This window comes from Ohtaekwangia kribbensis (assembly GCF_042676245.1).
Taxonomy (GTDB): Bacteria; Bacteroidota; Bacteroidia; order Cytophagales; family Cyclobacteriaceae; genus Ohtaekwangia; species Ohtaekwangia kribbensis.
This window is the reverse complement of sequence record NZ_JBHTKA010000008.1, coordinates 689,575-804,917: the sequence shown is the minus strand read 5'-3', so window position 1 is coordinate 804,917 and position 115,343 is coordinate 689,575. Positions and strand designations below refer to the sequence as shown.

Here is a 115,343-nt window from a genome sequence, read left to right as displayed (position 1 = left end):
CATGGGGTTAATTGTAGCGCTGATCATTCAGAACCTCTTGAAGTTTTACTATCCCTTCTTTATCGAAAAACGTTTGAAAGTACTTCGTTACAAGCCACGTGTTTCTCCGAAAACCGGTAAGGCTATGAAGCTTCTGAGTGAAGATGAAGAAGATGCTTACCTCGATGAAGGTATGCAGGCGGAAGAAAATGTATTCTCCATTGACTACGATGTATGGAAAGATGAAGAAACCGGATACGTTAAAATTGAGCGTTACTCTGGTCACTTGCATGCATTGCAATGCCCTGAGTGTAACTATCAAACCTTTAAAGTTGTACGCGAAGAGATTCTGAAAAATCCTTCCGCAACAGAAGAAGGCGAACTGTTAAAGCATTTCCAGTGTGGCTATTGTGGATACAAAGCCAAGAAAACTGTTACGTTAAGAATGTCTCAGAAATTTGAAGAATCATCTGCAGCAACGGCATAACACTTTTACTAGATAACATAAAAAATCCCGGGCTACCCTCGGGATTTTTTATTTTGGTTAAATCCGGGCGATCAACTCTTTATATAGATTCGTAAGCACGGGCTCGGACTTACCGGCTACAGCAATGATCTCTGCTATATTAACCGACTTCAGGTTATCCGGATCACAATCGTCTGTTAATACAGATATAGCGCAGCAGGGCAAGCCCATGTGATTAGCAACAATAACTTCAGGCACGGTACTCATACCCACGGCATCAGCCCCCATGTTGCGCAGAAAGCGGTACTCAGCACGCGTCTCCAGGTTAGGACCTGTTACACTTACATATACACCTATATTAAGCTTTATGCCTTGCTCTTTGGCAATGCTCGTCAGGTGGTTATTCAGGTAAGTTGAGTATGGTCTGCTCATATCCGGAAAGCGTGGGCCAAGTGCATCGTTGTTTATACCTCGTAGCGGATTATCGGGTTGGAAATTTATATGATCGTCCAACAGCATCAGCTCACCTTTCTTCCAGCTCAAATTCATGTTACCAGCTGCATTGGACAGCAGCAGGTGTTTTATCCCCAACGATTTCATAACACGTACCGGGAATGTAATCTGCTGCATGCTATAGCCCTCGTAGTAATGGAAGCGTCCCTGCATGGCGAGTACATATTTTCCTTGTAGTAACCCATATATAAGTTTACCCTTGTGCGACTCTACTGTTGAAACAGGAAAGTGCGGTATATCATGATACTCTACTACTACGGGATTCTGAATCTCCTTTACAAAAAGACTCCCAAGACCCGTACCGAGAATTACACCTATCGCAGGCTGTGTTACACCTCGCTTTCGGATATAGTCGGATGCTTCATTTATCTGATCGATCATATTGCTAAGTATTAAGCTACCCGTTAAATATACTATATACCGGCAAGTTCTGAGCAATAAAAAAGCCCGTATGAATCGGGCTTCTTCTGTATACTTATTTAAAAGATGTTGTTATTTCAGCAGACCACCATTCAAACGCAGTAGTTCTGTTTCGGCTACCTTGGCAAGGTAACGCGCGTTGATCAAACGATTATAGGCATCGGCAAGACTTTGCTGTGCAGTACGCAATTCTATAAACGTAGTAATGCCTCTTTTGAACCCTTCGAGTGCGATGTAAACATTCTCTTTGGCAAGGAGTATCGTTTCTTCTTCGATCAGTAATATTCGCTTGGCATTTTCATAGTCAACGTACGCGTTACGCAGGTTGGCATTTACATTCGTCTTGAGCTGATCGTAGAATAATTGCTGGCGGGTATAATTCAGATCTGCCTGCTTGATCAATCGCCTGGTGTTAAATCCATTCAGGATCGGCACAGTTAACGTTAAGCCGTAGTTATATCCATCTGACTGGCTATATAATGCAGAGAACGGGTTGATCAATTTAATGTTATCCGTCTTCGAGTAATTATAGGCTGCGTTAAAACTCAACACCGGAAACAGTTCTGCCTTCCGTTCATGCAACGAAAGCTTTGCTATATCGGTATTCATTGACGATGCCCGAAGACTATAATTAGTCGCCTCAAGATTGGAAGCAAGTTCCTCCTGTTTCAGATCAAGGTTAATGATGATGGTATCTGCCACATCGTATGGTATAGGAAGCTGCGAATCCACCAGCGCATTCAATTGTTCCTTTAACTGAATTATCAGTGACTCCTGCTGAATGGTGAGCGTTCGCTGTGCATTGAAATCAACTTTCGCTTGCAGCAGCTCCGGTTTACCACCGGTACCTACCTGTAATTTTCGTTCTGCAAGTTTAACACGCTCCTCGCTTACAGCCATCTGTTCCTGCGTAGCTTTTAGCTGTTGCTTCTGACGCACTATATCATAATAATTGTTGATCACGTTAGCGATCGTGGTAACCATCTGGTCTTTTATCAGCAACTCACCCTGTGCATTTATATAGCGAATACGATCAACGGTAGCGAACATCTTTGTTCCATCGAACAAAGTCCAATTAAGTTGCACCGAAGCGTTGGTGTTGTTGGATACAGCCTTACCACTGTTGTTACGGGTGGCATCTTCAAAGCGAAGTTCCTGGTTGTTATTGTTGCGTGTAATAGCAGCAGTGCCATTTACCTGTGGTGCAAAGGCAGCCCATGCATAGCTCTGATCTGTAGCATAAGCCTCCGATGTATTTTTGGCTAACCGTACATCGTAATTTTTTTCAAGAGCCAGTGCAATTACCTGTTCTAATGATATTTGTTCCTGCGCATTTGCTGTGTTCTGAAATTGAAAAAAAGAAATAACAAGGAGTAATACAGAAAGTCTAATCTTCATATACCAATTCTTTTTGTGGCTGAGGTGCTGATGCCTCGTCACCAAACGCTACGTGTTTTCTTTTAAGTGACAGGAACGAATACATGGCCGGAATTACAAACAAGGTTAATATCAGCGAGAACATAATTCCACCTACAATTACAATACCCAGCGGCTGACGACTTGTTGAAGCAGCTCCTAATGAAAGCGCCAGTGGTAAAGATCCCAATGCCATAGCAAGACTCGTCATAAGTATAGGACGAAGACGCAGGCGCGATGCTTCGAGCACAGCTTCTATTTTGGAGAGACCTTCTTCACGTTTCTGGTTTGCAAACTCAACGATAAGGATACCGTTCTTGGTAACAAGACCGATGAGCATGATCATACCGATCTGCGAGAATATATTAATCGTTTGTCCGAAAATATAGAGTGATATAAATGCACCACTAATCGCCAGCGGCACCGTAAACATAATCGTAAACGGATCAATAAAGCTTTCAAACTGAGCCGCGAGGATCAGGTATATCAACACGAGTGCAAGCAGGAATGCAAAAGATGTATTACTGGAACTCTCCGCATAGTCACGCGAAGTACCTGTGAGTGATGTCGTGAAAGTCTCATCGAGTAATTTAGCCGAGATTTCTTCCATTACTTTTATACCATCACCAACCGTTTTGCCCGGAGCAAGACCTGCCGATATAGTTGCTGATTTATAGCGGTTAAAGTGATAGAGCGATGGCGGTGTGGTAGACTCCTGCACCGTTACCACGTTGTCTAATGAGATTAACTGACCGGAGCCTGTGCGTACATACAGATTTTTCAAATCATCCGGATCATCACGATCGATGCGTGTTACTTGTCCCATTACCTGGTACTGCTTTCCTTCCTTGGTAAAATATCCAAAGCGAAGATTGCTATAGGCCAGTTGCAAGGTCTGTGCTATATCCTGGACGCTGATACCCAGTTGTGCAGCCTTGAGGCGGTTGATCTCTACACGCAACTCTGGTTTGTTGAACTTAAGGTCTATATCTACACCTTGCAGCACCGGGTTGCTGTTTGCTTCTTCCAGAAATTCAGGAAGTACTGCACGAAGCTTGTCAAGGTTATTATTCTGAATTACAAACTGCACCGGCAAACCACCTCTTCTGTTCACAGATATAGTCTGTTCCTGTATAGCAAATGCTTTACCTTCCGGGAAACGAGAAAGGTTACGGTTAACCATATCTACTATATCCTGCTGCGATCGATCTCTGTTTTGCGGATCAGACAGTGTAACACGAACAAAGCCAGTGTTAACTGCACCACCACCAGTAAAGCCGGGAGCTGTAACCGAGAGAGCTGTTTTATATTCCGGTATAGAATCCTGTACAAAGCCAACAAGGTCTTGCACATAGCGATCCATATAGTCATACGAAGTTCCTTCTACAGCCGTGAGTTGTAAACGGAACTGGTTACGATCTTCCATCGGGGCCAGTTCAGACTGCATGTTTTTTCCTATAAACCACGCTGAGGCAATACATAGTAAAATGATCACAATCGATACCCACCGTATGCGCATAAAGCCTTCGAGCAAGCGTCTGTATCCATCTTCCATACCTTTGAAGAATGGTTCGGTTACACGATAGAACCACGAGTGCTCATGCTGGCTGCGGGTGAGCTTTACACTCAACACGGGTGTAAGCGTAAGCGATACAAAGCAAGACACCAGTACGGCTGCCGCCACAACAATACCAAACTCACGGAACAAGCGGCCAACAAATCCCTGCAGGAAAAGTATAGGAAGGAATACAACCGCGAGCGTAATAGAAGTAGAGATTACGGCAAAGAAAATCTCTTTAGAGCCTTCGAGTGCAGCCTGGTATTTATTCATACCCTGCTCCAGCTTCTTGTATATATTTTCGGTAACCACTATACCATCATCCACCACGAGACCTGTAGCCAGTACAATACCCAGCATAGTGAGTACGTTTACCGAGAAACCACACAGGTACATAATGAAGAATGTAGCCACGAGCGATACCGGTATATCTATTAGCGGTCGTATGGCAATGATAAAATCGCGGAAGAACAAGTAGATGATCAACACCACGAGCAGGAATGAAATGATCAACGTTTCTTCTACTTCCTCGATGGAACGTTTGATGAACACGGTTTGGTCCATCGCTATATCCAACTTGATGTCTTCCGGAACTTCTTTCTTGATCTGCTCCAAACGCTTGTAGAACTCATCGGATATCTCTACATAGTTGGAACCCGGCAGCGGAACGATAGCAAGCCCCACCATTGGTATATTACTTTCACGCAGAATAGATTCTTCGTTCTCCGGTCCGAGTAGCGCCTGCCCTATATCACGCAAGCGTATATCGCCCTGCGCTGTTGATTTGATAATTACTCTTTCAAAATCTTCTTCAGTATATAGTTTACCGAATGTTCTTACTGTAAGCTCCGTTGCATTACCGGCTATTTTACCGGAAGGCAATTCAACGTTCTCTTTGTTAAGAGCAGTCTGTACATCGAGAGGTGTTAAGCTATAGGCACTGAGTTTAGCAGGGTCCAGCCAGATGCGCATGGCATAGCGCTTCTCTCCCCATATCTGTACACTGCTTACCCCGGGAATTGTTTGCAGACGTTCAACCAATACGTTGTTAGCATATTCAGTTAGTTGTAATGAATTCTTGGTGGTACTCTGCACCGTCATGGAGATGATCGCGTCAGAGTTAGCATCAGCCTTTGCTACTACCGGTGGATTGGGAAGATCCTGAGGTAATGATCGTATCGCCTGCGATACTTTATCACGCACATCGTTTGTAGCGGCTTCGAGATCTATACCCAGCTCAAACTCAATGTTGATGTTACTGGTACCAACACTGGAAGAGGACGTAATATTCTTGATACCCGCTATACCGTTAATTGATTTCTCCAGTGGCTCCGTGATCTGTGATTCAATGATATCAGCATTCGCACCGGAATATGTAGTGCGCACGTTCACTACCGGTGGATCGATAGCGGGATAGTCGCGTATACCCAAAAAGTTAAAGCCTATAATTCCGAACAGCACTAGGATGATGTTCATCACAAATGCCAGTACCGGTCTTCGTAAGCTTACTTCAGAAATGTTCATAGTGTTTTCCTTAGAGGGTGTTCACCTTTGTTATTTTAACTTTGGATGTTGGCCGTATAGCCATTAACCCGGAGGTTATTACAGTATCGCCAGGCTTGAGTCCTGTAAGGATTTGTATATAGGCTGAGTCACGTATACCCGTCTGCACACTGGTAAATATCACGCTATCGTTACGAACAAGTATAACCTGCTTGTCGCGAGCTGTAGGTATCACTGCCTGCGTAGGCACCAGCAACGCCTGGTTATCCTGACCTAATTGCAGATTTACTTTAGCAAATATACCAGGCACGAGTTCGGAGTGTTTTTCATTCACAATAGCACGTATCTTCAGTGTTCGGGTATTCTGATCAACGCTGCTCTCGGTTGCCAGAATAGTAGCTTTGTGAGACTGACTTCCACCGTCTACTTTGAAACTTACTTTATATCCTTTCTGAAGTTCCTTTGCATATTTTTCAGGAACCGAAAATTCAAGCTTTAACCGATCGACCTGGCGGATTGTTGTTATTATATCGGTAGGCGATATATAGGCTCCTAAACTTATGTTGCGCAAGCCGACTCTGCCGGTATAAGGCGCACGTATTTCGGTTTTAGATATAGCGATCTCGGTTGACTCTATATCTGCTTTCAGGTTTTCAACATCGAGTGCAGCAAGATCATAATCCTGCTGACTGATACCATTTATCTTTACCAGCTCGCGGTTGCGTTCTTCTGTTTTTACTTTGATCTGAAGTTGTACCTGCAGTTTTTTCAACTGTGCCTGCAGATCTTTATCGAATAGTTTTACCAGTAATGTTCCTTTCTGCACGAGTGCACCTTCATTTATATTCAATGATACAATGCGTCCTCCTACTTCAGCACGGAGTTGTGTTTCTTCGAAGGGGAGTAGTGAACCTGGTACTTCTATATTTTCGCTTATAGAACTTCTTGCTACACGAAATGCATCAGCCGTTACCGGCCCCTGCATACGCGGGCGACCAGCTGCTGCCGGGTTTTCTTTCTTTGATTTACAGGAAGCACCAAGCAACAATGCAAACGCAAACAATAGAATACTAAATCTTGACATTATACAATTAAGGTTCAATAGCTTTTTAATTAACACGCGCGATACTGATCTGGTTCAGGAAGGAATTAGTGGACCAATCAGGCTATTTGCATCTGAAGACGGTTGTGCAGCGAGAGCACTTGAGGGATGATCAGGGAAGACTCATCGTTGTAAATTATGAAGTCTGCACGTTTCAGTTTTTCTTCCTCAGACATCTGCTTACGTATTATTTCCCGCACTTGCTGTTCAGCCCTCCCATCGCGATGTATAACTCTTTTAATGCGCACTTCTTCCGGAGCATGAACTACAATAATTTTATCCAGCGCCTGATAAGAGCCTGTCTCAAACAAAAGCGCTGCTTCTTTCAGTACATACGCTTTGTTGTTATGACGCTTTACCCATTGGGTATAATTTTCACCTACGCGAGGGTGCACCAGTTTATTCAGCACATCCAGTCTCTCCTGCTTGTTAAATACTACTTCACTCAGGTATTTCCGATTCAGGGTTCCATCGCTTAGGTACGACAAATCACCGAATTCTTTCTTTATCTGTGATACGAGAATTCCATCGGTGGTCATTAGTTCTTTCGCATGGCTGTCTGCATCATATACAGGAATACCAAGGCATGCAAAAATTTTTGAGACGAGTGTTTTACCCGAACCGATTCCTCCGGTAATACCAATTTGAAGAGGATTGCTCACACTTTAAAATTTAATGTATAGGGAATCAACCTTAATCACCTTAGAGTATGGAGGCAACCCCTGTAAAACAGGTTGCACCCGCTTAACACCGCGCGAGAAATTCCCGAGGTCTACAATAGCTTTCAGAGAGTCGCGATGATAGGTGTTCATAGCACGTTGTGGTATAGCAAACGTACAGGGCAACCTTCGAAAACCAAGTGAAGGTCGCGCACCTTTCGGAAGATTGATCAGTACAACGCGAATTGAATCTGTCATTTGCCGCAACAAGTCCACTTCAAAATTTACATGTACCGTAGGCGGATTTCTGCGGATGAGTTCGCTGTTTACAAATTGTACTTCAACTTCGTTGTGAAAGTTTTCATCAATGTTGCGTTGCGGGAGTTTTAAATACAATGGCTCTGAAATACTCTTCACCAACTTCCAGGGTCCTTCAATAAAAATACTGTCGGGTGTAATGGTTGGTTTACTCGTCATGATATACCCATTCTTGAAGAGTATAGATGGTGTATCAACCGCAAGCGTTATCCACTTTCTTCCTTTCGGCTCTATTGCTACGTGTAGTGTATCGGTTAAGACAAAATTAATTTGAAGTCGCTCAAGCTGGTTTGCAAACAACGGAGGCAACGTACTGCCTACAATCTTTTTTACTTCAACAGGTCGCTCCAGCGGAATTACCAGGGGAGGAACTTTTAACCCGAGACTTCTTCGAAACAGGTCCCACCCTATACCCGTTACGTTGATGCGGACAATCTGCGGCAGCGGGTGAATAGGTATATAATTCTCGTGATCGTAATCAAACTTAACGGGAAAGGTAATGTTGGTGGTATAGTTCTTATTCAACGCGTTAAAAAACCAGAAGACCGTAGCTGCGAACAAACACAGTACAACGGCCTTCCAGTTTTTTCTATCTAAACGCAACAAGCTGAATAAATTTAGGTGTGTACGTTACTACGTGTTTTGGTGTGTACGTTTAGGCGTGATGGCACGCTTACGTTTTTATTTTTTGTTAGCAGCTGCTTTGGTTGCTTCCATGGATATGGCAGACTTGTTGAAACGGATGCGGCCGCCTTTCTCTACTTCCAGAATAAACGTATCGCCTTCGAGTTCTGCCACGGTACCATGCGCACCACCAATCGTAACAACTGCATCGCCACGCTTGATCTCCTCTGAGAATTTCTTCTGATCTTTTGCTTTTTTCTGTTGCGGACGGATCATGAAGAAATAGAATACCACGATGATCGCTCCAAAGAAAATAAACTGAAAATAAGGATTGCTTTGTTGCTGCGCTTGTAACAGGATTGAGTACATATTGTTTTTTATTTTAAGAGTCCAAAGTTATCCTAATTAGAGCAAACATACCAAGCTTTATTGCCAGGAATTCAACCCGTTAAACGCCTTTATAGAACCGCTTGTCCTATGTTTGGAAGGCTTTGAAGGAGCGTCAGGGGAAGAAGTCATTCCGGTGTAGAGACGCTTCCCGGTCACCATCCGAATTCACACTGCTTTTGATATCCCTAAAAAGATATACCTGTAATTGATACAATCATTTTCTATCTTGGTCAACAAGAGGTAATAACCCTAATTCGCCTTACAGCAAGCACTATGAAATTAGTATTAAAATATCTCCTTTTAGTTCCATGCATAGCAGGGTATATATATGGTTATCCACAAACTATCGAGGCACAAAAAACTGTTGATAACATTAACCGAAGTATTGACGAAGCTGTTGTAAAAAAAGACGTAAACAAACTAAAGCAGTTATATGCAGACGACTTCGTTTTTACTCACGGCACCGGCTATGTAGAAGGGAAAACCAGTTGGATAAAGGACGTAGAAAATCCCACGAAGAAATTTACTTCACGCGTGCATGATTCTACACTGGTAGAGCTCCATGACAATGTTGCTATTGTAACGGGGAGTCTTGCCATTACACGAAGTGATGCAGATAAGCTGGTGCGCTATGGTATACGGTATGTTCGCGTGTTTGCCCTACGCAATAACAGCTGGCAACTGATTTCACATCGCACGGTAAAAGAGTGGCACTTTAAGTAAAGTTATTCCACATATAGCACGAGGCCTTTCAGGTATTCTCCTTCCGGATGAAATATAGATACAGGATGATCCGCAGGTTGTGAAAGGTGATGTAATACTTTTATTTGTCGGCCTGCTTGTATAGCGGCTGATACAATGGTATCGTAAAACAGCTGACGATCTACCACCTGCGAACACGAGAAGGTAAATATTATACCTCCTGCCTTGATTTTCTTCATAGCCTCTGTATTGAGACGCTGATATCCTTTCACAGCCTGATGGCGCGCATCGCGATGCTTGGCAAAAGCAGGAGGATCAAGTACAATCACATCATATTGATCCTGCTTGTCTTTCAGAAAATCAAATGTATCGACAGCGAAACATGTATGTGTAGTGGCATTGTATCCATTAAGTTCTAGATTCTTTCGTGTCAGTGCTATAGCTTTCTCGGAAGCATCTACGGAGTGAACGAGTTCGGCCCCTGCATGCAGTGCATACACCGAGAATCCTCCGGTATAACAGAATGTGTTAAGCACCTTTTTACCTTTGGAAAAGTCGCCCAGTAATTTTCTGTTTTCACGTTGATCAAGAAAAAATCCGGTCTTCTGTCCTTCTTCCCAATCGATCAAAAACTTGTTATCATTTTCAACCACAACGTGTGCAGGTATACCTGCTCCGAAGAGATATTCGTCCTGCTGTGCATCGCGTAATTTACCAGGCAACGTACCATGACTTTTATAGTATACTACCTTCAGTTCTTGACCTAAAACTATCTGTAGCGCCTGTGATATTTCATGACGATCAAGGTGCATGCCGGCATCGTGCGCCTGTACTACCGCCACACCATCGTATACATCTATAATCAGTCCGGGTAAACCATCACCTTCACCATGTACAAGTCTGAACGCGTTCGTGTTTGCAGTCGGCAAGCCAGAGCTTCTGCGTACGTTTAATGCATTAGACAGTTTGTTTATCCAGAAGTCCTCCGCAGGCGCTTGTGCATCAAAGCTCAGCATTCTTACAGCAATACTTCCGTTCTGATAATGACCATAGCCAAGTACTTCATTTTTGTAGCTGAATACTCTTACCGAGCATCCATCGGTAAGATTGCCTTGCATTTTTTGAATAGCACCGGAAAAAATCCACGGATGAAAACGCTCGATGGAGTACTCTTTACCTTTCTTCAGAATGATGTCGCCCGAAATAGTCATAGTTCAATAATTGCTGCAAAAGTATTAAAGAAAAGTGAGGCGTGTTTCATGAAGAATAAATTTGCTCTTCTACACCAATACTCGCCTGGCAACGGCAAGAAATTTTTCTTTGGGACCGGAGAAGCCTATCAAAAATTTATTACCGCCATCTTTCAGCTTTGCTTTCTTCTTAAGCTCTTCTGCCGACAACGGATAGTTTCGTGTCATGACGTTTGCTTTGCCTTCCGGGAAGTATGTTTGAATAACTTTCGGATCATTTTTAACAAGTGCCTCCACCTGAAAAATTCGTCCCGGGAAATCGGACCGATATTCAGCGCTGGTATATAGATGTGTGCTCACATCTATTTTGGAAAGGCCATACGATGATCCAACAATTCTAAAAGCACCGGCTTTCAGGAGCGAAGTGTTGGGTTCATATAAATATGCAAGAGGTGAACTATAATCAACAGCAGCCTGCTGCTCCTGCACTTTGGTGAATGAGAATCTCTCGATATGTGTTGAGAGAATATTTACCGTTACAATTTCAGGTTCACCATGAACCATTCTCTTGCAGAGAAACAGCAGTTCCTTGCATTCATTTGCTACCGATAGTACATATACTTTGTACACCGTGGGCAGTTCTCGCAATGCCTGTTGTATATCCAGTAGCGGTGATGTTTTAATGAGCAGGTGTTCTGTCTTCTCAAAAATATTTTTATACAGCGCAGTGACATCGGGTTCACAATCGCTGAGTTTAAAAACCTTCTGACCTTTATTTCTGCGTGATGGATCGATAAACACCAGATCAGCTTTCCATGAAGACTCTAAAAAATTTTCGGCTTTTGTATGATGATGCGAAATGTTATAGCCGCGTAACGTTTTATGATTGTGTTGTACAATTTGCAGCAGTGATTCGTCAGGTTCTATATACTCAACTTTCCTGAATATCCTGCTAAGGAAATATACATCTACGCCAAAGCCACCCGTAAGATCTACGGCTGTTTCTTTTCCGATTGATTCCTCTTCGATTATCCTGGTTTTGAATGCTGCTGTCTGCTCGGAGGAACTTTGTTCCAGGTTAAGGCTTGGCGGATATAGTATACCAGATGTACTATAAAAAGTGGGCAGCTTGTCTTTTGCTTTTCTACGGCCTGCAATCTGTTCTGCAATGCGGGCTAACGGAACACCGTCAACTTCCTTGTATTTAAGTACAAGCTCCCGTTCATCATCATTCGCATGTTGATGAATGAACTGCTGTACTTTTTCTGAAAGAAGTGATAGCACGACCAAGTATAATCGGGATGATCTTTAAATCGCAGCCTTCGCTTTGGATTTAAAGTGTATAAATATATTTCGAACGTATACTACTATACCCATACTCTGAGCCACCAGCAAAACCGGATCGATACGATACGTTGCATAGGTAAGTATAAGAACAGAAGCGCCTGTACTGATAACCCAAAATCCCAAAGGAAGTATAGATGTTTTATGCTTCTCCGAATAATACCACTGGTATACAAATCGCAGGTTGAGCATAAGCTGACCTATAGCACCCGCAAAAATGATCGGGTTTGTGAAATCATTCTTTGAAAAGATCTGATCAAGTTTATTATCCGAACCAGCAATTATATAGGTAAATGCTGCTACCGGAAGCAGTAGCAAAACAGCACGCAGCACCAATGGAATTTTGGTCCAATCGTTTTTGAGTTGAAGATTGCGTATATATATAAAGTACGATAACGTTTGGCCGATTATAATCACCACATCATCGCGAATGATGCCGTAGATGAGAAACAAGAACGAAGCAAGCAAACTCAACTGCCAGAATATAGTAGGCGATACAACTCTTCCCTGCTTCTCAGAGTAAAACAGTTGCACAACCAGTCGTGCACCAAACAACGACTGTGCAAAAAAACCGAGTGCATAAATCCAATATAGCTGCATACTTCCCGTGGTGTACTACAAAAGAACAGAGGTAAAAAGACTCCTACGTTGTGTTAACGTTAAGATTAAAAAAGCCTGACCATGACTGGCCAGGCTTCATTGATACTATATTATCGAATTACAGCGTTCGCTTGACTTCACGCTGCTCGTAGCTTTCGATCACATCTCCGACTTTCATGTCGTTGAAGCCATCAATACCTATACCGCAGTCGAAACCTGAACGTACTTCGCTTGCATCGTCTTTATGACGCTTGAGTGAACCGAGTTTACCAGCGTATACCACAATGCCATCGCGGATGAGGCGTATCGGGTTAGAGCGCTTCACAGAACCATCGGTAACCATACAACCTGCAATGGTTCCTACTTTCGAAATCTTGAAGACTTCGCGAACCTCTGCATTTCCTACAATTACTTCTTCTGTTTCCGGAGCAAGCATACCTTCCATCGCTGCCTTCACATCGTTGATCGCATCGTAGATGATCGAGTAGAGACGTATTTCGATCTCTTCATTCTCAGCCACGCGTTTCGCTGAATTGGATGGACGCACCTGGAAGCCGAGGATGATCGCATCCGATGCTGATGCAAGCAATACATCAGACTCTGATATCTGACCAACACCACGGTGTATAATAGCAACCTGTATTTCTGGTGTTGAAAGTTTAAGCAATGAATCCGAGAGTGCTTCTACAGATCCATCCACGTCACCTTTCACAATTACATTCAATTGCTTGAAGCTTCCAATCGCGAGACGTCTTCCGATCTCATCGAGTGTAATATGTTTCTTCGTACGTATACTTTGTTCACGTAGCAATTGACTTCTCTTCGCTGCAAGCTCACGAGCTTCACGGTCTGTTTCCATTACCATGAACTTTTCACCCGCTTGCGGTGCACCATCGAGACCGAGTAATACTACCGGTGTAGATGGTCCGGCATCATTTACTTTCTTACCAGTGTCATCGAACATCGCTTTTACGCGACCGTAGTGTGCACCAGCCAATACTATATCTCCAACACGAAGTGATCCGGTCTGTACCATTACCGTTGCTACATAGCCACGGCCTTTATCAAGAGAAGCTTCGATGATTGAACCCGTAGCATTTCTGTTCGGATTTGCCCTGAGATTAAGAAGCTCGGCTTCGAGCAACACTTTCTCCAGCAGGTCATCTATACCTTTACCTGACTTTGCAGAAATTTCCTGGCTTTGATATTTACCACCCCACTCTTCAACAAGTATATTGATCTTCGAAAGTGATTCGCGAATCTTGTCCGGGTTCGCACTTGGCTTATCAACTTTGTTGATCGCTATAACAATCGGTACACCGGCAACCTGTGCGTGGTTGATGGCTTCTTTCGTTTGAGGCATAACGTCATCGTCAGCCGCCACAACGATGATAGCTATATCGGTAAGTTTAGCACCGCGGGCACGCATTGCAGTAAAGGCTTCGTGACCTGGTGTATCGAGGAATGCGATCTTGTTACCACTCTTCGTTGTTACATCGTACGCTCCGATGTGCTGTGTGATACCACCGGCTTCAGACGCTGTAACTTTCGTATTACGGATATAGTCAAGCAATGAAGTTTTACCGTGGTCAACGTGACCCATGATGGTAACGATCGGTGCACGTGGCAACAGATCTTCTTCACTATCGGTATCTTCCTCCACTTCAAGTTCTTCTTCCGCAGAAGTGAACTGAACTGCATAACCAAACTCGTCTGCAATTACGGTAATTGCTTCAGCATCCAGACGCTGGTTAATGGACACGAACATACCTAAGCTCAAACAGGTTGAGATAACATCATTCACGGATACATCCATAAGCGATGCCAGGTCGTTCGCCGAGATAAACTCTGTTACGCGCAGTGTCTTGGATGCCTCCTGCTCCTGAAGCATTTGCTGCTCCTGGGCTTCGGAATTAGCCTGACGTTTCTCTCTTCTATATTTCGATCCGCTTGTTTTTTTACCACCGCCACTTAGTTTGGCAAGTGTAGCGCGTATCTGATCTTGTATCTCCTTCTCCGTAGGTTCTTCCTTCTGAACTCTTGGCGGATGCGGACCTCTTCTCTGCTGACCATGGCCATGCTGCTGATGAGGACGCTGCTGTCCGGGTTGGTTAGGACGTTGTCCCTGACCCTGACCTTGTTGACCACCTTGTTGTGGACCTTTCTGATCGTCAGTCGGAATACGCTTACGCGGACGCTTGCCTTTACGATCATCTTTTGTATCAGACGAAGCAACCGGAGAATCTTTTTTCTTATCTACCGGCAGTTCAATCTTATCAACAACTTTTAATCCTTTCAGTCGGTCGGCTTTTGCTTTGATGAGCTCCATTTCAGGCTCTGCCTTTTCGGTAACAACTGGAGGTTGTTCTACTACTTTTGGAGGCGCTGTAACAACAGGCTCTTTCGGTACTTCTTTAACTGCTACCGGCTGAGGTACTTCTTTTATTTCTTCTTTAACAACCTCTTTTTCCGGTTCTTTTACTTCTTTAGCAACAACAGGTTCTTTTACTTCCTTCTTCTCAACAACTGGTTTTTCTTCAACCGGTGGTTGTTTTACTTCAGGCTCTGGTGCTTCCGTTTTTGCAGCCGGTTTCTTTTCAAGATCTATTTTACCAACAACTTTAATCCCCTCCAGTTTCGGTTTCTCACGTTCAACTTTATCGGGTTGTTTTGCTTCTTCTTTTGCCTTAACCTCTTTGGATCCGAGGTTTTTAATCATTATGCGCTCTTCTTCCTCTACACGTTTCTTGGCGAGTTCTTTCTCGCTTTCCAACACAAGGTTGTCGGTGTGTTTGGCTCCGATGTGAAGGCCTGACGCCTCCAGTTTGTCGGTAGCAGAAGAGGCAAACTCTTTAGACAAAAGGTTGAATTGCTCAGGCGTGAGTTTAGCGTTGGGGTTATTCTCAACCTCAAAACCTTTCTTCCCCAGAAAGTCCAAGATGGTATTGTGCCCCACATTGAGCTTTCTTGCAGCCTGACTCAACCTGATCAACTTTTCTTCTGCCATATTCAAATATGCCTGTTTTTTTAAGGACTTTAAAATTCAAATGCGTGTAGTCCCGCAATTTAACTTATTGTTCACAGTTCATCGCTCACTTATTAAGGATTCGTAATAAACCCATTCACAAACGACTTATTCGAACTCCTTTTTCAGGATGTTCAATACACCTTCTACAGTTTCTTCTTCAAGATCTGTGCGTCTTACCAGTTCATCTTTGGAAAGCGCCAACACACTCTTCGCTGTATCAAGACCGATGCGATTCAATTCTTCAATTACCCAGCTTTCAATTTCATCTGAGAATTCATCCAGATCCACATCTTCCTCTACCTGACCTTCGGCCAGTTCGCGGAATACATCTATCTCATAACCTACCAGACGGCTGGCAAGTTTAATGTTCAAACCACCTTTACCAATCGCCAACGATACCTGGTCTGGCTTCAGATAAACGGCAGCACGTCCGTTGTCTCTATCAATTTTAATAGAAGATATCTTGGCCGGGCTCAACGCTCGCTGGATGTATAATTCCAGGTTATCGGTATAATTGATTACGTCTATATTTTCATTCTGTAATTCACGAACGATAGCGTGAATACGTGACCCTTTCATACCTACGCAGGCTCCTACCGGATCGATGCGATCATCGTATGATTCTACAGCCACTTTAGCACGTTCGCCTGGCTCGCGCACTACTTTTTTGATGGTGATCAAACCATCGTACACTTCCGGTACTTCCTGCTCGAATAATCTTTCGAGGAATACAGGAGAAGTTCTGGAGAGAATGATCTTCGGATTGCCATTGATCATTTCCACTTTGTGTACAATAGCACGTACGTTTTCTCCTTTGCGATAACGATCTTTCTGGATCTGCTCACCGCGAGGTATTGCTATTTCGTTTCCTTCTGCATCGGTAAGTAATACTTCCTTGCTTAACACCTGGTATACTTCACCAGCGATGATTTCTCCCACCAGATCCTTATACTTCTGGAAGAGTATATCTTTCTCCAGATCTTTAACCTTCTGAATTAATGTTTGTCGTGCTGTAGTTACGGCTCTGCGACCGAAATCTTCGATATAAATCTGCTCAGACACTTCTTCACCAACCTCAAAATCAGGTTCGATCTTACGGGCTTCTGATAAGCTGATTTTATCAAAATCCCAGATGTCTTCTGAATCATCGTCTACAATCTCGCGGAAGCGATAGATTTCAAGATCTCCTTTGTCCGCATTGATGATCACGTCAAAATTTTCATCCGATTCATATTTTTTACGGATCATATTTTTGAACACGTCTTCCAGGATCCGGATCATAGTAGGCCGGTCGATGTTCTTTTGTTTTGCAAATTCAGCAAACGACTGAATCAATTCATGTGCATCCATGGTTTCGTATTATTTAAAACTTACTAACACAAAAGCTTTTTCTATGTCTGTAAAAGGAATTTCAATTGTCTTTATTTCTTTCTTCTTACCTGAACCAACTTCTTGCTCCAGTGTAATAGTTCCATCTGTTACGGCCGTAAGTTTTCCTTCCTGCATTTTTTCAGGAACTTTTACTTTCAGCCTGCGTCCGATATTCTTACGATACTGGCGCGTTAATTTCAGCGGGTGGTCAAGTCCGGGTGTTGAAACTTCCAGCATATAGGCATCTTCGAGCCACGACACCTCATCCAACACTTTGGAAAGCGACCGGCTCACATCCGCACATTCATCAATGCTAATTCCGTTGTCGCTGTCAAGCAGCACCAACACCTTTCGGGGTCCTTGCTTGGAAGAAACAATAACATCTACGATAAACTGACCAGGGTCTGTTAATACCGATTCAGCGATGCGTCTTATCTCTGCTGCTATATCCATTGTAAAAAAATGCTATAAACAAAGAGGGGACTGTTGTCCCCTCTAAAAGAATACTCAGAAACTTCGGCAAAAGTATATTTTTTTGCTTCAATTTCAAAATTCCATCTGATTATCTGATTTTTCAGAGTAGCGCTAACTCTGCTGAAAGATTTTTCCGGGCCTGCTCTTCGTACATCGAAAAGAATTTATCGGTCTTAAAAATTTTGCCCATCCCCAAAAAGTGCTGTAATACCTTTTTCCTGCCAGGTTTGTATAGAAGATCAGGGTAATACGAATACTCCTTGCGGATGCTCTTAAAGTATGTTTCGTATACGTCCCAGCTTGCTCCCAGAATGGAGAGGTCTGCGTCTGTAAAAAAGTTGGTGTCTTTGTTATCGCTTATTGTATGACCTTTTGTGGCAAGTATTTGCTGTACGCATTTATTGATACGGTCTGCCGGAAAAGCTATCTCCGTAAGGCGTTGTTTTGCGAGCGCTGCGCTCTGCTCTTCGTTGTCTTTCTGAAGCGTGTTGTAGACAATGTCGTGATAGGCGATGGAGAAGATAATACAATCCCAATCTTCGATAGACTCTTTAATTGAAGTGAGTTCCTTCAAAAGATTTTCAAGATGAGATTGATTATGATAATACCGCTTCTTCGCTGTATAGCTCTTCTCAATCTCATCCCAAAGTTTACCTGCTAGTGCCGTATTACTGTTATAGTGTGATACAGCTTCAGCAAATTCTTTTGCCAGCATGATTATATATCAGATATACTCCGGCAGATTTTTAAGATATACTCCGTACCCACTTTTCTCCAGTGGTTTTGCAAGGGCCAACAATTGATCTTTTGTGATGAAGCCCTGACGGAATGCAACCTCCTCTATACATCCGATCTTTAAACCCTGACGTTGCTCGATCGTCTGCACAAAATTGGAAGCCTGCATAAGGGAATCAAACGTACCGGTATCAAGCCATGCCGTACCGCGACTCATCGGTGCTACAGTAAGTTTGCCTTGCTTCAGGTAAACATTGTTCACATCCGTTATCTCTAATTCTCCGCGAGGACTTGGCTTAAGCTCTTTGGATATTTTTACGACTTCGTTATCGTAGAAATATAATCCCGGTACAGCGTAATTTGATTTAGGCTTTGCCGGTTTCTCTTCGATAGAGATTGCTTTCCTGTTAGCATCAAACTCTACTACGCCATAGCGTTCCGGGTCTGTTACGTGATAGGCAAATACAACCCCTCCGTTAGGATCTACATTGGACTGCAAAAGTTTTTGCATACCCGATCCGTAGAAAATGTTATCACCGAGTATCAGGGCCACTTTATCATTACCGATAAATTTTTCACCGATGATAAAAGCCTGTGCGAGACCTTCCGGTTTAGGTTGAACTTCATAGCTGAAAGAGCAACCGAGATTTTTTCCATCTCCCAAAAGTTTCTGGAACATAGGCATATCGTGCGGTGTAGCGATAATCAGAATTTCACGAATGCCTGCCATCATTAATACCGACAACGGATAGTATATCATCGGCTTATCGTACAATGGCATAAGCTGCTTACTCACAGCAATAGTTAATGGATACAAACGTGTACCCGAACCTCCTGCTAAGATTATACCTTTCATGGTGTTTTGGTGTTTAGGTTAGTACGCGTTTACGTTATTGATCCGCGCAATGCAGATACGTGCTAACGTAAACACATACACACGGAATTATCGTCCCTGATACATGTTGTTGTAGTACTTCAGGTATTCGCCTGATGTTACGTTGTTGAGCCACGTAGTGTTTGCCAGATACCAGTCAACGGTTTTCTCCAGGCCAACTTCAAAAGTTACATCCGGGCGCCAGCCTGTTTCGCTGATAAGCTTGGATGCATCTATAGCATAACGCAGGTCGTGACCCGGTCTGTCTGTTACATGGGTAATCAACTTCTGCGAAGTACCTTCTGCGCGGTTAAGTTTTTTATCCATGATATGACAAAGCAGATTTACCAGGTCGATGTTCTTCCACTCGTTGTTTCCACCGATGTTATATACTTCGCCAACTTTTCCCTTATGGAAAATTGAATCTATAGCACGTGCGTGATCTTCAACAAATAACCAGTCGCGTATATTTTCTCCTTTACCATATACCGGCAATGGTTTGTTGTTTATGATGTTGTTGATCATTAACGGTATAAGCTTTTCAGGAAAGTGAAAAGGTCCGTAGTTATTAGAACAACGGCTTATAAGTGTTGGCAGACCAAAGCTGTTATAGTATGCACTTACAAAGTGATCACTACTTGCCTTTGATGCTGAGTATGGTGAGCGTGGATCAATCGGAGTTTCTTCAGTAAAGAATCCGCCATGTTCTGCAGAACCATATACTTCATCTGTAGAGATGTGGTAAAAACGCTTGTTCTCGAAATTACCTTTCCATGCAGTTTGTGCAGCGCGCAACAGATTGAGTGTACCAATGATGTTTGTATTGGCAAACTCTGTCGGGTTGTGAAGTGAACGATCTACATGCGATTCTGCTGCGAGGTGTACAACACCATCGATTTGGTGCTTGCTGAATACAGTGTTCAGAAATTCTATATCCAGTATATCGCCATGCTCGAAGTGATAATTCGGTTTCTTCTCAATGTCTTTCAGGTTCTCGAGATTACCTGCATACGTAAGCTTGTCAAGATTGATGATCGTATAGTTCGGATACTTATTAACGAACAACCTGACAACATGCGAGCCTATAAAACCGGCTCCACCGGTGATTAATATTTTTCTTGATGACATCTGAGAGGGTATTAACGAATATACTTTTCGAAATTTTTATGGTCCCGCTGGTATAGTACTTCCTGTGGCAGAGACTTGAAGTAGTCGTACGTAATTTTCAAACCTTCCGAACGAGAAACCTTTGCCTCCCAACCAAGAATTTCTCTTGCTTTGGTAGTGTTCGGTTGTCTTTGTTTCGGATCGTCCTGTGGAAGAGGTTTATATACTACCTTTTGTTTCGTACCAGTGAGTTTTACAATTTCTTCTGCGAAATCACGAATGGTAATTTCATCCGGATTACCAATGTTTACCGGCAAGTGATAATCTGACATTAATAGTCTGAATATACCTTCCACCTGATCATCTACATAGCAGAATGAACGGGTTTGTGAACCATCACCAAATACGGTAAGGTCTTCTCCGCGTAAAGCCTGGCCAATGAACGCAGGCAATACACGTCCGTCATTCAGGCGCATACGAGGACCGTACGTATTAAAGATTCGCACGATGCGTGTCTCAAGTCCATGATAGGTATGATACGCCATGGTGATCGCTTCCTGGAATCGCTTCGCTTCGTCATATACTCCGCGAGGACCGATCGGGTTCACGTTACCATAATACTCTTCAACCTGAGGATGTATCAATGGATCACCATATACTTCTGATGTAGAAGCAACGAGTATTCTCGCCTTCTTAACACGCGCCAATCCAAGAAGATTGTGAGTACCCAATGATCCTACTTTCAATGTCTGAATCGGAATCTTCAGGTAATCAATCGGACTTGCCGGAGATGCAAAGTGAAGTATATATTTCAACTCTCCGGGTACATGTACAAAAGAAGAAACATCGTGATGATAAAATTCGAAATCAGGATGTTTGAAAAGATGTTCAATGTTACGGAGATCACCGGTGATCAGGTTGTCCATAGCAATAACGCTATAGCCTTCTTTCAGAAAACGGTCACACAAGTGAGAGCCAAGAAAGCCGGCTCCACCTGTAATTAAAACTCTTTCCTTAGCCATTGACCACCTCTCTTCCTATGCTGAAGTATGTATATCCTTGTTCTTTCATGTTAGGCAGATCGTATAGGTTTCTTCCATCAAAAATTACTTTGCCTTTTAATGCGCGAGAGAGTTTTTCAAAATCAGGTGTACGGAACTCTGGCCACTCCGTTGCAATGAAAATAGCATCTGCACCTTCTGCAGCTTCATACGGTGTAGCGAAGTATTGAATTTTATCGCCTAAAAGTTTCTTCACATTTTCGATCGCTTCCGGATCGTGAGCCTTTATTGTTACACCTTCGCTCAATAACTCTTCAATATTATAGAGTGATGGAGCCTCGCGGATATCATCTGTATGGGGTTTGAAAGAAAGACCCCAGAATGCGATAGTCTTACCTTTAAGATTTCCTTTGAAGTAATCTTTTATCTTCTGAATCAGTTTTGTTTTTTGATCAGCATTTACATCCATTACAGCATTGAGTATGCGGAAGTCGTACTTCACATCAGAAGCTGATTTGGCAAGAGCCTGCACATCTTTCGGGAAGCAACTTCCACCATAACCTATACCTGGGAACAAGAATCTCTTTCCGATGCGGCTATCAGTACCTACACCTTTGCGCACAGCATCAACATCAGCACCAACCAGTTCACACAAGTTGGCGATCTCGTTCATGAAAGTAATTTTAGTTGCTAAGAATGAATTAGCGGCATACTTGGTAAGTTCTGCAGAGCGCTCATCCATAAAGATGATCGGATTACCCTGACGCACATACGGTGCATATAGAGCTTCCATAATTTTACGCGCGCGCGGAGAGTTAGTACCAATCACAACACGATCAGGCTTCATAAAATCTTCAACCGCTACACCTTCGCGTAAGAATTCAGGATTTGAAACAACATCAAAATCTACTTTTGCATTTGCTGCAATTTTTTCACGCACTTTATCAGCTGTTCCTACCGGTACTGTACTCTTATCAATAATTACAGTATAGTCTGCTAAAATAGGGCCGAGATCTGAGGCTACTTTGAGTATATATTTAAGGTCAGCAGAACCATCTTCTCCGGGAGGGGTAGGTAACGCGAGGAAAATGATCTTTGCATCTTTTATACCTTCTGCCAGATTCGTGGTAAAAAAGAGCCTTCCTTGTTTGATATTCCGTTCGAAAAGTTGTTCAAGGCCAGGTTCATAAATGGTGATCTTTCCGTTTTGAAGTTTTTTCACCTTTTCCTGGTCAATATCAACACATGTTACAGTGTTTCCGGTTTCAGCAAAACAAGTTCCGGTTACGAGACCAACGTAACCGGTTCCAACTACAGCTATTTTCATGAATTAATGGGTTTTTGACCCCGCAAATTAAGACTTTTAGGCAGATTTGGGGCATGTTTGCGCTACCAGAAGCTTAAATTGTGCATAAGATTTAAATACAACCTAACATTCGTTTGTTAATCGCGTTTAGAGAATGTAACTTTAACGTTTTCAATACTAACTTTTTCGATTCGCATGGAAGTAGCAACCAGTAACACTGAATTTATCAGTTTCAATGAAACAGAAAATCAGCGGATGATCGCGCAAATGGTTCGGGATTTCGGCAACAAAGAAATCGCACCGAATATCATGACCTGGGATGAAAGCCAGGAATTTCCGGTATCACTTTTTAAAAAAATGGGCGGACTCGGATTAATGGGAGTGCTCGTGCCTGAAGAATTTGGTGGAGCCGGTTTGGGGTATCAGGAATACATCACAGCCATCATAGAGATCTCCCGAATCGATGGATCAATAGGTCTATCAACAGCCGCGCATAATTCGTTATGCACAAACCATATTCTGCTTTTTGCATCGCCAGAGCAGAAGAAAAAATATTTACCTAAGTTAGCTTCAGGCGAATTTATAGGTGCCTGGGGCTTAACTGAACCCAATACAGGATCTGATGCCGGCAACATGCGTACTGTTGCGGTAAGAGATGGCGACTATTATATTATTAATGGAGCCAAGAATTTTATCACTCATGGCAAATCGGGAGACGTTGCGGTTGTTATTGTAAGGACTGGAGAGGTAGGTGATTCACATGGCATGACTGCCTTTATCCTTGAAAAAGGAACACCCGGGTTTACTGCCGGAAAGAAGGAGAACAAGCTGGGTATGCGCGCATCAGAAACTGCTGAATTAATTTTTACAGAGTGTCGCGTACATAAATCGCAAATGCTTGGAAAAGAAGGTGATGGATTTGTACAGGCGTTAAAAGTTCTGGATGGCGGTCGAATTTCTATCGCAGCGCTTAGTGTAGGCATAGCACAGGGGGCATTTGATGCTGCCTTGAAATATTCTCAGGAACGTCAGCAGTTCAATCAGTCTATATCAAAATTTCAGGGGATATCCTTTAAACTCGCAGACATGGCTACCAAGATAGAAGCCTCTAAATTATTGACGTACAGAGCAGGAGATTTAAAAAATCGCGGGGAAAGTGTTACAAAAGAATCTGCCATGGCCAAGCTGTATGCTTCCGAAGTGGCGGTTGATGTTGCCAATGAAGCGGTTCAGATTTTTGGAGGATATGGTTATACAAAAGATTTTCCGGTAGAAAAGTTTTATCGCGATGCCAAGCTCTGTACCATTGGCGAAGGCACGTCAGAAATACAAAAACTGGTTATTTCTCGAGCTATTTTAAAGTAGCGTTGGATAATTGATTGATATTCTGTTATCTTTGCAGCCCTAAATAAGAAATATGCTTATCGTTAACGTAAAAGAAAACGAATCAATCGACAAGGCGCTGAAACGTTTCAAGAAGAAGTTTGAGAAAACAGGTATTCTGAAAGAATTGCGTTCTCGCACATCTTTCGAGAAGCCATCTGTTAGACGCAGAAATGAGATCATCCGCGCAGCTTACCGTGAGTTGCAGAGACGTCAGGACACGAACGCTTAAGCCTTACTCGTAGTTTAAATTATCTTATTTGTGGATAAACCATACGTTTGTCCACAAAATAGAATCATTTTATCCACATGTCCCCTCAGGGTATTTCCTTGAGGGGATTATTTTTTTACATTGCTATAGATATGGCATCTCCCCTGCCTAATGAAATGCTGGTAGCATGGTGGATTCTTTTCTTAAATATCTTCAATACGAAAAGCGGGTAAGTCCTAACACTATATCCGCTTATCAAAATGATCTTGAGCAGTTCACTGCTTTTCTTGCTACGAATTTTCCCGAAGACAAAATAGAAGCGGCAGACTATCATTTAGTCCGCGCGTGGATTATACAATTGGTTGAAACCAACATTGAAGCTTCATCTGTCAATCGAAAAATTGCCTGCCTAAGAACGTACTATAAATTTCTCTTGCGACAAGAGGTGATCTCAAAGGACCCGATGTTCAAGATCAAAGTACTCAAGGCTCGAAAAAAACTACCAAGCTTTATAAAAGAAGGAGACATGGTTCATGTTCTCGACAACCAATCTTTTGAAAGTACACTGACCGGGTTGAGGGAGAAATTGATACTTGAATTGTTCTACGGAACTGGTATCCGTCTGTCAGAATTAATCACGCTAAAAGAGAGAGATGTTGATTTGAGAAACAGGACTATAAAAGTTCTTGGAAAAAGAAATAAGGAAAGGGTAATCCCATTCGCTATAAATCTCGTTTCTATTATTGAAGAGTATAGGAACGTGAGAAACCAGGAAGTAAAAAAAGAAGATCATGGCCTGTTGCTTGTAACAGATAAAGGCGAGCCATGCTATCCAATGATGATCTATAGAACCGTAAAAGATCATCTAACTAAATCCTCTTCTGCAGAGAAAAAAAGTCCCCATGTATTAAGACATACCTATGCTACACATTTACTCGACAAGGGTGCTGAGATAAATGCTGTGAAAGATTTGCTGGGCCACACCAGTCTGGCGGCAACACAAGTATATACTCACAACTCGATGGAGAAATTGAAAAAAGTATTTGATCAGGCACATCCCAAAGCCTGATTTGTAAAGTATAAATAAACCCCACAAACACAGTATGAATAAATAACTACATCTGACAATGCGACTGGTCATTCCTTACCAGTAACTGTTTTATTGTTCAACTTTTTAAATTTTTAACACTATGAAGGTACAAGTTCATTCCATTCACTTTGATGCAGACATCAAGCTTATAGACTTTATTCAAAAGAAACTTGATAAGCTGGACACGTTCTATAACCGTTTGGTGGATGGCGAAGTATTTCTTCGACTGAATAATGAGGGTATTGAGAACAAAACAGTGGAGATCAAATTACGCGTTCCGGGGAGTATGCTTTTCGCTACAGAAAAGGCCCGATCTTTTGAAGCCGCTACCGACATGGCAACGGACGCAATCAGAATGCAGTTAAATAAATTCAAAACAAAAATCAAAAACGGAAGAGCTTAACAAACTCCAATTAACCCAAAACAAAACCGCCTCAATGTTGAGGCGGTTTTTATTTATATACTATATATAAAATTACTTCTTAGGCTGCGCAGGTGTTGTTGCTGCTGCAGGCTTTGGAGTTACTCCTAATTTTTTCAACACGAGGTCTGATATATCCATCTTCTCGTCTCCGTACAGAATTACATCAAGACCACCGATTTGTTGATTCAGAATAAATGTAAAGCCGTTCTCTTTCGCTGTATCTTCAATTGCTTTACCAACCTTTTTATAAACAGGATCCATTAACTGGGTTTGTTTATTCTGAAGGTTTGTCTGAGCATCTTGCTGAAGCTTCTCTATATTTTGCTGAAGTTGTTGTAGTTCGCGTTCAGTATTTGCACGTACGGCATCCGGCATCGTGTTAGCCTGAATAGCCTGGTTATAGTCAGCAAGTTTCTTTTGAAACTCCTGCACTTTTGTGTCAATCTGATTTTTAAGTTGTGTTTGCAGTGACTTCAGGTCAGCATCGATCTGTTTTGAGTCAGGCATCTGGCTGAAGATATAATCCACATCTGCATAGCCGATTTTTGCTGCAGCAGTTTGTGCATAGGATGTAATTACTCCTAATCCCAGCACCACAAGTAAAACGAATTTTCTCATTACGGTATTCAATTTAGTTTTTGATCTTATCATTTGGATCACCCAGACCCAACTCGTCTAATACAAAGTCTGTGTAGTCATAGCGTGGATCTGTATAGATCATCACAAGTTCGCCAGCTTTATCAAACACTATCGCGAGGTTGTTTTGCTTGGCTGCCTTGTCAACCGCATCCCACACTTTATCCTGTATTGGTTTTATTAGCTCTTGCTTCTTCAGAAAGAACAGGCCACCAAAGCCAAATACTTTCTTCTGATATTCTTTCATTTCAGCTTCCTTTTTCTGGATTGCTGCCGTTCGCTCCTTTCGCATTTCTTCTGTTAAAAGAACCTGCTCTGCCTGAAGCGCACTATACATCCCCTCAATCTTCTTCGACATGTCCTGGATTTCTTTTTCCCAGGCCTCCGATAGCTGACCGATTTCCTCCTGTGCCTTTTTGTATTCAGGCATTTTATTCAGGATGTAATCAGTATCAATGTACCCGAACCTCTGTGCTTGGACAAAAGTCGAGCCGAAAATGAGAAAAATAATTGTAATTAAATAAACCCGCATAGTTATCTGATTTGCTGGCCGATAGTAAAATGGAATTGTGAGCCGCTCACTGCGCCCCTGCCATTCAACGGTACCGGATCAAATCCATATCCCCAGTTCAACCCAATCAATCCGAATGCCGGCATGAATATGCGAGCTCCAAAGCCTGCTGACTTGTACAATTTAAACGGATTAAAATCATCATAATTGTTCCAGTTGTTACCACCTTCAGCAAAGACAAATCCGTAGATCGTTGCAGCATTTCCAGTTGTAACAGGATAACGCAATTCCAATCCTAATTTATCATACGTGATACCCCCTGCCAACACACCAGAAGCACTGTTCTGACTTGTGTTATAGTACGGTGGTGTAAGAACGTTGTTCTCATAACCTCTTAATCCGATTACCTCCTGTCCTAACAGGAACGAGTTAAATCCACCGGCCAAACCATCACCACCCAAATAGAATCTTTCAAATGGTCCAATGCCGGCCTTGTTTGTGTACTGTCCTATAAATCCAAAATGTGCTTTCGCTTCGAGTACAAGTTTCTTCTTGTTATCCAATGGCAGATAGTATTTCGCATCAAACATCCACTTGTGATATTCGATCCACTTATAGCGTTCAGCAGCATCGGCCGTTGAGTAATTTATATTTCTCCAGAGTGAGAATGGAGGTGTTAACGTAAGGCTCAATGAAATGCTGGATCCCTGTGCAGGATACATCGGGTTATCGATGCTGTTACGGGCCAGCGTTGTATTAAATGTAAAGCTGTTGGAAACACCATCGGTATAGCCTAAACCTGAGTTCCAGTTATTCAGGATGTAGCGTAAGTACGATACAGAGTTGGTAAGTGTAAAGTAGTTATCAGGCCACTCGAGCAATCGACCTAAACCAACGGATACACTATGCACCTGCAGGCGTGAATCGTTGTCGCTGCTCGAACTACTTCCGTATGGATAGCGCTGGAATGAGCTGTTAAAGCTCACAGAAAGTGAATGTGGTTTGCGTCCGCCAAGCCAAGGCTCCGTGAATGAGAAGCTATAGCTTTGGAAAGATCGACCGTTGGCCTGTGCGCGCAGCGATAAACGTTGACCATCGCCCACAGGAAGCGGTCGCCAATTGTCGAAGTGCGGTATATTTCTCAATGAGAAGTTGTTGAACGTTAAGCCGAGTGTACCCACAAATCCATAATAACCTCCCCAACCACCGGAAAGCTCAACCTGATCGTTAGATTGTTCTTCAACAGTCCACTCAATATCCACAGTACCATTTGCAGGGTTTGGCACCAGGTTCTGTCCTATTTTATCAGGAGCAAAGTATCCGAGCTGTCCAAGCTTTTGTTGTGTACGAATGATATCCGATCTTCTGAATTTCTGTCCAGGTACAGTGCTCAACTCTCTTCGGATAACGTGATCACTTGTACGATCATTACCGGCTATAGTAACTTCGTTGATGGTGGCTTGCTCACCTTCAAAAATGCGCATCTCAACATCAATAGAATCTCCGGCAACAGCAACCTCCACCGGATTAATGCGGAAGAAGAGATAACCATCATCCATATACAGACCACTGATATCAAGTCCTTTCGGATTGAACTGAAGTTTCTTATCAATAAGCTCTTTGTTATATACATCGCCCTTGCTGATACCCAACACAGCATTTAACTGCTTGTCAGAATATATATAGTTTCCGGTCCAGATGATGTTCCGGAAATAATACTTAGGACCTTCATATACTTTCAGGTCTATATTAATGGTGCGACCATCATGCGCATACACCGTATCTTCTACGATGTCGGCATCACGGTATCCTTTCGAATTGAAATACTCAATGACCTTTTTCTTGTCGTCTTCGTAGTCCGTTTGAATGAATTTCGAACTGGTGAACAAGTTGAGTTTAACATTGTCGTTGATAAATTCCTTTACTTCTTTCCAGCTTACTTTATAGCTTGAGTCAGCAAACTCTTTTGGATTCAGATCGATTGCCTCGCGAATAATGGTGCGGTGTAAAGAGAAACGAGGACGTTCGTGTGTGCCCTTCATTTTCTTTTTCAGCTTGGCGTCAGTAATGCTATTGTTGCCTACAAAAGAAATCTGGTTGATCTTAACTTTTGATTTCGGATTAACAGCGATCTTCAATCGTATACCATCACGATTAAGGGTATCTTTTTCCTGGACAACTCTAACCTCAGTGTTGAGAAATCCCTTCTTAACAAAATATTTTTTAACAGCCAGTTCCGTGTTACGGATCATAGCATCATTTACAATCTTACCGCGGATCAGCGTGAGGTCTTCCTTCAATCCGCTTTCCTGCGATTTATTTATACCTGTAAAATAGAAACCTGTAAGACGAGGGCGTTCTGCCAGCACAATGTTGAGGTATACATCAGTGCCTTCGATGCGGGCTACCTGTATCGTAACGTCTCCTACGAGACCGTGTTTCCAAAGACTGCGTATAGCGTTGGTTATGGCATCGCCCGGAATTTTTATTTTATCACCGATCTTCAAACCTGTGAGCGATACCATTGCATTTTTATCCAGCACATTCAAGCCAGTTACCTCAATACCAGCAATGGTATATTCTGCCGGGTTGGCATAGTTCAAATTATTTTCTGTTGCACCGGCTGTATTACCACGCTTTCTGAATTGAGCCCAGGTGTTAGCTGTAATACCAATCAGGATAATCAGAAATAAAACTTTCTTCATCAACTTACAGGATTCAATTGTTCGCTTGTCTTTCCAAATCTTCTTTCGCGTTGCTGATATGACCAGATGGCTTCATACAAATGTTCCTTTCTGAAGTCCGGCCATAGTGTGGGTGTGATGTAGAGTTCTGTATAAGCGATCTGCCATAACAAAAAATTGCTGACGCGCAGCTCTCCGCTGGTACGTATCAACAGCTCTGGATCTGGGATGCCTGAAGTCTCCAAATAGTTTTCAAAAACCTTCTCATTAATTTCTCCGGGATTCACTTTTCCTGTCTTCACATCCTCAGCTATCTTATTGATCGCTTTCAAAATTTCCCAGCGACCACTATAGCTAAGCGCCAGGTTCAGAATCATACCCTTGTTATTTTTGGTTTGATCCATTGCCCACGCGAGGTTCTTCTGACAGTCTCCCGGCAAATTGGAGATCTCTCCTATCGTTGAAAGTTTTACCTGATTCTCCTGTAGTGTACCAACCTCCGCCTTCAGCGTACTCACAAGCAGTTCCATCAAACCATCTACTTCAGCTTTTGGCCTGTTCCAGTTTTCTGTTGAAAAAGCGTATAAGGTGAGATACTTTATGCCAAGCTCTCCGCAGCCCTCCGTCACGTCTCTTACAGCTTGAACCGCATTGCGATGACCGAAAATTCGCAGCGCGCCCTTCTTCTTAGCCCAGCGTCCGTTACCATCCATGATAACGGCAATGTGTTTCGGCAAATTATTTAAGTCGATATGTTCTTTTAGAGAAGCCACAGGAGGCCAAAAGTAGTAAAAAGGGTATTGGGTTAAAAGCGCTGAAAGCGTTGTACTACTATTTGTATGGATTTTTAGGACAAGGGATGTCGTAAAACGTTCTTGTGATGCTGATACCTAGAAAATAGTAGACATCATTATCGTTCGGGTTGCCGTATTTAAAGTTTTTATAACGCTGATCACCGGCCGAAACATTATCTAGGTAATCAAAAAAGGTTTTTCGAACACCGAACTCCAAGCCGAAATACCACTTGGGTGTATAGACATACTTAACACCCACGCCAAACGGAATCATCGCCTGCACATTGCTATACTCGGCTGTCTTATCGCCATTGCCGGAAAAACCGAAGAGACCCAACCCCCCAAACAGGTATGGAGTAAAACGCACAAAACGTTTGGTATCGCGCCAGTTTAAAAAATGATATTCCATCACGGTAGAAGCCTCCATGAGGAACAGATCGAACGAAGCATCGCGTTGTGAGGCAAATGCATCAATTGGTTTTTCAGAAGCACTCAGTTGACCTCCTGTCAGTGCTGCACGAAAGCTCACCACACTGCTGAGGTTGGAGCGATAAAAGGCCGTAACTGCCGGCCTTGAATATTTAAAGTTATAAGTCCTTACCAGGTCACCGGTATAGTTGAATGTTCCTATTCCAAATCCTACTTCGGAGCGTTGAGCCAAGGCTGTTACGGCACTCAGCAAAATTATTCCAACTACTATAGACAACCGGCTGGCAAAAATCATCATCTGAATTTAGCTCTATGGAAAGATTTACCTAGTATATATGTAAGCTTTATCGATGTCACCATAAATATATCTTTATCATTCTTGCTACCTCTCATATTTGTATTGCCCTTGGCATCGGTATACTCTTCACCGTATCCTGACACTACACTGTAAGATTGCCCATCTCTACCAACATATGTATGGTCTCCCGGTAATATTTCACCGGTGCGATATGACATCGCTTTCGCGAGTTCGTTGTTACCAAACACACCCAGATCTACATAGCTCTTGCTTACATCATCGATGTAGTCTGTGAACAAGTATCTGAACCCGATCTCTGCCGAAAGGTCAAGCACTTCGTTTAGTCTAAAACGCGCGCCAATACCAAATGGTATAGAGATCTGAATTCTTTTATAAGGTTTTATCCCATAGTTAGCATCACCCTCCTGAAGTGTAGAATGTTGTCCTTCTGTACCAAGTGGTTGCAGGTCTACCCACTTACCCGCTTCGGGCAATGGATTACCCTGAAGATCGGTTTCAGGTGCCTGAGCTTGCGGGTTGTGATGAAACACAGCGATACCAGCAAAAGCGTATGGAGTCCATGCAACACGACTGATATAGGTTGCCTGGTTTTCAAACAAGTCCATACTGGCAACAACGGAAAGTTCTTTTATACGATTTCTGAAAGAAAGATTTCTTTTGAAGCGATAGATACCATTATCAAGATCACCCGGATCTGCAGACTCAACATCAGCACCACGGAGTGTACCATACATGAAAGATGCAGTAAGAGTATAGCGCGGGCCAAAGCGATGCCCGAAAGAAAGACCAATAGCTGGTCGTGTAAATGAAATATCGGTGCTGAAGCGATTTGGTTTTGGCGATAGGTCTCCGTAGTAGTTCAAAGCATTGATGGAAACGCCAACCATACTGTAAACCTTTTCTTTACCGAACCATGATTTACGGCCTCGATACGTCATCATTCGCTTATTGTTTTTCTTGATTGCCCGTCTGTTCATTTGGGCAATTGCATCCTCCGCTCCCAGTGCGAATACGAATGTGATTAAGACCAAGAATAGCTTTCTCATGAATAAGTCTATAGATCAGTGAATTACAAAAGTAAATATTAATTCCGAATGTCTAACCCCCAGTTTAGTTTTTGGCGAAGGGTTTTAAAGTAATGTTGCCCCTCTAATTGTATCAATTTTACCTTGAAATCAGCCTTTGATACCCTTAATTTAATGGTTGCATCGACAGAAGCCACACGCGAATCGAGTGATACTAAAAATTTTTTACTTCTTCCTTCAACTCCAAAAGTAATTTCTGATTCATCGGCTACTACGATGGGACGTACGGTAAGATTATGCGGACTAACAGGTGTTATTACAAAATTACGCGACCGCGGAAATATCAAAGGACCTCCACAACTTAGCGAGTAGCCGGTTGATCCTGTTGGCGTTGCTACAATGATACCGTCTGCCCAATATGAATTTAAAAATTCTCCATCGATATAGGTATGGATGGTTATCATAGAAGAGCTGTCCTTCTTCACAATGGTAACATCGTTCAGCGCAAAGTTAAGATTGCCAAATACATCCTGATTTGTTTCCAACTTTAAAACTGAACGCAAGTCAATTTTATACTTGCCTTCGCATACTTTTGTTACGGCCTGCTCCACCTCCTCTTTGCTGTTCGTTGCCAGAAAGCCGAGTCTTCCCGTATTTATACCCAACACCGGAATTTCTTCTTTACCTATATGCGTGACAGAATCCAGTAATGTTCCATCACCACCAACACTTACCATGGCGTTCACACCTTTGAGAGAATCTCCGGTGCTGAACGTTTCGAACTTTATATTTTTGAATGCGGGGGTACGGAGGTACTTGCCGAATTTTTCTGAAACCAGAATTTCTGAATTATACTGCTGCAATACTTCAAAGATACGGGTAATAAAAGGTGCTGTCTGGCGATTGAATTCCTTTCCATGTACAGCAATGCGCATGACGTTCTGATTTAAGTTTTTGTGTGGTGCCTTCTTTTCATGTTAAAGATAGAAACGCCAGACAACGGAACAAAAACTTAGCGGTGCTTAATACAATGCAATCGTTAGTTTTATTTTGAAAAGTTATGGTTAATCTTTCTTCAATAGGAGTGAAGCCCATGATTCACGTTCATCACGACTAACTTCTTTCAAATTATAGGTTGAGCCTTCTTTTAGCAGGTCAGCTATATCATGGGTATAAAATCCGCTCAATAAGAGTAAACCCCCTGGAACGAGATATTCCTGGTATAGCTTTATTTCATCGAGCAATACATTCTTGTTGATGTTAGCCAGAACAATGTCGAACATGCCGGTGATGTTTACTTCACTTAGCTTGCCTTGCTGAAGAGAGATGTTGTTACAATTATTTACTCCGATGTTTTCTTGGCCGTTAACAACGCTCCACTCATCAATATCGAATGCTACAACTTCTTTCGCACCACGTTTCGATGCCATAATGGATAGTATAGCTGTGCCACAACCGGCATCCATCACACGCTTGTTCTGATGGTCGATATCAATCTGCGCTTTCACCATCAGGTGGGTGGTTTGATGATGACCTGTTCCGAATGACATCTTCGGAGTGATGGTAATTACGTAAGGGTATACTTTATCGATCTTGTGAAACTCGGCACGGATCAAACACTTGTCATCCACTATAATGGGCTGATAACTTTTCTCCCATTCTTCATTCCAGTTTTGTTTTTCAATACGATCCTGGTAAAAGATGAGTGGCGTCTGTTCGCTATACCGGTCTTTTATATACTGCAGTTGTTCCTTATCAAACTTTTCCAATTCAACGTAGGCTTCGAATCCTTTTTCAGTTTCCATAAAAGTATCGAAGCCCGCCTCCGCGATTTCGGCCATCAGGATTTCAGCAAAATCAGGATTACAGATTACTTGGAGGCGGGTATAGTACATATTGAAAATCGATCAGGCGCCTTTAATAACTTCTGTAAATTCTCTTGACTTCAGCGATGCTCCACCTACAAGACCACCATCTACATCCGGGCAGGCAAAAAGTTCTTTTGCATTGGCTGCGTTAACACTACCTCCATATAAAATAGCTACTGCATCTGCAACCGACTGGCCATACTTCGCAGCAATGTGTTTGCGGATAACCGCGTGCATATCCTGTGCCTGTTGTGCAGAAGCTGTTTTACCTGTACCGATAGCCCATACCGGTTCGTAAGCAATCACAATGGTTTTTATAACATCACCACTCAGGTGGAACAAACTTTCTTCAACCTGTTTTTTTACAAGTGCTTCGTGTCCGTTGCTCTCGCGTACTTCAAGAGGTTCTCCACAGCAGTAGATCGGAATCAAACCGTGCTTCAGAGCAACATCAACTTTCTTCGCCAGTAATTTTCCATCTTCACCAAAGTATTGTCTGCGCTCGCTGTGCCCAAGGATAACATACGGTATTCCGATTGATTTCAGCATAGGTGCTGATACTTCACCGGTATATGCACCTGACTCATGTTCGCTGCAGTTCTGTGCACCAATAGCTATACGATTGTTGTTCCCCAACTGATTTTTGATGGGCAACAGGTACGGAAACGGAACACAAAAAATTACTTTCGCATCACCCTTTACTTCATCGGCAACCATACCTGCTATTTCGGATGCAAGTATATTTCCTTCTTCAAGAGTCTTGTTCATCTTCCAGTTACCGGCTACAATTTTCTGGCGCATAGTGTTTTGATATTAAGGTTGAAATTTTTCTGAGGCCCCAAAGATAGGATTAGAAAGTTTAAAGTTAAAAGCAGAAGTATAAAGCCGCGACTATCTTCTTTCAGGTTTATAGTGCGACTCTTTAAAGAGTTGCTGTGCGTTGGCGGAATTCATCAACTGCGGCAGTGTTATATCCGGATGTGACTCCATGTATTTATTCACGATGCGCCATCCCACCCATTGTCCTATTCTTCCCGGACATTTTTCACCAACCTGAATCGTAACAGGGCGTTCGCCCAGGTAATCCTTCTTAACAACGTGGCTCGTGGCAAACAATACGTTGCTTTCTATAAAGCGCGCCCAGATCAGGTCTTCATTCGCGCGCGAGCCTTTTATTTCGTCTGGAGTATACCAGATCAGCGTACTGTCAGGTGTGCATGGCAACATGTGTTTGGCAAAGTAAAATGCCTTGCCATACGCTACCATATCAGCCAGCACGGTCTTATCGTTCATCTCGGTTTTGTTAAACCTTCCATCTATACCATAGATAAGCATCGCAGACGGAACGATATCATCCGGATCATACTTTCTTAATATATAGTTATATACATTCTTAGGCCTGTACTTTGCACCTCTGCCCAAGTAAAAATCAAGACTTACTATAATGAGTGAGTCTGTTACAAACATATCGGTATCAAGGCCGGTAATTATAGTTTGAATACGCGGTGGCGTAAAGTCAGGATAGTAATACTTGACGTTTGAAAAGGCTGCTTCAAATTCAGCTTTCAATGCAGCGCCATCGCCAAACACACGTTTTGTTTCGAGCAGTAATGTATCGAAGTGCGGATTGTTAAAACGGCTATAAAGCTCATCGAGAAAAACAGAGTCACCAGGGTATTCTGTTCTTCTGAACATATAATCGCGTATCAACGGCTGTCGGGTAAAGAGTGCCACGAGTTCATCTTTACTTTTTATATTTACGACAGAGTCCTGAAGCTGCTCGAGCGTAATCGTTACTTTATTGCCAGATGTCTCCGGTTTAAAGACACACTCGTCTTGCTCATCTTTTGTACAACCGGCTGCCAGGAGTATAAGCAATACAGCAGCGAGCAATGATCTCTTCATGTGTTATTTCTATTTTGCTGCGAAGATCGAATTTTTTACAACATGAAGAACAACGGGTAAGCTTTCGCTTTATTTCGCATCGAATGTTAATACATCGGCAGGCGTACTTTTGGTGAGACGAAGGCTCTTTACTTTACCCCGCACGGTTACGTGCACCAGGTTCGACTGGTCTTCATGTGTTTCCATAATGATGTTGTTCATCACCTGTATCGCTTTCCATTTTTTAACATTGCTCACTTCAATAAAAAAGATAAATGCCTCTCCTTCCTTTTCATGACCGAGGTATTTTATTTTCTGTGCCTTTTTATCAAGTACTATTTTTAAATGTTCCTCGAGATAAGGAGCCATGATCTGATCGAGTGTAACACCTTTCGGCTCGGTAATATCGAGCTCGGGTTGGTTCAGCCTGTTGCGCATGGTGAGCTCAAGATCATCAATAAATACGCGCATCATAATCTCCAGCACTTTGTCTTTTTCATCGTACTCTATTTCAGTTACGGAAACATGAAGCGGGTGCAACATGAGCGCAAAGACAATACTGTGGACGAACGATAGAATAGAAAATGATGTGACCATGAAAATGTTAACTGAATCGTGGAGTCGAAAGGTCCAAAAATAATACCGAAAAAAAGAAATTGATTACCGATCATGTACAGATTGTTCGGCAACTTCTTTACCGGCAGAATCGCACCCCCCATAAAATACCTAATCTCTTTGTCAAAATTATCTCCTATACTTGTGCCCTTAAAATTTTCATTGCACTAATTATGAGCGAGTTTCAACTCTATTTTGGGTTAGGAAAAGATCACATTCTGGACTATAGAAATGGCTACGACCACATTTTATTTGTAGTAGCATTGTGTGCGCTATACCTGATGCGCGACTGGCGGCAGGTACTGATCCTCGTTACTGCTTTCACCATAGGACACTCCATAACGCTGGCGTTATCAACGCTGGAAATTATCACGATCAAAGCCGACCTCATCGAATTTCTTATACCGCTTACCATTTTTATAACGGCCGCATCCAACCTGTTCAAGAATGAGGAAAATTTATCGGGCAGACCGATTCAGCTTAATTATTTTTTTGCAGCTTTTTTTGGATTGATACACGGCATGGGTTTTTCAAATTACCTGAAAGGTATTTTAGGTAAAGACGAACGAATTATATCCCAGCTATTGGCCTTTAATCTCGGGTTAGAGGTAGGCCAGATAATTATTGTTGCCATCTTTTTAACAGCCAGCTTTCTTTTAGTGGATTTGTTTGGTGTAAATCGAAGAGACTGGAAAATGGTTGTCTCTTCTGCGGTGGCCGGCATCGCTTTGATGTTAATGAAAGAAAAAGCATTTTGGATTGAATAACTCTTATATAAACCTATATGAAGCGCGTTTTTAAAATTTCCCTCCTTCTTGTAATAATGCAGGCGGCATGGGCACAGGAAACTCCACGGTGGCAGGGCAAGTTCGAGCAGCTCGACCAACAATTACCAACTCCGAATGAATATCGTTCGGGCTCAGGGGCACCGGGCCCTAAATACTGGCAACAAAAAGCCGATTATGTTATAAACGTAGAACTCAATGACGATAATCAAAGTATAACCGGATCTGAAACGATAACATACCATAACAACTCACCCGATGTGTTGCGTTACCTATGGCTTCAGCTTGACCAGAATAAACTTGCTGAAGATAACATGACGCAAAAGACAAAAACGAATACCTTACGCGATTCTATCGATGCAAAATCAGCAGGCTCGGCCTATAATCTTTTTGATTTTGACGGAGGATTTAAAATCAAATCGGTGAAAGATGCTACCGGTAAAGATCTTACGCACCTCATCAACTACACCATGATGCGCATCGATCTTCCGCAGCCACTCAATCCCGGACAGAAATATACTTTCTCCATAGACTGGTCTTATAATATCAACGATGGAGTTCGCGTCCGTGAGCGCACGCAGTATGAATATTTCCCCGAAGATGGTAACTACTCGTACGTAATTGCACAGTGGTTCCCACGCATGTGTGTATACGATGATTATGAAGGATGGCAGAATAAACAATTCCTGGGACAAGGCGAGTTTGCATTACCATTCGGTGATTACAAAGTAAAGATCACCGTACCAGCCGATCACATTGTAGGCGCCACCGGTCAGCTTAAAAATGCTGAGACTGTTCTTAACAAAACACAATTGGAGCGACTGGCAAAAGCCAAGACTTCATTTGACAAGCCCGTAATTATAGCGACTCAAGACGAAGCTGTACTGCGCGAGAAAACAAAACTGAAAGAGAAGAAGACATGGGAGTTTCATGCCGACAACGTTCGTGACTTTGCTTTCGCTACATCACGCAAGTTTATATGGGATGCACAGGCGGTAAAGATCGGCAGCAAAACACCATTGGCAATGTCGTATTACCCGAAAGAAGGTAATCCGCTGTGGGAGAAAGAGTCTACCAAGGCAGTGAAGAATGCCATAGAAGTATACTCTCGTATGACGATTGATTATCCATACCCGGTAGCTATATCTGTTCACGCTGCGCACCAGGGAATGGAGTACCCAATGATATGCTTTAACTATGGCCGTCCGGCTAAGGATGGTTCCTATACTCCTGCTGTACGCAAAGGTATGATCGGTGTAATTGTACACGAAGTAGGGCATAACTTCTTCCCGATGATCATCAACAACGATGAGCGTCAAACAACGTGGATGGATGAAGGTGTAAATACATTCGTACAGTTGGTAACAGAAATGGAACGTTACCCGGATATAGATTTCGACAGAGGTAAACCATCTGCACTGGTGCCGTATATGAAAGGTGACCGCAGCTCGATGCGTCCGTTGATGGTGAACTCCGAGCAGGTAATACAATTCGGTAACGAGCAATATGCAAAAGCCGGTACAGGTTTATTCATGTTGCGCGAAACCATTATGGGCAGAGAGTTATTCGATAAAGCATTTAAAGAGTATGCACAGCGCTGGGCCTTCAAACATCCGAAGCCTGCAGACTTTTTCCGTACGATGGAAGATGCATCCGCTGTAGATCTCGACTGGTTCTGGAAAGGTTGGTTTTATACTACCGATGTATGTGATCAATCTATAGACCAGGTGAAGTGGTTCAAGATGCGCAAGACAGAGAGCGATCCTGAAACTAAAAACCTGAAAGTAAAACAAGGTGATCTCAATGCGAAAGATGAGAAGAAGTTCGACAATTTTAACAACGGTCCGGAACCGTTCAGTTTAACGAATACCGATCCGCGTATGTATGGTGAGTTCAGAAGTCAGATCGATGATAAAGCGATCATGCAGAAACTCGACAACAAGAATATATATGAAGTAACGTTGAGTAATAAAGGCGGACTGGTAATGCCGGTAATTATTCAGTGGACTTACAAAGACGGATCAAAAGAGATCGAACGTATACCGGCCGAGATCTGGCGCATCAATGAAAACAAAGTAACCAAAGTGTTTGTCAAGGACAAGGAAGTAACCAGCATCGTGCTGGATCCACAGCAGGAGATCACCGATGTAAATGCACAGGACAACGTGTTCCCTAAATCACAGTCCGCTTCCAAATTTGACGAATTCAAAAAGAGAACAAACTAGAGAATCGTTATAAGTTATCCGTTAATCGTTACTAGTAAATACGATTAACGGATAACCATTAACGAATAACGGCATTCAATCATGAGAGTATTACTTGCTATTATATTTACATGCGTGCTTGTACGTGCTTCAGCACAAACACAACCGCAGCAACAGGCGTGGAAAGGAAAATTCGAGCAGCTCGATCAGGTACTGCCAACACCAAATTCATATCGCACAGGCGCTGGTGCACCGGGTCAGAATTACTGGCAACAACGCGCTGACTACGTGATCAACGTAGAAGTTGATGACAAGACTCAATTACTGACCGGTTCTGAAACCATCACGTATCACAACAACTCACCGGAAACATTAACGTTTCTCTGGCTTCAGCTTGATCAAAATATACTCGCTGATAACAACATGACTTCTCAAACCAAAACTGGTGTTGTGAGAGACTCTGTGCCGGCCGGATTTTTCAACATGATGACGGGTGTAAAAACTTCCGATTACAAAGGAGGCTATAACATCAAGTTTGTAAAAGATGCAGCGGGCAAAGCGCTTCCCTATACCATCAACAATACCATGATGCGTGTAGATCTTCCTGCCCCGCTCAAGACAGGTGAGAAATTTACTTTCGCTATTGACTGGAGCTATACCGAGTACAACCGCCAGATCTTTAACCAGCGTGGTGGCTATGAGTATTTCCCGGAAGACGGCAACTATGTATATACTTTCGCGCAGTGGTTCCCACGCATGTGTGTGTTCGATGATTACGAAGGCTGGCAGAACAAACAGTTCCTCGGTCAAAGCGAGTTTGCGCTGGTGTTTGGTAACTATCGTGTACGCATCACAGTGCCTGCCGATCACATTGTAGGTGCTACCGGTACTATACAAAATCCGAAAGATGTATTGAGCAAAGAGCAGATCGAACGTTTCGAAAAAGCGAAAAAGGCTTTTGATAAACCTGTATTCATTGTTACACAAGACGAAGCTGTTCAAAAAGAAAAAACAAAGTCAACCAAGAAAGCTACGTGGGAGTTTTATGCAGAGAACGTACGCGATTTTGCATTTGCTTCTTCTCGTAAATTTATATGGGATGCACAGGCGGTAAAAGTAGGCGATAAGACTCCGATCGCTATGTCGCTCTATCCAAAAGAAGGTAATCCACTGTGGGAGAAAGAATCTACCAAGGCTATCAAGAACGCATTGGAAATATACTCTGAGCGCACGTTCAACTATCCATACCCCGTAGCATATTCTATACACACTGCCAATCAAGGTATGGAATACCCGATGATCTGCTTCAACGGTTCACGTCCTAACAAAGACGGCACATACTCACAGCAGAAACTGGTGGGTCTTGTACAGGTGGTTGTGCACGAAGTTGGTCACAACTTCTTCCCGATGATTGTAAACTCCGACGAACGTCAATGGACGTGGATGGATGAAGGTTTGAATACGTTCCTTGAAAAAGAAACCGTTCGTGTTCGTTATCCTGAATTATATAGTACACATGGTACGCCAAAAGGAATTATACCTTTCATGAAGGGTGATAAGAGCCAGATGCGCCCGATCATGACTAACGGTGACGATATGCGCTACAACGAGTTTGGTGCTAACGGCTATACCAAGCCATCTGCTGCACTCACGCTTCTTCGCGAAACCGTAATGGGGCCGGAGTTATTCGATAAAGCGTTCAAGGAATACTCAGAACGCTGGGCATTTAAACATCCGAAGCCTGCAGATTTTTTCCGTACGATGGAAGATGCATCGGGTGTAGATCTGGATTGGTTCTGGAGAGGCTGGTTCTATACCACCGATAATGTAGATGTAGCAGTTGATGAAGTGAAGTGGTTCCAGTTGAAGAACGAGCAGATCGATCCGGAAAAGAAAAACATCAAAACAAAAAAAGGCGATCTTACAGCTGAAAAGAATACCGGTAAAAATGCCAACGACTTCAGCAGCGGACCAGAACCATTTACCATGCTGAATACACCTGACCAGATGTATGGAGAATTCAGAAGTCGCATTAACGATGCTGACATCCGTAAAAAACTGGAAGGCAAAAATATATACCAGATCAAGTTTAAAAATGTAGGAGGCCTTGTTACACCGCTTGTTATCGAGTGGACGTATAAAGATGGCTCTAAAGAAATAGAGCGCATACCGGCGGAGATCTGGCGCATTAATGAAAACGAAGTGGTAAAGGTTTTTGTAAAGGAGAAAGAAGTTGTAAACATTGTGCTCGATCCTAATTTCGAATTAGCCGATGTTGAGATGAACAACAACGTGTTCCCGAAGAAGACTACCGAGTCGCGGTTCGACCAGTTCAAGAAGAATAATTAGTGCAGCAACATTTGCTCTGCAGCGATAGAAATATAGTCTTGTAAAAGTTGCAGTACATCTGTAGTATACGTTTGACGAAAAGAATTAAGCCATCCTTGTAAAAAAGGATGGCTTTTTTATTTAATTAAACTGATCTTTCAGATAAACTCATTAATCGACTATGAAATCCCTTCGTATTATTTTACCGATGCTTTTACTGGCTGCATTCGCGCAGGCACAAGACTCACAGCAATGGAAAGGAAAATTTGAGCAGCTTGATGAACTGCTGCCTACACCAAACGAATATCGTACAGGTTCCGGTGAGCCAGGTGCCAAATACTGGCAGCAGCGTGCCGACTATACCATCGATGCAGAGATCGATGAACCAACCAATACATTAAAAGGTAAAGAAACCATTACCTACTATAACAACTCACCTGAAACGCTAAAGTATCTCTGGCTTCAGCTTGATCAGAACATCAACAAGAAAGGTAATGAAGATTTTGGAAGTTACTTTGGTCCTGTGCGCGATTCGATACCAACGCTGCACATGCAGTACCTGACTCGTACACTGGAGTTTGAAGGCGGATATACTATACAATCTGTAACCGATAAGACCGGTAAAAATCTTCCGATCACCATCAACAATACCATGATGCGTATAGACTTGCCTGTAGCTATAAAAACCGGCGAGAGCTATACCTTTAATGTAGCATGGTCGTACCCGATAACCGACAGAAGTAAATTTTTACTTTCACGCGAAGGCTATGAGTATTTTCCGGAAGATAAAAACAGTACATACCTGATCGCCCACTGGTTTCCACGCATGTGCCAGTTCGATGATTACGAAGGCTGGCAGAACAAACAGTTTCAGCGTCTTGGAGAGTTTGCACTGGAGTTCGGTAACTATAAAATAAATATAACTGTTCCTGCCGATCACATCGTTGCCTCCACCGGAACATTACTCAATGCAAAAGAAGTTTTATCAGCAAAGGAACTCGAGCGATTTGAAAAAGCGAAAACGTCATTCGATAAACCCGTTGTAATTGTTACCGAAGAAGAAGCACGCGCCAAAGAGAAGACACGCTCAACGGCTAAAAAAACATGGCGCTATCAAGCCGATAATGTCCGCGATGTAGCATTCTCTTCGTCACGTAAATTTATATGGGATGCACAGGCCGTAAAGCTTTCAACCAACACGGTGCTGGCCATGTCTTATTTCCCGAAAGAAGGCCTGCCGGTATGGTCTGAAGAATCTACCAAAGCAGTAAAGAATGCGTTGGAAGTATACTCGAAATATACTTTTGATTATCCTTACCCGGTGGCTATATCTGTAAACACAGCAAACCTCGGTATGGAGTTCCCGATGATCAGCTTCAACGGTGGCAGACCACGCAACGGGCAAATGACGGAGAATGGTAAAGCCAGTATGATTGGTGTTATCGTTCACGAAGTAGGGCATAACTACTTCCCGATGATTGTAAGCTCAGACGAACGCCAGTGGATGTGGATGGACGAAGGGTTGAATACATTTTTACAAACACGAACCGAGATGGAGCGTTATCCGAACTTCCATCACACTGTTCCGCAAGATATAGTGCCCTATATGAAAGGCGACAAAAGCGTGATGCGCCCGGTGATGAATACATCGGACAACGAAAGACTTAACGCCTTCGGTGCCAACTACTATGAAAAACCGACAGTAGCCCTTACGTTGCTTCGCGAAACCATTATCGGTAAAGATCTTTTTGATAAAGCCTTTAAAGAATATGCAAACCGCTGGATGTACAAGCATCCGCGCCCAGCAGACTTTTTCAGAATGATGGAAGAGGCAACGGCTGTTGATCTCGACTGGTTCTGGAGAGGGTGGTTCTTTACTACTGATAATGTAGATGTATCGGTAGAAGATGTTCAATGGTATAAACTTACTTCACAGCAACCGAACATCGAGAATAAAACGAAGAATGTAAAAGCTGGTGATCTCAACGCCAGCACATCCGGTAAATCTGTAACCGACTTCAGCCAGGGACCAAAACCGTTCACGATGTTGAATACACCGGATAAAGCATACGGTGAATTCAGAAGTCGCATTGACGATAATGCTGTTCGTCAGAAACTCGAAGGTAAAAATATATACCAGGTAAAGTTCAAAAACAACGGTGGCCTGGTTACACCGCTCATTATCGAATGGACTTATAAAGATGGAACCAAAGAAACCGAATATATACCGGCAGAGATCTGGCGCACCAATGAGAATGAAGCCAGCAAGGTATTTATAAAAGACAAGGAAGTGACCAATGTAGCCTTCGATCCAAACGCAGCTCTTGCCGATGTAGACGAAAGCAACAACATTTTCCCGAGGAAGGTTACGGAATCAAAGTTCGATCAGTTCAAGAAAAATAAGTAACATCAATCTTTCCCGTAGTATATATCGAGTTACAGCAAGTATATGTAGCTCCGTATAGGCTGCGGGAATTTATTTATATACCCAACCCAAATGAGATTAAAATTCGCCATATCCTTGTTACTTGCTGCCTGGCAACTGCAGGCACAGGTGGAGAAAAAAGAAGTGGGCAACCTGATCGTGGAAGGTGTACCCGAAATACCAGCTTCCGTGATTGAGCGTATGAACCAATACCAGAATACGCGCGGTGCAAGCTTTAGCGGCTGGAGCCCAGACGGGAAAACTATACTGATCAGTACACGCTTTGCAGAAACATCACAGATACATGTAGTTGATCATCCGGGAGGTGCGCGCAAGCAAATAACATTCTTTAAAGAACCCGTTGGCGGAGCAAGCTATTGCCCGGATGCTTCGTACAAAGGCTTTATGTTTTCAAAAGATATAGGCGGCAATGAGTTTTCGCAGCTCTTCTGGTTTGATATCACTACGGGTAAATATGAAATGATTTCCGATGGCGGGCGCTCTCAAAATTCCCTGAGTGCATGGTCTAATAAAGGCGATCAGTTCATTGTAGTGAGCACACGCAGAAATGGTAAAGATTACGATCTCTACCTGAGCAGCATGAAAAATCCGAAGGAAGCAAAATTGGTATTGCAACGCGAAGGTTCGTGGAGTGCACTAGATTGGTCGCCTGATGATAAAAAAGTTCTTGTCGCTAACTATATATCCGCTAACAAATCCTTCTTACACATCCTTGATTTGGAAAGCGGCAAGCTGGAGCAGATCAATCCTTCACAGGAAGAAATCGCTTACGGCAGTGCACTGTGGACTGCCGATGGCAAAGGTATATTTGTTGTGAATGATCAGGGTGGCGAATTCAGTGTGTTGAAGTATTATGATATAGTTTCTAAAAAATTCACAGCAATAACTTCTTCTATACCCTGGGATGTAAACGGTATAGCCGTAAACAAGAATCGCAGCACACTGGTGTTCGATACAAACGAGAATGGTGTTGCCAGGCTATATCAGCTTAATACAGCTACCTTGAAATATACTGCTATACCGGGTATACCTACCGGAGTTGTTGGCGGCATAGAATTTCATCCGGATGGAAAGCAACTCGGTCTGGTAATCAATACACCTCAAACACCGAGCGATGTTTTCTCCATCGACCTTGCTACGAACAAACTTACCCAATGGACCTTCAGTGAAGTGGGCGGATTAAATACGAGCACGTTTGTTGTGCCTTCCTTGGTTGAGTATGAAACATTCGATAAAGTTGATGGCAAAGCGAGAAAGATACCGGCATTCTATTACAAGCCAGCAAGTGCTTCCGGAAAAATTCCGGTGATCATTAATATACATGGTGGTCCGGAAGGACAATCTGTGCCGGTGTTCAGTCCGTTCATAAGTTACCTTACCAATGAGTTGGGCATTGCTGTGCTTTCACCGAACGTGCGCGGATCTTCCGGTTATGGTAAAACATTTTTAAAGCTCGACAACGGTTTCAAGCGCGAAGAATCTGTCAAGGATATAGGTGCATTGCTCGACTGGATCGCGAAGCAACCGGAGCTTGATGCATCGCGTGTCGCCGTTTGGGGCGGATCGTACGGAGGGTATATGGTGCTGGCCTCGATGACTAACTTTAACGACCGCATCAAGTGTGGTATCGATGTTGTCGGCATCAGTAACTTTGTAACATTTTTACAAAACACGGAAGATTATCGTAAAGATTTGCGCAGAGTAGAGTATGGTGACGAGCGCGATCCGAAGATGAAAGAGTATCTGCTCAAGATCTCACCAGCCAACAATGTTGACAAGATTACCAAGCCGCTATTTATAATACAGGGTCTGAACGACCCGCGTGTTCCGGCTTCCGAGTCTGAGCAGATGAAACAGAACATGCGAAATAAAGGTCGCAACGTATGGTATATGCTCGCGAAAGATGAAGGGCATGGCTTCCGCAAGAAACCCAACGTTGACTATATGCAATGGAGCGTTGTGATGTTCCTGCAGCAGAATTTACTGAAGTAAAAAATCTTCTATTTTATAGTCGGGAATGTCGAAGTAAGAAATGTTTACTTTTTCGACATTCCTTCTTTAGAGCTGTCTCAAAACATACTCTACCGGCCTGATAGTATTCATTTCCATAGGTGTGTGATAACGCATATAATGCGGTTTAATGTCACGATTCAGCAATTGATAGGTTTTGTTTTTAAATCTGACGTCTTATATTTACACCTTAGCGCGGTTCAGAAGGGTCTTGTAGACCAAAATTTTTTTGACTGATTATCTTTGCCGCTCATATTTTTTAACCCACGCCCTCTGGGCAAAAAATGATTAAAACATGCAAAGACGCTGGTTAAGTTTTTTTGGCATCGCCTTGATGATCGTAGCAGTAGTATTCGTGAACCGCTACTATCTCCCCTCTCTCACGGAACAAGAAGCTTCCTCTGACTCAGTAAGCTTCGATATCAAAATCAAAGAACCAAGCGTGCTGTATGGCATGGTGGTGGATGACTTCCTGGTAATTGAAGACAAAGTAAAACGCAACGAACGTCTTGGTGACATCCTCGAGGCTTACAATGTACCCGCTAAACTTATCAACCAGGTATCACAACTTTCGCGCAACGTATTTGATGCACGCAAAATAGCCGCCAACAAGAAATATACTTTGATCTGCGACCAGGATTCCCTGAAGACAGCCAAAGCGCTGGTATACGAGCCGAACCCGATAGACTATATCATTTTCCGTTTTGAAGATTCACTTACCGTAGATGTTTGCAAACGTGATGTTATCACTGTTGAGAAAAGCATTGCCGGTGAGATTCGTTCCAACCTTTCTGAAACCATCGAAGAGCTTGGCATATCACACGAGCTTACCAATAAATTTGTTGATATTTTCGGCTGGCAGGTAGACTTCCAGCGTCTGCAAAAAGGCGACAAATTCAAACTGATTTACGAAGAGAGCCAGGTAGAAGGTGTTACGGTTAGCATCAACCAGATCAAAGCTATATACTTTGAACATTTCGGGAGCCCATACTATGCATTCCCGTTCGATCAGGGCGAAGGCATGAACTACTACGATGCTGAAGGCAAAAGCCTGCGCAAAGCCCTGCTGAAATATCCGATCGAATTTACACGCATCAGCTCACGCTACACCATGAGTCGTTTCCACCCGGTACAAAAGAGATGGAAAGCTCACCTGGGCACAGACTTCGCTGCTCCTACCGGTACCCCTATACGCTCGGTGGGCGATGGTACTGTGGAAGAGGCACAGTATAAATCCAACAACGGTAATTATGTAAAGATCCGCCACAACGGCACCTATACAACACAATATCTTCACATGTCGCGTATTGCAGATGGCGTTCGTGCCGGCACACGTGTTCGTCAAGGTCAAACCATTGGTTATGTAGGGAGTACCGGACTTGCTACTGGTCCGCACCTGTGCTACCGCTTCTGGAAGAATGGTGTTCAGGTAGATGCATTAAAAGCAGACCTGCCTCCATCAGAGCCTATTCAGAAAAGCCACATGGCGGCCTTCGAAACTGTTAAGGGCGACCTGACCAAGAAACTTGATAGCATAGCTTTCCCGGAGCAACGCCAGGAGCCTATCGCATCCATTTAACTTATATTTAATAATCTTATTCAACGCTTTCGTTGAAGATGTAGTTTTCTCTGACGTTTTTTGTCAGAGAAGCGGAGCGATCCCTCATCTTCAATGAAGCGTTGTTTTTTTATACTCCTTTTACTCCTACCCTCCTGCCTGACATTTGCGCAGAAGGTAGGACTTGTATTGAGCGGAGGTGGAGCTAAAGGCATTGCCCATGTTGGTGTTCTGAAGGCGCTGGAAGAAAACGAGATTCCCATCGACTACATTGTAGGCACTTCCATGGGTGGCATCATCGGAGGTTGCTATGCCGGGGGAATGAGTCCCGAGCAGATCGAACACATGATACTCTCACCGGAGTTTCTCGGATGGGTAAACGGTTCGCCCGAACAAGGCTTCAACTATTTCTACTATAAGAATGACGTCACGCCTACATTCTTAAAGCTCACACTCGATCTTGACTCAACGCTTAACTTTCAATTCAACACCAGTCTTGCCAAAGATGTATCGCTGAACTTTGCGCTGGCCGATCGCATGGCACAAGCCTCTGTTATATCGAAGAATAACTTCGACAGTCTCTTTGTACCGTTGCGTGTTATTGCAGCCGACATCTTCACACAAAATGAAGTAGTACTATCCAAAGGATCGCTGAGTGATGCGCTCCGTGCCACCCAAACCGTGCCGTTCTTTTACAACCCTATTCGGGTAGATGGAAAGTATCTCTTCGATGGCGGGGTATATAATAACTTTCCTGTAGATATAGCACAGCGCGACTTCAAGCCCGATGTAATTATAGGGGTAAATGTATCTACCAAGATCTTTGATGAATATCCGTATGATAATGACGACAAGCTGATATCACGATCGCTTCTTTTTATGCTGATGGATAAATCTGATCCGTCTATGATCGGAGACAGCGGTATTTTTATTCAGCCCAACCTGAAGGGATTTACTTCTTTCGATTTTGCCAAAGCAAAAAATCTTATCGACAGCGGGTATACACAAACCCTGCGGCAAATTGAGGAACTGAAAAGCAAAATTGCCAAACGAAATACATGCGAGGCTGTAGCCGAAAAGCGAAATGCCTTTAACAACAGAAGTGTGCCGATAGAGTTTGACAGACTCGCCTTTAAAGGTTTTAATTCATCGCAGCGAGCCTATATCCGCAAGCTTTTCAAAGTACATCCGGGATCTGCCAAACCTTTATTCTATAGCGATATAAAGAAAGGATACTTCAAGCTGGTGGCAGAGGATTACTTCTCGAATGTATATCCGGGTATACTATACGACAGCACCACAAAGAAATTTAACTTTCAACTTTCGCGCAGACCGCAGCAAAATTTCCAGGTTGATTTTGGTGGTGTTATCGCTTCGCGCGATATCAGCAATATATTTCTCGGGCTTAATTACTATCACTTCGGGCGCACACTCAAGCATTACTATACCGCTTTTCAAACTGGAAGTTTCTATAAATCGGGGATTGCTGAAGTGCGGATCGACTATCCAAACCAGCTATATATAGAACCTTTTGTAGAGTATAACAATTGGAACTACTTCGAGAATGGCGACCTGTTGAAAGATGTATCGTCTACCACCACACCTACGGTACTCTCGCGCATCAACCGCAAGTTCGGGGTACATATAGGTATGCCTATCAAGGAATTCTTCAAATGTACCGTAGGCATCGAAGGCTTCAACAACACTGACCGCTATGTTAACGGAGATATATTTATCAGCACGGATACGTTAGACCTTGAGCGCATCAAAGGTTTTAAAGCCGGCTTTACTTTCTCGGCCAACACATTAAATCGGAAGCAGTATGCATCCAGCGGCAAAGCTTATTCATTAACGGGCGATTACTTCAACCTGTCGGAGTCCTATACTCCCGGCAACACCTCTATACACGAGGGCAAGATGAAGTTCTATCACAAGTGGTTTCGCGTACGTGCCAGTGCCGAGCAGTACTTTAATGCAGGCTGGTTTCATACCGGCTACGTAGCGGAAGCCGTGTTCTCCAATCAACCCTTCTTCCGTAATTACTTTGGTACCATCATCAATACCCCGGCCTTCCTGCCACTACAGGATAGCAGAACGTTGATCCTTGAGAACTTCCGATCGTTCAATTATGTAGCCGGGGGTATACGCAATATCTTCACACTGCGCACGCGTGTAGATTTTCGCCTGGAGGGATACTTGTTTAAACCCTTTGATTATATAAAGGAGGGCAGCAACCAGGAAGCCTATATTAGCCGCGATATAAAATCGTTGTTCTTTGCCGGGTCTGCAGGCTTTGTATACCATGCTCCTATAGGACCGGTGAGCCTGAGTATTAACTATTACGATGATGATGAGAACCAGTTGGGTGTACTGTTGCATGTGGGATTTCTTCTGTACAACCGGCACTCGCTGGAGTAAAAGTTTAACAGTCCATTTACCTTTCGTTATTACTCATTCGTCTTTTTACCAGTCGATTCGACTTCATTATAAAATTTTTAGCTATGTTTAAAGTTCAATTTAACAGGCGCTCTGGCATGAAGCGGATTTTACTTACCCTCGCAGTACTCATCTCATTTACTCTTACTTCCAGTGCACAGGTTGTGCAGTGGGCAACTAAGGTTATAGAGTTTTCATCTGAGCTCACTCCTGTCCAGTACTCTGCACAGCAGGTACTGGGTAAACCAAATGTACTCCCGGCAGGTGGACAAAGTCCTAACGCATGGGCACCCGATAAACCTGGGCGTAAAGAATTTTTAAAATTAGGATTCGCCAATCCGATCAGCATTCGCCAGATCGCTATTGCCGAATCGCATAACCCGAGTGCCATCTTCCGTGTGCTGGTTTATGATGAAGCCGGTAAAGAATATGTGGTGAATACATTAAACCCGATGACGGTACCGCTAAAGGGAAGGATGCTGAACGTATTTATGGACGCCACTACCTATAAAGTTGCTGCCGTAAAAATAGAATTTGATGGCGCTGCGGTACCCGGATACTTCGGTATAGATGCCGTGGCAATCTCTGACTCCAACTATCCTATTATTGCTGATATACCGAAGATGCAGTTACTCGCGTCCGGTATACTCATTGAAGCGCTTGATAAAAATGTAAACAGTGAATATAGTGAGCTTAATCCACTGCTTTCACCCGATGGTAAAACGCTATACTTCAGTCGCAGAAATCACCCGGAAAACATAGGAGGTGTTTCTGACAAGGAAGATATATGGTATTCCGAACTGGACTCCGCCGGCCGCTGGCAGCTTGCCAAAAATATGGGCGCTCCGTTCAACAACGAAGGACCTAACTTTGTAAACACGATCCAATCTGTTACACCCGATGGCCGATCCGCTATTATGGTGTTGGGTAATAAATACCTCGACAATGGTAAGATGCGTGCCGGTGTTTCCATCAGCTCGAATGTGGGTGGCTCATGGAGCAAACCTGTAGCTCTTAACATTGCCAACGACTATAACTTTAACGAGAAAGCTAACTACTTCCTCACCAACAATCGTAAAACATTGTTGATGTCAGTAGAGCGTGAAGACTCGCAGGGAGATCGCGATCTCTATGTCAGCTTCATGAACAACGACAGTTCCTGGTCTCAACCGCTCAACCTGGGTGATGTGATTAACACGGCAGGCGAAGAGTCAGCTCCGTTCCTCGCTTCGGATGACAAGACACTATATTTCTCATCAAACGGCTTCAGTGGTTACGGTGGTACAGATATATATGTATCCAGAAGACTCGATGACACCTGGACAAACTGGTCTGAGCCGGAAAATCTAGGACCGGAAATAAACTCACCGCTTGAAGATCTCTTCTTTAACATTCCTGCCAACAGCGACTTCGCTTACTACTCGCGCGGTGTTACAGAAACCAACACCGATATATTCCGTGTGAAACTTCCAATCGTGAAGAATCCGGAGCCATGGGTTACAGTTAAAGGAAAAGTGGTTGACAAAGCTACAGGCGATCCGTTGGGAGCCAAGATCATTTATGAACGATTGCCAGAAGGTAAAGATATAGGTATAGCACAGTCTAACCCCGAAACCGGTGAATATGAAATTCGTTTGCCAGCCGGCCACCAGTATGGTATACGCGCAGAGTCTGATGGTAAAATTTCAGAGAGCCAGAACCTTGACCTCCGGAATATAACTTCCGATAAAGTTATTGAAGGAGAGAACTTCAACCTGTCGCCTATTGAAGTGGCAACCGTTAAAGAGAACGTAACGATTGTATTGAACAACGTATTCTTTGATTTCGATAAAGCTGAATTAAAACCTGAATCATTTCCGGAGTTGAACCGTATAACGGAGTTGATGAAGGAAAAGAGTGGTATGCAGATCACTATATCAGGCCACACCGATGCCACCGGTCCTGAGCAATATAACCTCGGTTTGTCGGAGCGCAGAGCAAAGGCAGTTGTGAAATACCTGGTTGAAAAAGGTATAGCGAGCGATCGCATAACAACCGAGTACTTCGGTGAAAGTAAACCTACCGATACGAACGACACGAAAGAAGGAAGACAGAAGAATCGCAGGGTAGAATTCAGGATCTTGAAATTGTAATTTCATAACCAATGGTTCATACGTTTTTTACATTCTCCGTTGCATGTATACTCAGCATCAGTCTGGCATTTGGTCAATCTGCTGATTCGCTTATATATGCAGAGGGCAATATTATTAACGCAACTACCAAAGAACCTGTAACAGCCCGCATTACCTATCAGAGTCTTCCGTACGGGAACAAAATGGGTACGCTGAATAACAACCGTTATTCGTTTCCACTTTTCGATAATGAAAAATACGCGCTTATAGTAGAAGCACCCGGCTATACTACCGCCAAGTATTTAATTGATCCGGCCGAGGCCAATGGTAACAAAGTATTGAAAGATATAGAGCTTACCACAGGTACCCCTGCCAGTGCGAGTAAACATTCTGTAGGTCATGTTATGCGTCTTGATAACGTGATCTTCCAGGTGGGCCGATCGAAGATCAGCGAAGACTCCTACTCAGAACTGGATGTAGTGGTGAAGATGATGAAGGAGAATGCTACAATGGTAATTCAGCTCGAAGGCCACACCGATTACCTGGGTGATGCAAAAGAAAACATGAAGCTTTCCAAGGCCCGTGTTGAGGCAGTAAAAGAGTACTTAGTATCCAAAAACATCAACAAGAGTCGTGTAAAGACAAAAGCATTTGGCGGAACCCAACCGCTGTCACGCGATGATACACCGGAAGCGCACCGATTAAACCGCCGGGTAGAACTTCGTATCCTGGAGAATTAATCAACAATAATTTTTTAAGAAAAGAAGATCAGCTTAAAAGCTGCCGGCAGTAGCATTTGCCTGTGTATCCAATTTATGCTTACGCACGGTTTGTACTTTGCGAATATAGTTTTCCTTGAGTGAAGGATCCAGTTTACTCTCTGCCAGTGAAAGCAAAATGATGCGCGAGAATTCTTCCAGTCGTGGTGATCTATACTGCAATGATGCTTTCTCCAGGTATGCTATCGAATTAACCCACTGATGATTGTTGTATGCTTTTATAGCCTGGTTATAGTATAGCAGCCCCAGCATTTCATCGAGGTTCACATCGTTGTATAAATCAAAAGAGAAGTGATAATAACGTTTATCCGTATTTGCTTTCTCTATTTCGTTCCTGCGGTATACATGGATACGCTTTTCTATTTCAGATTTACTATCGGTAAAGCCCGTGGCAGGATCTGTCGTTTCGAGCAATACATCTCCGACAGATGTTTCCACCATCAGGAAGATGTGGTAGTTGGTTTCGATAATGCGATAGGGAAACTCAAAATGATCGAGCAGTATGGCATATAGGGCTGTGCCCGTAAGACAATTGTAATATCCTTTGTCCAGCAACTCGTTAAAAGATGAGTACTCTTTATAGTTGCGCAGAAAACGCTGGTGTGTTTTTGTAAAGAGGTGATTCAGAAATGCCTTATCGGTTTTAAAGCCATTTTTCTTTACTGAAAGTTTATCAACAAAGGCAAGCAGTTCATCAGCAGTGGCTATCTGCTCATCGGTAGTGCTGTAAAGTTCAAGATAATGATGAAGCGAAGAGGTTGGCTGGGACGTAAAGGTAACATCTTGTGCTAATGCAAGTATTGGCAAAAAGAATATCAACACCAGTCCCTTCATGTTACGCCAATGTTAATTTACCGTTAACAAATTTAATATAAATGTAACACTAAGCAAGTATTCGTTAACATTTGAGTAATGTCTGGACGCTGATTGCGTGATTTTGACTCCTGAGATTTTTGCCTACATTTAGTATATGCAGGCCATTGCCGACACAGACGTAAAAAATGTGATCCATGAAGCATTCAAACTTCATCACGATAGTCTGCATGTAATGCGTACGGAGCCTTTGCGACAGCGTAAGGTATACCTCAAAAAACTACGCGACTGGATTCACGCCAACCGGACGCTGATCCATGAAGCGGCCTACAATGACTTTAAAAAGCCAGCCGTTGAAGTAGACGGCACCGAAATCTTTCACGTACTCAGCGAAATCAAACTTGCTGTTTCCTCTTTGGAAACATGGGCACAACCGCGCAAGGTCGATGCGCCCATCACCATGCTGGGTACACGCTCCTATATACAGCCCGAACCGCGTGGTATATGTCTCATTATATCTCCGTGGAATTATCCATTCAGTCTTGCTGTTGGTCCGCTGGTATCTGCTATAGCAGCAGGTAATAGTGTTATACTCAAGCCATCGGAATTAACGCCTCACGTATCAGCGGTTCTGAGTCGCATGGTGAAAGATATATTTCCAGTGAATCGTGTATCTGTATTTGAAGGCGGGCCGGAAGTATCACAACACCTGTTAAAACTTCCGTTCGATCATATATTCTTTACCGGCAGTCCTGCTATTGGCAAAGTGGTAATGAAGGCTGCCGCAGAAAATCTCACATCGGTTACGCTGGAGCTTGGCGGTAAATCGCCTACCATCGTTACGGCTTCTGCCAACATTAAAGAAGCAGCGCAACGTATCGCGGTAGCCAAGTTTATTAACAACGGACAAACCTGTGTTGCGCCAGACTATATATTGGTTGATGAAAGTGTAAAGCAATCATTGATTGAAGAACTGAAACTATATATCAGAAAACACTTTGCCGCGGGTGGCGATGTCTTTGACACATCGGCAAGCTATTGTCGCATCGTAAATGAAAAACACTTTTCACGTGTTAACGAGTTATTGAAAGACACACTATATCACGGAGCTAAACTTGAGTTTGGAGGAAGCATTGATGAGGCCACGCGATTTATACACCCGGTGATATTAAGCCATGTGCCTGTCGATGCGCGGCTTATGGAAGAAGAAATTTTCGGTCCTATACTGCCGGTTATTTCCTATACCCATATCGATGAAGCGGTCCAAATTATTAACACAAAACCCAAGGCACTCGCCCTCTATATATTTACCCGCAGTAAAAGCGATCGCAGAAAAATTATTCAGGAGACTTCTTCCGGAGCCATTTGTATTAACGATTGTGCCGTTCATTTTCTGCAACACAACCTTCCCTTTGGCGGTGTTAACAACAGTGGCATAGGCAGCTCGCATGGCTACTTCGGGTTTCAGGCCTTTTCGCACGACAAACCTGTTATGAAACAAAAAGGAGGTTTCACATCTATTCAACCCTTCTACCCGCCCTATACCAGCCTGTCGAAAAAGCTAATGGACTGGTTTCTAAAGCTTTTCTAGCCCACTACTTTCCGATTATTAGCACGTCTATCCCGCCCAACGTTGCAAACGTGCTTTTAAAAGAAGCTTTCGTCTAAATACCAAAAAATACAGGAGTCTGTTTACTAAATTTGAGTTCACAATTCATAGCACATAAAACTATGATGGTACAAAACTTTATTCACACGACACACATCGTACACATTCAACTATATGTTTGACGTTTTAAACACGAAACTTACCAAGTTCTAAATTTTTGATATGAAAAAAGCATTGAAATGGACCCTCATCATTGTAGGGGGGTTAATTGTACTCCTTCTGGCTGCCGCTTTTATCATCCCTATAGCTTTTAAAGATGACATTGTAGCTGCAATCAACAAAGAAATCAACAAGTCGGTAAATGCAGACGTTGTATACGATGTTGAAAAGTTTGACCTGACGTTGTTCAGAAACTTTCCGAATATAACAGCCGAGATGCGCGACCTCGGTGTTATTAATCGCGCACCGTTTGAAGGTGAAGTTCTCTTCGCTACCGAAAGTTTTGAAGTAGAAGTTAACCTGAAAGAAATTCTGTTCGGAGATCAACTCCGTGTAAAAGGTATATCACTTATTCGCCCCATCATCAATGTTAAAGTATTGAAAGATGGTCGTGCAAACTATGATATCGCAGTTCCTTCTGAAGATACTGTAACAACTACCGAAGAACCAAGCAACTTCTCATTCGGTATAGATCACTGGGAAATTGTTGATGGTGACATCACCTACGATGACCAGTCACTTCCATTCCTGATGAGTCTGAAAGGTGTAAACCACAGTGGCTCCGGAGATTTCACACAGGATGTATTCGATCTGAAAACAAAGACTGTGGCGGATACCGTTACCGTTGCATTTGATGGTACCGAGTACCTGAGTAACAAGCGTGCCGAGATCGATGCTACTATTTCCATCAGTGAAGAGTATACTAAATATACTTTCAAGGAGAACACAGCCAAGCTTAATGACTTTGCGATGAGCTTCGATGGCTGGTTTAAAATGAACGAGAACGACTTCGGTATGGATATAGCATTCAAGAGCCCGGAGAATTCTTTCAAGAGCATTCTGTCGCTGGTTCCAGGTATGTATACCGAAAGCTTTAACAACATTGAGACAAAAGGAGAACTGGCTTTCAATGGTTTTGTAAAAGGAACCTATAGCGAAAAACAGATGCCGGCTTTTAACCTGAACCTGCTGGTAAAAGACGCTATGTTTAAATATCCGGAGCTGCCAACACCGGTTAACAATATAAATGTAGATCTGTTGGTAGATAATAAAGATGGTGTAATTGATAACACCGTTATCGATCTGAAAAAACTTCACCTTGATTTTGGCTCCAATCCGGTAGATGCAAAAGCACTCATCACCAAAATGTATCCTACCAATGTAGATGCAACAGTAGCTGCTAAATTGAACCTTGCCGAGCTGAGCAAAATGTTCCCGATGGAAGGATTGGAAATGAAAGGTAGCTATGCTATAAACCTGAATGCAAAAGGTGTATATGACAGTCTGAAGAAAACAATTCCTGCTATAGATGCAGCCATGTCGCTCGCAAGCGGATATGTAAAATCAGCTGAGTTCCCGCTGCCGCTGCAAGACATGCACTTTACATCAACCGTTAAAAATACATCCGGTAAACTGGCTGAGACCTTTATTACGGTTAAAGATTTCAGCGTGCTGATGGATGGTGAAAAATTCAGTGCTGACTTATTACTTCAAAACCTGGATGACTATACCTGGGATCTAAAAGCTAAAGGAGGTATAGATCTGGAGAAGATGACGAAAGTATTCCCGGTAGAAGGTATGACGCTGGCAGGTAAAGTAAAAGCCGATATCGAAACGAAAGGTAAATATTCTGATGTACAGGCCGAGCGTTACGACAAATTACCAACCAGTGGTAATGCTTCACTGAAAGATTTCAAGTATGTAACCAAAGATCTTCCTACCGTTACATTATCGCAGGCAGGAATGGTTTTCGATCCGAAGAAAATTGAATTGCAGAATGTGAACGGTACCATTGGTAAAAGTGATTTCAACGTAAGTGGTTCTGTATTGAATTACCTTGGCTATATATTCGGCAAGAACGAAACCATTAAAGGTGTAGTAAATTTCAATTCAACGTTACTCGATCTTAACGAGTTTATGAGCGATACCGAAGAGCCTGCTGCGGCGGCTGATACAGCTGCACTCAGTGTTATACCGGTACCTCAAAATATAGACTTCCTGCTAAAGTCTAATGTTAAAACCGTTAAGCTTATGAACTATACCATGACTAATGCTTCGGGTGATGTGTTGGTAAAAGACGGTGTTGCTAACCTGAGCGGACTGAAATTCAACATGCTGGGCGGTAGCTTTGTAGTGGATGGTACCTATAACACAAAAGATATAGCACATCCTAAATATGATCTTGGTCTGAAGATTGAAAATGTGTCGATGAAAGAAGCATCAAGCGCATCATCACTTGTATCAACCTACGCTCCTATAGCGGGTATGGTAAACGGTAACTTCTCCACCGACTTCAAGATCAGCGGTGAGTTGTTGAAAGATATGATGCCTAATATGGCAACCGTTAATGGTGGTGGTTTGATCAAGATCGCACAGGCTGCGTTGAAAGACTCCAAACTTATATCTGGTATCACTTCGCTTACCAAACTCAGTGATGCCAATGAAGTAACGATGAAAGATGTGCTGATGTCTGCCGCTATAAAAGACGGAAGACTGAGTGTAAAACCTTTCGATGTGAAATTCGGTAACTATAAAACTACTGTTACCGGCAGCACGGGTATCGATCAATCTATAGACTATACATTGAAAATGGATGTACCGGCTGGTAAACTTGGCACACAACTCAACGGTTTCCTGGCCGAGAAGACAGGCTCTAAAACAGACCCGAATGGAAATGTTCCGGTTACTATAGGTCTGGGTGGTTCTGTTACCAATCCATCACCGAAACTTATTATGGATGAGCAGAAGCAACAGGTTAAAGAAGCAGCTACTGCCGTTGCCAAAGAAGAAGGTACTAAAGCAATTGAGAAAGCAGTGAAGGGAACGGAAGCTGAGAAGATCGTTGGTAGTATACTTGGTAAATCAGATACCAGCAAAACCAAATCAGATACAACACAAACGCAGCAACAGAAACAAGTTGATGATGCGAAGAGCCTGATTAAGGGATTGCTGAAGAAGAAGAAAAATTAAGAAGTAAGGAGTATAATAAGAAAGCCAGGTATAGCTACATGCCTGGCTTTCTTATTTACGTCATTAGCTTTTACTTACTCAGCCTCCTCTAAAGTCTTCAGATAGTTATCGAGGTATGCTTTGTAATTTTTTCCGGTATCTTTTACAAAATCAGAATTGGTTAAGCCACCCCATACCTGGAGTTTATCGGTTGTATACGGACCACACACACCGAGATAGGTTACATCTTCATAAGTATCGTGAAAGCGCATTACATAAAACTTCTTCTTCGCGCCTTCATAGTTTAACTCTGCTTTGTACGCGATCTCTACGTTGAAATCTTCCGAGTAGTCATATTCACCTACGAGGTAATCATAAAATTCACCAACAGCCAGGCTATCCTGGTTAGCGTATTGTTTAGGAAAGTGCTGCTCAAGCGAATGCTCCTGCAAGCCCGAAAAGAATGTAACACGTGTAGGAAGATTACGGGCAAGCTCTGTAACGCGAGCCTCATCCGGAGTTTGCTTCAGGCGGAAGAGCGTTGTTGCCGCAGCCACCGCCATATAGTCATCAAAGCCATGGGTAAGTTTTTTTAACGTTGCTATTTCAGCCGGAGCTTGTGGTTCATAGCCTAATATCTCTGTCAGGTAATATAGGCTTTGATACGTTGAATCACGGAGATATACTTCACTATCTGCCTGAAAATCCTGTACGATTATTTTCTTCTGTGCAGATAGTTCTGTGATGGCAAGTGTTTTGTTTTCAAGCAGATGTTCGGCAAGTGTATATATTCCTGTTTTGTACGCTTTAACTGGTAAATACTTTAAAGTATTCAGGAGGAAGAATTTCTGATTAACAGAATCGATACGATACGGACTGAAAAGTAAATTATAGCTCCACTCTCCTTCCGCCACAGGCTTATGTTTTTCCAACAGTTTAATCAGTGCGGTAAGACTTGGCTTGGAACCTATCTGCGAAAGAGCGCGGAGCGCAGCAAACTCCAGCGCAGGATTTATACTAAGTGACGGGAATATCTTTTCAATAAAAGCAACTGACTTTTCAGAAGCTATATCATCAAGTACATCAAACATTATCTCCTTGCGACTGCCTTCCGGCTCGCGATCATCCGAGTAAGATTGTTTGATGAGGTTGTGAATAGCCTCCACATCCTTCTCTTTAAATGCATAGTTGCTAAAGGCTGCCGCGGCTGGTTTCCATACTGCGGTATCTTTACTTACTATATCTTTCAGCAGGAGCGCAGACTTATCACTCAGTAAATCACCGTTAGCCTTTCCGATAAATTTAAACGACTTGAAAAAGCGATTCGCGTCATCACTCTTAATTTCAGAAGGAGGTAAAAAGGCAAACAACGTATAGCCCGTCAATCCTCTTGCAAAAGTCAATATGCGTAACTGCGCATGATTTTTACCTTGTAGTAAAATCATTTCTTTAGCTGGTCGTCCATCCACTACTACATCGCGATCTAAGAGAACAGAGTCATAAGCCGATGTATATAGTTCGGTGCGTGAAGCCAGTATAGCACTATCACTTTCAAACTGATCGTATTTGGAATACGACTCAATAGCAACCGAGTAATTGTTACCGCTGTTTATATCCTTGCCCGAATAGGCTTTCATCGTGCTTCCGCTTTCGTCATCTTCCTCAAGAACCGGTTCTCCGGGAAAATCGGCTGAAAAAGAATACTCGGCAAACTGGTGCGATTTCCACTCTGCTTTTTTGTAGGGAGTGAATTTGAAAGAGCTTATAAATTTCGCGAGATCATCTTTCCGTTTGTTCGGGAAAAATCCGGCTACTATATATACTCTGTTTCCCCGCAGTACAACACGCATGTCGGTAACACCATCTTTTACTTTGGAGCTGAACTTGCGACCAGGGTATCCGTCAAAGGTTATCTTTTTAATGTCAGAAGTATCGAGTTTCATACGCAATACGGTTTCTCGTGCTACCTCCTGCAGGTATAGCGAGTCATCCAGTATATTAAAACCGGTAGGGAACTCGTTGTAGATAACATAGGCTATTGCAGACTCAGCCGTTACCATATGTATATTTACTTTGATGTCGATGCCTTCGGGTGTTGGCCGGTTAACTGATTTTACTTCCGGATCGCCCGGGAAGTCGACAGAGAAAGCGCCTTGTTCAGCGGAAAAAGTCTTCCAAGACTTTTGTGCCCATCCGTACTGACTGAGCAGTACGAACAGGACCAATAAGTTAAATCGCATGTTTATTTCAGATAAAGAGTTAGGGTTCGCCTGGTAAATTACGACAACTGAATCTCTTCTCCTTCCTTATTCAAGAACTTAAATTCTGTAACGGCCAACGATGAATCCATCACCAATGTTACCCAGCGCTTATACTTGAAATACCAGCGCATGCGTTGTGATATAATTCCTTTTGTAAAGTATGCGTGCAGGTATGGATGAAGTGCCAGCACCAAATCTTTCTCGTTTTGTTTAACGAGTAGATGCTCTACATTTTTCTCAACAAGATCAGACACCAATATAGAAGCAGTGATCTTACCTGTACCGTTACAGGTAGGACAAACTTCTTTGGTCGCTATATTCATCTGCGGACGTACACGCTCACGTGTAATCTGCATCAACCCGAACTTCGATAACGGAAGCACTGTAGACTTTGCCTTGTCTTCCGCCATCTCATCTTTCATGGTTTTATAGATGAGCTTTTTATTGTCGGGGTTTCTCATGTCGATAAAATCGATCACGATAATTCCACCCATATCGCGCAGACGAAGCTGGCGCGCAATTTCTTTTGCAGCTTCCAGGTTTACTGAAAGTGCCGTGGTCTCCTGGTTCTCTTCGCGGTTTGATTTGTTACCGCTGTTCACATCGATCACGTGCAATGCTTCTGTGTGCTCGATGATAAGATAACCTCCACCTTTTAAACTTACCGTCTGACCAAATGCAGATTTGATCTGCTTCTCTATACCATAGTGTTCAAAGATCTTTGCCTTGCCGGTATATAGCTTAACGATCTTCTCCTTATCAGGAGCAATGCTGTGAACATACGCCTTTACATCTTCATAAATTTTCTTGTCGTCAACATGCACATTGTCGAACGATTCGTTCAGCATGTCGCGCAGCAAAGAAGATGTCTTGCTGATCTCTCCTATAACTTTGTCGCGCGGGTTCGCAGTAACAAGTCGAGCCATGCCTTCTTCCCACGTATTCACCATGCTGCGCAGGTCACGATCAAGTTCGGCCACGTCTCTTCCTTCCGCTACAGTGCGAATGATGACGCCAAAATTTTCAGGTTTAATAGATTGAATGAGACGGAGTAGACGTTTCCGCTCTTCGCTGCTGGTAATTTTTTTGGATACGCTAACGGCATTGGAGAATGGCACCAATACCAGGTATCGACCAGCTAATGATAACTCGCAGGATAATCGAGGCCCTTTTGTAGAGATTGGCTCTTTTACAACCTGAACAGGTATTAATTGGCCTTTGGCCAGCTGCTGGGTAATTTTCCCATGCTTATCAATATCCGGTTCGGTGTTAAACTTGTCGAGCTTTCCACCATTGATCTTCTTGGCACGTACCAGTTTTGTAAACTTCGAGAGTGAACTGAACTGCGGGCCCAGGTCGAGGTAATGCAGAAAGGCATCTTTATCATAACCAACATCTATAAATGCTGCGTTAAGGCCCTGTACTACTTTTTTTACAGAGCCTAGATAAATGTCTCCTACCGAAAACTTGCTGCCTTCTTCCTCGTTGTGGAATTCAACCAGCGTCTTGTCTTTAAGAAGGGCTATACGACATCCGTCCTGAGTTGCACTAATTATTAGTTCGTTACTCAAAAGACAAAATGGTTAAAGTAAAAAATGATGTGTATAGAAAAATTACTGCTCGTGTAAAGCAGTGTAACCGGGTGACCCGGTTACTGATTACTTCTTCTTATGTCTGTTTTTTCTAAGACGCTTCTTACGCTTGTGCGTTGCCATTTTGTGCTTCTTTCTTTTCTTTCCGCTTGGCATAGTAATGCTTTTAAATTTTCGCTGTTACCGGTTTTTATTTAGCCGTGTAACATTGGGTTAAACAATTATTTTAAATCCTTTAGATAAGAGTCTACTGTAGCTTGTACAGACGGATCCTTATCAAGTTGTTTCACTTTTTCGAACTGCTCTTTCGCACGCTTCTTATCACCTGTATTCATCAACGCAATGCCGAGTAGTAGTTGACCTTGCGTGTGATTAGGGTTTACTTTAACTAATTCTTCCAGTCGCTCAACAGCTTTATCGTGCTGACCTGACTGAATGGATAGCATACCCATATTGAATAAGGCTAATTCATTCTTTGGATCTGCGGCTATAACTTCTCTCAGCAACATGATACCCTGCATAGGGTTTGGTGAGCTGATATAGGTCATCGCCAGTTTCGTTTTTACATCCAGGTCTTTCGGATTTTTATCCAACACCTGTTTATAAATCTCCTGAGCTTTACCTGCCAAGCGTGTTTGCTTAGCCTGGTCTGTAGCAAAGGTGAATGCCTGGTAATAATTATCACCGGCCTTGATCCAGCTTTCAGTCGTGTTAAAGAACTTCGATGCTTCTTCTGCAAACCACGCTGCGCTGTCAAATTTTCCAGCGATCAGGTACAGGTTTGCCAAAGAGTCGGCAAAGATAGCATTTTTTTCTTTATCCGTACCTGTTTCAATTTGAGTCCGGAGATGAGCTATATTTTCTACCACCTGTTTAGGTGCGCTGGCATGTACATCTACCTTTTGAGCTATGGAGTCAGCCGGCTTTACCTCAGTTGATGTTAAAGGATCATCGTTCTCTACTACGCCTTTGGGAAGCATAAAGATTATCACAATCAGCACAGCGCTGACTACCACAAGTATTATTCTTGTCTTTAACATACTTTTCAGGAAACAGAAATATTGCCCGGGAGCAATTTATTAATCAACATCCTCTTCTTCTTCGCGGATTTTTTCAGCGCTCTCAGCTAACAGTTTTACTTTTTCGCTGTTCTTGATTTTGCTTACAAAAATTTTGGCAGGTTTAAAGGCAGGAACGTAGTGCTCGTCTATAACTAAAGCAGTATTACGTGAGATGTTGCGCGCAATCTTCTTTTTCCGCTTCTTGTTAATAAAACTTCCGAAACCACGGATGTAAATGTTATTACCGTTCGACATTGAATTTTTAACCACGCTAAAAAATGCCTCTACCGATGCGGTCACGTCAGCCTTGTCTACTCCGGTTTTCTCTGCGATTTCGTTGATGATATCTGCTTTGGTCACTGTGTTATATTTTTAAGTCGAAATTTTTTGGGTTGGCAAATTTATATGCCGCTCTTAGATTTAAAAATGAATATTGAAAAATTCTGATAATCAGGCTGATGGACAAGCGATATTTCTCTGATAAAGTCGTTGAATGGTATGCAGTTAACAAGCGCGACCTGCCCTGGCGCAGTACCCGCGATCCATATAAAATATGGCTGTCGGAAATTATCCTTCAACAAACGCGGGTAATTCAGGGATTACCTTACTATTTAAAGTTTATAGAAAAATTTCCGACCGTGCAGGCACTGGCTTCCGCCTCCGAACAGGAGGTGCTCCGGCTGTGGCAGGGACTCGGCTATTATACCCGCGCCCGAAACCTGCACAAGTGCGCCAAAGAAGTTGTAACAAAGTATAAAGGAGTTTTTCCGGATACTTTTGAAGAATTAAAAAAACTTCCGGGTATTGGCGATTACACCGCGGCCGCTATAGCTTCTATCGCTTACCAGGAAAAAGTGGCCGTAGTTGATGGAAATGTTTTCCGGGTGCTCGCGCGCATTTTTGGAATCGAAAAAGAAATTAATAGTCCGGAAGGCAAAAAACATTTTACACAAATTGCCAACGAACTCATCACGCCAAAAAATCCGGATATACATAATCAGGCGGTGATGGAGTTTGGAGCACTCTATTGTACACCGGTAAGTCCGGTTTGCGAGCAATGTATATTTCAGACATCATGCTTTGCATCACAAAAAAATTTACAGGCTCAACTTCCTGTGAAGATAAAAGCAAAAGCAGCACGCGCGCGCTACTTCTATTATTTTGTTTTTCAGAAAGGCAAATCCATGCTCCTTAAAAAGAGAGAAGAAAAAGATATATGGCATGGCTTGTATGATTTTCATCTCGTGGAGAAAACCCGCGCACAAAATGCGATGAAGGTAATGGCAGAAGATTCCTCATTGAAAAAATGTATGAGTGATGCACAGGTTGTTTCAAAAAAATATAAACATGTGCTCAGTCATCAGATCATTCATGCAACATTCATTATTATTAAGAGCGATGCACCTGCACGTGAATCAGAAAATCTGAAATATTACTCCACAAAAAAAATTGCAGAGTTACCAAAGCCTGTGCTTATAAGTCGTTTTTTAGAAGACCAACAGCTTCTATGAGGCACCGCATATTCCATTTTTGTTTAAATGTCATTTAATGGTAACTTAAAATTTAGAATTTAATTCTTCTGAGAATTTACATTTTTAGCTTTGCGCAAAATTTGTGGATGACTGTTTACGGAAGATTTATTTTCTGATTGACGGTTAGAAAGAAAGCCCGCCAATTACCAGCAGAAAAAATTAAACAATAACTATATGTCAGGTGTAAACAAAGTAATCCTCGTGGGCCGTCTCGGCAAAGATCCGGAAGTAAGAAATCTTGATAACGGTGCAGTCGTTGCTAATTTCAGCATTGCTACATCCGAGAGCTACAAGGACAGAACTACAGGCGAAAAGAAAGAAGTAACAGAGTGGCACAACATTGTGCTGTGGCGTGGTCTTGCGGAGATAGCACAAAAATATCTGCGCAAAGGTGATATGGTTTTTATCGAAGGTAAACTTCGTACACGCTCATGGGAGAAAGATGGCGTTACCCGCTATACAACGGAGATCGTAGGCGATAACATGACTATGCTTACACCTAAAACAAGTGGCGGTGGTATGAATCAGGAATATGCTTCATCACCCGACAGAAGTTCTTCTGACAACATGCGCAGTGCTCCCGTAGATAACAGCACAGATGATCTTCCTTTTTAATTTGAATTGATTTAGATTTTAACATCGGGTAATGATTGATAAGCGGAAGGCACCAGGAACAGCATACGAATTTGATATACTGAAATCTGAAAATATAGGGCACACTAAAATTGTACAAAGCGAACAACGTACGTTGCCGGCATTTACTTTCATAAAAAGTAAGGCATGCTATATTTTACTGATCGTATCTCTTTTTACAACAGCATCCTGCACACGCGATTACTTGCCGAAACCCCTGGGCTATAACCGGCTTGAATTACCAGAGCCTGCTTACCAGGCATTACCCGATACGTTACCCTATAGATTTGAGTATTCAAAACATGCAACGCTGTTGGCAGATACCTCAAATATACGCGAGCGTTACTGGATAGAAATTTACTATCCGCAGATAAAGGCCAATGTACACGTTACCTATAAGAGCATTAACAACAATGGTAAATTGTTAAAGGAATTCCTGGACGACTCTTATACTTTAACCGCCAAGCATCAGATTAAAGCTTATGCCATCAACGAGGTTATCACCAAAACGCCGAGTGGTAAAACTGCTGTTATCGCTGAACTGGAAGGTGAAGTGCCCAGTCAATTTCAATTTACCGTAACAGACTCATCAAGGAATTTCATTCGTGGTGCGCTGTATTTCAATACACATGTAGCCAACGATTCGCTGGCACCGGCTATTGAGTATATGAAAAAAGACATCATGCACATGATCAATACGCTGGAGTGGAAGCATAAATAAAATATACTACAACCCAAACAACCAACATGAAAAACTGCTGCGTACTGTTTCTTCTTGCTTGTTCAATTTCTGCGCTGGGCCAGTCCGTTAGTTTATTTAATGGTAAAGATCTTACCGGCTGGAAAGTACACGGTACAGAAAAATGGTATGTTGATAACGGTGAGTTGGTATGCGAGAGCGGACCTGATAAACAATACGGCTACCTGGTATCAGACAACTCCTATAGAGACTTCGAGTTAACGGTTGAGTTCAAACAAGAGTCCAACGGCAACAGCGGTGTATTTTTTCATTCATCCATTGAAGGTACAAAGATCAGCGGATGGCAAGCTGAAGTAGCACCGGCTGGTAAACATACCGGAGGAATTTACGAATCGTATGGCCGCGGCTGGTTAATTAAACCTGAACCAGAAAAAGAAAAATACTTGAAGGAAGGCGACTGGAATCGTCTGGTGGTTCGTGTAAAAGGAAAAGACGTTACCACATTTCTCAACGGTCAGCAGATGATTACTCTGACCGATGAAAAAATAGGTGGCATCACCGGCAAAATTTCTCTCCAGATCCATGATGGCGGAGGTGTAAAAGTTCGCTGGCGTTTAATTCAGATACGGGAGTTGTAAGCGTTAGTGCGTTCTCTTCTCCTGCAGGTGTCGCGAGTAGCTTAGTATACTCAACACCGTTGTAGCAGCAGGCTGAAGCTGTGCATCATCCATGGCACCAACCATTTCGCACAGTTCATTGTAGAGTGCTTTTAACTCTCCATCACAAAGCAAGGCTCTGTCAATCTCCCTGCTCTCCTCCTCCGTAGTCTCGTGGTATAAATACCTGATCAAGTCCGTTTGCGTAAAAGTTTTTATCATAGGCTCTGTATTTGATCATCTTCTTACGCAGGTTTATCAGCGCATATCGCATTCTTCCCAGCGCAGTATTGATACTTACTCCGGTGCGATCGGCGATCTCCTGAAAGCTCATTTGCAAGTAGTGCCTCATAATTAGCACTTGTTTTTGCTCAGCTGGTAATTCCTTTATATAGTCACGCAGTTTGGATCGCGTATCGCGAAACACCTGCTTGTCTTCCATAGACTCTTCTGCAAACTCTAACGAGTTGAACACGCGACTGCCATCTTCCAATACCACTTCCGGATAGCGCTTGTCTTTTCGGAAGTGATCAATAGCAAGATTATGAGCAATGCGACTGATCCATGGAAGGAATTTTCCTTCTTCATTATACCGTCCGCCACGAATGGTATTTATGGCTTTTACAAAAGTTTCCTGGAGCAAGTCTTCAGCTGTATACCGGTCTTTCACGATAAGGTAAATGGCTGTGTAAATTTTAGACTTATGTCGGTGCAGGAGCATTTCGAAAGCTTCTTCGTTACCGTTTTGATAGAGCGACACGAGTTGGCTGTCGCTGAATCTGCTGTCAATCATTCTGTCTCACATTTAGGTAACGTAGAGCTCTATTCGATATTGTAGGGGTTTATTTCAAGAATTGGTTTGAAAAGATAGAAAGTTTCCGGATCAGCGCAAAAAAATTTTTAAAAATTCTTGCCTCTCACATAATTTCTTTAGCTATTTGCCCGCAGAAAAATTGTGTTACCCCGAGTATGGCCGCAAGCAAGAAAAAAGTTATAAAGAGTCTCGAAAATCTTTCAGAAGATTTAAAAGAATTGGTGCAGGATCAGTATCCGAATGGTTATGAGAGCAGCATTACCAGAATCACCAATGCTAAAAAAGAGCCCATCTTTGTTTTCCCGCTCGAAACAGAAGATGCAACGTACCTCGTAAAAGTGCCTGTTACTAAAAACAGTGAAGGCGAGTACGACCTCGACTCAACTCCTAATAAAGATGAGTTTGATAATACAGGTAGCGATGATGATTTCGAATCATCCGGAGGAGATGATTATGGAAGTAGTGGCGGAGACGACTATGATGATGAAGGTGGCAAGAGCGGTCGCGAAGCCAGCTACGATCCTGACTTCGATAGTTAATCGATTTTTAAAAAAATTCTATAATAATGAACACCATCCTTCACGATGGTGTTTTTCTTTTTTTACCACCGGACCATCATGCATGGCCGGAAAGATTTTTTAAAGAAGAAAGATTGTTTACTTTGAATTCGCAAAAATAAAAAAGGAGCACCCGTGAGTCAGGCATTAACTATCAAGGATACATATTTAGACGAACTGAATCCCAAAGAGTATATCATCATCAAGCGAGCACGTGTTAACAATCTCAAAAATCTGAGCGTTGCTATTCCGCGTAATAAGCTTGTGGTAATCACCGGCCTTTCAGGATCAGGAAAATCATCGCTCGCATTTGATACGCTCTTTGCCGAAGGCCAGCGCATGTATGTGGAAAGTCTGAGTTCGTATGCACGGCAATTTCTCGGGCGCATGGAGAAACCCGAGGTAGACTATATCAAAGGTGTTTCACCTGCTATTGCCATTGAGCAAAAAGTTAACACCCGGAATCCACGTTCAACGGTTGGTACTACTACCGAGATATACGATTACCTGAAATTACTTTTTGCCCGCATCGGTAAAACATATTCACCTGTTAGCGGCAAAGAAGTAAAACGCGATACCGTAACAAGTGTAGTAGATGCTATCAATAAACTTCCGGCCGGAACACGCATTATGATCGCGTCTCCACTGCATATAAAAAAGGGACGCAAACTTGCCGATGAATTAAACCTGCTGCTGAGTAAAGGCTTCGCGAGGATATTGGTAAACGGAGAAGTAAAATTCATTGAAGAGCTTATCGGTACCGAGGCAGAGGGCGCGAAGAAGAAAAAGGCAATCAAGGTCGAAGGCGACATTGAAGTGTTGATCGATCGTGCCAGTGTAAATCCTGAAGATGAAGATACAACGTTTCGTATAGGTGATTCTGTCCAGACATCTTTCTTTGAAGGTGAAGGCGATTGTATAGTATATGCTGAAGGTGAAAGTAAATTACACTTCTCTGACCGCTTTGAGTTAGACGGCATGACGTTTACGGAGCCTTCTGTCAATTTCTTCAGTTTCAATAATCCCTATGGTGCCTGCCAAACCTGCGAAGGTTTTGGTAAAATACTAGGTATAGATGAAGACCTTGTTATTCCGGATAAATCGCTTTCGGTATACGAAGGTGCTGTAGCTCCGTGGCGAAGTGAAACGATGGGCGAGTGGGCTAAACCTTTGCTGAAGAATGGTATCAAGTTCGACTTCCCTATACATCGTCCGTACAACGAGCTCTCACCGAAACAACAAGAGCTGTTGTGGGCGGGCAATGAATACTTTGATGGTATAAATGGTTTCTTTAAATACCTCGAATCCAAAACACACAAGATCCAATACAGGGTGATGCTTTCGCGCTATCGCGGAAGAACAAACTGTCCGGATTGTAAAGGAACACGCCTGCGCAAAGACGCACAGTATGTAAAGATCGCGGATACATCTATTACTGATCTGGTTCTTCTTCCGATAGAAGAGAGCCTGGTGTTTTTCGAGAAGCTGAAATTACCGGCACACGATCAGAAAGTATCGGAAAGAATTTTAACGGAGATACGTTCACGACTGGAGTATCTCACGAAAGTGGGCTTGGGATATCTCACACTGAATAGAATTACCTCCACATTATCCGGAGGTGAGTATCAACGCATCAAGCTCGCTACATCGTTAGGAAGTGCACTGGTTGGTTCCATGTATATATTGGATGAACCGAGCATAGGTTTGCATCCCAAAGATACCGACCGCATGGTGAGTGTATTGAAAACTCTTCGCGACCTGGGCAACACGGTAATTGTTGTAGAGCACGAGGAAGAAATAATGCGCGCTGCCGATCAGATCATTGACATTGGTCCGGATGCAGGAAGTCACGGAGGTGAACTTGTCTTTCAGGGCTCACTCAAAGATGTTAATGGAAAAGTAAAATCGCATACAACCGATTACCTGTCTGGCAGAGAAGAGATTGCTATACCTTTGCTTCGCAGAAAGTGGAAGGACTCCATTACGGTGCATGGAGCACGTGAGAACAACCTGAAGAATCTTACCGTTAAGTTTCCGATGGGTGTACTTACCGTTATAACCGGTGTGAGTGGTTCGGGTAAATCTACACTTATCAAAAAGATACTATATCCGGCTGTTGGAAGATTGAATGGCTCTGTTGCTGAGGCTCCGGGTAAATATGATAAACTCGAGGGCGACTTTCAGAAAGTCACGCAGGTTGAATTTGTTGATCAGAACCCGATCGGTAAATCTTCACGTTCCAACCCGATCAGCTATGTAAAGGCTTACGATGCTATACGGAATCTATATGCCGACCAACCTTTGTCAAAGCAACGTGGCTATAAACCATCACACTTTTCTTTCAACGTAGAAGGTGGCCGCTGTGAAACCTGCGAGGGTGAAGGCGAGATTCGCGTTGAGATGCAGTTCATGGCCGATATATTTCTGAAGTGCGAAAGCTGCCATGGCAAACGCTTCAAGCAGGAGATACTTGAAGTGGAGTATAACGGAAAGAACATTGCTGATATACTCGACATGACCGTTGAAGACGGACTAAACTTCTTCCGCGATAAGAAGGCTGTATATGATAAAATACTTCCTCTGAACGATGTAGGGCTTGGCTATGTAAAGCTCGGACAATCGTCTAACTCATTAAGCGGTGGTGAAGCACAGCGCGTTAAACTTGCTTCATTCCTGGGCAAGAATTCAACGGAGGGACATATACTTTTTATCTTCGATGAGCCCACTACGGGTCTTCACTTCCATGATATATCCAAATTACTCAAGGCTATAAATGCATTGGTTGATCAGGGCCATAGTGTTATCGTTATTGAACATAACCTGGAAGTTATCAAGTGTGCAGACTGGATCATTGACCTGGGCCCGGAAGGTGGAGAGAAAAAAGGTGGCACATTGATGTTTGAAGGAACTCCGGAAGAGATGGTGAAGAAAGGCAAAGGATTTACTGCCGAATTTCTGAAGAATAAGCTGGCCAGCCAGCAAAAGTAATGATGCGTTAAGCTGGTTTTTCTGTGCTTCTGTACACAGAGAGGTTGAGGTAAATTTCGTTACGGTGCTGCGGAGCAGCGTATAAATGCTACGATATAGCTTTACCGGGTTTGTTCAGACAATGGCTTTTATGCCGTCATTCCGAACAAGCCTGTGTACAAGCCGATAACAATGGCCACAACGATTCCCAGAATCAATAGAATTTTTCGTTTCGTAAACATTGCACAAAGGGGTCATGCTTTATAGACACCGAAGGTATTAAAGAGGTTGTACTCCCTGAAAATTTTTTTGACCACCCGGAATATAGCGTGATTGAAACGTCTGAAAATGCAGATGAACTGTATATATGCTGTTGCCCGGAAAAATATAGCAGTATCGGTAACTTCATCGTGCTTTCTTGCTAACTTCAATACTCCACTAATTATTTAATGCTATGAAAAAAAACACCCTGATCGCCACAGCTATACTGGCTATAGCTACGGTAGCCCTTGTTGCTTTTACGTCAAAAGAAAAATCAGCAAGTACATCCACGGTTGCTGTAGGTCAACTTACCGCTAACTGGGAGCGTGCAAAGGCCTACACAAAAGAGTATCTGGATGCAGCATCGGAAGAAACATTCAACTACAAGCCCACCAACGAAATGCGCAGCTTCGGCCAGCAGATGATGCACATCGCGGAAGCAAACTATGGTATAGGAGCAACCGCTGTCGGTAAAGCAAGCCCAGTTACGTTTGGCCAACTTGAAAAATCCGACAAGGCAAAAAGTAAAGCCGAAGTAACAAAAGCAGTTATGGAGAGCTACGATTTTGTTATAGCAGGTATGAAAACCATGAACGACCAGCAGCTACAGGAGATGGTAAAGATCTTCAACTTTGATATGAATAAAGGCACCGCACTGGAGAAAGCTTTTGAACATCAAACCCATCATAGGGGACAAACTACAGTTTATCTTCGCCTAAAAGGTATTACGCCTCCCGGAGAAAAGTTATTCTGATTCAAAAATGGGCTGCCTAACAGGCAGCCTGTTATTTTTGTAGAAAACCTTCCCTTTAACAGCATACACAGTTTTTTAACAAGTAGAGAACTCCTATGTCGTAGAAAGGTTTTAAGTATATATAGAATAAGAAGGGAATGAGCTTTATTACTGCTATTGGAACGGCTAATCCTCCACATCGCATCAGTCAGTCAACAATTGCACGGTTCATGGAAAAAACCATGGACCTTGATTCTTACAACAGCCGTAAACTACACACGATCTTTAAAGCCAGTGGTATTGATTACCGCTATACCGTGTTGGAAGACTATGGAAAAGAAGATTCTTTTTCTTTTTTCCCGAATGCACCCGAACGCGAACCATTTCCTTCCACACAAAAGAGACTGCAGGTTTTTCAGGAGCATGCCCTTAACGTTAGCACAGCCGCTGTAAAAAATTTACAGCAAGGTGCTTCGCATCTAAATCTGCAACAGGTAACACATCTTATTGTAGTATGCTGCACCGGTATGTATGCTCCTGGACTTGATATAGAACTCGTGCAAAAGTTAGGCTTGCCTACAACAGTACAACGCACCAGTATAACTTTTATGGGTTGCTATGCTGCCTTCAACGCTATAAAAGTAGCCGATGCGTTTTGTAGGGCTGATGAGAACGCATGCGTGTTGATTGTATGTACTGAGTTGTGCAGTCTTCATTTTCAGAAGGAAGCAACAGACGATAATTTTCTGGCCAATGCACTCTTTGCTGATGGCTCCGCTGCGCTATTGATAGAAGGAAAGACCAGCGGCACAAAACCATCATTGAAGCTGGAGGCATTTCACAACGATCTCGCTCCGGAAGGTAAACGTGATATGGCATGGAGTATAGGCGACCTTGGTTTTGAGATGCGCCTGTCAACCTATGTACCCGACATTATTCGTAAAGGAATTCGTACGCTTACCAACCTGTTGCTGCAAAAGATAGCAGACAACGGTTCGGGTATACGCTACTATGCTATACATCCGGGTGGCAAAAAAATTCTGGAAGCTATACAACAGGAACTGAACATTACAGAGGCGCAGAACAAACCGGCTTACGATGTTCTTAAAAACTATGGTAACATGTCATCGCCTACAGTTCTGTTTGTGCTGAATGAAATCTTCAAAACTATAGCTGCCGGTGATCATAACGCACGCATCCTCAGCTTTGCCTTCGGACCTGGATTGACACTCGAAAGTATGTTGTTGAAAATTGATATACCGCATGCCTGATTTTTCGATACGATCGGAAGCCCTTGAAATAATGGACGACCTTGATTGCTCAGGCGAAGTGGTCGATCAGACCCTCCGCGAGCTTGAATTCATTAACACATGGCTTGGCGGTAATGCAGTAACGATAGAAGCCCTGAAAAAAATTCTGAAAAACCATGACCGAACGAAACCGGTTGTTATAGCAGACCTCGGTTGTGGCGGTGGCGATATGCTGCGATTAATATACCGGTGGACCATTCGCAACAAGATACAGGTAAAGCTTATTGGCATTGATGCAAACCCTAACATTATACATTTCGCACAACAGAATATACACGACATACCGGCTATTGAATTTGTAACGCTTGATATTTTTTCAGACGATTTCCGAAAAATGAAATTCGATGTAGTGATTGGTACACTGTTCTATCATCACTTCAGTAATCTTCAGTTAAGCGAGTTCTTTCATCAGCTTCATAAGCAATGCAACATCGGTTTTATCATTAATGATATTCACCGGCATCCGTTAGCCTATTACTCCATAAAACTGTTAACAAAGTTGTTTTCAAAGTCGGCCATGGTGAAATACGATGCACCCCTTTCTGTTTTGCGGGCATTCACCAAAAAAGAACTGCACAATGTTCTCGCTGATTCAACCGCCAGCTTTAGCATTACCTGGCGATGGGCTTTTCGCTGGCAGGTAATTGCGGTGAGCCGCTGAATAAATTAATGTTTTGTTTCTCGATCCGTTCTGTTATTTTATCACAATAATTACCCTCCATGGGTGTAGCGAACCTCTCAGAAACAACTTTACGATTACTTTACCTATATCTGGCGGAGTGCACGCTGGGCATTATTCTGTTTTTTGTATTCCGTTACTTCGGCATTCTTTACCGAAGAAGATTTCTATATACCTGGGCGCTAAGCTGGCTCGCATTTACCGTATATATAGCAGCAACCTGTGTTGTAACGGCATTCTTTATGCAGAGCCAATCTACGGCACGGCTTGTTGTTAGTACGTTGGCACAGATGAGTTGCTTTCTGCAGATCATCTGGATTCTTCGCGGTGCCTATGAACTTGTAACCGAGAAAGCTTTCAACCGCAGAAAATTCAAAGCACTTCTCATCGTCTGTTTCTTCTTGTCGCTTATATCGGTAATTGCTTTCAGCCAAACGGTAGAAGACTCTATGCTCCGATATTTACTGCGCGTGGGGAGTCGCACGTTTGTGAGTGGTGCCGGATTTATGATTGCCGGTATTGTTGTATTGCAAAACAAAAAGTTCTCCAGAGGATTCGGACAACGCATACTTTCCATCACATTTATACTCTATAGTATCTACCAGTTATACTATTGTCTTATTGTAATCATCAATGTATGCGGTACCGAAATGCTGGTGCCCAACTTTTACGGTGTGGTTGATCTGCTGCTTATTTCCATGATGGGTATGAGTATGATTATGTGGCTGCTGGAAGATGAACGTACGCGGCTCGATAAAGCAAACAAAGAGCTTGATCGTTTTTTGTACAGCACATCGCATGACCTGCGCGCACCCATTGCATCTATACTCGGACTTACCTACCTGGGCAAGATGGAGTTTGAAGAAGAACGCGCACGCACATTTATGGATATGATCGAAGCGCGGGTAAAGAAGCTTGATATGGTGATTAGCGATATACTCAGCTTATCGCGCAGTAAAAAAATGGATGTGAAAATTGAGAAGATAAACTTAAAAGACCTCCTCGACAACTCCATTGCGGATATAAAATTCAATAAGGGTGCTTCGGCTATTTCACTGGACTATACGAATGATCCGAGCCATATACTTGCCTCTGATTTCAACCAGATGAAAATAGTGTTGAATAACCTGCTGGCGAATGCCGTCAAGTATCACAACCTCGATCAGCCCAATCCATTTATCCGGGTTTTATTTCAACGCGAAAACGATGTGGTAAAGATTGTTATTCAAGACAACGGTAAAGGTATAGCAGAGGCCAATCTCCCCAAGATATTCGAAATGTTTTACCGCGCCTCGCTTGATACCGAAGGTACCGGTCTGGGACTATATATAGTTAAGGAAGCACTCAGCAAGATTCACGGAACGATAGAAGTAAAATCAGAACTTGGTACGGGGAGCACCTTTACGATTATACTGGAGAATGCGTAAGCATATATACTTACGCATGTCCAGAGTTTTTTATTTGTAGTGTTTCAATCGAACAATCTCTTCCTTCTTCAGAAAGCGCCATTCGCCACGGCCGAGATCTTTTTTATCGAGGCCAGCATATACCGAGCGATCGAGTTTTACAACCTGGTATTCCAACGATTCAAATAATCTGCGAACAACACGGTTCCATCCGATGTGTATCTCAACACCCACTGTTCTTCCATCATCTGAGATAATAGCGATATCATCTACCATTGCTTTACCTTCTTCCAGATCTATACCTTCTGCTATTTTCTGGAAGTCAGCTTTGGTTAACGGGCGGTCGAGCTCAACCTTGTATATCTTCTTTACATTATATGAAGGGTGCATCAGCTTGTCGGCCAGGTCACCATCGTTGGTGAGCAGAAGTAATCCCGTTGTATTCCGGTCGAGTCTGCCTACTGGATATATACGCTCTTTTATTTTATTGCCGATCAGGTGCATTACAGTGTTACGCTCTTGCGGATCGACTGTTGTGGTAAGGTATCCTTTCGGTTTGTTCAACAGTATATATACCGGCTTTTCGGCACGCAACACTTTACTTTCATAGCGCACTTCATCACCGGGATTTACTTTATAGCCAAGCTCTGTAATAGTTTTCCCGTTTACAGAAATGAGCCCCATAGAGATGAGTTCATCTGCTTCGCGTCTGGAGCAAACACCGCTGTTCGCTATATATCGGTTGAGGCGCACTTTGCTGGTTTGTGCAGGCGTCTGCTCTTCTTCCTCGTTAAAACTCTTGCGTTCACCGGAAACTTTTCGTTTGCTGGTGAAGCCTCTTGGCTTTTCATCGGCTTCATCAAACGATCTTCTCGCACCTGCTTTTTTAAAGGGACGCTCGTTGCTTTCGTCAGAAAATCTTTTCTTGAACGGTGCTTCTCTGCGCGGTTTATCTGAAGATGTCTTACCTCCTGCCAGTGCTGAAAAACTCTTGCGAGGTGCATCATTGTCTTCACGTCTTGCGTCTGAAGACTTGTCCGCACTTTTGAAAAACTTTTTGCCGGGTTTTGAAAATGCACTTCCGGAGCGGCTGCGTCCTTCACCAAATTCTTCATTCGATTTACGGAACGGTCTGCCGGAAGATTCACCTCGATCTGATTTCGTATAGCCTCCCCGTGGAGCGCTATCGCTTTTGAAAGTCTTGCGCGGTCTGCTGCTTCTTTCCTCAAACGAATCGTTCGATTTACGGAACGACTTGCCGGAAGATTCGCCTCTGTCAGATTTCGTGTAGCCTCCCCGTGGGGCGCCATCACTTTTGAAAGTCTTGCGTGGTCTGCTGCTTCTTTCTTCGAACGAATCGCCCGACTTGCGGAACGACTTGCCGGAAGATTCGCCTCTGTCAGATTTCGTGTAGCCTCCCCGTGGGGCGCCATCACTTTTGAAAGTCTTGCGTGGTCTACTGCTTCTTTCTTCGAACGAATCGCCCGACTTGCGGAACGACTTGCCAGAAGATTCGCTTCTATCGGATTTCTTATAGCCACCCCGTGGAGCGCTATCGCTTTTGAAAGTCTTGCGTGGTCTGCTGCTTCTTTCCTCAAACGAATCGCCCGATTTACGGAACGACTTGCCGGAAGATTCATTTCTATCAGATTTCTTATAGCCTCCTCGAGGAGCGCTATTGCTACTGCTCTTAAAAGTTTTACCAGGTCTGGATGCGTTGCTCCGGGCTCCTGATTTCCCGGATGAGTTACTCTTGTTGCGGCTGGACATCTGTTTCTTTTAAGTCGGTATTTTCCCCTATGGTACTGGTTGTATCTGTTTCGGTTGTAAATTCTTTCGGAACGGGGAGCTCATTGAGGTCATTGATCCCGAAGTATTCCATGAATTTAGGTGTAGTGCCGTATAGCATCGGACGACCAATAGTATCCGCTTTGCCTGTTATCTCGATCAGATTTTTATCGAGTAACTTTTGTACGGCATAGTCGCAGTTCACACCACGAATATTTTCAATCTCTGTTTTTGAGATCGGCTGCTTATAAGCAATAATGGAAAGTGTTTCCATCGCTGATGTCGATAGTCTTTTCTTCGATTGCTGTTTCAGCATGATACCAATGCTTGCCTGGTATGCTGGCTTGGTAAGAAACTGGTATCCTCCTCCTGCTTTATAAAGCTGGAAGGAATATTCTTCTGCAGTATATTTCTCTTCAAGGCGCTGCAGTGCTCCTGCTATGTCTTCATCCGGAACATCGGCATTAAACATTTCAGAGAGGCAGGTCTTGATATCAATAACTTTTATAGGATTAGGCGAGCAAAAGATCAACGCCTCAATATGGTTCTGTAGAAAGTCCACGGTGTTCTGTGTTTGTTATTAAAGATAAACCAAAAAAATTGTTCAGAGACAAAAATCCCCTCTGGTGTAGAGGGGAAGCTTTTTGTTTAATCTTGTTGCATCATTTTCGCTTCGATGGACTGCGTGGTGTGTGGCACCGCTATCAATCGTTCTTTCGGGATCAGCTTTCCGGTTACGGAACATATTCCGTATGTACCATTCTTAATCCGTACCAATGCATTCTCCAGGTTCGTTATATATTTTTGCTGACGTGCTGCAAGCTGGCTGAGGTTTTCTTTCTCTGCAGTTTCTGCTCCGTCTTCCAATACCTTTGTATTTCCCCCTGAAGTGGCATCTGTTCCCTCATCGTTGTTACGGTTGAGAGTATCTTTTAAAATCTTGTACTCTTCTCTCGCTTTATCAAGTTTACGGTTGATTAGTCCTTCAAACTCTTTCAACTCTTCTTCTGAATAGCGTGTTCTTTCTTCACTAGATGCTACACCTTGTGCAGGCTTGTGAGCAATCGGTCTCTGGTTCGGCACTGGAAAAATATTTAATTGTGGTGGTGCAGGTTTAGCAGCAACCGGAGTTGGTTTAACGGGTGTTTCCACCTTTTCTACTTTCTTAGGCGCTACGGTTTTTTCAACCTTCACAGTTTGTTCTTCTTTCTTCGGGGCAACTGCTAACTTTTTAGCGGGCTCTTTTTTAGGAGCTTCCTTTTTTGCAGCCACCGGTTTTTTAGGAGCGGGAGCTGCTTTTTTGGGAGCTGCTTTTTTAGCAACAACTTTTTTGGCGGGAGCCTTTTTAGCTTTAGCCGGAGCTGCTTTTTTTACTTTAGCTGTAGGTTTCGCTTTTGCAGCTTTTTTAGCTGGCTTAGCGCTGGTCTTTTTATTCTTAGCCATATGGTGTTTGCCCGTTTGGTAAAAGATGCGCAAAATTATGCGCTCACGCCCGAAAACAAAAAATATTATACAATTAATTCCCGAATCGCAGTATAATAGCAATTCCCTACCTTTCCTAATTATTAACCCAACCTTTTATGAGATTTTTTCTACTTTTTAGTCTGCTCGCTATAGCCGCTGCGTGTAGCAAGAAGCCAGACGAACGTGTTGCTGATAGACCCGCAGGTCCTATAACATTGGTTATCCACGGAGGTGCCGGCACTATTAAGCGTGAGAATATGACACCCGAGCGCGAACAAGCTTATCACGCTGCGCTGCAACAGGCGCTGGACAGCGGTTATACTGTGCTTGAGCGTGGTGGCAAAAGTCTCGATGCTGTTATTGCTGCCATTAAGGTGATGGAAAATTCTCCGTTGTTCAATGCGGGTAAAGGAGCTGTGTTCAACAGCGAAGGCAAGAACGAACTGGATGCATCGATTATGGATGGCAGTAATTTAATGGCCGGTGCTGTTGCCGGAGTTACTACAATCAAGAATCCTATAACAGCAGCATACGCAGTGATGACAAAATCAGAACATGTAATGATGATTGGTGATGGTGCTGAAAAATTTGCACGGGAACAGAATCTTGAAATTGTAGACCCTTCGTATTTTTTTGATTCCCTTCGCTACAAGCAATGGCTTAAAACAAAAGAAGCAGAGGCAGATCGCGAAGCTGCATTGATCGATCCCTACACTAAAGACAAAAAGTTCGGAACAGTAGGTGCTGTTGCACTTGATCAATATGGAAACATAGCGGCCGGTACATCTACTGGTGGCATGACCAATAAAAAATACGGACGCGTTGGAGATGCTCCCATCATTGGTGCCGGTACCTATGCCGACAATGCATCATGCGGTGTATCAGCAACGGGATGGGGCGAGTTTTTTATTCGTTTGGCAGTAGCGCATGATATAGCCTCGCTGGTGAAATATACCGACCTATCCTTACAAGAGGCAGCCGACAGTGTGGTGATGAAGAAGGTTCCACGCCTGGGCGGTGATGGTGGAATTATAGCGCTCGATCGTCTGGGTAACATTTCGATGACCTTTAACACTGCTGGTATGTACAGAGGCTATATACAGAAGAAGGGCGAAGGCAAAACGTTCATCTATAAGGATTGATATAAAAAAAGAATGTCAGACTCTCGTCTGACATTCTACACTCAACACCATATACTATTTCTATCTATCGTATTGGTATTACCATTCGGCATATACTCTTCCGTGTGGTCTCTTCTGTTCCAGGTATTGTGGAAAATCATCGTTGTAGTAATCAACATCTACACGTGACGCACGGTATATATCTACATGATGCATGCGTATAGGTCGCTCAATACTCACCGTCCAGTTTCTACCGGAGAATGAAATGAACATCTGGCGATCGCAATCATAGTATACATCATAGTCACGATAGTAAACGTAACGAGGACGGTCGTGATGATGGTGGTGTACCACAACTCTGCGCTCTACCGGAGCCGGACGATGATGGTATACATGCACTACTTTGTTATGATTATGGTGATGATGGTGACCGTTGTCACGATCTCTGTCTCTGTAATCTTTACTATGTCCGTTTCCGTTACCATGCCCATGACCTCTGCCACTATTGTCTCGATCACGATCATGACCCCTGTGTTGCGCCTGTGCAGCAGTTACTGCAGCCAGTAAAAACAATACCATTGTTACCTGTAAACCTAATCTAGTTTTCATAAAGCAGGTGGTTTAATACCTGCATAGGGTAAGGCAAACGCAATGCCAAACCCTTGGTGTAACATAAAGTGGCTGTAGATGAATCGCTTAATGGATTTTTAGGGTGTTTATTTCACTTTTTAAGCGTGCTCAGGTATTCCACCAGATCAACCAGCTCCTGCTCCGTCATGATTGCCTGCAGGTTCGATGGCATCAGCGAGCTTTCCAGTTTTGTGCGCGAGAGTATATTTTCTTTCAGCACTGTTTGCGAGTTGTTCATATACTGCACATCAATCTTGTCTTCCGTTTCTGAAATGATGCGCCCGAACGCAGAGGAACCGTCAGCCAATTTTATACGCCAGCCTTCATAACCAAAACTTATCCCCTGGTCAGGATATAGTATAGCTGTATAGATTGCTTCCTTCGGAAGTTTATCACTAATCTCACTTAGGTCAGGACCGAACTCTACACCTTCGTTGTTAAGACGATGACAACTGCTGCATATAGTCTTGAAAACAGCTTTACCTTTTGCAGCATCGCCTGTCTTATCGACCAGTATCGATACCGTTGGAAGCGATGTGCCTTCCTTGCTTCCCGGTAGACGAAGATATTTAGCAGCCTCTTCACGCAAAGTTGCACGCCATGCAGTTTGGAAAACTCCGGCCGCTGCTGCCTGCAACGTTATGGGTATCTTCTTTTCCTTTGCCAATAGCAATAAGCGATCTTCTGATTCCCACGGACCGCCAAATGTTTTTACCGCCAGTTTGCGCAGCTCCATTTCTTTTGAAGTGTCCATCATTACATCTTCCATGATGGCGATCGTTTTTTTATCGTACATATAGGGCCATAATGCTTTGATCATGGCCTGGCCCTCATCGCGGTTGGGAGAGCTCAGAATTTTATCGATCAGATCGGTACGATCCCAATCCAGTAAAGCCTTTATGGCTTCTTTACCTTTTACACTATCCGGATAATGTATACCTATTTGCAACAGGTCATCGGCATGGCGCTGCAATTTGAATAGCGATACAAGTTCCACATACTGAAGCTCTCCTTTATATTGCTCAAGCACTTTGTTAAGTGCCGTCATAACGGGAGGTGTCATTTTCAATTTGGAAGCATCCATGTGTTTCAAAGCATACAATACTTTATCACCTTGTGTTTGCTGTACAAGTTGTGTGAGCACGGTTTGCTTGAGTGGATCTTTATGAAAATCGAATGCCCGATAGTAGCGCAGCATTTCCCTTTCATCAGAAGACTTGATCAGTTCTGCCAGCAGGGGCATAGCATTTTTACTTCTGCTTCGCCATACTATATCGCGGTTAGGCACTGTGCTCCAATCTTTACCAACCTTCTGTTTCCAGGAATTAAAGTATAAATCTTCTGTTTGAGCAGCACCGATCCCTAAAGCTTCAAGATACCATCGATCGTTTCCGTTATACTGCAATGCTAATTGTGTCCACAGCGCTGCGGCTTCTGGCGTTGCATTGCCACAAAGGGCAAGAGCAACCTCTCTTCTTACCTGGGCAGAAGAATCATTCGCAAGTTTGGCGGCAACAGGAAGTATATCTCGCTTGAGAAGTTTGGCAATGCGAATTGCTGCAATGCGAATATCGCTTTCCTTATCAGCAGAGGCTTGCGCCAGGTATATATCTGCCTTGTTGGGAAGACGCGTTAACAACCAGAGTGCTTGCGCGCGATGTCTTAGGTTTTCAGAAGTCCAGAGTTTAGCGAGGGATTGTTCCGCCTGTTCACCAAAGGATGCAAGTGCATTCCAGCCTGTATATCGTGTTGCGGCATTAGGGCTTATCAATGCCTGCACGGCTCCTTCTGGTGTTGACACATCAGAAGGAGATATAGTATATCCTGCTTTGGGTTTCGCAATGCGATATATTCTGCCGCGGTCAACATCGGCAACCTGGTGACCACCTACTCCGGGATCATACCAGTCTGCTACGAACAGTGAACCATCCGGAGCAATAGTAACATCTGCCGGACGAAACCACTGGTCATTTTGTCCTTCGAGTATATTTACAATTTCAGCTTTATAGCCTGCACCGTCATTCGTTATAGTATATGATCGCACTACATTATGACCAGGCTCCGCGTGAATGAGTTGTCCCTGAAAAATCTGCGGAAGCATGGTACCCTCATACATTGTTATACCCGTTGGTGAGCCTGCCCCGGTTTGTAACAGGTTGGGCACTACACCCGGGTCGTTTAAATGCCAATGACGAAATGGAATTTCCTTTTCTACATTGGTGCGTCTTTTATACCAGCTTGCTCCGGTCATTTCATCTTTATACCCGAAGTTACCAGCCTCCATTACATAATTGATACGCGTGGCTTTATTTCCGTCATCATCATTGTCGGATTGCCACACCGTGCCGAAAGGATCAACAGTCAACTCATAGTTATTTCTGAAGTTATTGCCAATCACTTCTACATCACTCCCGTCCAGGTTGCAGCGCAGCGCCATACCATCGCGATACGGTTTTCCATTGGAAACAACTTTATTTCCATGTACATCTCTCACCGTATCACCTTTTGCATTTACCAATAATACGCCTTCGTTACCCATATTGAAATATAGTCTGCCGTCAGGTCCGAAGAGAAATGCATGTATAGCATGATCGTGCTGAACACCTTTTATACCCTGAAAAAGAATTTCTTTTTTATCAGGAACATCGTCACCATTCTCATCTGTAAAAACAAAAACGTTCGGGCTACATGACACAATCACTTTATTGCCCAGCACACATATACCCAGTGCAGCATTTATATCCGTACCCTGATAAAATACTTTGCTGTTATCAGCCTTGCCATCACCATCGGTATCTTCCAATATCATAATGCGATCGCCTTCTTTCTTCACCGGGTTTTTAGGGTTGTATTGGTTGCGATAGTTGTATGCCTCACAAACCCACACGCGGCCGCGCGCATCTATATCCATGTTGGTGGGGTTGCTGAACATCGGCTCAGAAGCAAACAGTGTCACTTCCAATCCGTCATATACTTTCAGATCAGCGAGCGAAGCTTCCGGAGAATGCTCTTCTGACTGTGATTGTTTTTTTGAGCATGCTGTAAACATGATCAGCGCAACAGCAACAATAATGCGTGTGGCAACTTGCATGAGGGTAAAGGTTTCTTCAGGGTGGTTTGAAAAAATATATTCTAGCGCTCCTTTTCTTTCGAGATATCAGTAAAGAAGCTGTTGAAGATAGAAAGTACAATGCTGAAGGCAAGCGCCCACCAGAATCCATCTACGCGAAAACCGGGCACGAGATAATCTACCAGCATAATGATCAGCGCGTTGATCACCAGCAAAAATAAACCGAGTGTAAAAATGGTGATGGGAATTGTAAAGATGATGAGCACAGGCTTTACAATCATATTGGCCAGGGCAAGCACAGCTGCCACCAGCAAGGCATAACCATAATGATCCACGTGCACACCTTTCATAAGATATGCCGTTAATAATACAGCTACACCGGACAAGAGAAATCGGACTATTCCGTTCATTTTTAAATAATTAAAATTTGATTTGAATTTCTGCTTTTACGTTAACATGTCAAACTTTAAATTTCGACCATGTACGCGATTGTTGATATTGAGACGACCGGAGGATATGCGGCAAACCATCGCATTACAGAAATTGCCATTTTTCATCATGACGGAATCCAGATCACGGAAACCTATCATACTTTAATAAATCCCGGAAGGGATATTCCATACTACATTACAGGCCTTACCGGAATTTCAACGGAAATGGTGCTCAACGCACCTACGTTTGAAGAAGTTGCCGAAGAAATATTCAACTTCCTGGACGGAAAAGTTTTTGTAGCACACAACGCTCATTTCGATTATTCTTTTTTAAAGCGCGAATTCGAACTGACCGGAATCAACTGGCAGGCAAAAAAATTATGCACCGTACGGTTGAGCCGCAAAATTATACCCGGACTGCGTTCGTATAGTCTCGGAACATTGTCAGAAAGTTTAGGTATACAAATTACCAACCGGCACCGCGCGAATGGCGATGCGCATGCCACGGTTAAAATTTTTGATCAGTTATTAAGACGTGATCGTGATAATTATATAGCGAAGGCGCTGAAAAAAAATTCAGGAGAAACTATACTTCCTCCCAATTTACCGAAAGAAGAATTCGATCGTTTACCAGCATTGCCGGGGGTATATTATTTTCACAACGCACGCGGCCAGGTTATTTATGTTGGTAAGGCAATCAATATCAAAAAAAGAATTGCCGGCCACTTTACCGGGGAAGCACGCGAGTGGAGTCGATCCAAAATCAGAAATGAAATTCACCACATCAGTCACGAGCTGACAGGTAACGAACTGATTGCGTTGATCCTGGAGTCGCAGGAAATACGAAGGCTCTGGCCCAAGTATAACCAGGCACAAAAGTACAGAGTTGAGGAGTGGGGAATTTTTGATTATGAAGATCGTAACGGCTATATGCGGTTCTCGGTAAATATAGTAACGAAGGGTTCGCATCCGCTGGTTCGCTTCAGCTCGAAAGGAGAAGCGTGGAATTTTCTCTGGGAGAAAGTCCGTGAGTTTGATCTCTGTCCTAAATTATGCGGACTTCAGGTTGCCAAAGGATTATGTTTTAATTACCAGACAGGCGAATGTCATGGAGCCTGCGAAGGAGTAGAAACCGTTAAGCGCTATAACAAGCGAGTACATAAAGCCATTGATACATTTAAAAGCACAGGAAGTTCAGCCGCCATTATTGGTAAAGGAAGAAACATTGATGAGCAATCGCTCGTGCTGGTTGATAAAGGAACCTATTGTGGGTTCGGCTACTTTAGTAAAGATATATCCATTGCTGATTTTGAGTCGGCCCGTACGTATGTACGCTCCAGTACCGAAACACCTACCGTGCAGAATCTTATTAATTCTTATCTTACTAACCCGCGAGGCGCGGAAGTTGTATTATTTTAACACCGTTATGAGACAAACGGTTTGTTAAGGTATATATAGCGCTTGTCTGTTTTGTGATAATCTTGATAAACAACAAAATCTCCCCTTTAAATTATTGTATGAATAAACACGCATTACTCGTATCGCTGCTATTCGTTTGTCATGTTGCTTTCGCCCAGAAAAAAGCAGAGACTGCATTTATATTGCAGGAACGAGATCTTATACCGGAAGGCATTGCCTACGATCCGGCCGAAAAAGCATTTTATCTGAGCAGTATATATAAAAGAAAGATTGTCAAGATTACTTCCGATGGTAAAGCGAGTGACCTTATTGCGACCGGAACTGATGAGATTGAACAGGTACTTGGCATGCGGGTAGATGCCCGCGGTTTGCTGTGGGCTTGCAACAATACACCCGAACATGATACGATACGAAAAATTTCCAACGTACACGTATATGATCTTCGCACAAAGAAGATGGTAAAGCGCTTTAAACTGGAAGACGACAACCGCCACTTGTTTAATGACCTATATATTACTAAAGCAGGCGATGTATTTGTTACCGATACACACGCAGGCATGCTATGGGTAGTGCGCAAAGACAGCAAAGCACTTGAAGAATTCACCAAAGCAGGCAGCGTTGCTTTTGCAAATGGCATTACGGCAACACCCGATGAAAAATTTTTAATTGTAAGTACCGGTGGACCACAAGGTGTTGTGCGCGTTGATATTGCCACGAAACATATTTCACCTGTTCCCAACGATCGCTATATGGTGATGGGATACGATGGCCTTTATCAATACAACAACACGTTGATCGGAGTTCAGAATACTTTCTTCCCGGAGTCCATTCAAAAAATAACATTAAACGCAACCAGCGATCGCGCAGCACGAATTGATTTTTTATGCGAGCGTGATGCTAAATTCAATGCACCTACCACAGGTGTTATTGTTGGCGATCAGTTTTACTTTATAGCCAACAGCCAGTTGTTGCAGATCATTGGTAACAAAGGAAAGATTAAAGACCCGGCCAGTCTCGAAGAAACCATCATCATGAAGATAAAATTATGAGCGATGCTTTAACAATCCGATCGATACTGTAATTTGCCGTTAAACTCAATAACCGGAACATGATTAAAGAATACATTTCATCTAACAAGGATCGTTTCCTGTCTGAACTTTTTGATTGGCTTCGCATTCCATCCGTTAGTGCAGACAGTCGTCATAAAGGTGATGTGCGTAAAGCCGCAGAATATCTGAAAGAAAAACTTTCGTCTGCAGGTGTTGACACGGTTGAAATCTGTGAGACAAAAGGACACCCGATTGTTTATGCAGAAAAAATTATCAACGCATCATTACCAACCATTCTCGTATACGGCCACTATGATGTGCAGCCTGCTGACCCGATCAATCTGTGGGACTCTCCTCCTTTCGAACCTGTGATAAAAGATGACAAAATCTTTGCACGTGGTTCGTGCGATGACAAAGGGCAGGTATATATGCACGTAAAGGCTTTTGAGACCATGATGAAACTAAACCTGCTACCCTGCAACGTAAAGTTCATGGTGGAAGGTGAAGAAGAAGTAGGCTCCGATAACCTGGGAACATTTGTAAAAGAAAATAAAGCGAAGCTAAAAGCAGATATCATTCTTATTTCTGATACAGCGTTGATCTCGCTGGAGCATCCTTCGATTACTACAGGTCTCCGTGGGCTAAGCTATATGGAAGTTGAAGTAACAGGACCAAACCGCGACCTCCACTCGGGTGTATACGGAGGTGCTGTTGCTAACCCGATCAATGCATTGTGCAGCATGATCGATTCACTGCACGATGAGAACGGAAGAATTACCATACCAGGCTTCTACGATAAAGTTGCCGAGCTTACCGCTGCTGAACGCGAGGCGCTGAACAAAGCTCCTTTCGATCTGAAAGAGTATAAAGACGAACTCGGCATTAATGAAATTAAAGGTGAGAAAGGATATACTACATTAGAGCGAACTGGTGTGCGACCAACGCTCGATGTAAATGGTATATGGGGAGGTTATACAGGCGAGGGTGCCAAAACGGTGTTACCATCAAAAGCGCATGCTAAAATTTCCATGCGACTTGTTCCCAACCAGGTGAGTGCAGAAATAACCGAGCTCTTCACAAAACACTTCCAATCTATAGCACCTCCGTATGTAAACGTAAAAGTGATGGCGCACCACGGTGGTGAACCTGCTGTTACGCGAACCGACTCGGAAGCATACAAAGCCGCAAGCAAAGCATTCGAGGAAGTTTTCGGAAAGACACCTATACCAACACGTGACGGAGGCAGTATACCTATCGTTGCTCTGTTTAAAAAAGAACTCGGGCTGGATACGGTATTGATGGGCTTCGGCCTGGACAGTGATGCTATCCACTCACCCAACGAACACTATGGTGTTCACAATTTTCTGCTTGGCGTAGAAACAATAGTTGCTTTCTACAAGCAGTTTGCTAAAAAATAGATATACTATATTTATAGCCTTTATAATCAAAGACACGAGTTTACTGCACTCGTGTCTTTTGCTTTATATCAGAACAGACTGAGATTGCCTCCTCTCCTGAACTTGGTAAGATCTATAGCCGGAAATGCTTTGTTACCAAAGTATTTCTTCTTAGAAATGGTGAAGAGTTGATGTATAGCTTCTGCAAAATTACCTTCACCACTCATGCGCCTGCCAAACTCGGAATCATTTACATTGCCTCCGTGCAATTCGCAGATCTGGTGCCATACTTTGTCGAAGCGATCCGGGAAATTTTTTCGTAACCAGTCTTCAAAGATTTTTCCGATGGCGCCATTCAATCGCACAACAGTCATTCCTGCACCTAATGCTCCGTGATCACTCGCTGCTTTTAATATCTGCGGAATTTCATGATGATTGAGTCCGGGTATAATCGGTGCATTCATGATTCCCACTGGTACACCGGCTTTCGATAATTCTTCAACTGTTTTCAATCGCTTTATAGCACTGGCCGTGCGAGGCTCCATCGCTCTGCGCAGGTCTTCATCCTGCGTTGTGATGGAAATATATACATGCACCAGATTATCCTGCGCCAGATCTTTGAGTAAATCTATATCACGAAGTATCAGACTGTTCTTGGTGATCATGCCAACGGGGTGCCTATACCTGGCAAACACTTTTAGCATGCCGCGCGTGATTTCGAATTTACGCTCCAGCGGCTGGTAGCAATCGGTATTGCCCGATACGGATATTGGCACAGGCTGCCAATCCGGATGAAGTATAAATTTCTCCAGTAACTTCGGTGCATCTTTCTTTACAATGATCTTGCTTTCAAAATCGAGACCTGCATTAAAACCCCAATACTCATGTGAGTTGCGCGCATAGCAATATATACATCCGTGCTCGCATCCCTGGTAGGGATTGGTGGAGTACATCATGCGTAAATCAGGGCTCGTTACTTTGTTAACAATCTTCTTGGGTGTCTCATAAAAAATTTGCGTGGCTGGTGCTGAAAACAACGGTTCGTCAAGTCCTTCAACATGATCCGTAACATATTGAGACTTCAGAAATCTATTACCGGTTTTTATTTGTGCCCCTCTCCCTTTAAAGTATTCCTCTTCCATAAAAACTCCTTTCGCTAATGACTACACATAATTACTAATTATTTTAGTTATTACGTCTAAAAATATTAGTTATTTAAAAACTATTTTGAGGGCTGAAAAAAACTTTGATTTTGCTAAAGTATCAGTCTACTCCGGTTCAGGAATTTCATCATGCCACCTTGGAAAAAGCGGGCATACGATTAATGGTTAAACGTGAAGATCTCAATCATCCATTCGTCTCGGGCAACAAGTGGTGGAAACTGAAATACAATTTGGAAGAAGCCAGCAGACTCAACAAAAAAACACTGCTCACTTTTGGCGGAGCATACTCCAACCATATATATGCGGTTGCTGCGGCTGCTACAGAATGTAACTTTAAAAGTATAGGTATAATTCGTGGAGAAGAAGTGCTACCCCTAAACCCTACATTGCGTTTTGCAACGGAACGCGGCATGAAGCTTCACTATGTTTCGCGCGAAGATTATAGAAAGAAAAATGAGACAGACTATATTCAGCAACTGCATGAAGCGTTTCGTGATTTTTATGCTATACCCGAAGGTGGCACCAATATATTTGCGCTACAGGGTTGTGCAGAATTTGGACAGGCTTTATTGAATATTGATTTTGATTACCTGTGTCTTGCAACCGGTACGGGCGGAACGATGGCAGGTATTATTGAGGGTATTGCCGGTAAAAGAGAAATTATTGGTGTTAGTGTGTTGAAAGGAGATTTTCTCACACAGGAGATCAGCAATCTGCTGGAAACCTATGCAGCGTATAAAAAAAATTCAATGCCGGTTTATGGAAAATGGAATGTGCTTACATCTTATCATCACGGAGGCTATGCCAAGGTGCCGGATGTGCTGAAGAATTTTATACGTGAAATGCACCAGCAGCATAACCTCCCGCTCGATCCTGTGTATACGGGCAAGTTGATGTGGGCGGTGTTGGAAGAGGTAAAGAAAGGCTTTTTTAAGCGAGGTTCCACGATACTTGCCCTGCACACAGGCGGGCTGCAAGGAGCTGTTTCTTACCCGAACCTATATGAATAAATTTTTACTCGCGTGCCTGTTACTCGTATGTACAAATGCTGCTGCACAAAACCTGGTTGAGTCCAGAACATCGAGTTACTATACCTTTATCTACAAGATCACCAACGAAGAGGCTGAGAAATTATATACCGAAAATTACTCTCCGCTTAACGATAGTCTCTTTCATACCCTGGTTGATTCATATCCTGCAGATTCTGTCTATGAAAAAGAACTGCCAACCGGGCATTACCTCTACATAAAATCGAGAGGACCAACATTAGAGGCTGCGCTGGAATCAGTGAATAATCTTGACATGGCCATCCTGAACAATCATCGCGACTTGCTGTTATCATTTCACGATGTAAACGGAAAAGCGGTCAACACGCTCAAGCCTCGGATAGGCATCAGAAATATACCTTTCTCTAAAAAGAACAATGCATACCGCATCGCCACTACAAACCGACAAGGCTGGATAAAAGTTTTACACGAAGGACATGTATCATTCTTTGATGTACAGCGAAAGTATAATAACAACCTGCCGAAACGCGTAACGCGAAGGGTGCTGGGTACATTTCCTTTTAATCACATTGCATCACCGTTCTTTTACGCTGCACGTTCTGTGCGGAGTTTATTCGATTATACTAGCATTCATCCACCAGGTATATATTATCGCGTGCAAAAAATCTTTACTCCCAGGCCCTATAGTGGTTATGTTGTTCTAAACAAACCCAAGTATAAACCGGGCGATACCGTAAAATTGAAGGCCTATATTATTAACGCAAAAGGTAAACCGGCAAAACATAAAATCACCCTTAGACTTAATCAGGACTATAGCAATAGCGCTCGAACCAAAACCCTGGCTGAGGTTGCGCCTTACAGGCCGGGCGCTTATGTGTATGAATTTATACTGTACGACAGTATGCAATTAAAGCTCGACAAAAGATGCAACATTTTCTTACAAAGCGAAAGAACGGATGATTATCCTCATGCTTCATTCCACTATGAACAGTACGAACTCAAGCAGAACTTATTCAGCATACGCAGCAACAATGCACCGCCACATAAGCCGGCCACTATATTTCTGAAAGGTACGGATGCCAATGATCTCCCGTTATACGATGTTCGTGTTCAACTCATTGTAAAATCGGCTGGTGTCAGTGACTTCAATTACCCGACCATTTTTGTAAGAGATACTTTGTGGACGCACAACCTGAAGCTGGACGCTATTGGCGAAACCAGTATATCGCTCCCGGATTCTATATTTCCGAAAGCCGTGCTCGAATACAAGGTAACGACAATCTTTACCAACACCGACAATGAGCGCCACGTTAAAGAGTTGAATCTGAAATATACCTATATAAAACCAGCAGGAGATATTAAGATAGAGAACGATTCGGTAATCTTTACTTCAGAAGACAGTGGCAAATTCAAGATACAGGCGCTGAACAAAGACGGCAAGATTGTTGAACAGAAAGAAATATCTCTGCCTTACCAGCAAAAGATCGATCAGCGCATACAAAATTATGTGCTGTTGCAGGATGACTCTTTTATCAAAAAGATAAGTCTTGAATCCATTGGCGATGATCTGCAGGTTAGTGCAGAGCACACAAAAGACAGCCTGTTGATCCTTACACAAAATCCGCGCAAGCTGCCTTTTCATTACCAGCTTTTTAAAAATAACACCATCATTGAGCAAGGCTACGGATATAGTTATACAGCAAAACGAAAGGCATCGCCCCATGCACGATACTATTTTGCAATCCAATATATATGGGCGGGAGAATCGCGCAATCAGAATTACGATATTCACTTTGCCAAAAAACGGCTGCATATAGAAGTCGATCATCCAGCCGCGGTATACCCGGGACAACAGGTTGCTATAAAAGTAAATGTGACAGACGCTTTCGACCGACCGGTAAAAAATGCTGACCTCACAGCCTATAGTATTACTAAGAAGTTTAAAGAAGGATCGTCTGCCGCGGTGCCAAACTTCGAACGATTCAAGAGTCGTAAGATATTCAACGAGTTCAGTGAGAAAGTACAGGAGCGTTCCTTCTCGAACGATTTACATTATCGCTTTTGGAAAAATCGACTGGGTTTGGACAGTATTGAATACTATCATTTTCTTTATCCTGAAAAAGGTACTTATACATACTCCACAGCCGGCGAAGACAGCATCACACAAATCGCTCCGTTTATTGTAAGCAATGGAATACTGCAGCCGATATACTATATATACATTGACAACGAACTAAAGTATTATCACGAAGTAAAGAGTCTTGAGCCCTATTCCTTCCGCGCTTCGCCAGGCCGGCACAATCTTACCGTACGACTCTATAACAAGCTGGTAAATATCAACCATGTAGTAGCAGAGAGGGGCAAAAAACTTATTCTCTGTATTGATCTCAACAATTTACCGAAGAATGTTGAAGTAAGTGAAGAAGGTTTAAGCCTTAGTGATTATGAGATCAATAAACTCTATGCACATTTTCTCTTGCTGAATCGTGACTTAACACAGCGGCTTGCTTACCTGAAGCAGGGAAATAATTTTCACGCGATGGTTCCTTTCAATTGGGGTAATGATACACAAAGTCTTGTTGGCCCCTTTGTACCGGGTACTATATCGTATCATACTCCACAGTTCAATACTACTTTCGATTTTAAACCTGGAAGATCTGTAACTATTGAACCCAAACTTATAGATCGTGAGAGTTATGATGTACGTTACCTCCTGAGGCATCCCTTGTATTACCGATCTTTCAATCCATCACTACGAGATCAGGTGCAAACCGAAAAACGTATTCTTGAATACTGGAAGCAAAATGAACTAGAACCACAGAAAGAATATACCATTCGAAAATATCCAACCAATTACCCGGTGTCCCAGAAAACAGGTACGCTTGTTATTCAGGATAATCGGGGCGGATTGGGCCAACATTTCGCAACCTTTATTTTGAATCTCGATCTGCCGGATGAATACTATATCTTCCCCGGTCATCAATCAAGTTTAACACCGTTGCTCCCGGGTAAATACCAGGTGGTTATGCTCTATAAAAATGGTCAGTATAGCAAACCGAAGCCGGTTGCTGTAAAACCGTATGGAAGAACTTTCTATACACTCACTTACGAAAAAATACTACCGGCCGATACATTCAGCATGAAAGTACTGGAGCAAATAAAAAAATGGTCGAACGAATCGGTATATATAGATCAGAACCGCATGCACGAAATGCAAAATCTGCGTTCGCTATATTACCGGGAGTCGGCCTATAACGAATCGTTTACCGGAGGCCGCTGGGTAACAGGAAAAGTTACCGATAGTTCTGGCGAAGCGCTGCCGGGTATAAACATAATTCTGAAAGGAACAACCAACGGTACAATTACGGATATAAATGGAGAGTACCGTATATATGTACCAACCAATGGTATACTGGTTGTCTCGTTTATCGGCTACACCTCGCAAGAGCTTAACACCTCCGCAGCCAACCAGGTAAATGTAAATCTTGCAGAAGATATACAGATGCTGAGCGAGGTAGTTGTGGTGGGTTATAGCGAATCCCAAAAGAGAAGCATCACGGCCGCGGCTACAACAGTTCGGGGAAGAAGTTTTGGAATCACTTCTCTCACAGGTCGTGCACCCGGAGTAATGATGGATTCGATAAGTATGCAATTAAGAGGTGTGTCAAGTATAGATGGTAATTCACAGCCTTTGATAGTAATCGATGGTGTACCAAAAGCGATGGATGACATTGATCCGAACAGGATTACGTCGATGATCGTATTCAAATCCGAAGAGGCGGTTGCTATATATGGTGCGCGTGCAGCCAATGGCGTAATACTTATTTCCACCAAACCAGGCATGACAAAGTCTAAATTGATGCAGACTAAATTACCGGATTCACCACAACTTGCGTTAACGGGAGATGCTGCACCCGGATCATCCACGCGAAAGAATTTCCGCGACTATGCATTCTGGCAACCCAAATTATATACTGATAAAAATGGCGAAGCATCTTTCAACGTAACTTTCCCCGATGATATAACAGGGTGGAATATATATGTATTGGGAATGGCTTCTAAAAAACGTGCGGGCCAGGTGCAAAGTAAAATTCAATCATACAAGCCACTGGCTGCGCAGTTGTCACTACCAAATTTCTTAGTGCAAGGTGATAGTGCCTGGGCTATCGGCAAGATTACAAATTACGGAAGTGATAGTCTGCTGATAAAACGCTCTGTTGAAGTCGCGAACAAGATTATACGGCAAGGTGAGATTGCTATTAAAAATTCAGCGATCGATACTGTCAATCTTACCAGTACAACAACCGACAGCCTTTCTGTGAAATATAGTCTGACCTATAAGAAATATGAAGACGGTGAACTTCGTAAAATACCTGTGATGCCGATCGGCTCACGGGAAGCTTTCGGGTTCTTTGCTCCACTTACTCGCGATACAACCCTGACGTTTACATTTGATTCGCCCGGTAAGATCAAACTATATGCGCAAGCCGATGTGATGGATGTGTTGCTCGATGAGATCAGTGTACTGAAAGTATATCCGTACGATTGCAACGAGCAGCTTGCTTCAAAATTAAAAGCGTTGCTTGCCGAGAAAGCGATTTGTATTTACAGGAAAGAAAAATTCAACCACGACAAGCAAGTTGAAAAAGCAATCAAACGATTAGCAGCCAACCAACAAAAAGATGGTGGCTGGGGCTGGTGGAATGCTGCCGGAGAACGAAGTGTATGGATAACCATTCACATCGCCAAAGCTTTATTGTGGGCTGATCAGCTTGGATATACTGTTAACTTTGATAAGCTCGGTATAAAGAATTACCTGATGGAAAATACAACCACCACTACAGCAGCAGAACTCCAATTAAAGTCGTGGATATTTCTTTCCGAAAAAGGCGAGCACCTTGCCATGCAGAGTATACTTGACTCGCTGAATAAAAAGATCAAGCATCCTTCTCAACATGAACAGCTTTTGATACAACGCCTGAAGCAGTTACAAAAGATGGATGTAAACTGGAACATGATCGATAAGCAACGAAGTGAAACATTAAAAGGAAACTGGTATTGGGGTGAAAGTAATTATTCACTCTGGGACAATGACACCGATAATACCCTTGTTGTTTTCCAAATGATGGAGCATCGAAACCCGAATGACGCTAACCTGCTAAAGCTACAGAATTACTTCCTGGAAAAACGCAAGCGAAGCTGGCTGAATACGTATCAATCCTCACAAATTATTGAAGTGCTGCTGCCTTACTTGCTTAAACAAAAACAACGCGAACGAAAATCAGCAATTGTCATTAACAGCCAGGAACAGATATCGAAGTTTCCGTATGAACAAGAGTATGCAAATGTTAAAAGTATATCTGTTCGAAAAACCGGAAACGACCCGGTATATATTACCGCGTACCAGGAAAAATGGAATGCTGCTCCTGAAAAAGTAGAAAAGGATTTTGTTATACACACGGCATGGCAACAAGGCATTAAAAAAATAAAAGCCGGCAAGCCTTTAAAGCTCGAAGTGAAACTTGAAGTTAAGAAAGATGCGGAGTATGTTATGATCAATATACCTATACCGGCTGGTTGCTCTTACAATAGTAAAGATCGAAGCTGGTCAGGCAATGAAGTGCATCGTGAATATGACCTGCATGAAACCCGTATTTATTGCGAGCGCCTTCGTGCCGGTATATATCACTACACTATCGATCTGTTGCCACGGTATAAAGGTAAATATCACCTCAACCCCGCAAAGGCCGAGTGGATGTACTTCCCGGTTATATATGGTCGCGAAGAAATGAAGAATGTAGTGATCGAGTGATCTATACCAGCATCATAATGGCTGCGATGAGCGTCATTCCGATAATAAACCAGCGGTATAATTTCTCTGGTATATTTTTAACAATTACGATGCCGATGAGTGCTCCCACTGCGATGAGTGGAAGCGCAGAAAGGTTGAGCAGAAATGTGTTCCAGGTAATGGTATGCCATGCAAAAACATGAAAGGGAACTTTAAACCAGTTCATTACCATAAAGAACCAGGCGGTTGTTCCTATAAATGAGTTTTTAGGAAGACGCATAGACAGGAAATATACCGCCATAACAGAACCAGCCAGGTTTCCCACCATCGAAGTGAAACCTCCGGCTGTGCCTGTTAAACCTGCAAACCATTTATAGTCGGGTATATCTTCTTTGTGACCACGTTCTAGCCACAACATGATAATAACGCTGCCTACGATGATCACAGCCATGATCATTCGAAAGATGTTGTCATCAATCATGCCGCCCACTATCGTTCCGAACACCGTGCCGATTACAGCCCACGGAAAAAGTTTTTTAAGATGCTCCCACGATGCATGGCGGTGATAATACCATACACCCATTACATCTGCGAGGCAAAGCATCGGCAGCATAATGCCACTGGACAATTGACCGCCAAACACCGAAGCAAGCAACGGTACGGCTACCATGCCAGTGCCATGCACACCTGTCTTCGACATGCCTACAAATACAGCAACCAGCAGGAAAATGAGTAAATCAGCCGTGGTGAACTGAAAAGAGAAAAGTGTTATCAACTATATATATTGTTTTGAGAACGAAGTATACTATAGATCACTGAACAGGCTGTTCAACTCCAGATCAATCTTGCTTACAATAGAGGAGAAGTCATCGATGCTCGTAACAAAGTCCAGGTCATTTACATCGATCACCAGTAACTTACCCTGATTGTAACCGTTGATCCATTTTTCATAATGCTCGTTGAGATTTCGCAGGTAGTCGATGCGTATGGAGTATTCATAGTCGCGGCCGCGCTTCTCAATTTGTCGTACAAGCTTGGGTATATCTGCTTTGAGATAAATGAGCAGGTCCGGAGGCTTTACAAAGTTGATCATGGAATGAAATGTATCCAGGTAACTTTGAAAGTCACGCTCCGACATAAAGCCGCTGTCGTGCAGGTTGGCTGCAAAGATGTAGGCATCCTCATAGATGGTGCGATCCTGAATGGTGATCTTGTTCACAGCCGCACGAATCTTGTTGATCTGTTTAAAACGACTATTCAGAAAATACATTTGCACATGAAATGACCATCGCTGCATGTCGCCATAGAAATCGCGCAGGTATGGATTATCGTCTACTGATTCAAGCAATGCCTGCCAGCCATAATGTTTGGAAAGTTTTTCAGCAAGTGTGGTTTTTCCTGAACCGATGTTTCCGCAGATAGCAATGTGTTGTGGATGCACGACTTTTTTTGGTGGCGAAGGTAATCAAAAAAGTACTCCTCAAAATGGTATACTCCACCGATTCGTTCACCAGATATATAGCATGTTAAAGCAGCGAATGCTCGCTATGCAAAGAAAAAAATTTACAGCCAGTTCTTCCGCTTGAAAAACCAGAGGAATCCCAGGGAAGAAAGAATCATGAGTCCAACGGCTGTCGGGTAGCCACCGATCCATTCCAGCTCCGGCATGTGCTTGAAGTTCATACCGTAGATACTGGCGATGAGTGTTGGCGGCATGAACACCACCGTTACAACGGTAAATATTTTAATAACAGTGTTCTGCTCAATGTTAACGAGACCTAAAAATGTATTCTGCAGATATTCGAGACGCTCGGAGCTGAACTGTGCGTGCTGCAACAGTGATCCTATATCTTTGATAATGATCTTGAGTCGCTCATTCTCCATCTTGTTAAATTCCGGTATACGAATGAGTGAACTTACCACGCGCTGTTTTTCCGTAATGGTTTCGTGGAGCACCATGGTGTTTTCCTGGAGCTGTGCTATACCAAGAAGAAGATCTTCTTTCAGTGATCTGCGAGCGATCAGGTCTTTACTGATCACGTTCAGTTTACGATTTATACCTTCTATCAAGTCGGCATCACTATCAATACGCGTTTCCAGAATGGTGAGGAATACATCGAGGCCGTGTTCTTTTGCTTCAGCATTCATCGTTTTCATTCTGCGTACCGTCTCGGCAAATATTTTCAGATCGCCCTGACGATACGTGAACAACACGCGGTTCTTCAAAATGAACGTTACGTTTTGTATGGCAAGCTCTGCTTCCTGGTTCGATACAAAGGTGAGGTTGATCTCGGTTGTTTCATCTGTTTCCAAAAAGCGCGAACTGCTTTCAATCTCCTGCACCTCCTGGTAGGTAAAGAATTCAATTTTATAGTTCTTCTCTATAAATTCCTTTTCCTCCTGTGATGGTGACTGCAGGTCTATCCAGATAATATCTGAAAGCTTAACGATCTGTTCACGCGGCAGATTTTTGAACTGCTCCAGTTTTCCCTGCCTGATAGTATAAACCCTGATCATAAAAAAGTATCGCGCTGTAAGTTAACGTATCCCTGTGAATAAAATATGGCGGCAAGTTTACGTCATCGATCGTTATGGTAAAAACTTATTCCTGCATGGCAGGATATTGAAAACATTTTATCTTACTCTTTAAAAAAAGACTCGTTAGTTACACAAACCCAAAAACTACTAAAACCTCTACATTCATGAAACATGTTCTTTTTGTTGTTCTGCTTCTCTGCAGTTCTTCGTTGTATGCACAGCTCGCCAAAGGAAACGTTGTACTGGGCGGATCACTCGGATACAATTCACAACATGATCGATCGTATGATCCGAACGGCTACCCTTATAGAGGAGAAAGCACATCGATAACTATATCACCTAAAGCAGGTTTTTTTATTTCCGATAAATCAGCTGTAGGCCTTTCACTGTCTTATACCTCGCAGAACTCAGATGCTGTTTACTATGGCATTGGCTCTCTTGGTAAAACGGAGCGCGATTTATTTTCCATTATTCCGTATTTCCGTACTTATAAATCGCTAGGCGAAATAGCTGCATTCTTTTTACAGGCCGAAGCTTCGATTGGTTTTGGTACACTTAAACTTAGCGGAGCACCGTATGATCTTTCAACGTATGGCGTTGCCGTAAGACCGGGCTTCAACTTATTTCTTTCCCGCAGGTGGGCACTTGAAGGTACCTTCGGTTCGCTTGCGTACGAATCAACAAAGCAATCACCGAAGAATAGCAAAAGCAGTGAGCAAAGCGATAAATTCGGATTTAATTTCAACATGTCTACGCTATCAATCGGTGCACAGTTTTTTATAACACGCTAATTAAAAAAAAGAACCCGGCTGATATAAAATACCATCCGGGTTTCTTTCAACCTGTAAACTGTAAAATCTTTATTCTTCGTCTTTGTCCTTTGTACCTTCCTCCTCTTTATCTGCAGCGTCAGCTTTCTCCAATTCCTCGTCAACAATTTTCTCGATTACTTCGCGCTGGCGCTCATCTATAGTCTTATCAACTTTGGCTTGCTTCTTCATAAAACGAAGCATCGCGTTTTTCTTGATCTCGTAAGCGATAAACACAGTATACTCTTGTGTTTTAGCATTGTAAAATTTCTTTTCATCCATTTTACGCAGATCAGCAATGTTTGTGTTCATGATCTGACGTACCAGACTTTGAAATTTATCAGCAACATCGGCAGCATTTTGATTTTCTGTCTGACCGAGATACTGATCGGCAACCTGCTTCATGGTTGTATTTACCTGGCCTGCAAGTTGTGCTTTTGCTTCTATATCTGCTTTTCCGCGAGCAATGTTGTCTTGCGTACTTGTTCCTTTACCGGAAGCTCGCCAAAACCGATTGTTCGATTCATAAGCATTGCTCTGAAAAGGCTCTTTTACTTTTGTACCGTACGGGCTCGAAGCACATGAAACCAGCAAAGCCAGCAATACAGCGCTCCATGACAGGTTAAGTAATTTCATAGGTAGAACTTATTAACGATAAAAGTACGAAAAATTGTGCCAGAAATAGCTGCGAACTGGCTGACTGCTGGAAGTGAGTGATGGGTTGAATGGGGGTACAAGAAGGCTGATCGGAGAAATTTACCTGTAACGAATAACCATTAACGGATAACGGTTAACAGCCCATCATTTTGCCACGTTAAAATTTTAAAGTATATCGCAGAAACATTTATTTAGTATTCGTTGTATTAAGTGATGTTTGCATTCTAAAAAATTCTTCCTTTGACCTTCCACGATTTTAAATTCGATCCGAAACTTATTGATGGCCTTGATGCCATGGGGTTTAGCAAAGCGACACCCATCCAGGAGCAAGCCATTCCTGTTATTCTCGATAATCACGATCTGATTGCCTGCGCACAAACCGGTACCGGTAAAACGGCTGCCTATATTCTTCCGGTTCTCAACAAGATCATTCATGCTGAAACGCGGCATTTAAATACGCTGGTGATTGCGCCTACGCGCGAGCTTGCACAGCAAATTGATCAGCAAATAGAGGGTTTCTCTTATTTTCTCGGTGTAAGTTCTCTGCCTATATATGGCGGTGGCGATGGTGCTACCTGGGATCAGCAACGCAAAGCACTTGAAGCCGGAGCTGATATAATTATAGCAACTCCGGGCAGATTGATTGCACTGCTGGCTGCAGGCACTATCAAGTTCGATCACTTACAACATCTTATACTGGATGAGGCGGACCGTATGCTCGACATGGGTTTTTATGATGATATAGTAAAGATCATTAAATACCTGCCCACCGAGCGACAGACTTTACTTTTCTCCGCTACCATGCCTCCGAAGATACGGATGTTGGCCAGCAAAATACTACGACAGCCGCAGGAGATAAATATAGCTATAGCAAAACCTGCCGCCGGCATTTCACAACAAGCCTATGTTGTGTTTGATCATCAGAAAGGTGCAATACTGAAACATGTTTTGAAAACTGTACCGTGGAAGAGCGCGATCATCTTCGCTTCTACAAAGGAAACAGTAAAAAAACTTGATACAGCTTTCCAACGGGGAGGGCTACCGGCCAAAGCGTTTCACTCGGACCTGGAACAACAGGAGCGTGAAGAAATTCTGCGAGCGTTCAAGAATAAACAGATCAATATGCTCATCGGTACTGATGTGTTATCACGCGGTATAGATGTGGAAGGTATAAGTCTGGTGATTAACTGGGATGTACCACCGGATCCGGAAGATTATGTTCACCGTATCGGCCGCACTGCACGCGCTGAAACTACCGGTACCGCGGTAACACTGATCAACGAAAAAGATCAGCGTAAATTTCTAAGTATCGAAAATCTGATCGGTGATGTAATTCCCAAAACGCCATTACCTGCCGAACTTGGCGAAAGCCCGGTATATAATCCGGAGGTAAAAAAGAAGACCGGCAATTTCAGAAAACGAAAACCCGGCAAGCCCTTCAAGAAGAGATAGTCTGCCAGATTTTCGCTGAAATATATACTTACTTCCGGTTGAACGTTGTGAGCAGTTCGTTGAGCTTTAACAATGCCTCCACCGGACTGATGGTGTTGATATCAATTCTGCTGAGCTTCTCCTCTATTTCCTTAAAGCGGGGATCAGCTTCAAACAATGTCATCTGAGGCGTAGGCTTCGGTACGTCACGTACTTTTTCGCGCTGTTCATTTTTATGTTTATCCTTTTCAAGGAAGTGCAGAATTTCATTGGCACGAAATACTACGCGATTCGGCATACCAGCAAGTTGTGCTACATGTATACCAAAGCTGTGCTCGCTACCACCTTCTTTCAGCTTACGCATAAAGATGATCTTATCACCAACCTCTTTTACCGAAACGTTGAAGTTCTTCACGCGTGTGAGATCTTCTTCCAACTGATTCAGTTCGTGGTAGTGTGTAGCAAAAAGTGTCTTCGGTTTAAAGTCCTTATGGTTGTGCAGATACTCAACTATAGCCCATGCTATAGAAACACCATCGTATGTACTGGTACCTCGTCCGATCTCATCCATTAATATAAGACTGCGGTTGCTCAGGTTATTGAGGATACTCGCGGTCTCCGTCATCTCCACCATGAAAGTTGATTCACCGCGCGAAAGATTATCAGAAGCACCTACGCGTGTAAATACTTTATCCACCAAACCAATTGACGCAGCTTCTGCCGGAACAAAACTTCCCATCTGCGCCATTAACACAATGAGTGCGGTTTGTCGCAGCAATGCAGATTTACCGGCCATATTCGGACCGGTGATAATCATTATCTGCTGTTTCTCGCTGTCGAGGTAAACATCGTTGGGAACATAGCTTTCACCTACGGGTAATTGCTTTTCTATAACCGGGTGCCTACCCGCCTTTATATCAACAATGAGTGATTCATTTATCTGCGGGCGGGTATATTTATTCCGCGCTGCCACCGTAGCGAACGACAACAAGCAATCGAGTTGTGCTATAACCCGGGCGTTCTGTTGAATCTGTGGTATATACGCTGCTGCCGCCTGGATCAACGCCATGAAAATGCGTTGCTCAATAGCTGTCAGTTTTTCTTCTGCATGCAATATCTTCTCTTCGTATACCTTCAGCTCTTCGGTTATATAGCGCTCGGCATTTACCAGTGTCTGCTTGCGTATCCAGTCAGACGGAACCTTATCTTTATTGGCATTGCTTACTTCCAGGTAATAACCGAAAACCTTGTTGAACGATATCTTTAGTGAATTTATACCAGTGCGTTCAACTTCGCGCTTTTGTATCTGCAGTAAATAATCTTTTCCGGAGAAAGCAATCTTTTGCAGTTCATCCAGTTCGGCATCTATACCTTCTTTAATAAGGCCGCCCTGATTGCTGGCAATGGACACGTCTTCTCTTAGTTCCAGTTCTATTTTATCAACCAGTTGTTCGCAGGCATGAAGCTGCTCTGCCATTTTTTTCAATACAGGCGATTCATGATTTCTCAACTGTTCGCGAATCGGCTCAATGCATTTGAGCGAGCGTTTCAGTTGCAGCATCTCGCGCGGGTTGATACGGTTCACAGCAACCTTTGATATCAATCGCTCCAGGTCGGTGATCTGCTTGAGCGGCTCTGCTACTTTTTCAGCAAGTGTTGAGTCATTATAGAATGTATCAACGATAGAAAGTCTTTCGTCAATGGCAGCCTTCTCTTTCAGTGGAAGAATCATCCACTTACGCAGCTGCCGCGAACCCATGGGTGTAACGGTACAATCGAGAACTTCAATCAGTGGAACACCACCTTCATTCTGAGAGTTAACGATCTCGAGGTTTCGAATGGTAAATTTATCAAGCCATACGTAGCGATCTTCATCAATACGTGAGATCGATGCGATGTGTGAAGTATCTTTATGTTCTGTTTCTTCGAGATAGTGCAGTATAGCTCCGGCTGCTATAATGGCTTCGCCATAATCCTCTACACCAAAACCTTTCAGCGAAGCAGTTTTAAACTGGTTGGTAAGTTTTTCATAGGCATAGTCATATCCATATACCCATTCATCCAATGCGAACGTGCTGTACTCTTCGCGGAAAAGAGATTCGAACTTTTCGCGTGCCGGTTTGCTGAATATAATTTCAGACGGAGCAAAGCCCTGCACCAGTTTCAATATATAGGTCTCGGTTCCCTGAGCTGCATAAAATTCACCGGTAGATACATCCAGGAAAGAAACACCTACGGCATTTGAAGAAGCAAAAATGGAAGCGAGAAAGTTATTCTGTTTCCGATCAAGTACATTATCGTTAAACGACAAGCCCGGAGTAACAAGCTCGGTAACACCACGCTTTACTATACCTTTAACAAATTTCGGATCTTCCAACTGATCGCAGATTGCTACACGGTGACCCGCCCGCACCAGTCGCGGTAAATATGTATCCAGCGAATGGTGTGGAAAACCTGCGAGCGCAGTTTCTGAAGCAGAGCCATTGCCACGCTTGGTTAGCACAATATCAAGTACCTTGCTGGCCGCAATGGCGTCCTGCCCGAAGGTTTCATAAAAATCGCCTACACGAAAAAGCAAAAGAGCACCGGGGTACTTTGCTTTAATTGCGTTGTATTGCTTCTGTAACGGAGTTTCTGTTGAGGTTTTTGCTTCTGCCATGATGGGCAAAGATAGAAAAGTCGACTATGCATGGCCGACAGTCAAACTGATTTTTTTATGCTAAGCCGTAGCCTCTGTTTTGGTATGCATCAGTGTTTCTTCCAGTTCGGCAATTCGCTGCTGATACTCTCTTTCCTTGCGGGCCAGTGCTTCCTGCGTAGCGGTGAGCTCCTCCAGGTTTTGTCGCATTTCTTCCTCATTTGCACGAAGTTCTTCCGACATGGTTTGTGCCTTCTCTAATAACTGCTTGGTGCGCTGATTTACTTTGTGATTGGAGATGAACGATGCCAGTGCTTCTCCTAATTTTTCAAGCAATTCAAAGTGATGTTCTTCAAGCTCATGAAACGAAGCCACTTCCAATATAGCCTCCGTTGTATGCGTGGTTCGTATCGGCAGAACCAATACAACATGAGGTGGTGCATCACCAAGACCTGACGTGATGTGTATATATTCCTTCGGCACTTTCTTCAGGTAGATGGAATGTTTCTCCATATAGGCCTGCCCTACCAGACCTTCACCGGGTGCAAGTGATTTCTGCAAAAACTTTTTACGCTCAAAAGCATAACTGGCCACAAGGTTCAATTGCACTTTACCGTCAGCATCTTCATCTGCTATAAACAATCCGCCCTGGTTTACTTTCAGATATTTTATAATGGAAGAAAGCCATCGCTCATATATATTCTGCGAATCGTCCGTTACCTGGAGTAGGGCGCTTAGCTCTGCCACACCTTTGGCAACCCAGCTTCGGGCATCATCTTTTTTACGAGCCTCCTCGAGTTCGCGAAGTGTTTTACGAAGGTTCTCTTCGTTGCTGCGCAAAGTTTCGGTTTGCTGAAGTGCATCGTCCAATAAACTTTTTGCTTTGCGATCGTACTGCTCGCCCATGCTGAACATAAATGTCGAAGCTGCTATAACAATGATAGTGAGCACAGCCATATCTTCTGTTACTATGCCATAATATTTATCATCAATGCCGAGGGATGCTATATCTACTTCGAACATTTCATGAATGGCATCATAACCAAAGCCGAGCAGTATAATAACAGCAACAGCGCTGATCACATATTTTTTCTCAGAAGGCGTGAACATCGCGAATGGTAAAATAGCAGAGCCGATAATAATCATACGCGGTGTAGCATAATGCAGAATATCGATGGTGGCAGGATCGCCAAATTTTTGTGAAATGTTAAGAACGAATAACCCCACGGCCGGAATGAGACTGGTAATGAAGCGAGACAATCCGGTTAACTCCAGCCCGTTAAGAAACCAGATGCTGCTGGCTACCACCAACATGCCGAGCAGCGGAATGATAGCGCTATGCTGACGAAATAAAAATACCACCAGGAAGATCAGTGTGACAAAAGCGATAAGCAATCCAAAACGATTGGAGAGAACAATTCTTCGCGCCAGACGAAAGTCCTGACTATCAGTAACACCGAGGTACGAAATACTTTTCCAGAAGTTTAACATGGCAAAACAGGGTTAGGCACAACTTCACAGAACAACACACCTCTCGAAGATACTATTATTTCATAAAATACACACGTATTTTTGCCGTCTGCTATATTTCTAAAAGACAGTCTATATGAAAAAGCTTTCGCTGGATGAGTTGGGACGAATTTCGGTTGATGAATTTAAAGAGTCTGATAAACTTCCGGTTTCCATTGTACTCGATAACATTCGAAGCCTGCACAATGTAGGTTCCGCTTTTCGAACAGCCGATGCATTTCGTGTTGAGAAAATTTACCTGACGGGAATTACCGGAACACCTCCTCACCGTGAAATACAAAAGACTGCATTGGGTGCTACCGAGTCTGTTGAATGGCACTATGCAAGCGAAACAGCTGATGCCGTAAAAGATCTGAAAGCACAAGGATATACCATTGTAATAGTCGAACAGACAACCGCCAGTATACCGCTACAGCAATTTATACCGGCAGCCGATAAAAAATACTGTCTCATTTTTGGCAATGAAGTAAATGGTGTAAGTGAGGAAGCTATAGCCTATGGAGATATAGCGCTCGAAATTCCACAAGTAGGCACCAAACATTCGCTGAATGTTTCTGTTTGCCTGGGTGTGGTCGTATGGGAGATATTCCGAAAGCTTGTACTGAAGCAGTAACCGCAAAATTATACTATAGCAATTTCTACGTTTTATTCTCGTTCGATCCGATGGTGATCAGCGCCAGCAGCAACAATATACTATATTCAACGCCACCGGTAGAAGGGCCTACTACAAACCAACCGTTCTGTGCATGTACCAGTATAATGCCCATAGTAATTATTACCGTCCAGCCGAGGCAGATCCATCGGGTAAATTTACCAAGAGCCAAAATCAAACCTCCTGCAAGCTCAAACAACGTGATGGTCCATGCCAGCGCATAGCCAATCACAAATCCTTTGGCGTTCAGAAAATCTCCGAAATCATTTACGGTGTTATAGTATACTCGCTGAAAGCCGTGGGCCATCATAAGCACAGACACACCGATTCTAAGCAGTACAAGAGACTGATGCTGACTGATCCATTTTTTCATAACGGATAAATATATATTGTGAAGAGTATATATAGCTCCGGGGCAACCTATAGCTTACGCAAGCATCTGCATAATGTCTTCTTTCGAAAGTTGTTTCATGAAGCTCTCTTCGGTAGTAATGAGCTCTGTAGTGAGTTTCAACTTTCGCTGCTGCAACATCAATATCTTCTCCTCAACCGTGTTGCGCGTTATGAATTTATAGGTAAATACTTTTTTCTTCTGTCCAATGCGGTGAGCGCGATCTACAGCCTGTGCCTCTACGGCCGGGTTCCACCACGGATCGAGTATAAATACATAGTCGGCTTCTGTCAGGTTCAATCCTAAACCACCAGCCTTTATCGAGATGAGGAATATCTTCAGGTTCTCGGTTTTATTGAAACGATCTACTTGCTCCTTACGATCGGTGCTTGAACCATCGAGGTATGCAAAATCTATTTTCTTTGCTTTGAGATACTGTCGAACTATATCCAGGTGTTTTACAAATTGACTAAACACCAACACCTTGTGACCTTCCGCCAAAGCATTCTCCAGCATGTGTGTGATGTCTTCATGCTTACCGGAATCTCCCTGATAACCTTGCTCGATCATACGCGGGTGATTGGCCAACTGTCTTAACTTCGTAAGACCTTCCAATATCATGAAGCGACTGTTGCCGAGTCCTTCGGTTTCAATCAGGTTAAAGATCTTTTCGCGATATACTGATTTTACTTCTTCGTAACGTTTCTCCTGCTCCGGAGTCATGGTTGAGTATTGTACATTCTCAACTTTCTCCGGAAGCTCAGTTGCTACCTGCGATTTATGTCTGCGCAGAATAAACGGTTTGATAACCGCGTGCAACTTGCGCGAACGCGATTCATCATTCTTCTTCTCAATCGGGTTTTGATATTCGTTTCTGAAATACGTCTGCGGACCTAATATACCCGGATTGATAAACGACATCTGCGACCATAAGTCAAGTGTAGTATTTTCAATCGGTGTACCGGTAAGCACAAGTTTGTGACGCGACTTCAGTTCACGCACCGCTTTTGAAATATTCGATGTCGGGTTCTTAATAACCTGCGACTCATCCAGAATTATATAGTTGAAATAGAATTGCTGCAGCAACTCTATATCCAGTCGCGTTATACCATACGAAGTAAGAATGAGGTCGTACTTCTCAAAACGACTTATATCTTTATTACGAAGTGTACCGGTATAATTCAGTATACGCAGGTCGGGAGTGAATTTACTCGCCTCCATCTCCCAGTTATAGATCAGTGATGTAGGCATTACGAGTAGCGATGTACCAGCACCGGCATCTTTTTCGGCCAGCAACATGGTGAGGGTTTGTACGGTTTTACCCAAACCCATATCGTCCGCCAGACATCCTCCTAATTTATACTCATGCAAAAAGCGCAGCCAGTTAAAACCTGCTTTCTGATATGGACGCAACTCACCTTTAAAACCTGTTGGTAAAGGATAATCCTTTATACCACTGAATGATGTGAGCGAACGCAGCTTCTCACTCAATTGTACTTTCGCCAGATTACCTTCTTCCAGTTCTTTTACAAGGTTGAGATGGTGCTTGCGCAGTACAGGCTTTTCGTTATCACCATCAGTCTCACTTAACGAGAAGAGGTCTGCATATTTGGTGAGCCATGCTTCCGGTATAATAGCAATCTCTCCATTGGGAAGTTTGAACTCCACTTTTCTGCGCATGATCAGTTTACGAAGTTCCTTGAATGGAATTTCGAACTCACCGAATTTTATCTTCGCGTGGATATCAAACCAGTCTATATTTTCCTTTACCTCAACTTCAATAACAGCTTTACCAACAAAGTATTTTTTATCGCGGCTTTCGGGCTGGCTCACTTCAAAACCGAGGTTGAGTAAATTTACCCGGTTCTCATTCAACCATGAAAATGCTTCTGACTTTGGTATTGCTACACGAAAGCCTTTCATAGGCAGTCCTAGCTTTTGCAGCGTATGTAAGAAGTTTCGCTCTACATCCGTAAGGCGCGTAACGCGATGGAATACGTAACCTTCATCGCCCTGCTTCTCCAGCGTAACACTTACCGGCCCTATATTATCACCACGGAAGCGATGCTTGCCATACTTGAATGAAAGATCGAAAACAATTTTACCAGACTCATCGCTTGTATCTTCCGGTGGCGGACCTGCATCAAATAACGAAGGAGCAGCAGAAGGCTGCGTTGTATGTAACTCGGAAAGTGTAAGTACAGGATGCGGATCGTATGCAGTTTTGTTGATCTCAAAACCATTTGCCTCCACATCATCAAACGATGCAATGAGTGGTGCTACAAAACGATTGTAGTAAGTCTCTTCTACATTCTTCGGAATGACTACAAATTTCTTGGTAAAGAACGGAATGAGCTTTTTACCATCAACATATTTTTCAAAACCATATAGGTTTCCATTCAACACCATCCATGCCGGGTTCTTACAAATCAGGTAAGCCGATGCATTTGGTAAATCCAGTTTTTTATCCTGGAAGAAAACAGACGGATAATAGTTTGTATTGTCCTCGGTGCGCTTAAAATGAAACTGAATAGAAGCACGCTTCTCAAGTACTTCAATTTTTTTCCAGGTAGGTTCACCATCGTTACCCATCTCGAAGAGTTGTTTACCCTTCATCTTATCGAGGATGCGGGCTCTTCGTTTCTCGAGGTAATCTTCAATTTGTTCCTGTATCAATTCATTGCCCTTTGTCTTATCATAGATCTTGGCAAAGAATTCTTCAGGCTTCATAAACTTGGCAGAGAACTTCTTCACGATGGCTTCCTGCTGCATGGAGTCCATCAACTCGATCAATTCAAAATCGCGTGCATCGAGTCCTTTGGAAAATTCGCGTGCATTTTTCGAAGAGATGTTCTGATGTTGATACGTGAGCTTTCCTTTATCGTCAAGATGCACGATATAGGATTCGAAAATATAGCCCAGGTATTCGTGCTGATACAACGAATATATAATCTGGAACGGCTGTGAAGAAGACACTTTCATGCAAAAAACGATTTTTTGATGAAAAAAGAATTCGAATATTACGCATAAACGCTCTAAGAAGCGATACCTTTTTTAAATATATGGTACACGAATCTTACAAACGTTTTTTGGTGTTAAAACACTCATTAAACGTGTAACAGTTTCAGAGGGGTAAATTAAAGTTGCTGCGGAGAAACGAACCGCGAAGCCAGAACAGCCGGCCTCGAAGAAATTAGAAAAGTAATAACGGACACTACGCCCAAGGTAGCGACAAAGTCGATCCACGAAATTTTTATAGGGTACCCCTGCGTAATGGAAGTTTCCATACCCATGGAGATAATACCAAAGCTCAGCTGAAGCCAGCAGAAAAGTCCGCCCAGCACAAGACCAACCAGCGCTCCGGCAAACGCTATCAATGCACCCTCGGCGAGGAAGATATTTCTAATGAGGCGCTGATCTGCTCCCATCGCTGCGAGAATGGATATATCTTTTTTCTTGTCAATGGCCAGCATCATCAGGCTGAAAAATATATTGATCGAACCAATGCCCAGCAAAAGGGTAAGCGACAGGAATGTGAAGAGCTTCTCCATTTTTAACAGGCGGTATAAATCTTTGTGTTGCTGCTCCTGGTTGAGCACGTTAAAGGAATCGCCCAGTAATTCCTGCAGTCTGCGTTGTACCGCGTTGATGTTCTCGCCTTCCAATATTTTTATTTCCAGTGATGTCCGTTTGTTGCCATAGTTGAGCAGGTCTTTCGCAAAGTCGAGCGGCACTAATACGTAGTTCTCATCTATATATTGAATGATAGAGAACACACCTCCCGGAACAATGTTCATCTTCGAGTACATGCGTGAAGGATCGGTAACGCTCGCCTTCACGTCCTTGATATAATATATCTGCATGGCAAACATCGGATCTTCCACTGCGAGTGTGAGCGTGTTGCTTACACCCTGCCCTACAATAGCATAGTTTACCTTTCCTTTTTTCAGACGAAGTTTACCTTGCGTTATACTCTCCAGCGGGATACGTTCCTGCTCAACAAAATTATCGCTCACACCTTTCAACGTTACAATCTGGTTGGCATCACGGTAGTGAACGTAGGCGTAGTCTTCAATAACTTCTGTTACCAGCTTTACACCTTCAACCTTTTTTATTTTTGAAAGGAATTCGTCTGATGTTTTGAATGATTTTCCAACAGCAGCTTCAATCTTGATCTCGGGATCGAAGGAGTTATTAAGCGAGCGCAGTAAATCTTCAAGACCGTTAAAAACAGAGAGCACAATAATCAATGCCGCGGTACTGAACGCAACACCCACCATCGATAAGATGGAAATGATGTTGATAAAATTCTTTTTCCGTTTGGAAAAGAGATACCGCCTGGCAATGAAAAAGGGAAGATTCAAGAAGTGTTATTTTAAAAGGTACTCACTGTTTAAACATTTCCTGTGCAGTATACTTTATTCTTTTTTGTCTGGCGGAGGAATGTGCAGGTTTTTAATCAGTTCATCCATGCGCTGTGCATTTTCCTCCACTTCGTCAATATAAAAGATCAGCTCCGGAATAATACGAACCTGCTTACCGATCTTCTCTCCCAACGCGTGTCTGATCTCTTTTTTACGCGAATTGATTTTATCGAGAATGCCCTGCTTGTCTTTTGCCAGCATCATGCTGATGTACACTTTGGCAACACTCAGGTCGGCACTCACTTTCACATCCGCCAGTGTAATAAAGGCGTTATCGAGAATACCTCGCTTATCGCGTTGAAAGATGTCGCTTAGCTCTTTCTGGATAAGCTTTGAATATTTTAATTGTCTTGTTGAACTCATAAATAAATCGGGCCCTTTAATTTACGGAAGTCTTTCGTCACTAATTCCCTGACAAAGATGAAAAAACATGCGAATCATTTCAATCTTTAAAACTACTGCTCTATTTTTCGAACTACTTTAAACAGAAACTCTTTTGCTTCAATACTTCCGAATAAATGATCCGTACCGGCTTCTGGGGTTATTGGTCATCATGATCGTGATCAGTCTTCCGCTTTTCCTGGATACTCCGTCCATGACGTATCCGGAATTAAAAAGCATTCTTGTAGGTGAAAAAGTTCACACCGGAAGTTCACTTTACTCAGAAGTTATAGATTCCACCGCGCCACTTGCCGGCTGGTTCGATGCTCTTTTTGAAATGATCTTTGGCCGCTCGCTCACCGCTCGCCATATACTGGCGTTCTTTATACTCTTTACACAAGCTACGTACCTCGGCATTATCTTCATCAACAAAAAAGCTTTTGCCGAAAGTACCTTTATTCCTTCGGTGATCTTCGCTTTGCTGTTCTTCTTTTCTTTTGATACGCTTTCGCTGAATGCCGAACTTTTAGGCTCCGGATTTTTATTGCTCGCGCTGCACAACCTGTTCCGCCAGATCGAATTCCGCGAGCAGGGCGATCCGTCCATCTTCAACCTCGGTTTTTATATCGCGCTCGCCACGCTGTTCTCATTTTCCTTCATTGTATATCTGCTGGGTGCTATTGTTATACTTATGGCATTTACACGCAGTGCCGTGCGCAGCTACCTGCTGATGATATTTGGATTTCTGCTGCCTCATTTATTAATGATCAGTATTTATTATCTGAAGGATGGACTGCCCGCACTCTGGGATTACTACTACTTGCCAAACCTGAGCTTCAGACGAGATATTTTTATAGGCGCCAAAAGTTTGTTTGTGCTGGGCGCTGTGCCGCTGGTATTTCTGGTTGTTTCTATTGTTATGCTTAACCGTGATGCGCGCTTTACCAAGTATCAGTCGCAGCTCGTGCAAACCATGTTCTTCTGGATGATCTTTTCATTTCTGCAGATATTCTATTCCAAAGATCTCCGGCCCCAAAGTCTCATTACACTTATACCGGCCTTCAGTTTTTATATTTCACATTTCCTGTTGTTGATACGAAGGAGAAAGTTTGCCGAGATCAGCATCTGGGTTTTGTTGGTTAGTGTAGTGGGTATAGCATACCTGGCACGCTACAATAAGATAGGTGCCGTAAATTATGAATACCTGTTGGTGCCGGATAACAAATCTGCCAACGCAGTAAATGATAAACGTGTACTTATGCTGGGCGATGATTTCTCCATCTATAAACATAACAACCTCGGCTCTGGATTTTTGAACTGGCGACTGTCGCGTGAAATATTTGAGCAACCTGATTATTATGAGAATGTAATTTTGATCAACAATTCGATTACGAATGATCCTCCCCAGGTTATCATCGATCCTTCCAACCTGATGCCGTATGTATTTGAGCGCTCGCCCACGTTAAAAGCTAAATATACTTTATCGGGTAACGGACTCTATACACTTAAGAATTAACAAGATTGTTTATTTCTGGCGCGCGTTTTTAATCACGCTTCGTTATGGTTGATGTCATTATTATAGGCGCAGGTGCTGCTGGTTTGGCAGCGGCACGCATCATTAGCAAATCGGGTAAATCCGTAACTGTACTGGAAGCACGTAATCGTGTAGGAGGAAGAATATATACTTTGCAGAAAGACGATTTCTCTTTTCCGGTCGAAGCGGGCGCTGAATTTGTTCATGGAAATCTTCCGCATACTACCGCCTTGCTGAAAGAAGCTGAAGTATCATTTTATGAAACCTCGGGCAATACCTGGAATGTACACAACGGAGAAGTAAGTGAAGGAGATCTTTTTCCGGATGAGTGGGGAGAGCTGCTGCAAAAACTCAACGCGCTAGAACATGATATGAGTATTGCTCAATTTTTGGATCGCTATTTTCATGATGAGAAATATACCGCCCTTCGTGAATCCATCGTCCGTTTTGTGCAGGGTTATGATGCTGCCGATACTACCAAGGCAAGTGCCTTTGCATTACGCGATGAGTGGAGCGGTGAAGATAGTCTCACCGGTTATCGGCCACACGGGGGATATTCTTTACTCATCGATTTCCTGGTGAATGAATGTCTGCAGCAAGGTTCGGTATTTCACTTCAACAGTGTTGTGCAGGAAATATACCATAACAAAGATCACGTTGAAGTAAAGACGGAAGGAGGAGAACGGTATATCGCTAAAAAGTTATTAGTTACGATTCCTCCTGCTGTGATCAAAACCGGTAGCGTAGTATTTACACCTGCTCTTGGAGATCACATGAATGCCATTCAGAAAATAGAGACAGGCAGCGTTATTAAATTTCTGGTGGAGTTTAAAAGTGCTTTCTGGGAGAAAAATAAAAACGCAGCACCGTATCGCTCCATGCCTGGTCTTCAATTTGTTTTTTCAGATGCATCTATACCTACGTGGTGGACGCAGCAACCGGTACCCGATCCGCTGCTAACGGGATGGCTCGCAGGACCTGCTGCCTCAGACAATACAAAGGATGAGAATGCATTGCTCCACGAAGCTGTTAAAGCCCTTGCCTATATATTCGGATGTACCATACAGGCAATCGAGGAACAGATAAAAGCAATGACAGTAATTAACTGGGGAGCCGATCATTTTTCGCGCGGTGCTTATGCCTATAAAACTGTAGATACAAATTCTGCACTCGCTATACTTTCAGAGCCTGTTAGCAATACTATATATTTTGCAGGCGAGGCTTTTTATAACGGCCCTGAAATGGGAACAGTGGAAGCTGCGCTCGCCAGCGGAACTACAACTGCACAAAAGATGCTGGCATAAAAAGAAAGGGCTGTGGTAACAGCCCTTTCAAGGATTAGGAAAGTAAACTAAAACTAAAAACTATTTCTTGACGAGACGTTGTTTGGAGATCTTTCCATCAACGTTCACAGTGATAATATATATACCGGTCGGAATTTGTCGGTTGGAAAAATCAAGAGTAACCTGCGATACGCCTTGTTGTAATTCCTGAAGTACGGTATATCCACTCATGTCCTGCAATTCGATCGAGACATTGTCACTCATAGAATCGAGCGTAAGGTTCAGTTTATCGTTGAAGGGATTCGGACTTATCGTTACACCCAACGAACGATCTCTTCCACCGGTCGCAGTTGTATCAGCTTCGGTTGCTGCCAGGGTTGACTCATCATCCGAAGTGCCGGTGCGCGCTGTTGTAGATGCTTGTGTAGCAAGTGAAATAATCTCGATACCATTTACCTGTGGATTGCCAACCTGGCGAACAAAGTCAAGATCCAGCGTACCATCCGTTACGGTTACTTCAAATTGTTTCTTCAAAGCTTTCATCCCGGCTTGCGCATATATATCGATGTTGCTGAGTTTACGCACTCCTTCTGCGTTCACATGGAATACACGTCCTCCCACTTTCCTTACGCCACCGGTATACGGGCTCTCGGCAAAGTATAGATTTACCTGGTACGTACCGCTCTGCACTGGGAAGTTCCACTGCATTACTGTTCCTCCATAGTCAGGCGAGTAACGATTCGGACCAAACAAATTGTTCGGTGCACCTGTGGTGTTTGTGCC

Annotated in this window: 92 protein-coding genes (2 of these 92 only partly in view); 38 read left to right on the top strand and 54 right to left on the bottom strand. The window is 43.1% G+C overall.

The window, feature by feature from the left end; genetic code table 11:
* A protein-coding gene (locus tag ACFQ21_RS24405) for a hypothetical protein (RefSeq protein WP_377583647.1) crosses the window boundary here: on the top strand, window positions 1-466 show its 3' portion. It extends 287 nt beyond the left edge of the window; 466 of the gene's 753 nt are visible here — the last part of the coding sequence; its start codon lies off the left edge, out of view; the stop codon is at window positions 464-466.
* A gap of 57 nt (window positions 467-523) precedes the next feature.
* Here the strand turns inward: ACFQ21_RS24405 and ACFQ21_RS24400 are convergent, their stop codons facing one another.
* From ACFQ21_RS24400 to yajC, 7 genes are all read right to left on the bottom strand, one after another.
* A complete protein-coding gene (locus tag ACFQ21_RS24400; RefSeq protein ID WP_377583644.1) occupies window positions 524-1,339 on the bottom strand; it encodes a purine-nucleoside phosphorylase in 816 nt (271 codons plus the stop codon).
* Between the two features lie 111 nt (window positions 1,340-1,450).
* Window positions 1,451-2,776, bottom strand: a complete 1,326-nt coding sequence (locus ACFQ21_RS24395) for a TolC family protein (protein WP_377583641.1) — start codon at window positions 2,774-2,776, stop codon at window positions 1,451-1,453.
* A complete protein-coding gene (locus tag ACFQ21_RS24390; RefSeq protein WP_377583638.1) occupies window positions 2,766-5,876 on the bottom strand; it encodes an efflux RND transporter permease subunit in 3,111 nt (1,036 codons plus the stop codon). Before ACFQ21_RS24390 ends, ACFQ21_RS24395 begins: the two co-directional genes overlap by 11 nt.
* A gap of 10 nt (window positions 5,877-5,886) precedes the next feature.
* Complete coding sequence (locus ACFQ21_RS24385; protein WP_377583635.1) at window positions 5,887-6,939, bottom strand: efflux RND transporter periplasmic adaptor subunit; 1,053 nt, start codon at window positions 6,937-6,939, stop codon at window positions 5,887-5,889.
* 77 nt (window positions 6,940-7,016) lie between these two features.
* Complete coding sequence (gene coaE / locus ACFQ21_RS24380) at window positions 7,017-7,619, bottom strand: dephospho-CoA kinase (protein ID WP_377583632.1); 603 nt, start codon at window positions 7,617-7,619, stop codon at window positions 7,017-7,019.
* A gap of 3 nt (window positions 7,620-7,622) precedes the next feature.
* Window positions 7,623-8,459, bottom strand: coding sequence for a hypothetical protein (locus ACFQ21_RS24375; RefSeq protein WP_377583629.1), 837 nt, complete (start codon window positions 8,457-8,459; stop codon window positions 7,623-7,625).
* A gap of 156 nt (window positions 8,460-8,615) precedes the next feature.
* Window positions 8,616-8,927, bottom strand: coding sequence for a preprotein translocase subunit YajC (gene yajC, locus ACFQ21_RS24370; RefSeq protein WP_377583626.1), 312 nt, complete (start codon window positions 8,925-8,927; stop codon window positions 8,616-8,618).
* Window positions 8,928-9,221: 294 nt separating this feature from the next.
* Between yajC and ACFQ21_RS24365 the strand changes: the two genes are divergently transcribed.
* Window positions 9,222-9,671: a nuclear transport factor 2 family protein gene (locus ACFQ21_RS24365; protein WP_377583623.1), complete on the top strand. Its 450-nt coding sequence runs from the start codon at window positions 9,222-9,224 to the stop codon at window positions 9,669-9,671.
* A 2-nt stretch (window positions 9,672-9,673) separates the two neighbouring features.
* Here the strand turns inward: ACFQ21_RS24365 and ACFQ21_RS24360 are convergent, their stop codons facing one another.
* From ACFQ21_RS24360 to ACFQ21_RS24310, 11 genes are all read right to left on the bottom strand, one after another.
* Window positions 9,674-10,861 (bottom strand): class I SAM-dependent rRNA methyltransferase, encoded by a 1,188-nt coding sequence (locus ACFQ21_RS24360; protein WP_377583620.1) that lies wholly within the window; start codon window positions 10,859-10,861, stop codon window positions 9,674-9,676.
* Window positions 10,862-10,930: 69 nt separating this feature from the next.
* Window positions 10,931-12,124, bottom strand: coding sequence for a THUMP-like domain-containing protein (locus ACFQ21_RS24355; protein ID WP_377583617.1), 1,194 nt, complete (start codon window positions 12,122-12,124; stop codon window positions 10,931-10,933).
* A gap of 24 nt (window positions 12,125-12,148) precedes the next feature.
* Window positions 12,149-12,784, bottom strand: a complete 636-nt coding sequence (locus tag ACFQ21_RS24350; protein WP_377583615.1) for a lipid-A-disaccharide synthase N-terminal domain-containing protein — start codon at window positions 12,782-12,784, stop codon at window positions 12,149-12,151.
* A gap of 118 nt (window positions 12,785-12,902) precedes the next feature.
* Window positions 12,903-15,791, bottom strand: coding sequence for a translation initiation factor IF-2 (gene infB, locus ACFQ21_RS24345; RefSeq protein ID WP_377583612.1), 2,889 nt, complete (start codon window positions 15,789-15,791; stop codon window positions 12,903-12,905).
* A 126-nt stretch (window positions 15,792-15,917) separates the two neighbouring features.
* Window positions 15,918-17,162, bottom strand: coding sequence for a transcription termination factor NusA (nusA, locus tag ACFQ21_RS24340; RefSeq protein ID WP_377583610.1), 1,245 nt, complete (start codon window positions 17,160-17,162; stop codon window positions 15,918-15,920).
* 9 nt (window positions 17,163-17,171) lie between these two features.
* Window positions 17,172-17,636 (bottom strand): ribosome maturation factor RimP, encoded by a 465-nt coding sequence (locus tag ACFQ21_RS24335; protein ID WP_377583607.1) that lies wholly within the window; start codon window positions 17,634-17,636, stop codon window positions 17,172-17,174.
* Window positions 17,637-17,757: 121 nt separating this feature from the next.
* The gene (locus ACFQ21_RS24330; RefSeq protein WP_377583605.1) at window positions 17,758-18,372 is read right to left on the bottom strand and encodes an HD domain-containing protein; all 615 of its coding nucleotides are present in this window, start codon (window positions 18,370-18,372) and stop codon (window positions 17,758-17,760) included.
* Window positions 18,373-18,381: 9 nt separating this feature from the next.
* Entirely contained in the window at window positions 18,382-19,248 is an 867-nt protein-coding gene (gene rfbA / locus ACFQ21_RS24325; protein WP_377583602.1) for a glucose-1-phosphate thymidylyltransferase RfbA, read from the bottom strand.
* An 87-nt stretch (window positions 19,249-19,335) separates the two neighbouring features.
* Window positions 19,336-20,394, bottom strand: a complete 1,059-nt coding sequence (rfbB, locus tag ACFQ21_RS24320; protein ID WP_377583600.1) for a dTDP-glucose 4,6-dehydratase — start codon at window positions 20,392-20,394, stop codon at window positions 19,336-19,338.
* 11 nt (window positions 20,395-20,405) lie between these two features.
* On the bottom strand, window positions 20,406-21,395 hold the full coding sequence (locus ACFQ21_RS24315) for a UDP-glucuronic acid decarboxylase family protein (RefSeq protein ID WP_377583598.1): 990 nt from the start codon (window positions 21,393-21,395) through the stop codon (window positions 20,406-20,408).
* A complete protein-coding gene (locus tag ACFQ21_RS24310; protein ID WP_377583596.1) occupies window positions 21,388-22,701 on the bottom strand; it encodes a UDP-glucose dehydrogenase family protein in 1,314 nt (437 codons plus the stop codon). The genes ACFQ21_RS24315 and ACFQ21_RS24310 overlap by 8 nt, the downstream gene beginning before the upstream one ends.
* Window positions 22,702-22,875: 174 nt before the next feature.
* Here ACFQ21_RS24310 and ACFQ21_RS24305 point away from each other — a divergent pair, with 174 nt between their 5' ends.
* From ACFQ21_RS24305 to hpf, 4 genes are all read left to right on the top strand, one after another.
* Window positions 22,876-24,045 carry an acyl-CoA dehydrogenase gene (locus tag ACFQ21_RS24305; protein WP_377583594.1) on the top strand — a complete coding sequence of 390 codons (1,170 nt, stop codon included), beginning with the start codon at window positions 22,876-22,878 and terminating at the stop codon, window positions 24,043-24,045.
* Window positions 24,046-24,097: 52 nt separating this feature from the next.
* Window positions 24,098-24,295, top strand: a complete 198-nt coding sequence (rpsU, locus tag ACFQ21_RS24300; RefSeq protein ID WP_377583592.1) for a 30S ribosomal protein S21 — start codon at window positions 24,098-24,100, stop codon at window positions 24,293-24,295.
* 166 nt (window positions 24,296-24,461) lie between these two features.
* Window positions 24,462-25,343, top strand: coding sequence for a tyrosine-type recombinase/integrase (locus tag ACFQ21_RS24295; protein ID WP_377583590.1), 882 nt, complete (start codon window positions 24,462-24,464; stop codon window positions 25,341-25,343).
* Window positions 25,344-25,464: 121 nt separating this feature from the next.
* Entirely contained in the window at window positions 25,465-25,767 is a 303-nt protein-coding gene (gene hpf / locus ACFQ21_RS24290) for a ribosome hibernation-promoting factor, HPF/YfiA family (protein ID WP_377583588.1), read from the top strand.
* Between the two features lie 72 nt (window positions 25,768-25,839).
* Here the strand turns inward: hpf and ACFQ21_RS24285 are convergent, their stop codons facing one another.
* The 11 genes from ACFQ21_RS24285 to ACFQ21_RS24235 form a co-directional block, all read right to left on the bottom strand.
* A complete protein-coding gene (locus ACFQ21_RS24285; protein WP_377583586.1) occupies window positions 25,840-26,406 on the bottom strand; it encodes an OmpH family outer membrane protein in 567 nt (188 codons plus the stop codon).
* Between the two features lie 13 nt (window positions 26,407-26,419).
* A complete protein-coding gene (locus tag ACFQ21_RS24280) occupies window positions 26,420-26,956 on the bottom strand; it encodes an OmpH family outer membrane protein (protein ID WP_377583584.1) in 537 nt (178 codons plus the stop codon).
* A gap of 2 nt (window positions 26,957-26,958) precedes the next feature.
* Window positions 26,959-29,640, bottom strand: coding sequence for a BamA/OMP85 family outer membrane protein (locus ACFQ21_RS24275; protein ID WP_377583582.1), 2,682 nt, complete (start codon window positions 29,638-29,640; stop codon window positions 26,959-26,961).
* Window positions 29,640-30,392 carry an isoprenyl transferase gene (locus ACFQ21_RS24270; RefSeq protein ID WP_377583580.1) on the bottom strand — a complete coding sequence of 251 codons (753 nt, stop codon included), beginning with the start codon at window positions 30,390-30,392 and terminating at the stop codon, window positions 29,640-29,642. The genes ACFQ21_RS24275 and ACFQ21_RS24270 overlap by 1 nt, the downstream gene beginning before the upstream one ends.
* Before the next feature lie 58 nt (window positions 30,393-30,450).
* Complete coding sequence (gene porG / locus ACFQ21_RS24265; protein ID WP_377583578.1) at window positions 30,451-31,140, bottom strand: type IX secretion system protein PorG; 690 nt, start codon at window positions 31,138-31,140, stop codon at window positions 30,451-30,453.
* Window positions 31,137-32,102 carry a DUF6089 family protein gene (locus ACFQ21_RS24260; RefSeq protein WP_377583576.1) on the bottom strand — a complete coding sequence of 322 codons (966 nt, stop codon included), beginning with the start codon at window positions 32,100-32,102 and terminating at the stop codon, window positions 31,137-31,139. The genes porG and ACFQ21_RS24260 overlap by 4 nt, the downstream gene beginning before the upstream one ends.
* Before the next feature lie 143 nt (window positions 32,103-32,245).
* Complete coding sequence (locus ACFQ21_RS24255; protein ID WP_377583574.1) at window positions 32,246-33,121, bottom strand: NAD kinase; 876 nt, start codon at window positions 33,119-33,121, stop codon at window positions 32,246-32,248.
* Window positions 33,122-33,250: 129 nt separating this feature from the next.
* Window positions 33,251-34,081 carry a 50S ribosomal protein L11 methyltransferase gene (gene prmA / locus ACFQ21_RS24250; RefSeq protein ID WP_377583572.1) on the bottom strand — a complete coding sequence of 277 codons (831 nt, stop codon included), beginning with the start codon at window positions 34,079-34,081 and terminating at the stop codon, window positions 33,251-33,253.
* Window positions 34,082-34,093: 12 nt separating this feature from the next.
* Window positions 34,094-34,855: a triose-phosphate isomerase gene (gene tpiA / locus ACFQ21_RS24245; protein ID WP_377583570.1), complete on the bottom strand. Its 762-nt coding sequence runs from the start codon at window positions 34,853-34,855 to the stop codon at window positions 34,094-34,096.
* Between the two features lie 90 nt (window positions 34,856-34,945).
* Window positions 34,946-35,959 carry a gliding motility lipoprotein GldB gene (gldB, locus tag ACFQ21_RS24240; RefSeq protein WP_377583568.1) on the bottom strand — a complete coding sequence of 338 codons (1,014 nt, stop codon included), beginning with the start codon at window positions 35,957-35,959 and terminating at the stop codon, window positions 34,946-34,948.
* A gap of 69 nt (window positions 35,960-36,028) precedes the next feature.
* Window positions 36,029-36,535 carry a DUF6702 family protein gene (locus tag ACFQ21_RS24235; RefSeq protein ID WP_377583566.1) on the bottom strand — a complete coding sequence of 169 codons (507 nt, stop codon included), beginning with the start codon at window positions 36,533-36,535 and terminating at the stop codon, window positions 36,029-36,031.
* 191 nt (window positions 36,536-36,726) lie between these two features.
* Here ACFQ21_RS24235 and ACFQ21_RS24230 point away from each other — a divergent pair, with 191 nt between their 5' ends.
* The 9 genes from ACFQ21_RS24230 (at window position 36,727) to ACFQ21_RS24190 (ending at window position 53,171) form a co-directional block, all read left to right on the top strand.
* A complete protein-coding gene (locus ACFQ21_RS24230; RefSeq protein ID WP_377583564.1) occupies window positions 36,727-37,320 on the top strand; it encodes a HupE/UreJ family protein in 594 nt (197 codons plus the stop codon).
* A 17-nt stretch (window positions 37,321-37,337) separates the two neighbouring features.
* A complete protein-coding gene (locus ACFQ21_RS24225) occupies window positions 37,338-39,563 on the top strand; it encodes a M1 family metallopeptidase (protein ID WP_377583562.1) in 2,226 nt (741 codons plus the stop codon).
* Window positions 39,564-39,644: 81 nt separating this feature from the next.
* Entirely contained in the window at window positions 39,645-41,891 is a 2,247-nt protein-coding gene (locus ACFQ21_RS24220; RefSeq protein WP_377583560.1) for a M1 family metallopeptidase, read from the top strand.
* A 160-nt stretch (window positions 41,892-42,051) separates the two neighbouring features.
* The gene (locus ACFQ21_RS24215) at window positions 42,052-44,277 is read left to right on the top strand and encodes a M1 family metallopeptidase (RefSeq protein ID WP_377583558.1); all 2,226 of its coding nucleotides are present in this window, start codon (window positions 42,052-42,054) and stop codon (window positions 44,275-44,277) included.
* A gap of 90 nt (window positions 44,278-44,367) precedes the next feature.
* Window positions 44,368-46,308 carry a S9 family peptidase gene (locus ACFQ21_RS24210; RefSeq protein WP_377583556.1) on the top strand — a complete coding sequence of 647 codons (1,941 nt, stop codon included), beginning with the start codon at window positions 44,368-44,370 and terminating at the stop codon, window positions 46,306-46,308.
* A 313-nt stretch (window positions 46,309-46,621) separates the two neighbouring features.
* The gene (locus tag ACFQ21_RS24205) at window positions 46,622-47,905 is read left to right on the top strand and encodes a M23 family metallopeptidase (protein WP_377583554.1); all 1,284 of its coding nucleotides are present in this window, start codon (window positions 46,622-46,624) and stop codon (window positions 47,903-47,905) included.
* Between the two features lie 93 nt (window positions 47,906-47,998).
* A complete protein-coding gene (locus ACFQ21_RS24200; RefSeq protein ID WP_377583552.1) occupies window positions 47,999-50,302 on the top strand; it encodes a patatin-like phospholipase family protein in 2,304 nt (767 codons plus the stop codon).
* 116 nt (window positions 50,303-50,418) lie between these two features.
* On the top strand, window positions 50,419-52,452 hold the full coding sequence (locus ACFQ21_RS24195) for an OmpA family protein (RefSeq protein WP_377583550.1): 2,034 nt from the start codon (window positions 50,419-50,421) through the stop codon (window positions 52,450-52,452).
* A gap of 11 nt (window positions 52,453-52,463) precedes the next feature.
* A complete protein-coding gene (locus ACFQ21_RS24190) occupies window positions 52,464-53,171 on the top strand; it encodes an OmpA family protein (RefSeq protein ID WP_377583548.1) in 708 nt (235 codons plus the stop codon).
* Window positions 53,172-53,204: 33 nt separating this feature from the next.
* Here the strand turns inward: ACFQ21_RS24190 and ACFQ21_RS24185 are convergent, their stop codons facing one another.
* The gene (locus tag ACFQ21_RS24185) at window positions 53,205-54,044 is read right to left on the bottom strand and encodes a hypothetical protein (protein WP_377583546.1); all 840 of its coding nucleotides are present in this window, start codon (window positions 54,042-54,044) and stop codon (window positions 53,205-53,207) included.
* A 136-nt stretch (window positions 54,045-54,180) separates the two neighbouring features.
* Here ACFQ21_RS24185 and ACFQ21_RS24180 point away from each other — a divergent pair, with 136 nt between their 5' ends.
* Together ACFQ21_RS24180 and ACFQ21_RS24175 are read left to right on the top strand one after the other, a co-directional pair.
* A complete protein-coding gene (locus tag ACFQ21_RS24180) occupies window positions 54,181-55,614 on the top strand; it encodes an aldehyde dehydrogenase family protein (RefSeq protein ID WP_377583544.1) in 1,434 nt (477 codons plus the stop codon).
* A gap of 240 nt (window positions 55,615-55,854) precedes the next feature.
* Complete coding sequence (locus ACFQ21_RS24175) at window positions 55,855-58,821, top strand: AsmA family protein (RefSeq protein ID WP_377583542.1); 2,967 nt, start codon at window positions 55,855-55,857, stop codon at window positions 58,819-58,821.
* 74 nt (window positions 58,822-58,895) lie between these two features.
* On the opposite strand, the gene ACFQ21_RS24170 is transcribed toward ACFQ21_RS24175, so the two are convergent.
* The 4 genes from ACFQ21_RS24170 to ACFQ21_RS24155 form a co-directional block, all read right to left on the bottom strand.
* The gene (locus ACFQ21_RS24170) at window positions 58,896-61,040 is read right to left on the bottom strand and encodes a hypothetical protein (protein WP_377583540.1); all 2,145 of its coding nucleotides are present in this window, start codon (window positions 61,038-61,040) and stop codon (window positions 58,896-58,898) included.
* A gap of 38 nt (window positions 61,041-61,078) precedes the next feature.
* Window positions 61,079-62,632, bottom strand: a complete 1,554-nt coding sequence (locus tag ACFQ21_RS24165) for an Rne/Rng family ribonuclease (RefSeq protein ID WP_377583538.1) — start codon at window positions 62,630-62,632, stop codon at window positions 61,079-61,081.
* Between the two features lie 242 nt (window positions 62,633-62,874).
* A complete protein-coding gene (locus tag ACFQ21_RS24160; protein WP_377583536.1) occupies window positions 62,875-63,693 on the bottom strand; it encodes a tetratricopeptide repeat protein in 819 nt (272 codons plus the stop codon).
* Between the two features lie 39 nt (window positions 63,694-63,732).
* A complete protein-coding gene (locus ACFQ21_RS24155; protein WP_331969066.1) occupies window positions 63,733-64,074 on the bottom strand; it encodes an HU family DNA-binding protein in 342 nt (113 codons plus the stop codon).
* Between the two features lie 98 nt (window positions 64,075-64,172).
* On the opposite strand from ACFQ21_RS24155, the gene mutY reads away from it, so the two are divergent.
* From mutY to ACFQ21_RS24135, 4 genes are all read left to right on the top strand, one after another.
* On the top strand, window positions 64,173-65,225 hold the full coding sequence (gene mutY / locus ACFQ21_RS24150; RefSeq protein WP_377583534.1) for an A/G-specific adenine glycosylase: 1,053 nt from the start codon (window positions 64,173-64,175) through the stop codon (window positions 65,223-65,225).
* Window positions 65,226-65,420: 195 nt separating this feature from the next.
* Complete coding sequence (gene ssb / locus ACFQ21_RS24145; RefSeq protein WP_377583532.1) at window positions 65,421-65,861, top strand: single-stranded DNA-binding protein; 441 nt, start codon at window positions 65,421-65,423, stop codon at window positions 65,859-65,861.
* Window positions 65,862-66,012: 151 nt separating this feature from the next.
* Window positions 66,013-66,600 carry a gliding motility lipoprotein GldD gene (gene gldD / locus ACFQ21_RS24140; RefSeq protein WP_449290177.1) on the top strand — a complete coding sequence of 196 codons (588 nt, stop codon included), beginning with the start codon at window positions 66,013-66,015 and terminating at the stop codon, window positions 66,598-66,600.
* A gap of 26 nt (window positions 66,601-66,626) precedes the next feature.
* Window positions 66,627-67,217, top strand: a complete 591-nt coding sequence (locus tag ACFQ21_RS24135) for a 3-keto-disaccharide hydrolase (RefSeq protein WP_377583528.1) — start codon at window positions 66,627-66,629, stop codon at window positions 67,215-67,217.
* Window positions 67,218-67,220: 3 nt separating this feature from the next.
* Here ACFQ21_RS24135 and ACFQ21_RS24130 read toward each other — a convergent pair whose 3' ends face one another.
* A complete protein-coding gene (locus ACFQ21_RS24130; RefSeq protein WP_377583526.1) occupies window positions 67,221-67,430 on the bottom strand; it encodes a hypothetical protein in 210 nt (69 codons plus the stop codon).
* A complete protein-coding gene (locus tag ACFQ21_RS24125) occupies window positions 67,378-68,028 on the bottom strand; it encodes an RNA polymerase sigma factor (protein WP_377583524.1) in 651 nt (216 codons plus the stop codon). The genes ACFQ21_RS24130 and ACFQ21_RS24125 overlap by 53 nt, the downstream gene beginning before the upstream one ends.
* A 176-nt stretch (window positions 68,029-68,204) precedes the next feature.
* Between ACFQ21_RS24125 and ACFQ21_RS24120 the strand changes: the two genes are divergently transcribed.
* The 6 genes from ACFQ21_RS24120 (at window position 68,205) to ACFQ21_RS24095 (ending at window position 75,983) form a co-directional block, all read left to right on the top strand.
* A complete protein-coding gene (locus ACFQ21_RS24120; RefSeq protein WP_377583522.1) occupies window positions 68,205-68,588 on the top strand; it encodes a hypothetical protein in 384 nt (127 codons plus the stop codon).
* Between the two features lie 153 nt (window positions 68,589-68,741).
* The gene (gene uvrA / locus ACFQ21_RS24115; protein ID WP_377583520.1) at window positions 68,742-71,594 is read left to right on the top strand and encodes an excinuclease ABC subunit UvrA; all 2,853 of its coding nucleotides are present in this window, start codon (window positions 68,742-68,744) and stop codon (window positions 71,592-71,594) included.
* Between the two features lie 433 nt (window positions 71,595-72,027).
* The gene (locus ACFQ21_RS24110; protein ID WP_377583518.1) at window positions 72,028-72,588 is read left to right on the top strand and encodes a DinB family protein; all 561 of its coding nucleotides are present in this window, start codon (window positions 72,028-72,030) and stop codon (window positions 72,586-72,588) included.
* 137 nt (window positions 72,589-72,725) lie between these two features.
* Complete coding sequence (locus ACFQ21_RS24105) at window positions 72,726-73,838, top strand: type III polyketide synthase (RefSeq protein ID WP_377583516.1); 1,113 nt, start codon at window positions 72,726-72,728, stop codon at window positions 73,836-73,838.
* The gene (locus ACFQ21_RS24100; RefSeq protein WP_377583514.1) at window positions 73,831-74,538 is read left to right on the top strand and encodes a methyltransferase domain-containing protein; all 708 of its coding nucleotides are present in this window, start codon (window positions 73,831-73,833) and stop codon (window positions 74,536-74,538) included. Before ACFQ21_RS24105 ends, ACFQ21_RS24100 begins: the two co-directional genes overlap by 8 nt.
* Before the next feature lie 59 nt (window positions 74,539-74,597).
* Window positions 74,598-75,983, top strand: a complete 1,386-nt coding sequence (locus ACFQ21_RS24095; protein ID WP_377583512.1) for a sensor histidine kinase — start codon at window positions 74,598-74,600, stop codon at window positions 75,981-75,983.
* A gap of 30 nt (window positions 75,984-76,013) precedes the next feature.
* Here ACFQ21_RS24095 and ACFQ21_RS24090 read toward each other — a convergent pair whose 3' ends face one another.
* The 3 genes from ACFQ21_RS24090 to ACFQ21_RS24080 form a co-directional block, all read right to left on the bottom strand.
* On the bottom strand, window positions 76,014-77,732 hold the full coding sequence (locus ACFQ21_RS24090; protein WP_377583510.1) for a pseudouridine synthase: 1,719 nt from the start codon (window positions 77,730-77,732) through the stop codon (window positions 76,014-76,016).
* Window positions 77,710-78,312, bottom strand: a complete 603-nt coding sequence (scpB, locus tag ACFQ21_RS24085) for an SMC-Scp complex subunit ScpB (RefSeq protein WP_377583508.1) — start codon at window positions 78,310-78,312, stop codon at window positions 77,710-77,712. The genes ACFQ21_RS24090 and scpB overlap by 23 nt, the downstream gene beginning before the upstream one ends.
* Window positions 78,313-78,398: 86 nt before the next feature.
* Window positions 78,399-78,815, bottom strand: a complete 417-nt coding sequence (locus ACFQ21_RS24080; protein WP_377584065.1) for a TraR/DksA family transcriptional regulator — start codon at window positions 78,813-78,815, stop codon at window positions 78,399-78,401.
* A 515-nt stretch (window positions 78,816-79,330) separates the two neighbouring features.
* On the opposite strand from ACFQ21_RS24080, the gene ACFQ21_RS24075 reads away from it, so the two are divergent.
* The gene (locus ACFQ21_RS24075) at window positions 79,331-80,356 is read left to right on the top strand and encodes an isoaspartyl peptidase/L-asparaginase family protein (protein WP_377583506.1); all 1,026 of its coding nucleotides are present in this window, start codon (window positions 79,331-79,333) and stop codon (window positions 80,354-80,356) included.
* A 78-nt stretch (window positions 80,357-80,434) separates the two neighbouring features.
* Here ACFQ21_RS24075 and ACFQ21_RS24070 read toward each other — a convergent pair whose 3' ends face one another.
* The 3 genes from ACFQ21_RS24070 to ACFQ21_RS24060 all read right to left on the bottom strand — a co-directional run bounded on the left by ACFQ21_RS24070 (window position 80,435) and on the right by ACFQ21_RS24060 (window position 84,445).
* Complete coding sequence (locus ACFQ21_RS24070; protein ID WP_377583504.1) at window positions 80,435-80,944, bottom strand: hypothetical protein; 510 nt, start codon at window positions 80,942-80,944, stop codon at window positions 80,435-80,437.
* A gap of 112 nt (window positions 80,945-81,056) precedes the next feature.
* Window positions 81,057-84,056, bottom strand: a complete 3,000-nt coding sequence (locus ACFQ21_RS24065; protein ID WP_377583502.1) for a PVC-type heme-binding CxxCH protein — start codon at window positions 84,054-84,056, stop codon at window positions 81,057-81,059.
* 41 nt (window positions 84,057-84,097) lie between these two features.
* Window positions 84,098-84,445, bottom strand: coding sequence for a phage holin family protein (locus ACFQ21_RS24060; RefSeq protein WP_377583500.1), 348 nt, complete (start codon window positions 84,443-84,445; stop codon window positions 84,098-84,100).
* 69 nt (window positions 84,446-84,514) lie between these two features.
* Between ACFQ21_RS24060 and ACFQ21_RS24055 the strand changes: the two genes are divergently transcribed.
* The 3 genes from ACFQ21_RS24055 to ACFQ21_RS24045 all read left to right on the top strand — a co-directional run bounded on the left by ACFQ21_RS24055 (window position 84,515) and on the right by ACFQ21_RS24045 (window position 88,352).
* Window positions 84,515-85,885 (top strand): exonuclease domain-containing protein, encoded by a 1,371-nt coding sequence (locus ACFQ21_RS24055; RefSeq protein WP_377583498.1) that lies wholly within the window; start codon window positions 84,515-84,517, stop codon window positions 85,883-85,885.
* A 98-nt stretch (window positions 85,886-85,983) separates the two neighbouring features.
* Complete coding sequence (locus tag ACFQ21_RS24050) at window positions 85,984-86,934, top strand: SMP-30/gluconolactonase/LRE family protein (protein WP_377583496.1); 951 nt, start codon at window positions 85,984-85,986, stop codon at window positions 86,932-86,934.
* Between the two features lie 59 nt (window positions 86,935-86,993).
* Entirely contained in the window at window positions 86,994-88,352 is a 1,359-nt protein-coding gene (locus ACFQ21_RS24045; RefSeq protein WP_377583494.1) for a dipeptidase, read from the top strand.
* 68 nt (window positions 88,353-88,420) lie between these two features.
* Here the strand turns inward: ACFQ21_RS24045 and ACFQ21_RS24040 are convergent, their stop codons facing one another.
* Window positions 88,421-89,473 carry a PA0069 family radical SAM protein gene (locus tag ACFQ21_RS24040; protein ID WP_377583492.1) on the bottom strand — a complete coding sequence of 351 codons (1,053 nt, stop codon included), beginning with the start codon at window positions 89,471-89,473 and terminating at the stop codon, window positions 88,421-88,423.
* Between the two features lie 110 nt (window positions 89,474-89,583).
* Here ACFQ21_RS24040 and ACFQ21_RS24035 point away from each other — a divergent pair, with 110 nt between their 5' ends.
* Window positions 89,584-90,504, top strand: a complete 921-nt coding sequence (locus ACFQ21_RS24035; RefSeq protein WP_377583490.1) for a 1-aminocyclopropane-1-carboxylate deaminase/D-cysteine desulfhydrase — start codon at window positions 89,584-89,586, stop codon at window positions 90,502-90,504.
* Window positions 90,497-96,313, top strand: a complete 5,817-nt coding sequence (locus ACFQ21_RS24030; RefSeq protein ID WP_377583488.1) for a carboxypeptidase-like regulatory domain-containing protein — start codon at window positions 90,497-90,499, stop codon at window positions 96,311-96,313. The genes ACFQ21_RS24035 and ACFQ21_RS24030 overlap by 8 nt, the downstream gene beginning before the upstream one ends.
* 1 nt (window position 96,314) lies before the next feature.
* Here ACFQ21_RS24030 and ACFQ21_RS24025 read toward each other — a convergent pair whose 3' ends face one another.
* The 3 genes from ACFQ21_RS24025 to corA all read right to left on the bottom strand — a co-directional run bounded on the left by ACFQ21_RS24025 (window position 96,315) and on the right by corA (window position 98,809).
* Window positions 96,315-97,067 (bottom strand): sulfite exporter TauE/SafE family protein, encoded by a 753-nt coding sequence (locus tag ACFQ21_RS24025; RefSeq protein ID WP_377583486.1) that lies wholly within the window; start codon window positions 97,065-97,067, stop codon window positions 96,315-96,317.
* A gap of 30 nt (window positions 97,068-97,097) precedes the next feature.
* A complete protein-coding gene (locus ACFQ21_RS24020) occupies window positions 97,098-97,733 on the bottom strand; it encodes a deoxynucleoside kinase (RefSeq protein WP_377583484.1) in 636 nt (211 codons plus the stop codon).
* A 122-nt stretch (window positions 97,734-97,855) separates the two neighbouring features.
* A complete protein-coding gene (gene corA / locus ACFQ21_RS24015; RefSeq protein WP_377583482.1) occupies window positions 97,856-98,809 on the bottom strand; it encodes a magnesium/cobalt transporter CorA in 954 nt (317 codons plus the stop codon).
* Window positions 98,810-98,994: 185 nt separating this feature from the next.
* Between corA and ACFQ21_RS24010 the strand changes: the two genes are divergently transcribed.
* Entirely contained in the window at window positions 98,995-99,621 is a 627-nt protein-coding gene (locus ACFQ21_RS24010) for a hypothetical protein (protein ID WP_377583480.1), read from the top strand.
* A gap of 69 nt (window positions 99,622-99,690) precedes the next feature.
* Here ACFQ21_RS24010 and ACFQ21_RS24005 read toward each other — a convergent pair whose 3' ends face one another.
* Entirely contained in the window at window positions 99,691-100,275 is a 585-nt protein-coding gene (locus tag ACFQ21_RS24005; RefSeq protein WP_377583478.1) for a hypothetical protein, read from the bottom strand.
* Window positions 100,276-100,536: 261 nt separating this feature from the next.
* Between ACFQ21_RS24005 and ACFQ21_RS24000 the strand changes: the two genes are divergently transcribed.
* On the top strand, window positions 100,537-101,748 hold the full coding sequence (locus ACFQ21_RS24000) for a DEAD/DEAH box helicase (RefSeq protein WP_377583476.1): 1,212 nt from the start codon (window positions 100,537-100,539) through the stop codon (window positions 101,746-101,748).
* A 28-nt stretch (window positions 101,749-101,776) separates the two neighbouring features.
* Here ACFQ21_RS24000 and mutS read toward each other — a convergent pair whose 3' ends face one another.
* Both mutS and ACFQ21_RS23990 read right to left on the bottom strand, forming a co-directional pair.
* Complete coding sequence (mutS, locus tag ACFQ21_RS23995; protein ID WP_377583474.1) at window positions 101,777-104,386, bottom strand: DNA mismatch repair protein MutS; 2,610 nt, start codon at window positions 104,384-104,386, stop codon at window positions 101,777-101,779.
* A 60-nt stretch (window positions 104,387-104,446) separates the two neighbouring features.
* Complete coding sequence (locus ACFQ21_RS23990; protein WP_377583472.1) at window positions 104,447-105,856, bottom strand: GAF domain-containing protein; 1,410 nt, start codon at window positions 105,854-105,856, stop codon at window positions 104,447-104,449.
* A 115-nt stretch (window positions 105,857-105,971) separates the two neighbouring features.
* On the opposite strand from ACFQ21_RS23990, the gene ACFQ21_RS23985 reads away from it, so the two are divergent.
* A complete protein-coding gene (locus tag ACFQ21_RS23985; RefSeq protein WP_377583470.1) occupies window positions 105,972-106,508 on the top strand; it encodes an RNA methyltransferase in 537 nt (178 codons plus the stop codon).
* Window positions 106,509-106,533: 25 nt separating this feature from the next.
* Here the strand turns inward: ACFQ21_RS23985 and ACFQ21_RS23980 are convergent, their stop codons facing one another.
* The 4 genes from ACFQ21_RS23980 to rbfA form a co-directional block, all read right to left on the bottom strand.
* Window positions 106,534-106,920 carry a DoxX family protein gene (locus ACFQ21_RS23980; RefSeq protein ID WP_377583468.1) on the bottom strand — a complete coding sequence of 129 codons (387 nt, stop codon included), beginning with the start codon at window positions 106,918-106,920 and terminating at the stop codon, window positions 106,534-106,536.
* A 54-nt stretch (window positions 106,921-106,974) separates the two neighbouring features.
* Window positions 106,975-109,920, bottom strand: a complete 2,946-nt coding sequence (locus ACFQ21_RS23975) for a DEAD/DEAH box helicase (protein WP_377583466.1) — start codon at window positions 109,918-109,920, stop codon at window positions 106,975-106,977.
* Window positions 109,921-110,075: 155 nt separating this feature from the next.
* A complete protein-coding gene (locus ACFQ21_RS23970; protein WP_377583464.1) occupies window positions 110,076-111,302 on the bottom strand; it encodes an ABC transporter permease in 1,227 nt (408 codons plus the stop codon).
* Window positions 111,303-111,356: 54 nt separating this feature from the next.
* The gene (rbfA, locus tag ACFQ21_RS23965) at window positions 111,357-111,725 is read right to left on the bottom strand and encodes a 30S ribosome-binding factor RbfA (RefSeq protein WP_377583462.1); all 369 of its coding nucleotides are present in this window, start codon (window positions 111,723-111,725) and stop codon (window positions 111,357-111,359) included.
* Window positions 111,726-111,858: 133 nt separating this feature from the next.
* Here rbfA and ACFQ21_RS23960 point away from each other — a divergent pair, with 133 nt between their 5' ends.
* Both ACFQ21_RS23960 and ACFQ21_RS23955 read left to right on the top strand, forming a co-directional pair.
* Window positions 111,859-113,259 carry a DUF6427 family protein gene (locus ACFQ21_RS23960; RefSeq protein ID WP_377583460.1) on the top strand — a complete coding sequence of 467 codons (1,401 nt, stop codon included), beginning with the start codon at window positions 111,859-111,861 and terminating at the stop codon, window positions 113,257-113,259.
* Window positions 113,260-113,303: 44 nt separating this feature from the next.
* Entirely contained in the window at window positions 113,304-114,581 is a 1,278-nt protein-coding gene (locus tag ACFQ21_RS23955) for a flavin monoamine oxidase family protein (protein WP_377583458.1), read from the top strand.
* A 60-nt stretch (window positions 114,582-114,641) separates the two neighbouring features.
* Here ACFQ21_RS23955 and ACFQ21_RS23950 read toward each other — a convergent pair whose 3' ends face one another.
* A protein-coding gene (locus ACFQ21_RS23950; RefSeq protein ID WP_377583456.1) for a PKD domain-containing protein crosses the window boundary here: on the bottom strand, window positions 114,642-115,343 show its end. 1,788 nt of this gene lie beyond the right edge of the window; the window shows 702 of its 2,490 coding nt (coding positions 1,789-2,490); its start codon lies off the right edge, out of view; the stop codon is at window positions 114,642-114,644.

What these genes read in the sequence shown, in the direction of transcription:
- ACFQ21_RS24400 (WP_377583644.1), bottom strand. Translation starts at nt 1,339, where the DNA reads ATGATCGATCAGATAAATGAAGCATCCGACTATATCCGAAAGCGAGGT.
- ACFQ21_RS24395 (WP_377583641.1), bottom strand. Translation starts at nt 2,776, where the DNA reads ATGAAGATTAGACTTTCTGTATTACTCCTTGTTATTTCTTTTTTTCAA.
- ACFQ21_RS24390 (WP_377583638.1), bottom strand. Translation starts at nt 5,876, where the DNA reads ATGAACATTTCTGAAGTAAGCTTACGAAGACCGGTACTGGCATTTGTG.
- ACFQ21_RS24385 (WP_377583635.1), bottom strand. Translation starts at nt 6,939, where the DNA reads ATGTCAAGATTTAGTATTCTATTGTTTGCGTTTGCATTGTTGCTTGGT.
- yajC (WP_377583626.1), bottom strand. Translation starts at nt 8,927, where the DNA reads ATGTACTCAATCCTGTTACAAGCGCAGCAACAAAGCAATCCTTATTTT.
- ACFQ21_RS24365 (WP_377583623.1), top strand. Translation starts at nt 9,222, where the DNA reads ATGAAATTAGTATTAAAATATCTCCTTTTAGTTCCATGCATAGCAGGG.
- ACFQ21_RS24360 (WP_377583620.1), bottom strand. Translation starts at nt 10,861, where the DNA reads ATGACTATTTCGGGCGACATCATTCTGAAGAAAGGTAAAGAGTACTCC.
- ACFQ21_RS24350 (WP_377583615.1), bottom strand. Translation starts at nt 12,784, where the DNA reads ATGCAGCTATATTGGATTTATGCACTCGGTTTTTTTGCACAGTCGTTG.
- infB (WP_377583612.1), bottom strand. Translation starts at nt 15,791, where the DNA reads ATGGCAGAAGAAAAGTTGATCAGGTTGAGTCAGGCTGCAAGAAAGCTC.
- nusA (WP_377583610.1), bottom strand. Translation starts at nt 17,162, where the DNA reads ATGGATGCACATGAATTGATTCAGTCGTTTGCTGAATTTGCAAAACAA.
- ACFQ21_RS24335 (WP_377583607.1), bottom strand. Translation starts at nt 17,636, where the DNA reads ATGGATATAGCAGCAGAGATAAGACGCATCGCTGAATCGGTATTAACA.
- ACFQ21_RS24330 (WP_377583605.1), bottom strand. Translation starts at nt 18,372, where the DNA reads ATGCTGGCAAAAGAATTTGCTGAAGCTGTATCACACTATAACAGTAAT.
- rfbA (WP_377583602.1), bottom strand. Translation starts at nt 19,248, where the DNA reads ATGAAAGGTATAATCTTAGCAGGAGGTTCGGGTACACGTTTGTATCCA.
- rfbB (WP_377583600.1), bottom strand. Translation starts at nt 20,394, where the DNA reads ATGTCATCAAGAAAAATATTAATCACCGGTGGAGCCGGTTTTATAGGC.
- ACFQ21_RS24315 (WP_377583598.1), bottom strand. Translation starts at nt 21,395, where the DNA reads ATGGCTAAGGAAAGAGTTTTAATTACAGGTGGAGCCGGCTTTCTTGGC.
- ACFQ21_RS24310 (WP_377583596.1), bottom strand. Translation starts at nt 22,701, where the DNA reads ATGAAAATAGCTGTAGTTGGAACCGGTTACGTTGGTCTCGTAACCGGA.
- ACFQ21_RS24305 (WP_377583594.1), top strand. Translation starts at nt 22,876, where the DNA reads ATGGAAGTAGCAACCAGTAACACTGAATTTATCAGTTTCAATGAAACA.
- rpsU (WP_377583592.1), top strand. Translation starts at nt 24,098, where the DNA reads ATGCTTATCGTTAACGTAAAAGAAAACGAATCAATCGACAAGGCGCTG.
- ACFQ21_RS24295 (WP_377583590.1), top strand. Translation starts at nt 24,462, where the DNA reads ATGGTGGATTCTTTTCTTAAATATCTTCAATACGAAAAGCGGGTAAGT.
- hpf (WP_377583588.1), top strand. Translation starts at nt 25,465, where the DNA reads ATGAAGGTACAAGTTCATTCCATTCACTTTGATGCAGACATCAAGCTT.
- ACFQ21_RS24285 (WP_377583586.1), bottom strand. Translation starts at nt 26,406, where the DNA reads ATGAGAAAATTCGTTTTACTTGTGGTGCTGGGATTAGGAGTAATTACA.
- ACFQ21_RS24280 (WP_377583584.1), bottom strand. Translation starts at nt 26,956, where the DNA reads ATGCGGGTTTATTTAATTACAATTATTTTTCTCATTTTCGGCTCGACT.
- ACFQ21_RS24275 (WP_377583582.1), bottom strand. Translation starts at nt 29,640, where the DNA reads ATGAAGAAAGTTTTATTTCTGATTATCCTGATTGGTATTACAGCTAAC.
- porG (WP_377583578.1), bottom strand. Translation starts at nt 31,140, where the DNA reads ATGATGATTTTTGCCAGCCGGTTGTCTATAGTAGTTGGAATAATTTTG.
- ACFQ21_RS24260 (WP_377583576.1), bottom strand. Translation starts at nt 32,102, where the DNA reads ATGATGACGTATCGAGGCCGTAAATCATGGTTCGGTAAAGAAAAGGTT.
- ACFQ21_RS24255 (WP_377583574.1), bottom strand. Translation starts at nt 33,121, where the DNA reads ATGCGCATTGCTGTACATGGAAAGGAATTCAATCGCCAGACAGCACCT.
- prmA (WP_377583572.1), bottom strand. Translation starts at nt 34,081, where the DNA reads ATGTACTATACCCGCCTCCAAGTAATCTGTAATCCTGATTTTGCTGAA.
- tpiA (WP_377583570.1), bottom strand. Translation starts at nt 34,855, where the DNA reads ATGCGCCAGAAAATTGTAGCCGGTAACTGGAAGATGAACAAGACTCTT.
- gldB (WP_377583568.1), bottom strand. Translation starts at nt 35,959, where the DNA reads ATGAAGAGATCATTGCTCGCTGCTGTATTGCTTATACTCCTGGCAGCC.
- ACFQ21_RS24235 (WP_377583566.1), bottom strand. Translation starts at nt 36,535, where the DNA reads ATGGTCACATCATTTTCTATTCTATCGTTCGTCCACAGTATTGTCTTT.
- ACFQ21_RS24230 (WP_377583564.1), top strand. Translation starts at nt 36,727, where the DNA reads ATGAGCGAGTTTCAACTCTATTTTGGGTTAGGAAAAGATCACATTCTG.
- ACFQ21_RS24225 (WP_377583562.1), top strand. Translation starts at nt 37,338, where the DNA reads ATGAAGCGCGTTTTTAAAATTTCCCTCCTTCTTGTAATAATGCAGGCG.
- ACFQ21_RS24220 (WP_377583560.1), top strand. Translation starts at nt 39,645, where the DNA reads ATGAGAGTATTACTTGCTATTATATTTACATGCGTGCTTGTACGTGCT.
- ACFQ21_RS24215 (WP_377583558.1), top strand. Translation starts at nt 42,052, where the DNA reads ATGAAATCCCTTCGTATTATTTTACCGATGCTTTTACTGGCTGCATTC.
- ACFQ21_RS24210 (WP_377583556.1), top strand. Translation starts at nt 44,368, where the DNA reads ATGAGATTAAAATTCGCCATATCCTTGTTACTTGCTGCCTGGCAACTG.
- ACFQ21_RS24205 (WP_377583554.1), top strand. Translation starts at nt 46,622, where the DNA reads ATGCAAAGACGCTGGTTAAGTTTTTTTGGCATCGCCTTGATGATCGTA.
- ACFQ21_RS24200 (WP_377583552.1), top strand. Translation starts at nt 47,999, where the DNA reads ATGAAGCGTTGTTTTTTTATACTCCTTTTACTCCTACCCTCCTGCCTG.
- ACFQ21_RS24195 (WP_377583550.1), top strand. Translation starts at nt 50,419, where the DNA reads ATGAAGCGGATTTTACTTACCCTCGCAGTACTCATCTCATTTACTCTT.
- ACFQ21_RS24190 (WP_377583548.1), top strand. Translation starts at nt 52,464, where the DNA reads ATGGTTCATACGTTTTTTACATTCTCCGTTGCATGTATACTCAGCATC.
- ACFQ21_RS24185 (WP_377583546.1), bottom strand. Translation starts at nt 54,044, where the DNA reads ATGAAGGGACTGGTGTTGATATTCTTTTTGCCAATACTTGCATTAGCA.
- ACFQ21_RS24180 (WP_377583544.1), top strand. Translation starts at nt 54,181, where the DNA reads ATGCAGGCCATTGCCGACACAGACGTAAAAAATGTGATCCATGAAGCA.
- ACFQ21_RS24175 (WP_377583542.1), top strand. Translation starts at nt 55,855, where the DNA reads ATGAAAAAAGCATTGAAATGGACCCTCATCATTGTAGGGGGGTTAATT.
- ACFQ21_RS24170 (WP_377583540.1), bottom strand. Translation starts at nt 61,040, where the DNA reads ATGCGATTTAACTTATTGGTCCTGTTCGTACTGCTCAGTCAGTACGGA.
- ACFQ21_RS24160 (WP_377583536.1), bottom strand. Translation starts at nt 63,693, where the DNA reads ATGTTAAAGACAAGAATAATACTTGTGGTAGTCAGCGCTGTGCTGATT.
- mutY (WP_377583534.1), top strand. Translation starts at nt 64,173, where the DNA reads ATGGACAAGCGATATTTCTCTGATAAAGTCGTTGAATGGTATGCAGTT.
- ssb (WP_377583532.1), top strand. Translation starts at nt 65,421, where the DNA reads ATGTCAGGTGTAAACAAAGTAATCCTCGTGGGCCGTCTCGGCAAAGAT.
- ACFQ21_RS24135 (WP_377583528.1), top strand. Translation starts at nt 66,627, where the DNA reads ATGAAAAACTGCTGCGTACTGTTTCTTCTTGCTTGTTCAATTTCTGCG.
- ACFQ21_RS24125 (WP_377583524.1), bottom strand. Translation starts at nt 68,028, where the DNA reads ATGATTGACAGCAGATTCAGCGACAGCCAACTCGTGTCGCTCTATCAA.
- ACFQ21_RS24120 (WP_377583522.1), top strand. Translation starts at nt 68,205, where the DNA reads ATGGCCGCAAGCAAGAAAAAAGTTATAAAGAGTCTCGAAAATCTTTCA.
- ACFQ21_RS24110 (WP_377583518.1), top strand. Translation starts at nt 72,028, where the DNA reads ATGAAAAAAAACACCCTGATCGCCACAGCTATACTGGCTATAGCTACG.
- ACFQ21_RS24105 (WP_377583516.1), top strand. Translation starts at nt 72,726, where the DNA reads ATGAGCTTTATTACTGCTATTGGAACGGCTAATCCTCCACATCGCATC.
- ACFQ21_RS24100 (WP_377583514.1), top strand. Translation starts at nt 73,831, where the DNA reads ATGCCTGATTTTTCGATACGATCGGAAGCCCTTGAAATAATGGACGAC.
- ACFQ21_RS24095 (WP_377583512.1), top strand. Translation starts at nt 74,598, where the DNA reads ATGGGTGTAGCGAACCTCTCAGAAACAACTTTACGATTACTTTACCTA.
- ACFQ21_RS24090 (WP_377583510.1), bottom strand. Translation starts at nt 77,732, where the DNA reads ATGTCCAGCCGCAACAAGAGTAACTCATCCGGGAAATCAGGAGCCCGG.
- ACFQ21_RS24075 (WP_377583506.1), top strand. Translation starts at nt 79,331, where the DNA reads ATGAGATTTTTTCTACTTTTTAGTCTGCTCGCTATAGCCGCTGCGTGT.
- ACFQ21_RS24070 (WP_377583504.1), bottom strand. Translation starts at nt 80,944, where the DNA reads ATGAAAACTAGATTAGGTTTACAGGTAACAATGGTATTGTTTTTACTG.
- ACFQ21_RS24065 (WP_377583502.1), bottom strand. Translation starts at nt 84,056, where the DNA reads ATGCAAGTTGCCACACGCATTATTGTTGCTGTTGCGCTGATCATGTTT.
- ACFQ21_RS24060 (WP_377583500.1), bottom strand. Translation starts at nt 84,445, where the DNA reads ATGAACGGAATAGTCCGATTTCTCTTGTCCGGTGTAGCTGTATTATTA.
- ACFQ21_RS24055 (WP_377583498.1), top strand. Translation starts at nt 84,515, where the DNA reads ATGTACGCGATTGTTGATATTGAGACGACCGGAGGATATGCGGCAAAC.
- ACFQ21_RS24050 (WP_377583496.1), top strand. Translation starts at nt 85,984, where the DNA reads ATGAATAAACACGCATTACTCGTATCGCTGCTATTCGTTTGTCATGTT.
- ACFQ21_RS24045 (WP_377583494.1), top strand. Translation starts at nt 86,994, where the DNA reads ATGATTAAAGAATACATTTCATCTAACAAGGATCGTTTCCTGTCTGAA.
- ACFQ21_RS24040 (WP_377583492.1), bottom strand. Translation starts at nt 89,473, where the DNA reads ATGGAAGAGGAATACTTTAAAGGGAGAGGGGCACAAATAAAAACCGGT.
- ACFQ21_RS24030 (WP_377583488.1), top strand. Translation starts at nt 90,497, where the DNA reads ATGAATAAATTTTTACTCGCGTGCCTGTTACTCGTATGTACAAATGCT.
- corA (WP_377583482.1), bottom strand. Translation starts at nt 98,809, where the DNA reads ATGATCAGGGTTTATACTATCAGGCAGGGAAAACTGGAGCAGTTCAAA.
- ACFQ21_RS24010 (WP_377583480.1), top strand. Translation starts at nt 98,995, where the DNA reads ATGAAACATGTTCTTTTTGTTGTTCTGCTTCTCTGCAGTTCTTCGTTG.
- ACFQ21_RS24005 (WP_377583478.1), bottom strand. Translation starts at nt 100,275, where the DNA reads ATGAAATTACTTAACCTGTCATGGAGCGCTGTATTGCTGGCTTTGCTG.
- mutS (WP_377583474.1), bottom strand. Translation starts at nt 104,386, where the DNA reads ATGGCAGAAGCAAAAACCTCAACAGAAACTCCGTTACAGAAGCAATAC.
- ACFQ21_RS23990 (WP_377583472.1), bottom strand. Translation starts at nt 105,856, where the DNA reads ATGTTAAACTTCTGGAAAAGTATTTCGTACCTCGGTGTTACTGATAGT.
- ACFQ21_RS23985 (WP_377583470.1), top strand. Translation starts at nt 105,972, where the DNA reads ATGAAAAAGCTTTCGCTGGATGAGTTGGGACGAATTTCGGTTGATGAA.
- ACFQ21_RS23980 (WP_377583468.1), bottom strand. Translation starts at nt 106,920, where the DNA reads ATGAAAAAATGGATCAGTCAGCATCAGTCTCTTGTACTGCTTAGAATC.
- ACFQ21_RS23975 (WP_377583466.1), bottom strand. Translation starts at nt 109,920, where the DNA reads ATGAAAGTGTCTTCTTCACAGCCGTTCCAGATTATATATTCGTTGTAT.
- rbfA (WP_377583462.1), bottom strand. Translation starts at nt 111,725, where the DNA reads ATGAGTTCAACAAGACAATTAAAATATTCAAAGCTTATCCAGAAAGAG.
- ACFQ21_RS23955 (WP_377583458.1), top strand. Translation starts at nt 113,304, where the DNA reads ATGGTTGATGTCATTATTATAGGCGCAGGTGCTGCTGGTTTGGCAGCG.